The following is a 115,343-nucleotide window of genomic DNA, read 5'->3' on the forward strand; positions in this document are numbered from 1 at the left end:
TGTGATACATCTTCTTCGCGACAATCTCCGCGGCGGTCTCAACGCGAACGGGACGCTGGCAAAGCTCCCACGTTTCAAAGGCATGCTCATCAGGCAACAGGTTGGGGGAGGCAACGAAGTCGATCTCGCCCTCATCCAGATGCAATTTCACAAAGTTGGACGCCTCTGTATATTGTGAGTCGCATAGGGTATCGGCGACATCGCTGAGGCGGGGCGTTACGTATCCAAGCGCCTGAGGATCGGGCACAAAGAAATCAATGTCTTTGCTGATGCGATGCCCGTGCCGAAGCATCAGGACTGTGCCGCCCCCAAACGTAAAAAACGGATCGGATACGCCGCCGTGCTTCGAAATCTCGTCGACAAGTGTCAGTGCCTTCAGGAGCAAAGTCTCCCAAGGGCCCGCCGGAAGCTCTTTCGGCTGGGTCATGCCCACAGATCCTTCCGGTTAATTGAATGTCGCTGCGCGAGGCGTGCGACATTCGCCCATATCTCGGAGGGCGCGCGGTGCTCCAGTTGGGCCGCTTCCTCAACCGCCATGACCACGTAGTCGAGTGGTGACTCGTCGAGAAAGTGGCCAACGTGCGCCTCGAAGCCCGGTGGCACCTCAGCCGTCGCGAGCGCCTGCTCCAGCATGTCCGCGGACAACTCTCCGCGATAGCTGACGCTGGCGTTTTTCGCTGCCATCCATAGGCCACGCTTACGTTTGCGCGCCTCCGCGCTTGGAGAAAACGACAGTCCGAGGACGCCCAGAGTCCGCATAACCCGGTCAAAGCCCAGATCTTGCAGCGTGCCGGCTTCAAGCGCCTGAATGGTGCGACGGGACAGGCCGGCCATTTTTGCCAGACGTTCTTGTGTCAGGCCCAGTGACCGGCGCCGTTCGCTGATCGTCTTGCCAAGTGTGCGGATGTCCATGATCGCGTCCCTCCGCCTTGAGTATAAGCCGACTGGTCGGAAGGCGCAAAATATTGCGCATTAGCGGTCCAGTGATATCCCGCTCGAACCATTACTTGACATAATTTTATTTATCAACGTTTTGGGGCCAGATCATCCAAGTCCTTCAGACCGTCTTCGGCCCAGCTCAGAAAAGCCTGCACCGCCAGTCGCACGTCGTCCAGTCCCGCAGGATCGTCAACCGCCTTCAGGTCGTGCACGATGATCTTCCACGCCTTGCCCGTCGTAACGAATCGCTTGAGCAACCGGCGACGGTTTTCCATGAGATGTATCTTGAGGTCGTCAGCAATCGGAATCTGCATGTCGAGCGATTTGCGCCACATCTCCATCGACGCGAGCATGAAGTCGGGATCAAACTCCACGACGATCGGCATGTATCGCCTGGTTGCGTCTTCCATCCGTTAGGCACGCTCCGTTCAGATTGCTTGACGCGTGGCTTCTGCGTACGGACCACGCGACCGGCGACGGCCATCCTGCAAGCATGACGCCGTTCGGTTCCCGCCACGATAGCATGGCACCAGGCGGCGCCGGCAGGCGGTCCAGTACACTGCGCTTCTGGCCACGTCATGAGCGGCACGCACGACGGACACTCAGAGATATCGGGTCCGGTGAGTTCGTTCATGCGTCTTTCGACGCACTGACCACTGGAGCACAACGGCGGATGCGGCAATCACTTATGGCCTGGGCGACGCGGCTCAAGCGCGACATCGTCACACTTATGTTTGCCAGTCGTGATCCTGCCACACCCCTGCTGGCGAAACTTCTCGCAGTAGCAACGGTTGCCTATGCGCTCAGCCCTGTCGACCTGATTCCCGACTTCATACCAGTCCTCGGCTATCTGGATGATCTGGTTCTGGTGCCGCTCGGCATCTGGCTTTGCCTGATCCTCATCCCGAAGGCAGTCATCGACGCCAATCGTGCCAGGGCCGAAGCCTGGTTGGCTGGCGATCGTGTGAAGCCTAAAAGCATGCTCGGCCTTGTCGCAATTCTTGCCGTCTGGGCGCTCTGCGCCTGGTTGTTGTGGCGTTGGCTCGCACGATGAACCGATCGCGCGCCTCGACTGGGGTAATCGTCGTCTACCCCATACAGGCGTGCCGCTGACGCTCCGCTGGCGGTTCATGGCTTCTTCTGCCGGCCGAGGTGTCTAAACCACTTCCGGCCCTATCGTCACGAGCACGCTGCACGTCACCTTGCACAGATCGAACGAATACCCCACGTCCAACACGAGTCTTACGCAAAGAACTCGATCATCGAGCGTGCCACTGCCGAAGCATCATTTTCCGTCGGAATATGGTCGGCCCGCGGAATTCTCACCAGCGTCGATTGCGGAATCTGCGCGACAAACTGCTCTGCGTGCTGAACCAGTTGAAACGAGTCATCCTCGCCCCAGACCAGCAATTTCGGCGTCTGCGATACGCGCAGTTGTGGCACCAGCGCCATCGTATAACGGCTATCCGCAGCGCCCGCCAGTGCGAGCCACGAGCGGGCTACGCGTGCGTCTTGCCACGGATCCAGGTATTCGCTGATTTCCTCTTCGCTCGCGGGACGCCCAAGCGCAGTCACCACTGACTTGCGTCGCGCAGCCAGCACCTCATCATGTGTCGTCGCTGCCGCGACGGCCGGGTCTCGGAAACGCGCGACGCCCGGCACAGGCCACGAATCGAACATCACGGCATTCATCAGCGCGAGTTTCTCGACGCGTATCCTGCCATCCACGAGAACGTGTTGCGCCACGCCGCCACCGATATCGTGACCCGCCAGCAAGATCGGTTCGTCGATACGCAGCGCCTGCAAGAACCCGGCGACCCAATCCGCGAGCGCGGGAATCGAGGCCGTCTCCACGGTCAGTTCGCCAGCCGAGCGGCCGAGCCCCGGAAAATCCACCGCAATCGCGCGAAAGCCGGCGCTTGCCAGATCATCCATCACCGGTTGCCAGACACGGCTCCAATACGTGCCGTGAAGCATGAGGACCACGGGACCGCTTTCGCCCGCGGCAAGATAGCTGGCCTGTGTGCCCGCCACATCAACAGTCAATCGTTTCACTTCAACTGCTCCTTTCTGCGCTTTCGTTAGCGGATAAAACGCTTCACATAGTCCGCGCCGAGACCAATCGCTTCGTAATGCTTGCGCGCCGCATCGATCTTCGTGAACACATCTTCGTAGCCTTCGGCAACGCCTTGCGGATCGACATACGTGTAGCCGCCCGTCACATGGAACCAGGTGATCATCTCCGGGACGTCGTCGGGCACATACAAGGTGTGCGTTTCTCCAGCCGGTTCATGCGCATAGCTCCCCTGTTCGGCGATCCATTCATGTTCGAGGTAGTACCAGCGCCCTTTGAGCACCAGCGCATGCACCGGCCCCGTGTGCCGATGGCGCGACAGCACGCCCGACTGACGCACGCGCAGCAGGTTCACGTAGTAGCCCTGGCTTGCGTTCAGCAAAAGGGGCTTGAACGAAACCGTAGATGTAGTGGGCACCCACAGGTTGTCATCCTCCAGCCAGCTATCGAGCGCGCCCAGATGGACGAGGTCCGCAGCCATGTCTTGCGGCTGGGGGTGTTGATAGGGAATAGCCTGTTCGTCGGGTTTTCGTAGGTTCATTTCAGCTTTGCCTCTGTTCGGTTCGGGTACGGGATACTTCACGCTTCAATATTGACATCTCAGTCAATCTTGACAGTGATGACAATCATAGGCCGAAAATTGGCATCGTGCAGACAACCTGTCGGATTCGAATGTGCACTCTCAAACACGTTTTGTATCACTCGATATACAATTTGCCAAATGCATGAACGACGACGTTCATGCAACGCAGGAGCCCAATCATGGCAAGACCAAGAGAGTTCGATGAAGAGCGCGCGCTGGAAGCGGCGCGCGACGCGTTCTGGGAACACGGCTACGAAGGCACGTCCACACGCGACCTGGTGAAGTACACGGGGATGACGCAGCCGAGCCTCTATAACGCGTTCGGCGACAAACGCGCTTTGTTTCGCCGCGCGCTCGAACATTACCTCGATCACACGCTGAGAAGCCGGCTCGAAAGGCTGGAACACGAATTCACGCCTGCACTGGCTATCACCGCCTATTTCGCGGAAATCATTCAACGCAGCGGATCGGACATCGGCCAGCGCGGCTGCATGATGGTCAATGCGATACTCGAAAAAGACCAACACGCCGACGGTTTGCAGGAAGCCATCGCGAACGAGCTAGCCGAGATACGGGGCTTCTTTCTGCGCAGCATCGTTGCCGCGCAGAAGCGCCGCGAAATGCCCAAAGGCGTGAGTGCCGCCGACGCGTCCGCGCATCTCCTCACGCTGCTGTTGGGCATGCGCGTAATCGCGCGTATCGGTCCCGATCTCAAGCTATTGCGCTCGGCGGTGGAAGTATCACTGGCCACCCTCGGTTTGCCATCTTTACAGCAAGTAAAAACCGCCAGGCCGAACAAATGACTTTTTCGCCTCACGGTGAAATGTGCCGCCACGACGTGGCCGAGCAACCGTGCATCTCTACTTTGTCTTTTTCTCTTTTAGTGAAGCATCATGACGCAACGTACTTTTCTTATCACCGGCGCGAGCAAAGGCATTGGCCGCGCGCTGTCCGAACGGCTCGCCCGCGCAGGTCACCAGGTTGTCGGCATCGCACGCCGCACCGATGATCCGTCCTTCCCCGGCACGCTCGTGAGCATCGATCTCTCGGATCGCGAGGCAACCGACAAAGGCCTGCGCGAACTCGCGTCGCGCTTTGCATTCGACGGCGTCGTCAACAACATGGGGTACGTGAAGCTCGCCCGCCTTGGCGACATCGAACTGGACGATCTCGACCGCACGTTCAGCACCAATCTCGTGCCCGCTGTGCAAACGGCTCAGGCATTGCTGCCGAACATGAAGGAAAAGGGCTGGGGCCGCATCGTCAATCTGTCGAGCCTGGTAGTGCTGGGCGTAGCACAGCGAAGCACTTATGCCGCCGCCAAGAGCGCGATGATCAGCTTCACGCGCACGTGGGCGCTCGAACTCGCCGACTCCGGCATCACCGTCAATTCCGTTGCGCCTGGACCGACGGAAACGGAGATGTTCCGTGAAAACACACCTGTGGGCAGCGAAGCGGAGAAGCGTTTCCTGTCGCTCGTGCCGATGAAGCGCTTCGGCAAACCGGACGAACTCGCCGCGAGCGTGGAGTTCTTTCTTTCGGAGCCGGCCGGGTTCATCACTGGCCAGACCTTGTATGTCGACGGCGGCGCGTCGATCGGCAAGGCAGCGATCTGATCGCATGCCCCGCGCGATTGAACCTCAATGCGCCGCTTCGCACTCGCGAGCGGGCGTCGACGCGAGATCGCGCCACACAGGCTGCCCCGGTGCGTAACGGGTGCATGAAGGGGACTTCCCGTCCGTACGCTGCGGCGGACGCCCCGAATCGGCATCAAAGTGCCCTCCTCAGCCTATCGCAGCGTGGACGGCGCAAGCGGCACGGAAAACGGAATCGCATTGGCTGGAGCGCTGATAGACGCATTCGGTGCGCAACGGCTCGTGTGGGGCAGCGACTGGCCACATACACAGCATCGCCATCTGATCGATTACGCTGAAGCCGCGAACGCGGTGCAGGTTGTGTCGCGTTAAGGGCGATGAGACGATCAGGAGACCGAGATGAAGAGGATTGCTTACGTCACGAGAGAATAGAATTCTTCGGCTGCAGTCGAGGCGGCGCCATCGTAACACATCTGCCCCTTGCGGATCATGTGCGCGACCTCTATGCAAGACAGGATGATTCACGCACAGTGGAAATCCTTGAATCCCATCATCGGTTTGATGATGCGTTTGATGGCATGGTGATCCTGCTCGACGACGTTGTTCAGGTATTTGTTTTGCCGAACCTTGATCGGCGTTGAACGCTCGGCATTGAGCGCTTCAAGCGCAGCCAGATTCGCACCGCTCTTGTCCACGGTAATTATCTCGGGCTCGCCGTTCTTTTCAATCGCCTTCTCGAAGTAGCGGCGAGCAGCGGCCCTATCACGATGGGCGCGCAGCAGGAAATCCACCGTATTGCCCGCCTTGTCGACGACACGGTACAAGTATTTTCATTGGCCTTTGACCTTGACGTAGGTCTCATCGACGCGCCAGCTCTTGCCGACAGGCCGCTTGCGTTTGCGGAATGCTTTTTCAAACACAGGCAGCAGCTTGATAACCCACCGGTGCACGCTGGAATGATCCACATCGATGCCCCGCTCGGCCATCATTTCCTCGCGATTACGTAGGCTCAGTGAGTACGCCACGTACCACCGGACGCACAGCAGGATCACGTCCAGCGGGTAGTGCAGCCGCTTCAGTATCTTGCCAATGCCAGCGGGCAGCGTTTTGCGCGGCGTCTTCGTCTTTTCCATCATGCTTGTCATGCGTTGCGGTCGACGGATTTTACTTGACCGCGTTAATGCGACAAAACCCTGCTGCGTGCTGACGAGGATCTGCGGCAGATCCTCGGGTATCGCGTGCCACGCAAAGTCTCCAATGCGCTGACCGTGCAGTACGACCTGATGTATCTGCTCGATGACACGCCCGTTAGTCGTGGGCTGATGCATGAATACGTCGAGGTCGTTGATTACCCCGACGGCGCCATCGAGGTCCAGGCCAGTGGTATGACGCTACCGTACCGGCAATACGATCGCATCGCACGGGTCGATCAGGGCGCCGAGGTCGAGAACAAGCGGCTCGCGAGCGTGCTGGAGGTGGCCCGTTGCGTATAGGCGATCCGTGACGATCGCCAGGCGGCGGGCTCTAGAAGCATCGGCTAGGCACGTGTGCACGATGGTCGAGAGTCGGAACCCGGCTGACGAAACCGTAATAGCCGATGGTCTGGAAGAAATTGATGATGACGTGTAGCCACTTCACTGATTCCAGCGCGTGCAACGGGTTTCTTGCGAATCAGCTATCACCCAGGACGTCACCCATATCGAACAACCCCGAGTCCCGCCCCATCAGGAAGCGCGCAGCCCGCATCGCACCGCTCACGTATGGCAATCGGTTGAGCGTCTTGTGTGTGATTTCAATCCGCTCGCCATCGCCGATGAACAACACGGCGTGCTCACCCACGATATCGCCACCTCGAATGGCCGAGAACCCTATCGTGGAGGGAACCCTCGGCCCGGTCATTCCTTCTCTCGCAAACACGGCTCGATCGGCCAGATTGTGGCCAAGGGCTGTAGCGATGGTCTCGCCAATCGTCAATGCTGTTCCAGAAGGTGCGTCCACCTTGTAACGATGGTGAGCTTCGACAATTTCGATGTCATAGCCCTCGGCGAAGTTCTTCGCTGCTAGCTCGATAAGCCGAAGCGTCACATTGAGGCTAGCGCTCGTGCTCGACGCAAACATCACGGCGATTTTCTTCGACGCTGCCTGTATCAGGTCCAACTGCGCGGCATCGAAGCCCGTCGTCCCGATAACCATCTTTACGCTGTGGCGCTGCGCTACATCCAGATAAGCAAGCGTCCCCTCTGGCCGGGTGAAATCAAGCAGGACATCGGACGATGACAGTACAGCGTCAGCGTCGTTAGAAATAACAACACCTGTCGTCTTGCCGACAAATGCACCAGCGTCCTGTCCCAGAGCGTAGCCACCCTCCTTGCTCAGCGCACCGACAAGCGTTGCGTCTGATGCATTCAAGACAGCGTCAATCAGCATCCGGCCCATTCGACCCGTGGCGCCCGCTACTGCAATTCTCATCAAAACTCTCCGTGAAGCTCGGTGAGGTCGGCCCATGACACCCGGTTGACGGTACACGGACCCCGAGATGTCATTTAGCGCCGCAGACGCATATCGGCCAACGCATCCTTTTGGACAGCGCCCAGCGCGCGCTGATGTCAAACCCGCAATTTCGCGCAGTAGCCGCGGCCGGGGTAACAGGACGCACCAACTCCAGCCATCCGTCCGCCCGTCTTGGGAGACGTTCGATGCTACTGGTTCATCAGGCCCCGTGACGTCAAATTTTCGTACAAGGCGCGTACACCAAAGGTCCACGGGGTAATCTCGTCAGACCGGCGGACGGTATTGACCAACGCACCCAATGACGGTGCCGAAATCGTAACTACATCCCCCAAGTGATGCGTAAAACCGGCGCCCTTGGCGTCCCGGTCTTTGATTGGCGAAAACATCGTGCCGAGGAATAACATGAAGCCGTCGGGGTATTGATGATGCGGACCATACGTCTGGCTCACCAGGTCAGCAGGATCGCGACTCATCTCGCTCATATGACTGACGCCCTCGAGGACGAAGTCATCGTCACGCCCTTCAATCTTCAGCGACACGCTTTCCTTTTGGATGGAATCAAGCGTGAAATGCTCGTCAAAAAGACGAACAAACGGTCCGATAGCGCAGGAGCCGTTATTGTCCTTTGCCTTCCCCAGCAACAAGGCGCTACGGCCTTCAATATCTCGCAGGTTGACGTCGTTTCCCAGCGATGCGCCCACAATCTGGCCAACGCTGTTGACAGCAAGAACAATCTCCGGCTCAGGGTTGTTCCAGACGGATGTCTTGTAGAGCCCGATGTCGGCGCCGAGGCCAACGGCGGACATCGGCTGCGATTTAGAGAACACCTCCGCGTCGGGGCCAATGCCAACTTCCATGTACTGCGACCAAGCGCCACGTCGATCCATCTCTGCTTTCAGCTTCTGCGCGCTTTCGGAGCCGGGCTTAATTTTTGAGAGGTCAGCACCGATCAGCGTATTGATCGTCTCCCGGATTTCCTTCGCCTTGCTCGCATCTCCGCCGGCCTGCTCCTCAATCACGCGCTCAAGCAGACTGACAGCAAACGTCACACCGCACGCCTTGATTGCCTGGACGTCGCAAGGCGCAAGCAGCCTGAGTCCCGTGGCATTCGGGTCGAGGCTTTTCGCAATTAGCGCGCCCACGCTCCCCAATGATTCGCCCGGCGCACTGCGGGCAATATAGAGCGCGTCGTTGCTGTCAAAAAGGTCTGCAGTTGTCCGTACAGTGCTGGTGATATCGAAGACTTCACTTTGTCGAATTGCAATCACTGCCGGACCGTCATGCGGCGCAGGGCGCCACACCCGACCCACAAGTACCGCCCGCTCCCCATCTGCAGGGAGGTAACTATTGGGAGAAATGGTCATATACGTTCGTCGCCCATCACGGAGAAGAAGCGCGCATCCTATGCCTCCGGATATGGGCCGTCCAATCTGCTGTTAATATGTCCAACAGGTTGGACACGCGGTAAGTCAACTTGCAACTGGATGCTATCGTGATGGAAAAGGCGTATGAAGTGCCGGCGCTGCGCCGTGCCCAGGACATTCTCGATGTTTTAGCCAATGCCAGAGAGCCTGTTCGTGTGGCGACGTTGCGCGAGGCAACAGGGCTGTCGCGCAGCACCCTCTATCTTCTGCTGGATTCATTGCAGCGACAGCATTGGGTAGAAAACCGCGGTGACGGCTACCTCATCGGAGTGAAGCTTTTTGAGCTCGGCAATGCGTATGTGCGTCACGATGGCTATCAATCGGTGTTCCGAGCGCTGGCAGCGTCTTTTGTAGCGACACACGACGAGGTCGTTCAATTGGCTACGCTCGACGGCACTGACGTCGTTTACATTGCCCGCGAAGATTCCCGACGCCCTGTCCGTCTTGTATCAGACCTCGGCTCGCGGCTGCCAGCGCACTGTTCCGCGTTGGGGAAAGCGCTACTCGCGACGCTATCTGATGCGGAATTGATTGAACTGCTCCCGGAAAGACTCACCGCAATGACTCCACGAACCGTCACCCGACGCACCGCCCTGCTTCGTGAGCTCGAAGTTGTTCGTGAAACGGGTCAAGCAAGCGAGCACGAAGAATCGGCCGCCGGGCTAGCCTGCTTTGCCGCGTATGCGGGGCAGACTGCGTTCGGAAAGAGGCTCGCAGTTAGCACGAGCATTCCGACCGGCCGAGTCGAACATAAGCGCGAGAAGCAAATTCGTCTCGCTATCATGCGGATGGCAGTACAAATCGGTGCTCGGCTTGCCAGTGCTTGATGAATCACGCAACAAACCCCACGAGGGTGGCACGCGGGCGGAATAGGTGTCTAACGCTATCGGCGTAGCCTTTCGCACCAGTACGAAGATGCTTATAGCTGGCAATATGAAGGAACTCCGCAAGTCGGCCGCCGAGCGTGTCGCGAATGGCAAGATGTCGGATAGCTCCCAGATGAATCTCGAACGCTTCTTTACATTAGCGTCAATCGTCGCTGCGGCGCCGCGCAAGAACCCCTCATCACAAGTTCAGCGTCGACAGTCAGTCTCCGTCGCGGCAGCTTTGGATTGTCCAGCCGCTCCATCAAAAATCGTCCCGCAGCCTTGCCGAGTTGGTCATGGCTCCAGCGAACCACGGTGAACGCAGGTGTCGCGAGAAGCGCAACGTCGCTATCCGCTCCGGCGATAACCGATAAGTCTTGCGGTATGACAAGTCCCCGTTCGCGCGTTGCTTGCATGACCCCCGGAAGCAGAGAGGTGCCGCCAGCAACAATAGCCGTCGGTGGTTCGGCTAGCTCCAGTAGATTACGAGTCTCTGTATAGCCAGCATCTCGGGCGAACGTGGCGTGCCGAATCAACTCAGGTTCCAAACTCAGCCCGCGTTCCTGGAATGCATCGCCGAAACCCTTCAGGCGACTTTGAGTGGGATGCAGACCAGGCTCACCGGAAATGATTGCAATGCGACGATGTCCGAGGTCGGCGAGATGATGCACCGCCTGTCGAACACCTGCCGCGTGATTGACCGTGACCGAATCAAGCTCGGCAGGCATTTCACGGTCTAGCAACACGATCGGGAACGGTGCCTCCTGCAACATCGTCAGAAGCGCTGGGTCCTCCTCCGATGACGTGGCGATGACCAGACCGTCAATGCGTCGCTGCTGGAACCCCTGCAACAGTTCTAATTCCCGCTTGACGTCGTGATAGCTGGAGGCAACCATCAGCGAAAAGCCGAAGCCTTCAATCTCCTTCTGCATCGAGTCGACGAACATACTCAGCACAGGGACAGTGAAATCACGCATCACACAGGCGAACGTCATCGACCGGTGATTGCGCATGCTCTGGGCAACCATATTCGGTACATAGCCGAGCTCAAGGATGGCGGCCTTCACCCGCTTACGCGTATCTTCCCGGACGTTCGGATGCTCGTTTATCACGCGCGAAACGGTTCCCAGCGCTACATTCGCCAGAAGCGCCACGTCGCGGATTGAGGGCTTGCGCTCATCGTCAGCGGACGCAACGGCTGCCGATGTCCGGCGTGTAGAACTGCCTTTCGATTCTGTGCTCATTCTGTGGGCATAAGCCTTCGTCAAACAAAAGTGGAATAGCTCTGTATGCCCGCTCACCGGCCCCATCGCTCAAGCGTGTAAGGTCCGGGAAAGCCAGCAACTGGCGCGATGCCCGACCCTACGCGGCTCAGTGGCGGTCGAACTTCTTCCGACCATCGCCTTGTTTCGCTTTCGTTTTGCTGAATTTGGTGAAACGTTCCCAATTTTCCCGGCTGCATCTGCTTTGTCAAGTAACGCGACCTAGATTCCCGGCTTCGCCCCCCAGGTCGCGCTGGACGGGAGTCACCGGCCCCACGAGAACATCGAATCCGCAACCTCTAGGGAACCACCGCCTTGACAAGGCTGATTGACGCTCTAATATTGGAAACGTTTCATTTAAATCGCTCGACGAGGAGATGTAGGCATCATCTCGTCTGAAGTTTAATTTTGGAAACGTTTCATTCTAATTTGCGAGATACCGTGAGCATACGAAGGCTTCCGCTTGAGGGCATTTGCGTGGTTGAGATTGGACACAGCCTGGCCGCACCGTACGCGGGAATCATCTTCGCGCACCTTGGTGCGCGGGTCGTGAAAATTGAGAACGCTGCCCAGGGCGACTACGCCCGCGGATGGGGGCCACCCTTCATCGATGGTGCCTCCGCACTCTTTCATGCGATGAACCACGGCAAGGAAAGCATCAGCGCCGATTTCAGCGACCCTGCTTGCACAAGACTGATTCGAGAGTTCATCGTCGCGAGTGCCGACGTGGTCCTGCAGAACCTGAAGCCCGGCAACCTTGACCGCTACGGTCTTGGGGCGAAGGACATGACGGAACTGTGTCCTTCCCTCGTGTATTGCAACCTCGGAGCCTTCGGGGCCACCGGCCCGTTGCGAAGCAAACCCGGATATGACCCGCTGGTGCAGGCCTACAGCGGAATGATGAGTATCGTTGGGCACGCCGACGATGCGCCCAGTCGCGTCCCGGTATCAATCAATGACATGGGCACAGGCATGTGGGCGGTCATTGGCGTCCTGGCCGCGCTCCGGGACAAAGACCGCGGCGACCCCGAACGCGGCCAGATTGTCGACGTGTCGCTCTATGAAACCGCCCTCGCGTGGATGACGGTGCCCCTCTCGGACTGCCTTGCTGGCGGCCCGGAACCCGCGCGAATCGGGTCAGGCAGTCCGAACATCGTGCCTTATCAGGTTTTCGACTGCGCCGATGGCGCAATCCTCGTCGCCGCAGGCAACGACACGCTGTATCGACGTCTGTGCAACGTCATGGACCTCCCTTCCCTTGCCGATGACCATCGATTTGCGACCAATGGCGACCGCGTCCTGAACCGAAAGGCGCTGATTCCTCTTCTGGAAGCCAGGTTTGCTCAAACGCCCGCGAGCGACTGGCTCCGTGTACTCGAGGCCGAATCGATTCCGTGCGGTCCGTTACAGACGGTCGATTGCGTGGTCAAGGACGAACAGACCATGTCGCTCGACATTCTTCGAGAGACGCCTGACGGACGAACCAAAACTGTCGCACTGCCCGTTTCCTTCGATGGTCGACGACCACCGTTGCCGGGCAACACACCCGCACTCGGCGAGCACAACCATCTGCTGACGATACCGCCAGCAGACAACCTGGCCGACGACCTCGTGCGACAGGAATGCGACTGACGCGAGTTGTATCCGTGGCGATTTAATTTCATACACACTTCCATCAAGGATTCCTGGACGTTGGCCTCATAAGGCAGACGAATCGGGACAATCAGGAGACAGCAATTGAACCAGACCTTTCTTGAACCCACTCCGGCGTCGTCGGAAGAACTGCCGTCCGCGGCGGTCGTGAGCGCAGACGAGCGCAGGCTTTATCTCCGGGTCGCTCTTCGCATCGTGCCGCTCCTTTTCGTTTGTTATGTGGTCGCTTTTCTCGACCGCATCAACGTCGGCTTTGCGAAACTGCAAATGCAGGATGCCCTCGGTTTCAGCGACGCGGTTTACGGTCTGGGCGCTGGCATCTTCTTTCTCTCGTATTGCCTTCTTGAAGTGCCGAGCGCCCTGCTCCTGAAACGCATGGGAGCAAAAAAAACCATCGCTCGAATCATGATTTGCTGGGGTATCGTCGGGACCTGTACGGCGTTCGTCACCAATGTGACCGAGTTCTACATCATCAGACTGCTACTTGGAGTCTTCGAGGCCGGATTCTTTCCCGGCGTGATTTTCTATCTCAGCTCGTGGTTTCCTGAAAACCGGCGTGGCGTCATCATCTCCTGCTTCATGGTTGGCTTTCCGATTGCAGGTCTGGTCGGCGGCCCCATCTCCGGATGGGCGATGACGAGCCTGGCGAACGTTGCCAACATGGCCGGATGGCAATGGCTTTACATTGTCGAGGCATTGCCAGCAGTCGCCCTCGGCATCGTCACGCTGTTCATCCTCGACGACAACATCGACAAAGCAAAATGGCTCACCGAAGCAGAAAAGAACACGCTGCGGGAGGGGTTCCGCGTCGAAACTGAACGCAAGCGCAAGAACAATCAGCACGGGCACGGGACACTCGCGCAGGCCCTCGCAGACCCAAAGGTCTACATGCTTGCGTTTATCGATTTCGCTTTTGTTTGCGGCACCTATTCGGTCACCTTCTGGTTGCCGACCGTCATGAAGAGTTCAGGTATTTCCAACCTCTCGCAACTCGGTTGGCTCTCCGCTATCCCCTACGGTATTGGCGCGATCGGTATGGTCACTATCAGCCGGCACTCGGACCGGATGCTTGAGCGACGCTGGCACGCAACCATCGCCGGCGTGATAGGCGCGATAGCCCTCCTTTTTGTGTCGCAGTCGATGAGCTCAGCGGTAGTGACAATCGCATTGCTGACTGTCGCGTGTGTCGGCATCTTCGCGATAAACGTGCTGATCTGGTCGATTGCCGCCGACTATCTCCATGGTTCGCCCGCGGCAGCCGGAAGTATCGCATTCGTGAACTGTATCGGCCTGCTCAGCGGGTTCTGCAGTCCATTTGTCATCGGATGGCTGAAAACAGCAACAGGGACACTTAATAGCGGCCTCTATGTGATGACTGCAGTACTGTTTCTCGGAATCTTCGTTATGTTCGTGGGATTCAAGCCTAAGGCTATCAAGACGGCATGAATGCCGATGAACATTGCTGGCACGATGCGCAATAGCAACTATCTTCACCTTTAAACGAATCACCGGGTGCATAGCTGTCGTGCCATCCGGTATCAACAGTAAAGAAACTCATGCACAAAATCGCAATTCTCGACGACTTCCAGAAGACCTCCCTGAAGTTCGGAAACTGGGACAACCTGCGCAAGGATGCCGAAATCACGGTATTCACCGACCATATCGATAACGAAGATGCTCTCGTCGAACGACTCCAGCCGTATGACGTCCTGTGCGTCATGCGCGAACGAACCTGGTTTCCACGCAGCGTTCTGTCCAGACTCAAGAACCTCAAACTGCTGGCAAGTACTGGCCCGTGGAACGCCGCCATCGATATCGAAGCCGCGGACGAACTGGGCATCACTGTGTGCGGGACCGCGTCTTCGCTGACCGCAGCGGCCGAACAAACGTGGGCACTCATCCTGGCCGCGGCACGTCACATCCCGAGCGAAGTCACTTCGTTCAGAAATGGTGGATGGCAAGTCTCTGTCGGCAGAGACCTCAGTGGCAAAACCATTGGCCTGCTTGGGCTAGGTTACTCCGGCAGCGTGACTGCACGCGTCGCACAGGCGTTTGGTATGAAGACGATCGCCTGGAGCCAGAACATGACTACAGAATCCGCCGCCAGGCATGGCGCGCAGTATGTATCGAAAGAGGAATTGCTTGCTGCCAGCGATATCCTGTCGATTCACGTCCGTCTATCCGAACGAACACGGAATCTGATTGGTGCACACGAGCTTTCGTTGATGCAACCTCACGCACTTCTTGTGAACACGGCGCGCGGCCCGATTGTGAATGAGGAGGCCCTAATTGCCGCGCTGAATCGCAAGCAGATTGCGGGGGCCGCTATGGACGTCTTCGATGTTGAGCCACTGCCTGCGAATCATCCGTATCGGACCATGGAGAACGTAATCGCAACTTCGCACATCGGATACGTCACCGAAGGTTCGTACGAGTTCTACTATGGTGAATCTGTTGAAAACATCCGTGCCTGGATAAAAGGCGAGCCGATTCGAACGTTGACCGCGGAAAGGCGTGAAATAGCCTACCAGACTACCTCTTCCTGACACGCGAAATCTTGACCGGGAAAATGCGGTTTTCCCTGCCGCATTTTCTTGGCCACGCGTCGCAGTGGGTTATATGAAAGGCGCGACCGCCGCTCTGAAGAGCAATCAAACATCAAACGCTCAAGACCACGACAGCGTCCATCCACGCCTCTCAACGTTGCTAGTTGCCCTTCGCAAGGCAAAGGGCAACGGTATCGACATCAGACCGATTGCTACGATGCGCAATCACAACACGACCGAAGTGTTCGTCGAGGACATGGGGCTCTGTCAGATTCGCGCACGGGTCGCCAGGTGCGCAGGCGGCTGGCGTGCCGCCGTTTAAACTCAGGGTGTCTCTTGAAGTGCTTCGGCAAGCAGTTGATTGTGCTCGCCGAGTTTGGGTGTAGACCCAGTGTCGGCAGGCCGCCTGCCGCCGAACGACACGGGAAGGCCGACAAACGTGGCGGCACCGTCTTCAGTCTTCTGCAGAATATCCAGCGCCTTTGTCTGTTCATGCGCGACGACCTGGTCGACCGTTTGAATCGGGCCACACGGAATCCCCACCTTGTCGAGACGTTCGAGCCAATGAGCAGCCGTCTTCCTGCCAAACTCGTGCTGCAGCAAATCAATAAGCTCGATCCGGTTGCTAACACGTGCTCCGTTGGTAGCGAAGCGACTGTCGTCGGCCAACATGCTCACTTCTAGCACTTCGCAAAGCCGACGGAAGAGTCTGTCATTGCCTGCTGCAACCATAATCGTCGAGTCGAAACACTCAAACGCCTGGTGGGGAACGATTGCAGCTGTTCCTGAGCCCCATCGCCCCGGCAGGACTCCAGAAGCCAGATAGTCCGCTATCTGCATGCCACCCCAAGAGAGCGCAGTCTCATAGAGCGAGACGGAAACGACCTCGCCCAGGCCAGTCGATTGCCGCCTGAAAAGTGCAGACAGAACTCCGATGGCCGCCCACAGCCCGGTTCCCATGTCGTTCACCGAGATGGGAATTCGGCTCAACGCTTCGTCCGGCTGCCCCATGAAGCTCATCAAGCCGCTAAATGCCTGCGCCAACGGGTCATAGCCCGGCTTGTCCCGCAGCGGCCCGACAGTTCCGAATGCTCCCAGGTTGCAATAAACAAGCGATGGTTTGAGCGCGAGCATCTGTTCCGCGCCGAGGCCATATTTCTCCGTCCCGCCTGCTTTCAGATTCTGGAGAACCACGTCAGCCTTCCGGACGATGAGTTCACGTAGTGATTCTGCTTGTAGCGGGTCTGATAACGACATGGCGATACTGGACTTGCCATGATTGACAGCGTGAAAAAGGGCTGCGGCACCATCGATGAACGGAGGTCCCCAGTCTCGCGCATAGTCCCCGCTTCCGGCGCTCTCAATCTTGATTACTTCGGCGCCGAGTGCCCGCAACACCATGCCCGCGTAGGGTGCGGCGAGACTGTGTCCAATCTCGACGACGCAAACGCCGTCGAGTGGAAGCTGCTTCGTCATTTCCATACTCCGTTTGTTTCCAGTCACCGGCTTACGTTGCCTCCGCGGCGACTTCAAATTGCTCCGACTGAATCAGCTCAAGGTCAAGCTGATAGAGGCGAATTGCCGCGTCGCGACTGATGTAGCCGTCCGCAACGTCGGCCACCACCAGCGCGCGCTCCCGCTGTTTTGGGTCACCGAAACCGCCGCTGCCTGCCGGCTGCACAACAACCCGGTCATTTCGATAGACAACCGTCTGACCACCCTTTGCAGGTACGACCATCTCCTGGCCGTCCGCACGCTGTACCTTGCACATGAACGGGCTGCCTGCGAGACCACCGAAATGGCCTTCTGGGGCCGTGTGCCCGCGCTCTCCCGAAACGGTGAACGTGGCTTCGTCATACTCAACCCGGTAGACGCGCCGAGAGGTCAGCCCCCCGCGCTGCCGCCCGGCGCCACCCGTATCGGGTACAAGCGACCACTCTTCCACCAGCAACGGCGAAGTCCGTTCAATCATTTCAATCGACTGGCTACCAGCGTTGCCCACATAGACCCGGATGCCACTCACTCCGTCCTTTTCTGCCCGTGCGCCCATGCCGCCAGCGTGTACGTCGTGCATCGTGACGAATTTCTCTCCCGTCTCCGCGACGCGCGCCTGGTTCGTATCGCGCCCGCTAAAGATGCCCGCGCACGCTGCGCAGTTGCTTTGCCCAAGGATACGATTCGGGACAGCCGGCGCAAGAGCCTTCAGAAGAAGGTCGATGACCCGCGGCGACGTCTCCGTGTTACCAGACACGACCGACGCTGGATATTCGCAATTGAGAACACTGCCTTGCGGGGCGATGATGGTCACCGGCCGATAGCAACCCTGATTGATTGGAATGCTGAGGTCTGTCAATGCTTTGACCGTGAACCAGGTGCTGTTGCAGGTGACGGAGAACGGACAGTTGATTCCACCTCGCACCTGAGCGCCTGTGCCTGTGAAATCGAACGTGATATGGTCATCCCTTACTGTGACTTTGACTTTAAGCAGCGGACGCTCGTGATTCCAGCCCGGCGCCTCGATGGGGTCAAGGTATTCCTCGGCCTCGTAGACCCCATCCGGAATCTTTGCAATCTCGGCACGGATGAGCTTTTCAGAGTGGTCAAGACTCTGGCGCATCACGTCACTCAATGCATCGGCGCCATACTTCGCAACAAGGTCCACAATGCGGCGGTCACCCACGAAGGTGCCCGCGTACTGCGCCTGAATGTCCAAACGCAACTCGTGAGAATTGCGGCTATTGCGAGTGAGGATTTCCAGAACGTCGCGAACCGGTTCATCGTTGCGATAAAGCAGAACCGGTGGAATCCGGATGCCTTCAGCAAACACATCCCACGTTGCGATTGCATAGCTGCCGGGCGACTGCCCTCCAATGTCCGTCCAGTGCCCACGCGTCATCACGAAGGCGACGATTTCACCGTCAACGAAGACCGGGCGAGTGAACTGGACGTCCGGCTGGTGATTACCGCCGCCGACGTAAGCGTCGTTGCTGACGATGACGTCGCCCGGTCGCAGATTCTCGCGACCCATGGCCTCAACCGATACACGGGTGGAAATCACTGCCGAGCCCAGCATCGTCGGGATGTCGTTGCCTTGAGCAACGAGTTGCATGTCAGCGTCGAAGATAGCTGCCGACGAATCGCCACTTGCATGCATCAGCGGGCTGCCGGCCGTGCGCATCATGGCGATCTTCATTTCCCGCGCGACTGCGAACAGACTGCTGCGGATGATTTCGTAAGTAACGATGTCCATGTTCATGCCGCCAGTTCAATGACAAGGTTCAAGTCGTCGTCGACACGCGCTGTGTGCGCGGCCTTCAAGACGGCGCAGCTGCTGTGCTCTTCAATAACCGCGGGGCCTTTAATCTGGGCACCTACTGGCAGCCGGCTTCGTGCAAACACCGGCAATGCGCGGACATTGCCGTCGATGTAGACATCACGCGTACGAACAGGCGTAACCGCTGCTCCCTCGTCCGAGTGCGCGACGCCGCCGCGCCAGCCACTTGTCGCGATGAGTTGCAGGCGGAGGTTTGCGACCATAATCGGCTTGTCCTTGCTGACAAAGTTCCAGAGCCGTTGATGTGCCGCTTCAAACTCTTCCGCCAGCACAGCACATGAGGCGTCGTCGGATGCTTCGACAGTAATGACATCCGGCTGGCCGACGTAACGGCAATCTGCCAGGCGCACTGCGCGGGTCTTATTCGCCTCGACGCCATGGCGCTCCGCTTCACTGCGGCCAAGCGCAAGCAGTTCATCAAACTCCGCGTGCAGTCTTTCGTCACCTAGCTTCGCGAGGTCACATTCCACCGGTCGTTGATAGTCGTACTGTTGGTCGGCGACCATCATGCCGAACGCGCTGAAGAGGCCCGGCAGCGGCGGAATCACAACACGGCGGATTCCCATTTCGTGCGCGAGGTCAACTGCATGGACCGGACCGGCGCCGCCGTAGCAGATGTACGAGAACTCACGCGGGTCGTAACCCCGCTCCACCGTCATGATTCGAATCGCCTGTGCCATCAACGCATTGGCGACCGAGCGCACCGCCTGCGCCGCATCCGGCACACTCATTCCCAGAGGCTTGGCAATGACTTCCTCGACCACGCGCCACGCAGCCTTTGCATCCAGCTGGAATTCGCCCCCAAGGAAGTTATCCGGGTCGATGTAGCCAAGCACGAGGTTGCAATCAGTGACCGTCGGTCGCTTGCCGCCGCGGCCGTAGCACGCGGGGCCCGGGTCCGCCGCAGCACTTTCAGGCCCGATGCGCACACCGCCGCCCGCGTCAATCCAGACGATAGAGCCTCCGCCCGCTCCCACTGAGTCGATGTCGATGCTGGGCGAACGCACGGTGTAGCTGTGCAGCAGGCTCTTGTTCCGGATTTCGGGTCTGAAATCACGGATGAGGGAAACGTCAAATGTCGTGCCGCCCATGTCGCCGAGAATTGCGTTGCGCAAGTCACCGCGCTCGCAATTCCGGATCGCCGCGCTGACGCCACCCGCAGGTCCCGACTCAAGCAGCACAATCGGACGGTCGGCGACGCGCGCGGGGCTCGCCAGGCCGCCGTTTGACTGCATGAAGAGGAACTTGCCGGCAAAGCCCAGGTGTGCGAGCGCGTCCACCAGACGACCGATGTAGCGACCGCAGACCGGTCCGAGCATCGCATTGATGACCGTCGAACTGGCTCGCTCATACTCCATGGATTCCGGGTTGACCTCATGCGATGCACACACGAAACGGTCAGGCAACATTTCGCGCAGCGCCGCAACGGCAGCCTTTTCGTGCTCGGGATTGACGTGCGAGTGCAGGAAACACACGGCAACCGCTTCGACGTCAGACTCCCGGATGCGTGCGGCAATCTCGGTCAGCTCGCCGTGCGAGAGCGGTGTCTCGACGTTCCCATCGAAACGCAGACGCTCTGTTACCTCCAGCCTCCAATGGCGCTCGACCAGCGCGCGTGGATTGTCGAACAAAAGGTCATAAAGGTCAGCACGGTCGTGACGCGACGCGCGCCGTATTTCAAGGATGTCCCGGAATCCACGAGTGGTCACCAATGCAGTTTTGGCACCCGTGCCTTCGACGACCATGTTCGTGGCCATCGTCGTTCCATGGCCAAGAAAAGAAATGTCGGCGCTCTTTGAACCCGATATTTCAAGAATCCTTCGGAAACCTTCGACCGTTCCTACGACCCGGTCTTTGGGCGTTGTCGGCACCTTGGTCGACCACACCTTCCCGGTCGAATCGTCCACCATCACGACGTCGGTGAAGGTGCCGCCGACGTCAATCCCTATCCGTTTCACGCTTGTTTGTCTCCGTTGACAGGCATGAGCCTCTTGGAAATACCGGTCGGACGTCGAAACGCGCTACTCGTACCCGCACCGAAGTTAGTGCTGTCCACATGCATCGAGGCAGAAATCGCGGTTACACTGCGCGACAGTGATTCGTGCGAGTTATCACCAGACGTCAAATGCCTCGTGCAGTACGTCTAAGGGCGCGGCGTTGGCGTGCGCCGTCGTCCGAATTGCATATGCGTCCACCGACCAGTCCAGTGTACTGGCGCGCCCTCTGAGGCAGATAATGAAAGGTTTGAATCAGGTGAACGTCTGGGGTTATATCCGTGATAACCAGTAACGATGCGATTCTGAGGCGCCTTCGCGGCGCCCACATTGCGCTGCTCATCGCGCTCGACGACCACGGGTCCCTGCGCAAGGCGGCCCAGCAAATCTCTTTGTCTCAGCCAGCGATAACCAAATCGCTGCAAGAGCTCGAAGCCATATTCGGTGTCGAATTATTCTCCCGCTCGCCCCGCGGAATTGTTCCAAACGACCTTGGGAGATGCGTAATACGTCATGCACGAACCCTTCGGGCAGACGTTGGAACGATGCGAGACGAAATGGCGGCAATCCTGCGAGGCGGCGGCGGCACCCTCGCCATTGGCGCTGTGATGGGCTCGCTGCCAGTCTGGCTGGCCCCCACTGTGAAAGCGTTGCGGGAGAGTCAGCCTGATACCTCAATCGAAGTATGGGAAGACAACAGTGCTCGCCTGCTGGCAATGCTCGACCAGCGGCTGCTGGACCTGGTAATCGGGCGGCCTAGTGTGAGCGTCCACCCGGAAGCCTATGATTTCATCCCGTTAGAGGTCGAAGAGATATGCCTGGTGGTAGATGGTGCCGACCCTCTGGGCGACAGGACTGAGGTGCAGCTGGCTGACATTATCGGGAACCCCTGGATTGTCCCGCAGGCAACACTCCCAATGCGCTCACTCTTCGAGCAGCTTCTTGATGACGAAGGTCTCGACTTTCCACGCTATGCGATGGAAACCTCGTCCACGTTCGCCACGCTTGCTCTGCTTCAAAATGGAGGCGGCACGGTCGGGCTGATACCGCGCAAGGTTGCCGAGTATTTCGCGGTAGGTGGCCTGGTTAAGATACTGCCGTTCTACATTGAGCGACGTGGCGCCCCTTACGGCATTGCAACACGCCGCGGCGCAACGCTTACGCAACCGGTCCAGAAGTTTATCGAACTTTGCCAGAGTCGCATCGCTGAAACGTGAACCTGCAGATACAGGCGGGTACTTCTGGCGCCCGCTCTTCGCTGACGCGCTGCTCGCTTCTTCACCTTGCCACGTTTCTCGACACGACGTCGTCGAACGCGCGAACCTTCGGCGCGATTGCCTCTTGCTGGGCCGCAGAACGCGACTTTTTAAGTCAGAGCCAACACGCGTCTTAGCCTATAAGGGCGTGCGTGCGTGCGTGCGCGCGCACGCCGCTCCTCGCTAGCTATTCTTTGTCAAAAGTAAAGCGGAAGGTGTCGCCGTGGCTCACCACGCGACCGGCCGTCGGGGACGGGAAGTGGGCCGTCAGAATTTTCGTTGTCGTATCTGCGTACCGGCTCATAACACCGAGGCGCGCCTCATGGGCCAGCTTGGCGTCGAAATCCGCCGCGTTAGCAAGCGAAGGGTCAACAAACTGGATTGGGTGGTGGATGACATCGCCGGTCATAACAGCATGTTCACCATGCTCATGCCCAAGATGTATTAAAACATGGCCAGCCGTGTGGCCCACTGCGGGAGTAAACCACACATCCTCGCCGAGTTCGTGCTCGAACGAATGGTCCATTTCGACAAACGTCGCCTGGTCGTGCTCGACGATGGGCAGCACGCTGTCGACGAACGAGCCACGATTCACCGGCATTTCTGGATTCGACTGATGCAGTTTCAGAAGATAGTCGTACTCGACTCGCGAAAAGATGTACTTCGCACGCGGAAAGGTCGGAACCCAACGACCGTCTTCGAGACGAGTGTTCCAGCCGACATGGTCGGTGTGCAGGTGCGTGCACATGACGTAATCGATGTCTTCGGGACGGGTACCTAGCGCAGCCAGGTTCTCAAGGTACGGCGTCTGCAGGTTGCTCCATGCAGGCATCGACGGACGATGCTTGTGATTGCCATTGCAGGTGTCCACAAGAATTGTATGATGCCGCGTTTTGACGACATAGCTGTGAAAGCTGAGATACAGCTTCAGCTCGCGCGGCTCAATCAGAGTGGGACCAAGCCAGCTGCGTTGTTCTCTTACGAAATCACGGTCGACGGTAGGAAAAAGCCAATTGGGCTCAAATTCCAGACTATCAATCTCGCTAAACTTGCTAATCTCGATGTCGCCGATTTTCTGCACGCGCACTGCGTTCTCCTTCTTCCAATTCAAATAATCTCATGCTCGGGACGCAGACCATTGCAGCCGAGCTATCGCCGCAATATTGGTAGCGCCCTGTGATAAGCAATCTGGTCTGCCACCGCGGTATATGCAACTCGGCGCTCGGCGAAGGCGGGGTCGACTTAAATCCGACGGGTCATGAAGCCCCTCCAAGGCGTTCCGACATGCTCAAGATGGCGGAAAAAATGCTCGGACCTCGTCCGGCAGCTCCCAGATTGACTCTGGATATTCCGGGCGCACACGGTGCAATGCGTTGCCCATGAACACTCACGGTTCTCGGACGCACGTCATAGCTCTGCTCACACCGTCTCCGCCTTGCGCAAATCGAATGTCTTCGGCAGGCCTGCCCGCGCAATCGCACCCGTGAACGGTTCGCCCGGTAACCAGCCTGAAATCGTCTCCCTGATTGAAAGCAGTGCATTTACATCCATGCCGGTATCGAGACCTTCGGATTCCAAGAGGAAGACGGTATCTTCCGTGTTGATATTCCCAGTGGCATTCGGTGCGAACGGGCACCCGCCAAGACCGCCCAGCGAGGAGTCAAAGCTGCGCACCCCTGCGTCGAGCGCGGCGATGACGTTTGCAAGACCAACGCCTCGGGTATCATGAAAGTGACAGGCGACCGGCACGTCCCTGGTGATGGCAAGAACCTTGCGCATTAAAGCCCGTACCTGCCCTGGATTCGCGTAACCGACCGTATCCGCAATTGTGATTTCGTCAGCACCGGCTTCCAGAAGAGTTTCGACAAGGCCGAGCACCCTGCTTTCTTCGACACGGCCGGCGATAGTGCACCCGAACGCGGTCGCTATACCTGCGCCGAGCGTAATATCGCGCGGCGCATCCTCGCCAGTGTCACGCTCCACGACAATACGCCCGAAGTCTTCAACTGACTCAGCAGTCGTACGTCGCACGTTTTTCAGGTTGTGTTCATTGCTGGCTGACAGCACGTAATGCACCTTGCTCAGGCCAACTTCGAAGGCGCGTTGAGCACCCTTGAGATTGGGAACGAGCGCGGCGGCATGCAGTCCCTTTATATGAAGCGCGCCCCGTGCAACATCCACCGCATCGGCAAACTGCGGGACAATTTTTGGAGGCACAAACGACGTCACTTCAATCTCAACCGACCCCGCATCCACCATCCGTCGGCACCACTCCAGCTTCTGCTCGGTCGACAAAATCGTTTGCACCATTTGCAGGCCATCGCGCAGACCTACTTCGCGCACTCTCACCTTTTCTCGTTTCGTCATTTCTCAATCTCCTTCGAAAACGGATGACCGGCACCGACGTCTGTCAAAGCATTGCATTCGCTGCTGCAGATTCATCCAACTTGTCAGAGGCCAGGCCGTCGACTGACCTAGAATCGGTCGTTCTGGGCGCAAGCACAATCGCAACGAGCGCGCCGACAACCATGAGCAAGGATATAGCGCCGAGACCTCCTGCCATGCTGTTAGTCGCCGTCTTGATTGAACCGATAATCATTGGGCTAATAAATCCTCCAAGCAGACCAATACAGTTCACCACGGCCACGCCACCTGCTGCTCCGCTGCCGCGGATATAGTCCGTCGAAATGGCCCAAATGAGAGGGTTGGGCGCAAGAATCCCTGCCGTCGCGACCGAAAGAGCTACCAGAGACCACGCAAGACTGCCGTGAATCAGACCCGCAGCAAACAGACCCACCGCACCGATAATCATCGTGATGCCGCAATGCCAGCGACGCTCCATCGTCCGGTCGGAGTTCCAGTTCATCCCGATGAGCGCAATCCAGCTTACGAAATACGGAATTGCCGAGTAGATACCGATTTCGAGCGGACTGGTCAGCCCCGTGCTTTTGATAAGTGTCGGTAACCAGAACCCGATTGCAAACACACCCGCTATTTGCGCAAACCAGACGAACCCCATCACATACACGCGCGGGTCGAGAAGTGCACGCCCAAAAGTGTGTTCCACGTGCTTGTCGCTCACCCCGGAACTCTGCTTCAGGTCTGTCAGAATTTGCGCCTTCTCAGCGTCACTCAGCCACTTTGCCTTCTGAGGACCGTCGTCCAGAAAAAAGAATGCAACGATGCCCAAGAAGCTTGCCGGCAAACCCTGCACGATGAACATCCATTGCCAGCCGTGCATGGCACGGATGCCTTCCATGTGCGTCATAAGCCAGCCGGACATCGGGCCGCCAATCAGACCCGCAATGCCGGTCGCACAAGTAAAGATTGCGATGGCTTTTGCACGACGCTCGACGGGATACCAGCGGGTCAGGTAGAAAATGATGCCCGGATACAGACCGGCTTCAGCAAGACCGAGCAGGAAGCGCACGGTGTAGAAATGCATCGGCAGCGTGACGAATGCGGTCGCGGCAGCCAGAATGCCCCACAGGACCATGATGCGTGAGAACGTCCGCTTCACTCCGATTTTTGTCAGCAGGAGGTTGCTCGGCACCTCCATGAGCACATACCCGAGGAAGAAAATCCCTGCCCCAATGCTGTACGTGAAGTCGCTGAAACCAACGTCGTGCTTCATGTCGAGCTGCGCGATGCCGACATTGACGCGGTCGAGAAACGCAAACACGTAGCACAGAAAAAGGAACGGAATCAGACGCCTCGTGATTTTCCGGTACGTTTGCTCTGCCAGCGGACCAGTCGTAGCGTTGATGGGCGAACTCATGCATGTCTCCTCCGGCCGAACGCCGGTTAGTAGGCCGCCAGCAGCGGCTGGTGGCCTTCCCTTGTTGTGCGACTAGCGCCCCTTGAAGACAGGCTGTCGCTTTTCGTTATATGCGCTGATACCTTCCAGACGGTCTTCCGTCGGGATAAGTCGGTTGTAGGCTTCAATTTCGATGAATAGGCCCGTGTTCAGGTCGGTCTGCATACCAAGGTCAATCGCCTTCTTTGCTTGCGAGACCGAGAGCGGCGCGCTGGTGCAGATATCTCGGGCAGCTTCAATCGCGCGTGCCAGCACCTGGCCCGGCTCGTACAACTGGTTCACGACGCCCCACGCAAGTGCTTCTTCCGCCGAAAACTTCGAACCGCGGAAAATCAGTTCTTTCGAGCGGCGCGTACCAATCGTGCGCGGAAGTTGTTGGGTGCCACCGCCACCCGGCATGATTCCGCGTTTGACCTCGGTAAATCCGAAGACCGCCTTATCCGAGGCGTACGCAAAGTCACAAGCCAGCAGCAGTTCGAGCCCGCCTGCTACTGCCGAACCGTTGACAGCGCAGATAAGAGGAATCGGGCAATGGGTGATTGCGCGAACCATGCGTTCGAACAGATAGTGCTGCGTGCTGAACTGCTCGTCCGTCATGCCTTCACGTTGCTTCAAATCTGCGCCGCCACAGAAGGCTCGCTCACCTGTACCCGTAAGAATTGCGCAACGATATTGCGTGGGGTCGACCTCCAACGCGCCAAAGACCTTAATCAGCTCTCGGCCCATTGGTGTACTGATTGCATTCGATACTTCAGGACGGTTCAACCGAATTACGAGAATATGGCCATCGATCTCTTCCAGCACTAGTGTGCCAATCGCGGCCGGATCAAGGTGTTGAGCAATCTTCAATGTCACTCCTGAGTCATACCTATCAATAAAAAACTGTACTGGTTAAGCTTCGGCTTCCAGCTCCTTCCGTGCTCGCGAGTTCCGGAAGTGGTTTGATCACATTTGCAATAACTCCCAAATTCCGCATACGTCCCGTCTCATAGGTCAGTGCGAGTTGATTTGTTGCCGCCTTAGAGCGAGGGCTCATGGTCGTACTGTTTGCTCATCCCACATCGCCATATGCGTCCTCCGACATGAGTGAGCTACGCGGCCACTGCTTCGCGGTTTGAACTATGCACATTCACACTGCCCATTCGAGTTTACTGACGCACCCTATGTACGGGTAATGAAACCTTCCAATCACGTGAAAGTGATAGGTTATATCCGTGATAACCACTAGCGCGATAGGCAAACGGAGGAGGGATTGGGCTTGCTGACATATTTCGCTGCAGCACAGCATAGAAATATGCTATTGAGGTGATACGGGTGAGTGAAATTCGGTTCGCCTGCGCGTCGGCCACGCGACGGATCGACGGTGGATGGTTCCAGGCGAAGACCACTATCTGGCGCAACGAAGGAGAAGTACGAATCGAGATACGAGACATCTCGCACTCAGTTAATCACCCTCTGCTCAGGGTGAGCAAATCGTATCGGCTGCGGTTGGACTAGTGATCGAACTGTTGTTGTCGTCTCTCCGACTCAGGTGACTGTGCTTGAGACCGACGTAGAAGGCGCTATGGTCCGATGCTAGAGGTCAGGGAGAGGCCGGCCGCACCCTTTAGATCGGTGAACGAGGCAATCCGCTTCGCTCTTCGAACTGGAGCGGAATCCACGGCACATCGGCCATGTCGCTCAAACACGCGATTACCGGCCTTAAGTCTTTCTTCACGGTCGAGATCGACCGGCCGAGTTGATGGTCAGGACGCAACTCGTGCGCATTTCCCCGCATATTGCCCGTCGTGTTTAATCCCGGTGAAGTGCGGCAGTTCATCGAGGCGGCCGGCAACCTGAAGTACCAGACCGCGCTGTCGGTCGCATACGGTGCTGGGCTGCACGCCAGCGAAGTGGTCGCACTAAAGGTCACCGACGTCAACAGCGGGCGCACAGGCGACCGTGATCGAGTTCTTGTGAACATCCAGACCGACGTGCCGCGTGCTATCGTGTTCCGTGCTGGCCTCCCTGCGGGCCAGCCTTGGCCTCACGGAAAGTCGTAGTGTCTTAACAAACTGAGGCAAATCCTTTCCAGACAATCTCACGACCTAGCTGCCCCGCGCTCACCGTGAGTCATTCCACCGAAGCAAGCACGATCTGCGAGATATCGGCATCCCCAAGGCCATCATCCACAGCACGTGTCAACCAGTCGCGTACGCGACTCGCGATGGGCAGCACGATTCCGCACTCCGTCGCGAACTCGTTGATGGCATTGAGATCCTTGAGCATGGTGCGTATCGAACCCGAGGGCTGCTGCGGCGGCACGACCATACGAGGCTGCAATGTTTGCAGAAGGACCGAATCCGCCCAACCGCCCGCAAGCGCGGTGGGAATCCGCGCTGTGTCGATGCCACCATGCCGCGCGAGAAGCGTGCCCTCTGCGATGGCTGCGATCGTTGTCATCACGATGATCTGGTTCACAAGCTTCGTCGCCTGACCTGCACCGCTCTCCCCCATGCGCGTGACTCGCGCGGCGAATGCGGCAAGCACGCGTTCGATTGCAGCGATACGTTCCGCTTCGCCGCCAGCCATGATGGCAAGCGTGCCGGCCGCTGCGCCTGCAACCCCGCCCGATACAGGCGCATCGACCCATGCACCGTCCGCTATCGCCGACTGCCAGCGACTCGCCAGCGAGCGCGCCTGCGAAGGTGCAAGCGTCGAATGATCGACGATGGTCAGTGCCGCAGCGGCAGTCACGCCTGAGGCAAGACCATCCGCGCCAAATGCGACATCCTCGACGGCATTGCCATCGGCGAGACATAGCAGGACGATGTCGGATCGTGCAGCAACGTCGCGAGGCGTTTCACACGCGATGCACGAAGACGTCGCAGCTTCCTGCACGAACGCCTGGGCTTTGTCGTACGAACGATTCCACACCGCTACACGATGTCCCGCCGCCACGACACGTTGCGCCATCGGCCCGCCCATCTTCCCGAGTCCGCAAAAGCCGACCCGCATCGATTCATCCGGCGTACTCACGCGTCGTCTCCGTGCGTGGGCGCATCGTACGGCCATTCGAGCGCCCCAGAATGCGTAACCGCTCCAAGATTCGCGGGACGCACCAGCGCCTCGTATTTTTCGAGCACACCCGCCAGCCGACGCGGCGCACGAGGTGCCAACGCCACGCGACGATGCTCGAATTCGTCGTCGCTAATCTGAACGTTGAGTGTGCGCGCTATCGCGTCGATGACAATCCGGTCGCCATTTCGCAGCAACGCAATCGGGCCGCCCATCGCGGCCTCCGGGCCGACGTATCCGATACACATGCCGCGCGTCGCGCCAGAAAAACGCCCGTCCGTGAGCAACGCGACCCGTTCGCCCATGCCCTGCCCGTATATCGCTGCCGTCACACTCAACATCTCGCGCATGCCCGGCCCGCCCTTCGGTCCTTCATTTCGGATCACGAGTACGTCACCTTCGTTGTAGCTGCGTGCGGCAACCACGGCCATGCAGTCCTCTTCGCATTCGAAAATGCGCGCCGTTCCTTCGAAACGCAGCGACTTCAGGCCCGCGACTTTCAGGCACGCGCCGTCCGGCGCGAGGTTGCCCCGCAAGATCACGAGGCCGCCATTTTCTCCGAGGGGCGTCTCGCAGGCGCGCACCACTTCGCCGTCCGGATCGGCTGCGTCGACGAGTACCTCTTCGAACGTGCGGCCATCGAGCGTCAGCACGTCGCCGTGCAGATATCCGCCTTTGAGCAGCGCCTTCAGCACCGTCGGCACACCGCCCGCATTATGCAGATCCTGCGCGAGATATCGTCCGCCCGGTTGCAGATCGCCGATTAACGGAATGCGGGCAAACACGCGTTCGACGTCGTCGAGCGTGAAGCGAACACCTGCCTCGTGCGCAATCGCGGGAATATGCAATGCGGCGTTGGTCGAGCCACCCGTCGCCGCGACTGCAGCGCACGCGTTTTCCAGGCTCTTCATTGTGACGAGGTCACGGGGAAGCGGGCCGCCGTGCATCAGCGTACGCATCACCGTTTCGCCGGCGCGTCTCGCAATCGCAATGCGTTCGCTGTAGACGGCCGGCACCATCGCGGAACCGAGTGGCGCGAGACCGAGCGTCTCGGCGACCATCGCCATGGTGTTCGCGGTGAACTGTCCCGGACACGAGCCGGCAGTCGGCGTACAACGTTTTTCGATTGCATTGAGTTGCGCTTTCGTGATGTCGCCGCGTTGCGCCGTGCCGACCGCCTCGATTGCCGTCAGGATCGTCGCCTGTCGCTGCAGTCCATGACCCGTGCCACCAGGAAGCTGGCCAGGCGCAGTGCCCGGCAGCATCGCGCCGCCGAACAGGAATACGCCCGGCACGTTCACGCGCACCATGCCCATCAGGATACCGGGCAGCGTCTTGTCGCAGCCGGCGACACCGACCAGCGCATCGTACGCGTGCGCGCGCACGAACAGTTCGACGCTATCAGCTACGACCTCGCGCGATACGAGGCTCATGCGCATGCCCTGATGATTCATCGACGTGCCATCGGAAACGGAAATCGCCGAGCCGCGAATCGGTACACCACCGCCCGCGGCGACGCCGAGTCGCGCGTTGTCGGACACTGCGTTGAGCGACATCGAACAGGGTGTGTTTTCGCCGAACGTATCGACAATCGCGACGAAGGGCTTTTGCATCGATTCGTCGTCGAGACCGGTCGCGCGCAGAAACGCGCGATGCGGAGCACGCGTCACACCCTCGGTGACCATGCGTGAACGGTGTTTGCCGAGTGGCTTCCTGCTCTGAAAGTGGGACATGTCGTTAGTATCAGTGGGTTTAGCCGTTGTTGAGCAACAGGCCATTTTCAGCGGCGATGACCTGCCCTGTTATCGCGGGCGCACTACACAGGAACCACGCAATATCGGCAATCTCCCCGGGAAGGGACACGCGCTTGAGCGGAGCGTTGGTCGTCATGTGGTCGATCACGGCGGCATAGCGCGTCGTGTCGAGCACACGCAGCAGCAGACCATCATCGACCATGCCCGGTGCAATTGCGTTGACGCGCACGCGCGGCGAGAGAGAACGTGCGAGCGACAGCGTCATCGTATTGACTGCGCCTTTGGATGCCGCGTACGCGAGCGACGAACCCGTTCCATTCAGTGCTGCCAGCGACGAGATGTTGACGACGCTCGTGCTGCGGGTATCCGTCGCGGTTTCGCGCAGCAACGGGGCAGCCGCACGCGTCATCTGGTACAGGCCGATCGTGTTCACGCGATACACACGCTCGAATTCGTCGGCGTCGAGATGGTCGAGTGCGTCGTGCGCGATCACCTTCGTTGTTCCCGCGCAGTTCACCAGCGCGTCGAGTCGGCGAAAGCGCGTTGTCACGCTATCGACGGCCGCGCGACAATCTGCGTCGTTGCCGACATCGGCGTCAAATACAAGCGTGTCGCTGCCCGCATCGCGGCACGCGGCTGCTACGGCATGCGCGCTTTCTCGAGTCGAAGCATCGAAGTTGCCAATCGCGACCGCATAACCTGCACGCGCGAAGCGCAACGCCGTCGCCGCGCCAATCCCGCTTGCAGCGCCCGTGATCATGCACACAGGCCGAGTGTCTGGTTTCATCGGAAGATCCATTACGACAGAGGTTTGGACTGACGCGCGGGCATCGTCAGCACCAGCAGCGCGCCGATAACCAGCGCGATGGCAATCGCGATCATGCCTGGCAACAACTTGCCGCCGCTCAGATCGGAAAGCCAGCCCACCACAAACGGGCTCACGAATCCCGCGAGATTGCCCGTGCAGTTGATGACCGCGATCGCGGCGGCCGCACCCGCGCCGCCCATCATTGCAGTCGGAATGCCCCAGAACACCGGCGCGATCGAGTTGATGCCGATTGCCGCGACCACCAGCGCGACGAGCGACAGTCCGACGTTCGATGCGCACAGCACAGATGCCAGCAGCCCAAGTGCGCCGATCGTGCAGCACACGGCAACATGGCGACGACGCTCCCCGCGACGGTCCGCGTGCCGCGCAATGAGCACCATCGCAACCGCGCTGATGAGCGAAGGGACCGCCGACAGCCAGCCGATGTTCGCAATGCTCGCGACCCCGCTCGCCTTGATGATCGTTGGCACCCAGAATGCGAGGCCGTAATTGCCCATCGCGATACAGAAATACGTGAGCCCGAGCAGCCAGACCCGGCCGCTGGCGAATGCGCCGCGCACCGAGTGTTCGACACGCGTCGCGGCATCGCGGCGCAGATCCGCGGCAAGGCATGCCTTCTCTTCGGCGCTGAGCCATTTGACGGAGTCGATGCGGTCATACAGAAGGAAGAACGCTGCGATACCGACCACGAGCGAACCGAGACCTTCGACGACGAACAGCCACTTCCAGCCTTCTACGCCATAAACACCGGCAAAGTGGGACATCACCCAGCCCGACAGCGGACCGCCAATCGCGCCCGACACAGGAATGGCCGTCATGAAGAGCGCGATGATCTGCGAGCGCCGGGCGGACGGGAACCAGTTAGACAGATACAGCACGATCCCGGGGAAGAAACCCGCTTCGGCGACGCCAAGCAGGAAACGCAGCACGTAAAACGAGGTCGCGTCCTGTGCAAACATCGTTGCACACGACACGATGGCCCACGTGACCATGATCCGCGCAATCCATCGGCGCGCGCCGACACTGTCGAGGATCAGGTTACTGGGCACCTCGAAGATGAAGTACCCGAGAAAGAAGATGCCCGCGCCGATCCCGTAGACGGTTTCGGAGAGATGCAGGTCGGCGAGCATCTGCAACTTCGCGAAGCTGACGTTCACACGGTCGATGTACGCGACGACGAACGCGAGAAACAGGAACGGCAGAATGCGGCGCGTGAGCTTGCGGTAGAGCGCCGGATTTGCCTCGTTCGCGTCCTCGGCACCTTCGCGCCTCCCGCCCAGGCTATCGGGCGCCACATGGCCCGGGGACTTGCCGTATGAAGTCATGCTCATGATGTCGTCTCCAGTCGTGTCGTTTTGTTATGCTTGCTGCCGATGCGATGACGGATATTTCGGCATAGACGTAAGCGTAGCTGGGCTTGCCGGCCAGTCGCAAATCACTCTTTCGGTGTCGCGCATAACCTTTTGGTTATGCTGGATCAGGGAAAACGCGAATGTCTGCCACCAGTGACTCGATCGAACGCTTCTTTCGCAGCGGCCTGAAGCTGTCGCAGCTGCGCATTCTCGTGAGCCTTGCCGACCTTGGGCAGGTCACGCGCGTCGCAAGTGCTTTTCATGTCACGCAACCCGCGATCTCGAAGCAGATTTCCGAAATCGAAAGTGCGCTGGGCGTGCAGGTCGTCAACCGCACCGGCAATTCGGTTGAACTCACGGTGATTGGTCAAGTGATCGTTGCGTGTGGACGCGAGGTACTGCGTCACATCGACCTCGCTCGTCGCGATGTAAGCGCCCTAGCGTCAGGCACGGGCGGCCATGTACGGCTTGGCGCGGTTGCGACGATTCCCGAACCGTTGACTGCCAACGCTGTGCAACTGTTTCTGCGGCGCGCGCCCAGCGCGTCGCTATCGTTTGTCGAAGGCACCCTCGACAGACTCATCAAGCTGCTCGACGACGGCGACCTCGACATCGCGCTCGGCCGCAACCGGATAACGAGCACGCAAACCCCACTGGCGCAGGAAACGCTATATCGCGAGCCCTTTGTCTTCATCACCGGTACATCGCATCCGCTGGGCGCGCCGGAGCGCGAAATCGACTGGCATGATCTCGACGCATGCCGGTGGATCACGCCACTTCATGGGTCGCCTGCTTACGCCACGTTGATCGAAGCATTGAGCGAGCATGGGGTCGCGCCCGCGCCAGGCAGCGTCGAATCGAGTTCGCTCGCGTTGAATCTCACGCTGCTACAAGGCGGCGAGTTCGTTTCAATACTCCCACTATCGGTTGCACGGCAGCACACATTGCGCGGCACCATGCGCGTGCTGCCGCTGGCACCGCTCGAGCCGTTGGGGGAAGTAGTCGCATATTGGCGGGCAGACGTGACGGCACCTGCTGCGCACCTCTTTGCGGAATGCCTGAAGGAAGTCTCGGGCGAATTGCTCGGCGATTGAGGAGCGGACTCTGTCGTGGAGAGCTTATTGGCTAGCCGGCAAAAGTGTCCGGTAACGCTCAATGAAACCGGCGTTGGTCGAGATGAAATGCGTCATGTCTTCCTCTGTTAAAGGAAGGCTCAGTGTCATGTACCCGCGTCGCGCTATGTACACGCCGTTCTCGATCAGGTGGAAGAAGAACAGGTCTTTGATCCTGTGCTCCAGGCCCGCAAGATCATCGACGGAACAGATTGCATGGTCAGTGGGCTGAAGGTTCATCAATGAACCAAGTCCGAAGAATCGCATTGCTATCCCAGACGCGCCGAATTGCTGATTCAAGGCATCGCGAAACCGGTCACCCCGTTTGTTGAGTTCCACCGCGGCCTCCGGCGTGTACAACTCGCGAAGTCCAGCGACGCCTGCCGACATTGTCAGTACGTTGTTGTTGAAAGTGCCTGCGTGTGCCAACGCGCCGTGCTGGCGTGGATCGAACTGCGCCATGATGTCCTCACGCCCGCCGAAGGCGCCGAACGACATTCCTCCACCGATGTATTTCCCGAGGGATGTCAGGTCGGCCGCGATGCCGAGCCACTCCTGCATTCCGCCCGGTGCCAGCCGTGAAGTCATCACTTCGTCGAACGCCAGCAACGCGCCGAATCGCGTGCACACGTCCCGCAATGCGCCAAGAAATTCCGGCTGCCCAACGATACAGCCCGACGCACCTTGCATTGGCTCGACAAGAATCGTGGCGATGTTGCTGCCGTGCTTTTTGAACAACGCCTCGACGCTGGTAATGTCGTTGTAATTCGCGAGCAGGAATTCATGGGGGACGTTGACCGGGTTCTGACCAGAACCGAAGGAGAGCACGCCGCCGTGATATCCGCCGTTAAACACGACAATCTTCGACCTTTTCGTGTAGGCCTTCGCTGCAGCCAACAACAAGAGATTCGCTTCCGTTCCCGAATTGGTGAATCGCACGCGTTCGACTGTCGGGAAGCGCTCACAAACAGCTGCTGCCAGCTCTGTCTCGATGAGATTGTGGCCGCTGAGATTGATTCCGCCATCAAGGGCCACATCGATCGCGCGACGAATCACCGGATTCGAATGACCATAAATGCCCGCACTGAACTCTGCGATGAAGTCGCGATACTCATGTTCATCTGCATCCCAGAGCCTTGCTGCCTGGCCACGTGCCATGGCGAGCGGGAATGGCGAGTAATAGAGCACTGAGCGCGTGTTACCGCCTGGCATGGCTGCCGTAGCCTTCGCATATTGCGCCGCGCTTTTTGGATTTGCGCTTGCGTATCTCTTCGCTGCTTCGTCTAGCGCTTCAGATAGTGCTGTCGAATACGTCTGCTTATCGAAATTCGTCATGTCAACTCGTTCGGTGTTTCGATAGTTCGTGCTCTAGACTGTTTCGGAGTACCTCGCCATCTTTCGCCACGCCAGCCCTTCCTCCACATTTCCGCGAGGCTTGTACTCGCATCCAATCCAGCCCTCATAGCCGCGCAGTTCAGCTTCGTGGAGCACCTCCACGATATCCACGTCACCGGCACGCGGCTCACCTCGATCCGGTACGGCCGCAATCTGGATATGACCGATCCTTGACCAGTTTCTTTTCAGCACGTCTCGAACTCTGCGGTGATGCATGCCGACGTGATACGTATCGAACTGGATCTTCAAAGAGGGATGCCCGACATCGTCCAGTAGCTGCGCCAGTTCATCGACCTCATGATAGAAATATGCCGGATGAAGGGCGCGGTTCAATGGTTCGAACAGTAACCTGACGTTACTAGCACTCGCGAGATCGGCGGCCAATGCGATATTGGATTTGAACGCTTCGAGGCATGCATTACGCCAATATCCCGACGTGTTACCCGCCATGATATGCAAGGCTTGCGCACCGGCCGCCTGACAGTAGTTCAACCCCATATGCAGGCTTTCAGCAAATTCGTCTTCGCGACCCGGAATCGCCGCGAGGCCGAGTTCTCCGTTGGCAGGATCTCCGGGCGAAGAGTTGATCCCTAGCAGCGTTAGATTGAACTCTTGAATCGCGCCGCGAACCTGGCCTGGCGCGACGGTGTAGGGAAAGTGCATTTCTACCGCACGAAAGCCCGCGCGCGCGGCAGCTTCAATGCGTTCGAGAAGCGGCAAGTGCGACCACAGCATTCCGACGTTAGCTGAATATCGTCTCATCTGACAGCTCGGATCAGGCTTTCCGCGCGGCCGTCAGCCCGCGCGTCACCGCCGAAATGGTCTGGTCCACATCGTCATCCGATATGGCCGTCGAGCCGACGAACATGTTGCGAAGAACATGCAGCCCTTCCGCCGCCATCAGCTTCGGCATGATCGCGGATAGCGCCGATACCTCCGGTGTCTGCTGGGTATAGAGGTCGCGATAATCGACGGGAATGCTTTCCGTAAATAGCACGTTGGTCATCGAACCTCGATTGACAACATGCCCCTGGGTTCTGGTATCGGCGAGAGCGCGCCTCAACCCATCGGCCAGCCGCTGACCTTGGGCCGCCAGCATGTCGAACGCGCCCGGCGTCATGAGCGACATCGCCACGAATCCGGCCGCCATTGACATCGGGTTGCCTGTGAATGTGCCGGAATGCTTTACTTTAGGCTCGCCTTCGTCGACCGAGAAAACGGACATCACTTCACGCTTACCGCCGACCGCTCCGACGGGTAATCCACCTCCGATCATTTTTCCCATCGTCGTGAGATCCGGTGTGACGTCAATGATGCCCTGTGTGCCGCCATAGCCGGTACGCAGCGACCACACTTCGTCGAAAATCAGAACCATACCGAGTTTTTCAGTCGTTTCGCGCAGCGCGACGAGGAACTCGCGTTCTGCGTACACGCCCGCTCCCAACGACAGGCCGCTCGGATCGATAATTACCGTGCCGACCTCAGACGCATTGCGTGCCAGGATTTCCCGCATGGTCGCAATGTCATTCAGCGGGAACAACACAAGTTCATCGAGTAATGAGTTGGGCGTGCCGGCGTTGTGTGCAAGCACTGCCGGGTGTTCGCGATCACCCCATTTATTGGCTGACGGCATATAGCTGGCCTCTAGCAGATCATATTGACCGTGGTAGCCGCCTTCGAGCTTTGCCACTTTCGATCTGCCAGAGAACGCACGCGCTGCCTTGATCGCGATGAGATTCGCTTCTGTCCCAGAGTTCATGAACCGAACCTGCTCGACTGAAGGAATTCGCTCGACTAGCAGTTCTGCGAGGCGCACTTCCCATTCGGCGGGCATCGTGGCAGATAACAGGCGCGCGGCCTGCTGAGAGATCATCTCGACAACTTCGCGCTTGTTATGACCGTGAATCAGCGAGGCGAAGTTGTTGACCCAGTCGATACGCGTCCGACCGTCTGCATCCCTTATATATGGCCCGTCTGCGCTGACAGCATAAAAAGGATGAGGTTTCGTGACGAGCATGTTCCGGGTGTAACCCGAAGGCATCACAGCTCGGGCGCGCTCAAAAAGTTGGGCCGAGTTATCTTTGCTGATTGTGTCGCTATCAAAGTTCATTTCTTTCCCGTTGAATCTTTCCGGTTCCTGTGCGGTAAGCGTCAAGCACATAACCTTTTTGCAATTCGTCTCTTCCCATTCGGGCACAGGATTGACAGGGCTCCACAGGTTAAATCCTACGCACCTGTGCTCTAGTCCGGCAAGAATAGGCGACCAGGAATATCGTTGACAAATCACTTTTCAAGTCACTACATTACCCCTAGGTAATATGACCGAGACACAAGACGATGTTGACTCCCATAGAGCGATTTTTTTCGAGCGGCCTCCGGTTGTCGCATCTACGACTGCTAGTCGCACTGGCAGATCTCAAGCAGGTCACAAAGGTGGCGGCGGCCTTCAATGTCACGCAACCTGCCGTGTCGAAACAGATAGGCGAGATCGAACAGGCGCTGGGCGCTGCCGTAACTGAGCGCGTCGGCAAGGCCGTACTTCTGACGGACGTGGGTATCGTCCTCGCACGGCGCGGTCGCGAGATTCTCCGGCAGGTCGGACTCGCCCAGCGCGACGTCGCATCGCTGGTCACAGGCACCGCGGGCCATGTGAATCTCGGGTCGGTAACTGCTGTACCCCCCTCTTTTATTTCACAGTCGATGGTAAGCTTTCTCACTCGCGCGCCAGCAGCCTCTGTCCGATTCATCGAGGCTCCGTTAGACAAACTCCTCGAAATGCTACGCACAGGCGAGGCTGACCTTGTACTTGCGCGAGCCAGAGCGAAGGACGACCCTGACCTGTTGACGGAGTCCCTGTACAGTGAGCCCATCGTCTTCGTAGCAGGTCCCGCTCATGCGCTGTCCAGAGAGCGACTCGTCACCGTGAAGGACCTCACGGCATTTACCTGGCTGGTGCCGCAGCAAGGAAGCCCGTCTCACATAGCGCTCGCCCAGTTGATGGAAGAAGAAGGCCTCGACATCCGTGACGCGGTCGTTGAGTCCAGTAGCATCACTCTGAATATTGAGCTGATGGCGCGTGCGCCTTTCATCGGGTTATTGCCGTTGTCCTATGCAACCGAGTATGCAGCGAGAGGCCGCATATCGTTGATCAACTTTCCGGCTCTCACACAACTCGGCGAAGTGGTGCTATATCGCAGAGCGGACCTGACTAGCCCCGCGCCACTTCTGCTGGCGCAGTGCATGCGCGAGGAAGCAGCAGCTAGCGCCTCACACGACGACACAAGCACCACGTGAATGCAGCGCTTTCATTTTGGTCACATTACCCCCGCGTAATACGAGCATCCGAAAGAGTCAATTGTCATCGTCTTTTTGCACCCATAGCCTTTGTTTCGCTCTCCGCGACGTGGTTTGCGGGAGAGCTTCAACAGGTTGATTGCTATTGGGAGCGGGAGAATGACCAGTCATATCAAAACAGGATTCGCGGTAGTGGCGCTGTCGTTCGTGTGCTGCATGTCGTATGCGGTTGATGACGTCAAGATCGTGAAAATCGGCAGCGCAGCGCCGACCACCGGGGCAATTGCGAACCTCGGAAAGGAAAATGAGAACGGAGCCCGGTTGGCAGTGGAAGACGTTAACCGCCAAGGTCTTGTCATCGGCGGGCAAAAGATAAAGCTGGAACTTGTCACCATGGATGACCAGGCCGATCCTCGCCAAGGGACCCAGGTTGCACAACGCCTGGTCGACGATGGTGTGGTGGCGGTTGTCGGGCACCTGAATTCCGGCGTTTCAATTGCCGCGTCGCGCATCTACCACGACGCCCAGGTTCTGCAAATTTCACCGGATTCAACCAATCCGCAGTTCACGCAGCAAGGCTTCAACACAACATATAGACTTGTTGCGACAGATGCACAACAGTCGCCCGTGCTCGCGCACTACGCTTTGCAAACCCTGAAGGCGAAGAAAATTGCTATCGTCGACGACAGCACAGCATACGGTCAGGGACTCGCCGATCAGTTTTCTGAAGCAATCAAGGGCGGCGGTGCACAAGTCGTCGCTCGAGAAGCGACCAACGATAAGGCCATCGACTTCAAGGGGCTCATTACCAAAATAAAGGGGCAATCTCCTGATGTCATCTTCTATGGTGGCATGGATGCGACGGCCGGACCATTTATCAAACAGGCAGCACAACTCGGACTCAAGGCGAAGGTGCTCGGCGGCGATGGCACCTGCTCAGATGAAGTCGCGTCGCTGGCCGGCCAAGCCGTCGACAATCTGGTTTGCAGTATCGCCGGGCTCCCGCTGTCCCGAATGAAGACGGGTCCGACATTCGAAAAAGAGTATGAGAAGCGGTTTGGAACTTCTGTCCAGATCTATGCGCCGTACGCCTATGACTCAGTCATGGTCATCGTCGATGCCATGAAACGCAGTGGTAGCACTGACCGTGCAAAAGTGCTGGCAGCCGCTCGTTCGACTGACTATCAGGGCTTGATTGGCGACATTCAATTCGACGATAAAGGCGATGTGAAGAGCCCGAGGCTCACACTATACCGTTATAAGAACGGGAAGAAGACCCTTCTCACTACCATGACGCCTTGAGCATTAAACATCCTTTGGCGCCCGCTGTCGTTCCGCGGGACAGACTTCACGCGTGCATGAAGTCTGTGAGCTTCTCGCCTGCGTGCAGTTACGATCGATCCCCTCGGCCACTCGTATTCGTTTTCGTTATAGCGTTGGGCTTCATCGCAAAAGAGCAGAACCGTCCCGCTGCCAGCCCGCGCAGCCGCTTCGCGGCGCGGAGCGACAGCCGCATACGTTTCGCGGGGTTGGTGCCCGCATTCGGTTCATGATCGCCGACCGCTTCGAGCAGGTTTGAAAAGAACGGACCTTCCGCGTGCCTCGGCTTGTGCTCGCACTGGGCGTGATAACTCGTCACTTTCGGATGTTCTTTGGCAAGCAGAAGGCGCACGTATTCTATCGAACGCGTCTTGCCGATTCTCGGAGCGCCGTAAATGAGTGTGCCCGTCACACGGTAGCGAAGGCAGCTCAGGACGAGTTCGTAGAATGATTCGATGGCCGGTGTGGCAATCCGGTAGTTGCCGGTGACGAGCGGGTGTACCGATGGATCGACCGGACGCGAGACCTGAAGCGACATGGCTTTCTCCCTATGAGTACCACTCATCAGAATTGCCTGTTAGAAGACCTGCCCTGTCCCGATTCCATGCTTGCGCGGACGAACCGATTCAACGGGTGCTGGATCGGCAAGCGCGCCAGTCACCTCCGCTCCTTCCGGTAACGGCGTTGCTGGAACTGCCTCTGGCCCCAGCGGGCCTGTCGGTGTTTTGGTCGTTGGCGCGCTTGCGAGGAGGCGAAGTGTCCGCGCTGCATCGGAGGTCGCCCTGCGTGACCTGCTTGCTGCTTCGACCTCGGTCTGGACGTAGGCGTCAATGGAATTTTCAGCTGGCAAATATCCTCGGCCCCGGCTGCTTCTCGCCTTCAGGATTTCCCTGCGTAACGCCTGGTTGTGCGGCATCACACGACAGGTACCCTGTGCGTCAAGGAAGCCGAGCTCACTGCCATCGGCGAGGAAAGCACGCACGCAGCGCAGATCGTCAGCGTTGATGTAGACTTAAAGTGACTGGCCAATCAGCGGGGCGCTGCTGGCAAGGACCGCGCAGGTATAGCGCACACCGAACAGGTTGACGTGAGGACGCACGCCGAGCGCCAGGTAGCCGCGCACACGGCAGTGCCGCGCGGACTGCATCAGACATAACGTACGTCGACGCACTTCCGGCAACCAGGCCAGCAACTGCCCCCCCGCGCAGCCGACAAACACCATTAGCTGTACAAATCCGATTCCGCCATCAACGCCCGCGTCCCTATCACCTCGTTGATTCCGTCGAAATCGAGCATGCGATCTTTCCACGGAAAAGTCGTTCCGTGCTCGCGCAGACTGGCGTAGTAACCCTGCAACGTGTGCGCGAGCGCGCGCGCCGTGCCTCCGGGGAAAATAACGATGCGGAATCCCAGTTGCGTCAGCGCCTGCGCGCTCTGCACGGGCGTCTTGCCTCCCTCGACCATATTCGCGAGCAACGGAACACGTCCTGCAAAGCGATCGCAGGCGGCTTTCATCTGCTCGACCGAGCGCAGCGCCTCGATGAACAACGCATCGGCACCGGCTTCCAGATAGTGCTCGGCGCGATCGAGCGCCGCGTCCAGTCCCTCGACGGCCACTGCATCGGTGCGCGCCAGGATCATCGTGTCGCGGTTCGATCTCGCATCGACAGCAGCGCGTAACTTGCCGCACATCTCCGCGGCCGGGATCAGCGACTTCCCGTCCAGATGCCCGCAGCGTTTCGGGAACGTCTGATCTTCAAGCTGGATCATGGCCGCACCCGCGCGCTCGAAACCACGCACCGTGCGCTTGACGTTCAACGCGTTACCAAAGCCGGTATCGGCATCGACGATCAATGGAACATCGACACGCTCGGTAATCCGCGCAAGCGTATCTTCGACTTCGGTCGAGGTCGTCAGGCCTACATCCGAGCGGCCAAGCCGCGTGTAAGCGATCGATGCGCCAGACAGATACAGCGCCTTGAAGCCAGCCTGTGCGGCGATCAACGCTGTCAACGCATCGAAGACGCCAGGTGCAAGGACCGAACCTTGCTGAAGGATGGTTGCCAGTCCGTTTGATTGTGTCGCCATTGTCTCTGCTCCTTTTCCGGTCGGGTGACGCCGCCGCTATCCATAGCGACGAACCCGCCTCATTTTTAGTTACGCGCCAAGACGGGCCTGGAAAGCCTCACAGGTCGTCACCTCGCCGACCGTGCAAAGATCGGCAAGCGCCGCATCGTGCGCCGCTTGCATCGACGCCGCACAGCCGTCGGCCAGCACGAGCACGCGATAGTCGCGCATATGCGCATCACGCGCGGTGCTGGCCACGCCGCCGTTGGTCACGATGCCGCAGATCGCCACGGTCTCGATGCCCGCGCGACGCAACACCCAGTCGAGCTGCGTGTTGAAGAACGCGGAATAGGCAACCTTCCACACCGACACATCGACCAGATCGTGGAGTGCGGCAACGGTCGCGTGACCGTTCGACCCGGCGACGAAGTCACCTCGCCGCAGGAATGGGCGCAGTTGCCTGAGATGCGGCGAGATCATGGGCTCACCCTGGGCGTCGGGCCATAACGTGAACTGACTCGCCGCGACAAAGCCACCTCGCTGCTTGAGCACGCGAGCGACAGGCGCCACGCGCAGCGGCAACGCGCGCGCCGCGTCCGACGCCGCGCCGCCGCGATCATAGGCGCCGCCTTCGCTCACAAAATCGTTTTGCAGATCGACGATGATGAGCGCTGTCTGTCGTGGATCGAGTTGCGTGCCGGAAGTCATCATGCGTAGCCCTCAGGTCGTGCGGCGTGTGATCAGCAGGTTGCCCAATGTGTCGACCCGACCGCTGAAACCCGGTTCGAGCCAGATCGTTGTGTCGGCCTGTTCGAGGATCGCCGGACCGTCCACCGTTGCGCCCACCGGCAAGTCGAGGCGTGCATGGCGCACGGCGTCCCACCACCGGCCGTCATGGAACACTGCCTGCGTGCCGGGCGAGGCCGGCATCGTCGTGGCCTTCGGTGCCAGCACGGCCAGATCGAACTTGGGCCGCACCCCGATGCGCGCATAGCGCAGGTTCATGATGCGCACGGCAATGCCGTCGAGCGCGCGCCCGAACGCCGTGCGGTACGCGGCTTCGAACGCAGCGCCGATCGCCACACGATCGAGCGCGTCGCGTTGCACTTCGACGCGAACCGTATGGCTCTGGCCGACGTACAGCATGTCCAGCTCGACGCTCTCACGTACCGCTTCGAAGGCGACGCCCACCGAATCGAGCCGCTGCTGGCACGCGTCGGCCATGGCCGCGACGCGGGCGCGCAGATCGTCGACATCGAGTTCGGCCAGCCCCTTGTTCAGCGTCTGCACGGCGTCGTGGCGCATGTCGGCGATCACGCAGCCGATCGCCGAGGTCACGCCCGGAAAACGTGGCACGATGCCCGTCGTGGTGCCGACCTCGCGCATCATCGCGCACACGTGGAGCGCGCCGCCGCCGCCGAACGGCATGTAGGCGAACTCACGCGGGTCATGGCCCCGCTCGATCGACACCAGACGGATCGCACCCGCCATCTTCGCGTTTGCCACTGTCAGGATCGCTTCGGCTGCGGCATATGCATCGAGTCCGAGCGGCGCGGCGACGTGCATGTCGATCGCCTCGCGCGACTTGCCAGCGTCCATCCGCGACAGCAGCCCGCCGCCCAGCGGACGATCCGCCGCGATCCGGCCGAGCAGCACATTGGCATCGGTGACGGTCGGACGCATGTTGCCGCGTCCGTAGCACGCGGGGCCCGGCACGCTGCCCGCCGACTCGGGGCCGACCTGCAGCAGGCCACCCGCATCGACCGATGCAATCGAGCCGCCGCCCGCGCCAATCGTCTCGATCTGGATCATCGGCGCACGCACTACCATGCCGAAATCAATCGAGGTCTGCGCGGACAACGACGCTTCGCCGCTCGCAACCAGCGACACATCGAACGACGTGCCGCCCATGTCGCCCGTCACCAGATTCGGAAAGCCCGCTGCACGTCCGATCGCGGCGCACGCAATCACACCCGCGGCCGGACCGGACAACGCCGTGCGCACGGGCACATCGCACGCGGTCTGGCGCGACATGATCCCGCCGTTGCTCTGCACCACGAGCAACTCACCGCCGAATCCATGCGCTTTCAGATCGCTCTCGAGACGCGTCAGATAGCTGCCCACGACGGGCTGCAGCGACGCGTTCAACGTGGCCGTCGAGCATCGTTCGAACTCGCGGATTTCAGGCAACACTTCGGTTGCTGCCGTGACGTGCGCATTGGGCCAGATCGCGCGCACGGCTGCTACCGCTTGCGCTTCATTGACGGAGTTGGCATAGGCATTGACGAAGAACACGCACACAGCCTCGCAGCCCTGTTCGAGCAACGCGCGCGCGGCGGCCTTGACCTGGGCAATATCGACGGGTGTATGCAACGTGCCGTCGGCCAGCACGCGCTCGCTCACTTCGAGTCGCAGATTACGCGGCACGACGGGCTCGAACGTGCCACGCAAGCCCCATGTACGCGGCCGGTCGCGGCGGCGCATTTCGAGCACGTCGCGAAAGCCTTCCGTCGTGATGATGCCGGTGCGGGCCACCTTTCGTTCGAGCAACGCATTGGTGCCCACCGTCGTGCCATGCACGACCGTCGCGATCGCACGCGCGCCGCCCTGTCCTTCGCGTTCGCCACCGATGCGCTCGATACCGTTCATGAAACCGCGTGCTTCCTCGCCGCGTGTCGACGGCACCTTGACCACCCGCGCGGTGCCAGCGGCTTCGTCGAGGACGAACAGGTCGGTGAACGTGCCACCCACGTCGACGCCGACGACGAGAGAACCGTGTGCCACATCCTTCATGCTTGTTGCTCCTTCAGACCCACCGTGACATAACCCATCGCGCGGTCGTGCTCGCGCGCCGCATCCGATCGTTCCGACGGCACGCCGTAGCCGCCCCCGCCGGGCGTTTCCAGCCGCACGCGTTCACCGCGCTTCAGGCGGATGCCGAGCATCTTCGACGCCATCGGCGGCGTGTGCCATTTGCCCTCCTGCTGATAGCGGAACACGTTGCGGACCGACGCCGCGCCGCCCGCGATGCCTTGCGGCGCGGAGCGTCCGCGCTCGCCGAAAATGAACGCTTCCGCTTCGTCTTCGAGCAGTTCGATTTCATAGATCGCACCCAGCCCGCCACGATAGGTGCCGTCGCCGCCCGAGTCAGGACGCAACGCCCATTGCGTGAAGCGCACGGGATAGGCAGCTTCGAGAATTTCCAACGGCGGGATCGTCGCCGTCGAAATCGGCGCGTTGCCGTGGCTCAGGCCGTCGCCTTGCGAATGTCCGCCGTGACCGCCGCCGAAGAAACTGAACATCACCCAGCGCTGGCCTTTGCGTGCGCCGCCGCTGCGGTGACCGGCTATCGACAGCGCGTTGATCGTGCCGTAAGCCTGTGCCATCGCGAGTTCCGGCGCGGCCTGAGCCATTGCGCAAAAAATCACGTCGATCATGCGCAGGATGGTTTCCGTGTAGCCGCCAACGGGACGCGGCCGGTCGGCGGAAATCACGAGCCCGTCCGGCAACACGAACGACACGGCATCGAGCACGCCCGCATTCGCGGGCACGTCGGGGAACAGATGCTTGAGCGCGACATAGCAGGCGGCGATCGCCGTGGCGCGCGAAATGTTCACAGGCCCGGCGCAAGCGGGCGACGTGCCGGTGAAATCGAGTGTCAGCGTGTCGCCTGCCACGCGCATGCACAAGGCGATCTTCAGCGGCTCGTCGCGCACGCCGTCGTTGTCCAGCATATCGTCGAATGTGTAGTCGCCATCGGGCAGCGCTGCCACGTGCGAGCGCATCAGCTTGACGGCCCGTTCGCGCAACAGCGCGAGCGATTCGAGCACCACGTTGTCACCGTAGTCGCCGAGCAGATCGTTCAGGCGGTGCGCGCCGAGTTCGAGCGCGGCAAGCTGGCCGTTCAGGTCGCCCCACAGGCTATCGGGCAAGCGCGTGTTCGCCTTGAGAATGGCGAGCACGTCGGCATCGAGTTCGCCGCGACGCACGATCCGCACAGGCGGAATCTGCACGGCTTCCTGCCAGCACTCCGTGGCGGCGGGGTTGTAATTGCCCGGCACCGCGCCGCCGACGTCGTGCCAGTGCGCCGCCGACGCGAGAAAGCAGAACAGCTTGCCGTCGCGAAACACGGGACGCACCAGCTTGAAGTCGTTCGCGTGCGTGCCGCCTTCATACGGATCGTTGAAGAGCCACGTCGCCGTCGACCATGCCGCCACGCTCGCTTGCCGCGCGGATGGCCGCCTTCACCGCGAACGCCATCGCGCCGACGAACACGGGCAGACCCGACTTGCCCTGCACCAGCGTCGCACCCGACACGGCGTCGTAGATACCGTGGCAGGCGTCGTGTGCTTCCGCGATGATCGGATTGAACGCGCTGCGGTACAGCGTCGCGTCCATTTCATCGGCGATCTGTTCCAGCCGGCCCTTGAGGACCGCCAGCGTGACCGGGTCTAGCATGAGATGACTCCGTTGGATGTGGGGTAGCGCTGCTTGAGCAGGTTGAGCAGACCGCCTGCGTCGACCATGTCGAGCAGAAATGCAGGGACGGGATCGCACGAAAGTTCGCGCCCGTCGGCTAAGCGGATGCCGCCGCCGTGGGGGTCGATTGCAATGCGCTCGCCCTCTTCGATCGTTTCGGCGTCGGCGCATGTCAGCAGCAACAGGCCGACGTTGAATGCGTTGCGAAAGTACAGCCCATTGAATGCCGGCGCGATGACTGCCTGCACGCCCAGACGTACCAGCGCAGCCGCCGCCTGTTCGCGCGATGAGCCGATGCCGAAGTTCGGCCCGGCCACGAGCACGTCGCCCGGTTGGACTCCCGGCGCAAAGTCGGGGCGCTCGTTTTGCAGACAATGGCGAGCGATTTCGTCGATGCCGAACTTCATATACGCGCCGGGCGCGAGCGAATCGGTATTGATATCCGCGCCGACCCGCCAGACGCGATGCGTATCAGCGGACGCCATGTGGCACGCCGTCATGCGAGCACCTCGCGAGGATCGGTGATGCGTCCACGTAACGCCGACGCCGCAACCGTATAGGGTGAACCCAGATAGACCTGCGCGGTCTCGGCGCCCATGCGGCCTTTGAAGTTGCGCGCGGTGCTCGACACAACCGTGCTGCCTTCGGGAATCGAGCCGCCATAACCGGCACACGCGCCGCACGTCGTCGCGAGCACCTGCGCGCCAGCTGCTTCCAGCACATCCATCACACCTTCGCTTGCTGCTTGCGACTGGTCACGGATACTGGCCGGTGCGACGACGAGTTGCACGCCGTCGGCTACCCGGCGGCCGCGCAAGATGCTGGCTGCCGCGCGCAGGTCTTCGAGTTTCGCGCCCGTGCACGCGCCGATATAGGCGACCTGCACCGCGACATCGCCGAACGCGCTGACGTCACGCGTATTCGCCGGACTGTGCGGCGCGGCCACTTGTGGCGCAAGTTGAGCGGCGTCGAAGTCATGCACCTCGACACGAGCTTGCGGATCGCTTTGCCAGCGCGCTGCATCGATTTCATCTTGCACGCCCACGGCGCGAAGATAGTCGACCGTAGTCGAATCCGGCGCAATCAGGCCGACCTGCGACCCCAGTTCCGCGCTCATGTTCGACAGCGTCATGCGTTCCTGCATCGACAGCGCGCTCACGGCCTCGCCGCAAAATTCGATGGCCTGATAGCGGCCGCCATTCATGCCGAAGCGGCCAATCATATGCAGCATCATGTCTTTCGCCGTCACGCCATATGCAAGACGATGACGCCAGTTCATCTGCAAGGTCTCCGGCACCTTGACCCAGATCTGCCCGGATACCGCGACGCCAAGCATCTCCGTACTGCCGATGCCGAACATGTAGGTGCCGAACGCGCCGCCTGTCGGCGAGTGCGAGTCGCCGCCCACGCAGAACATGCCCGGTCGCAGGTGCCCACGTTCGGGCAGTACGACGTGGCAAATGCCGACACTGTCGTAGACGTTCGGCAACTGCTGCGCGCTCGCCCATTGACGCGCGATGCGCACGATCCGGCGCGATTCGTCGTCGGCCTCCGGCACATAGTGGTCGATCACGAGCGCAATCTTCGATTTGTCCCACAGCGATGCGCCGAGTTGTTCGAGCATCGGCTGCAAGCGGCGCGGGCCGCTCGAGTCATGAAACATCGCGAGATCGACGTTACACGTGACGATTTCCCCGACTTCGACTTCAGGCCGCCCGCAGGCCGCCGCAATCAGCTTTTGCGCAAGCGTTTGTGCTGCTGCCATCGACTACATCCCCAAATAGGCGCGACGCAATTCGTCGCTGGCCATCAAATCCGCACAGGTGCCGGAGTACTGGACCAGCCCGTTCTCCAGCACGTAGCCGCGCTGCCCCGCTTCGAGCGACTGGGCAACGTTCTGTTCGACCAGCAGGATCGCGAGTCCGTCGCTACGCAGCCGCGCAATCAGCGCAAACATTTCTTCGACCATCAGCGGCGACAATCCCAGCGACGGTTCGTCCAGAATCAGCAAACGCGGCTCGGCCATCAAGCCGCGACCGATCGCGAGCATCTGCTGCTCGCCGCCCGACATCGTGCCCGCCGGCTGATCGAGCCGTTCGCCAAGACGCGGGAAAATCTCCAGCATCCGCGCGAGATTACGGCGGCGGTTCGGCTTGCCGCGCGTGTAGGCGCCAAGCTCGAGGTTTTCGAGCACGCTCAGGTTCGGAAAAATTCGCCGCCCTTCCGGCACCTGGATCAGACCGGCTCCGACCACTGCGCGGTAGTGCCGCCCCGTGAGGTCGTGACCGTCGAAACGCACGGCGCCTTGCCATACAGGATTAATGCCGCACACCGTGTTGTTCAGCGTGGTCTTGCCGACACCGTTACTGCCGAGCAGCACGACAATCTCGCCTTCGTCGACACGCATGTCCACGCCGCGCAGCACTTCGGTGCGCCCATAGCCGGTGCGAAGCCCGCTCACTTCAAGCAATGCGCTCACCGAAGTTCTCCTTCACGTGCCAGCCGTTTGGCCGTGCCGTGACCGAGATAGGCTTCGATCACCGCCGGGTCCGATGTCACTTCACGTGGCGTGCCGCCTGCGATCAAGCGGCCTTGCGCCAGCACCCATACGTGTTCAGCGAGACTCATCACCGCGCGCATCACGTGCTCGATCATTAGCACCGTCACGCCGCTGTCGACGAGACCGCGAATAACCGGGATCATTTCGTCGATCTCGCTTGGGTTCAGCCCTGCGAGCACTTCATCGAGCAACAGCAAACGAGGCTTCGTCGCAAGCGCTCGCGCCAGTTCGAGACGCTTGCGGCCACCCACGGTCAGGTCAGCCGCGGGTTTATCGAGGTTGGCATGCAGGTTCACCCGTTCGGCGACTTCTTCTGCAGCGGCCAGCGCGGCCCGCCGCCCAGGTTGATGCAGGTGTGCGCCAACCGCAATGTTCTCACGCACAGTCTGTGCGCCGAACGGCTGCACGATCTGGAACGTGCGCGTCAAGCCGAGCCTGGCCGACTGATGCGGCGCCATCCCCGTAATGTCGCGCCCGAGATACTGCACGCGCCCCGCGCCAGGACGAAGAAACCCCGATAGCAATGCGAACAGCGTCGTCTTGCCGGCACCGTTCGGACCGACGAGTGCCGTCAGCGTGTTGGGCATGACATCGAGACTGACGTCCTGCACCGCCTTCAGGCCACCGAATGTGACGGACAGGCCACGAGCCTGCAAAAGCGCATCAGACACGGGCTTCCTCCTTGCGCTCGCGGGCGCGATCCAGTTTCGCCGGCCGGCCCATCATGCGACGCGCCGACATGCCCGCCCCCGTCAGGCCGCGCGGCGAAAACATGACGATCACCACCAGCACCACGCCATAGATCACCATGCTGATACCCGGCAATTCGCCGAACAGGTTGCGCGTCGATTCACCGAGGACATAAAGAAGCGCTGCGCCGACTACCGGTCCCCATAACGTGCCGACTCCGCCGACAATCACGCCCACCAGCGCTTCGATCGAGATCGCCGGACCAAACGCGATACCTGCATCGATGTACTGGAACATCTGCACATAGCACGCGCCCGCCGCACCCATGAACGCCGCCGACAACGCAACCGCGCCCAGCTTCACGCGCACGGGATCTACGCCGATCGCCCGCGCGGCGCTTTCGTTGTCACGCACTGCCTGCAGGTATGCGCCGAAACGTGAATGACGCAACCATGTGGTGACCAGCAACGCAGCCAGCACGAATGCCAGCAGCAGATACACATAGCCGCGCCTGGACCCAAACTGGAGATTCGCCGCGCTTGCATGCAACGGCACCATCAGACCCACGCCGCCGCCCGTGAACGACACCGACACCGCAAGAATGCGCGCCACTTCGGCAAAGGCCAGCGTCACCAGCGCGAAGTAGGAACCCTTGAGTCCGCCGCGAAACGCGAGCGCGCCCACCACCAGCCCGGCAAATGCGCCGAATGCGATTGCAACCGGCAACGCAAGCCACGGATTCCAGCCCCAGCTCAATTGCGCAATGGCCTGCGTGTACGCACCGACGCCGAAGAACAATGCATGTCCAAACGACAATTGCCCGCCATAGCCGCCGAGAATGTTCCATGATTGCGATAGCAACACCGCATAGAGCGACATCATCAGAAACGTGAGCAGCACGCCGGATTGCAGCACGCTCGCGGCCACGGCGAGCAGCACACCGAAGATCAGGATCGAACGAACGTCGCGCATCAGTCAGGCCCTCGCACCGAAAAGCCCTTGAGGGCGCACCAGCAGCACAAAAATGAAGATCGCGAAGATGCCCATCTGGCCAAGTGAATCACCAAACCACAAACCCCCGAGTGACTCGACCACGCCGATGAGCAGGCCACCGACCAACGCGCCCGCAAAGCTGCCCATGCCGCCCAGCACCACGATCGTGAACGCGATCAGCACGAAGCCGCTTCCCACCTGGGGATTGACGTAGTACGTCGGCAACAGGAAACAGGCCGCCGCGCCGAGACATGCCATGCCGATGCCAAAGGACAGCGCGTAGACCTTGTCGACATCGATACCCATCAGCTTCGCGCCGTGCTTCTCGCGTGAAACCGCGCGTATCGCGCGGCCCAGATCGGTCATGCGGATGATCAGGAACAACACCGCCGCGACGACCAGCGCCCCGAAAAAGGCGATGACCTTGGGCAAGGCGATCATGGCCGGGCCGATTTCGACCGTCGACAGCGTGTACGCTGTTTCGATGTTGCGCGTATCGGAATGGAACCAGACGAGCGCGAGGTTTTCGAGCACGATGGACAGACCGAGCGTAACCAGCAGAATGTTTTCGTCCTTGCCGTTGCTCGCGCGGTTGATCACGAATCGCTGCAGCAGGTAGCCAAACGCGAACATGCCGAGCGTCACGATGGGCAACGCCACGTACGGGTCGATGCCCAGCCGCTCCTTCAGCAGAAAGACCGCATAGAGCGCGATCATCAGCGCCGCGCCGTGCGCGAAGTTGATGATACAGCACGCCATAGATCAGCGAGAGGCCAAGCGCAATGAGTGCATACACGGCACCCGTGGTCAGTCCGTTGAGCAGCGCCGACAAAAGGATGACGGGATCGAACATGCGCCGCCTCAGCTCTTGAGCGGAAATTGCGGCGCGACTTCGCGATACGGGGGCGGCAGCACGACCTTGATATCGCCACCGAGTACCTGTGTCAGCAGCGGCTGCGCGCCCGTGTTCTGACCGTTGACGAAATGCGTCGGTCCATACGGCATCATGTGATCTTTAAACGTGCTCGCTGCAAGCGCCGCGTTGATTGCCGCGCGATCGGCCGATCTGGCGCGCTCGAGCGCATCGGCAAGCAGCATCGTCGCGGTGTACGTCATGAACACTTCATACGAAAAATACGCGCCCTTTGCCTCGACCCGCTTGCGCAATGGTCCGACGCGCGCATCCTTCGGATTGAACCAGTGGTTGCAATCGATGATGCCGTCGGCAATATCCGGAAACTCCTTCAGGAACTTGTAGCTCGACGCCGCGCCGCCCAGCACCGAATAGATTGCTTTCGGACGAACCCTCTGCTGCTTCATCGCGCGCAGCAGCAGCGCGTACTCGTTGTAGTAGTTTGCCGGGATGACGATATCCGGATTGACTGCACGCATGCGCAACACGATATTGTTGAAGTCGCGCGTCGGATTCGGATGCTTGATGACTTCCTTGATCTCGAAGCCGTACTTCGGCAGTTCGCTGCTCAGCAATGCAGCCGTACCCGTGCCGAACAGCGACTCTTCGTGCACGATCATCACCGTTTTGGCGGGCTTGCCGGCGTCGGTATTCAGTGCGTTGAGATTCTCCACCGCGCGCGCACTGCACATCCGGTAGCCGGGACCGAAGCGGAATGTATTGGTCAGGCCGCGCTCGACGATCTGATCCGCCACGCCCACGTCGACGACATGCGGCAAGCCGTATTTCGCAGCCGTTTGCGTCGTCGCGAGACAGATTGCCGATGCATAGGCACCGACAATCGCCGAGACGCCGGCCTCGTTCATTCTCTCGACTTCGGCCGCACCGGCTTCGGGACGCGACTGCGCATCGCCCAGTACCGGCTCGATCAGCGCGCCGCCCAGCGACTTGATTCCGCCCGCGTTGTTGATGTCCTCGATGGCCAGCAGCGCACCGAGACGACATTGCTGCCCCGAATATGCCACCGCGCCCGTGACAGGATGCAGCACACCGACCTTGATGCTCCTGGCGTTCGCCGCGCGCGCGACCCAAGGTGCGGCAACCAGTGCGGCTGCGGCGGTGGACTGACGCAGAAATATGCGACGCGAACTCATGCGAACTCCGTTGGATAGCGTTAGTTGAATGTGGCGGACAGTTCTTCGCTGACCCAGACCTTGGCGTCGATGTCGCCGATTCGCGAGAGCTGTAGTTGATATTGATAACGGTCGGGCCTGTACAGGCCTTGCAACAGTTGTACGGGTCGCTCGTCGGTGTCACGCACCAGGCGGGTGACCGCGAGCAGCGCCGAACCGACCGCGACATCCAGATGGCGTGCCACTACGGCATCGGCAAGGCACGCGGAAATGGTTTGTGTCGCGCCGCCGAGTTGCACGCCCGCTTCCTCGAGCAACATCAGCAAGGGCTTGCGCTTAAGGTCGCGGCTTTTGATTTCCGCCACGGCTTTCGGCACGTGCGTGGTGATGAACGAGACAGGGCCCGCCGACGTGCTGCGCACCCGCACGCTCTTATAGACGGCGTCGCCCACAGCCAGGTGCAGCGCTTCGGCGACTGCTTCCGAGGCGAGCACCACCGTACTGTCGAGCACTTCGACCGTGGTCCGAAGGCCCATATTGACGATGTTTTCCAGCAGGCCGGTCAGATGCGCTTTCTGGCGCGAAACCGGCGCAGCTTTCGAATCACCCTGCTTTTTTCCTGCGGCAACGCGCAGCGGCCACGTACCTATGCCGGGTCGCCGCGTTACCAACCCATCCGCGACGAGCATCTCCATTGCCTTGCGTATCGTGATGCGTGCGACTGAAAACTGTTCGGCGAGAAGGTGTTCGCCGGGCATGCCTTCGTCGTCGAAGCGGCCTTCCTGAAGTTGCTCGCGCAACACCAGGTAGATCTGGTGATATTTCGGCAGTGGCAGCGTCGTTTCCATGGAGGTCACTCTAGAAGTGTCGTAATGTCAGGTCAATAGAACAAACTGGAAAATAAAGATTGTTCTACTTCGTACGCGCCTATGAAGGCCAAACTCCTCGTAAGAGGTTCGCAAGCTTTGCTTCCGTCGCCGGATCTTCTCCGGGGCGAATCAAATACATGCACGCAACGGGTTGCATAGCCGGTACCGTATAACCAGTGGAACAAGCACCGTACCAGCTTGTTCCATCGGGAAAACACCGAAAAATCCGGGCGCCGCAGACGACTCAACATTCTGCGCGGCAATAGGACATTTTGCGCATCAAATGTTCCATTGACAAGACAAAATAGGCCGCTTAATTTTCGTCGCAAATAAGAGCCGCTGCGATTCTGATTGCTACCCGTCGACTACGATGCGCGCCAGTCGTGCCATCGGAACGCGCATGCACGCGCTATTGATAGCCCCCGACAGTCAAGCGATCACACCGGTATTGCATCAATCTAGTTTGCTTAGGATGCCTGCTTTGCAGTTAGCCTCGCGGCCGGCGAATCATGACCGTGAAACTTGCTCTTGGTTTCGCACTAAGGGACCCATGTCAACAAATAATTCTGGAAACAGGATGAAAAAGTCAATTTGTATCGCCGGAGTCATCGGAGCACTCGGATCGTATTGCGCAGTCGCGCAGGCGCAGAGCAGTGTCACCCTTTACGGTATTGTCGATGAAGGCCTGACGTTCAACAACAACTCCCATGGTTCACACCAGTACAGCCTCGTGAGCGGTGAAATTCAGGCGAGCCGGTGGGGTTTGAAAGGCGTTGAAGATCTTGGCAGCGGCATGAAGGCGCTTTTCGTCCTCGAAGGCGGCATGGATCTCAGCAGCGGGAAGCTCGGCCAGGGCGGGCTGCTCTTCGGGCGCCAGCTGTACATCGGCCTGGGCACACCGTATGGCACGGTGACACTTGGCCGTCAGTACGATTCCGTGGTCGACTATGTCGGTCTGTTCGAAGTCGGCGATCAATGGGGCGGCTTCTACACCGCGCATCCGGGCGACCTCGACAATATCAACAACTCGAATCGCGTCAACAACGCGATCAAGTACACGAGCAGTAACTATGGCGGCTTCACGTTCGGCGGCGTGTATAGCCTCGGCGGTGTAGCGGGAAATATCAGCCAGAATCAGATCTGGTCGCTTGGTGGCTCGTACTACAACGGCCCGCTCGGACTCGGCGTCGGCTACCTGAACATCCGGAATCCGAACACCTCGTTCTACGGCACCAGCGCACTTGCGAATACGACGGGCTCCGCGCCGCTCGCGTCGCTGAATAACATCGCGTCGCCGGTGTTTTCCGGCTTTGCCAATGCGCGGACCCAGGAGGTATACGCGGCGGGCGGCGCGTATACCTATGGTGCTGCTACGTTTGGCGGTACCTATTCGAATACGCGTTTCGACGATCTCAACGGCGGCGGATCAGGTCCGAATCCATTCGGCAATCGCGGTACCGCGATGTTCAACAACGTCGAAGTCAACGTCAAGTATCAGATAACGCCTGCATTCCTCGTCGGCGTGGCCTATGACTACACGAAAGGCAGTTCTGTAAGCGGCCGGGACGGCGCAACCTATCATCAGGCGCAGGCAGGTGCGGACTACTTCCTCTCGAAGCGCACGGATGTGTACTTCGTCGGGATCTATCAGAAAGCATCCGGTACGGATTCGACTGGCAGCAGCGCGGTGGCTGCGATTAACGGCGTCACGCCATCGAATGACAACCATCAGCTTGTACTGCGAGTGGGGATGCGTCACAAGTTCTGATGTGAAGCGGCGACGTATGTCGCCGCGTTGAGAAGCACTGACCGATGATGGGACACGCTTCCATCCGGTAGAAGGCAATTGGCCATCCGTCTTAAAAAAAATGCTTGCTTCCCTGTCCGGGGTAATCGAATGAAACGGACTTCCCCTCCTGCTGGCGTTGACGAAGCCTAAACTTTCCATCATGGCGCTTTGATGCCGACTCGCGGCTTCCGCCGCAGCCTCGGGACGGGGAAGTCCCTTTCATTCGAATACCCCCGTGAGCACACGTTCGCTCACTAAAGCAAAGTTGTGCCTATCGTGGTGCGTCGTGAAATTCCCCGCTCAGGCACACTGGCAAAGGATCCGGTGGCAATTTCCATTGCAAGTAAATCTTTGGTCCGCCCCAGTTTTGCAACCCCTGAAGCTTGATGCAGTGTTGGCTTGCTCGAATCTATCCGGCGTCGAAGTGGGGACAACTTCCCCGCGCCACGATGAAGTTCGCGCCTGCGGCCCCCACAAAGTTGAGCGGCTTCGGGAGCCTCTTTACTTGCCGGGGTGTTCCGCAGGCCGGTATGCCGTTCACGTCATCAGGTTTCAGTCGTCGCAAAAGCAGAGAGGTTGATTGAGGCTGTGCGTGTTCAAGCCGGCGCTTTAGCAAGCCCCGGATCAAAGGTTGTGTGGCGGGTAATAATCGCCCAGGCAGTGCGCGCCAGCTTGTTGGCCAGTGCGCACGCCACGACGTTGGAATGGCGCCGTGTCAGAAGCGCGCGAGTCCAGTCTGCCAGCCGCCCGGATCGCTTCTCCAGACATCGCATGTAGGCCCTTGCACATTGAACGAGCAGGCTTCGAATGTTCTTGTCGCCGCGTCGACTGATTCCGAGCAGGTTCGGTCTTCCGCCCGTACTGTACTGACGGGGAACGAGGCCGAGCGAAGCCGCGAAATCGCGGCTGCATCTGAACTGCTTGCCATCGCCCATTTCGGAAGCGAGCACGCTTGCCGTGATCGGGCCGATGCCCGGGATGCTCATCAGCGCTTGTGCGTTGTCATCGTCCGCGAGCTGCCGTGCAAGTTCGCGATCGATCTCGCCGATCTGCTGCTGCAGGTATTGGTAGTGCGTGTGTAGCCGCTCGAGGATCGCGACCAGCCGGGGTGGCAAAGAATGGAAGCTCAGAACCTCCGGCAGCCGCACAATTCCGGTTTTGCCGACTGGCAGGCTGACACCGAATTCCAGCAGGAAGCCATGCATCTGGTTGATCGTTCTCGTTCGGTCTTTGACCATCGTCTCACGTACCCGGTGTAGCACTCACAACGTTTGCTGGGACTCGGTCTTCGGCGTAACAAAGCGCATGGCTGGACGCGATGCAGCTTCGCAGATCGCTTCGGCATCGACAAAATCGTTCTTGTTCGATTTGACGAACGGCCGCACAAACTGCGGAGAAATCAGCCTGACGTCGTGGCCGAACGCAGCCAGCCTGCGTGCCATAAAATGGCAACCGGCACATGCCTCCATGACGACGGTGCAGGTGCGCGTAGGTGGCGGAGAATTCGATCAGTTGCTTGCGTCCGAGCTTCCTCCGGAACACAGCCTTGCCCTTGCTGTCCTGGCCGTGAACGTGAAAGCTGTGCTTGCCAAGGTCGATACCAACCAGCGTCGCATGATCCATGATTGTCTCCCGTTACGAGTAGGCGCCCCTAGCGTAACCCGCCTGGTGAGGCGGCGCGGACCATGTCATTAGTTGTGTCTATCGAGGCCTGGCCCTGCAAGTAAAGTTGTGTCGCGATGCACACTTCGAAAGGATTTCGCAACAAAATAGACAGCAGAACGATTGCGAAGCGATCACGACGTGCAAATCAGACGCCAACCTTCTCCCAATCGGGAGAAAACGTCGTATGCAATGGAAGGTCGCCGGGATAGACACAACTTTACTTGCAATCTAGACACAACTTTACTTGCGTGAGCGCGGTTCTATATCTACTTCCTGAAAAACCAAACCGCGCTATTGCGATAAGTTTTCTTATCATAACGCATCGATTTATGCGTTAAACTTGGCAGATTCAAAAAATAGCTGAAACCAGATTTCTGTTGATATGGCCCTAATAAATCCGATGCCGGCCGGGTTTCCGGATGCCAGCGAACTCGCCGCGCTGCGCGCCTGGTACGCGGGCCTGCCCGTGCGGCAGGCCGTCGCGCACTATCTGCCCGCCTCGCTCGGCGGCGGCAAATCGGCGCGCGGCGTGATCGGCCAGCTCCGTCGCAGGCTCATTGCGCTCGCCCGCGCCGCCCATCGCGACGATCTTGCGGAACTGCTAGACCATCCCGTCACCGCGCGCGAGCAGCACGCGAAGGCCGTGGGTCACGCCATCGACGTGCTGCGCACCGCGCGCCCATCGCAACCGCAGATCGCCGACGACATCGCGCAATGGTTCGCACCGCGTGCCGTACGGGTACTTAACGCCCACGGCATCACGACGCTCGCCGATCTGACCGTGCGCATTCCGCGCCGGCGCCAGTGGTGGAAAGCCGTCCCTGGACTCGGCGTGGCCAGCGCACGGGCCATTGAAGTGTTCTTCGCCGCGTGGCCTGCCCTCACGGAGAAAGCGCGCGCGCTGGTGGTCACCCGCCAGCGCAACGACATCGTGCCGTGGGAAGCGATCCGCCTGCCGCACGAGGTCGACGGATCAACCGGCACGTTCCGCGCCCCGCCCGCCACCTGCACGCTCGATGCAACCAACGACTATCAGGCGGTCCAGACGTGGCTCGCGCTGCACGAATCCCCCGCCACCCAGCGCACCTACCGCAAGGAAGCCGAGCGCCTGATCCTGTGGGCGATCGTCGAACGTGGCCGCGCGCTGTCGTCGCTGACCACCGAAGACGCGATCGCCTATCGCGCCTTCCTGCGGCAGCCCTCGCCCCGCGCCCGCTGGGTGGGTCCCGTGCGCGCCCGCACCTCACCCGACTGGCGCCCCTTCAATGGTAGTCTCTCCACGCGCTCGGTGGCCCATGCGCTGTCGATCCTTGGCGCGCTGTTCCGCTGGCTCGTCGAGCAGCGCTACGTGCTGGCCAACCCGTTTGCGGGCGTCAAGGTTCGCGGCAGCAGTCCGACCGCGCTCGATGCCTCGCGCGCCTTCACGGACGGCGAGTGGGCGCTGGTGCGCACGATTGCCGACGGGCTCGAGTGGTCGTACGGCTGGAGCGCACCCGCCGCGCAGCGGCTGCGTTTCCTGCTCGATTTCGGCTATGCGACCGGGCTGCGGGCCAGTGAGCTGGTTGGCGCCACGCTCGGGCAGGCGGAAACGGATGCGCGCAGCGAGCACTGGCTACGGGTCACGGGCAAAGGCAAAAAGCTCGCACGCGTCGCGCTGCCGCCGCTCGCCTGGGATGCACTCGCGCGCTATCTGGCCGAACGCGAATTGCCCGTCGTGCCTGTACGCTGGCATCCGGCAACCCCTATCCTCGGTAGCCTGGAAACGGACAGCGGCGCAGCCATCAGCAGTGCGCGGCTGTGGGTCGTGATGAGGCGGTTTTTTGTGCTGGCAGCGAAATCGATCGAAGCCGATCACGCGCCCCTAGCGGACAAGCTCCGGCGCGCGAGTCCGCACTGGATGCGGCACACGCACGCCACGCACGCGCTGGGCAATGGCGCCGAGCTCACTGCGGTGCGGGACAATCTTCGGCACGCGTCGGTGTCCACCACGTCGATCTACCTGCACAGCGATGAGGTCAAACGGGCTCGCCAGTTCGCAGAAGCCTTCGCCATTCGAAAATGAAGTTGCGGTGTGCGCAAACCGGGTACATGTGTGGCCGGCTAACGGTGAGCTTCTTCGGGATCATCGAAGGCGAAGCGTCACATACCAGGCAGCGAACGGGTATCCCGATATTCACGCCGCATTCTCTATGCAACAATCATTCACCCGCTTCTCTTGCCTTCCCTGCTGATTCTTATGGACACCCTTGAAGTCGCCCCTCAGGTGCTCGCCGGTCGCGGCGTCTCATTCAGTCTTCCTGGTCCCCAGGGGATCGTCGAATGCGTGGTGACGATCAGGGCGCTGCAGGACTGCTTCTGGCTTGAACCGCACGCGGATGACATCCGGATCCTGCGGGCCTTCCGCGATGGTTATGGCCGGATCCGCGCGATCGCCGAACGCAAGGTGCTCGCTCATCCAGCCACGCACCTTGAACTGACGGCCGCCGATTTCGCGCGGCCGTGAACGCGTAGCCATATCGATAGTTTTCGACGACGAGGCCGGAGCAGAAATGCTGTGCTATCTCGTGGTCGGCGAACTTGTGGCCATGGCACGCACCGGTGACTGACTCAGGACGGATCATGTGGTCGAACTCTCGCTCGTCTGGATGCGCGCCAACGGTGCGCATCCAGAATGGGGGACAGAGTAAGCGTCGTCCGCATGGCGGTCGACCTGGCACCTGACGTCCTCGTGACCTTGGGACGCAGCACTGAGAAGGCAGTGGCGTCACTTTTTACTTGAGGTGGGTGTCTCGATTATCGCGTGCCCCTCGTCGGCAAAATCCATGACCAATGTGCTGCAAGGCTACAGCGCGAATAGGCATGCTTCGCAAGTACTGCAGGTGTGTTGGTCCGGCCACCTGGGCGTTGTCTCACAAGGCATCGCCTCGTCCTAAAGGCCCCTTTCCTGCAAGCAGGTTTCTTGGCGAAGCTGGATCTGTTATTTGATAGCCAGACAGATAGTTGCGCAATCTCGTCGAGCGAAGCTGAGTCTGCCGTGGCAGTCACGATATGCTTCGCGCCGGATCTTCCGCTATGTCTCTAGTCTGTACAGTCTCTGAAAGAACTTGCTGAATCCCGAAAACCGTCTCGTATTTAAATCATTCAAAGCTACGTAGGCAAGTCCGGCCTACGCGTGAGGCCCCTCTCCGCATCGGATGTTGCCTGTCGTCTCTGTTCAACTTGCCTCTGAACGAACGATCCGATAAATGCACCCAAAGTGAGCTTTGCAAGATCGAGAAAGCTCTCAGCGCGAGCGATAGGGAGTAAAGACATAAACGAGAAAATCAATGTCAGCGCGACTGTCGTTAAAGGCAAGCCAGTAATACCAAGTTTTGTGAAAGTACCCGACATGCCCGTGAGACTTCGCAGTCTAACGTACTGGTCAATTGGTTCAGGCTTCCCATCTTTTACCGCCTGTTCAACTAGCTCCAAGTCTTCGTAGGGGATAGTTCGCGCATCCGCCATATGTACGGTTATCAGCAAACCTTTCCCAAGACTGGCCGCGACGACTGCGATTATGAGCAAACTGATAGTCCCGGACTCGTGCTGCAAAAGATCGAGCATGTCCTCATACCGCTTGGAACCTGTCGTACCAAGGGATTCGTGAAGCTTTAGCCAAGCAATTACGCCAAAGCACAAAACCGAAGCAATGATCAACAAATAGCCGCAAGTAGCAAGAAGGCGGTCGCCATAACTATGGCCCGCCGTCCCTCCTTTCGAATACGAAGGGTCGTCGTTAGGTTGCATTTCCACGCTTCCTCCCTGCCTGCGGCAGTTAGCGTCCTTCACTTAGGCTATGACGCGGCAAACGTGTCAAGTCAGCAGCCTTATCAGCATGCAACTTTTCCTTTTTAAGTCTTAACGTTTACGGTTGATTTGTATGTTCGATAACGAACGGAACAGTTGGGCATTAACAGTGGCGCGTCGCAAGTGGGCCGGCGGCTGACCTGTGCGAGCGGACATACGGATGCCTAGATGCCCTCAATCGCGAATGTCGCCCCATAGCCGAGAGCATCAGTTCAACGAAGGTGACCTTCAGCTGCCGTTGAAATCTTCAACGGCAGCGTTCGGGCAGTTCCTGTGAACGAGTACAGACCGCCAGAAGCGGCCGTTGGACTCTCAAGGCTGGATTGTTGACAATTTGCAGTAGTGTGATCGTTCGCCGTTTAGCGGCTGACAGTCATTTCCCTCAGCCATCATGCGCTTCAGGATTGCGCGAACAGAGCGCCGCGACGGATCACGAAGCTGCGCGGCATGGCGTCGGTAGCCCGACGGGGCAATCCGCAAGACCTTGCAGATCGGCTCTTCCCCGAAGGTGTCGAGATGCTGATCGATGAAGGCCTTCAGGACTTGAAACGGCGGTCGAGCTCCGCCTGGGCGAAAAACGCGCTCGCGACCTTGAGAACTTCGTTGACACGACGCAACTCCTTGACTTCGCGCTTCAAGGCCTTGAGGCGCTCGCGCTCGTCTGTGGTGCCATCGCGCTCACCGTGGTCGACCTGGTCGCGCTTGACCCACTCGTGCAGTGTCTGCGGTGTGCAGCCGATCATCGGCGCAATCGATTCGACCGCCGCCCACATCGATGGATGTTCGCTACGCGGCTCGCGCACCAAACGCACTGCGCGCTCTCGCACTTCCGGGGAAAACTTGGTTACCTTCTTGTTCATGGCTCCATTTCCCTCAAGAGTTGGAGCCTCCACAAAATCCGGGGCGATTCATCCAACGCGCGGCGACGAAGCGAGCGATAGGACACAGCGTCGCGCTGGAGTCAAAGCGCGAATTGCCATACATCGCCGAAAATTGGACGGAAAGCAAATCCTCAGCCCGTTTATCGCTAGTGAAGCCCGTTTCCAACCGATGCTGTTCAAACGTCCAAATGCATATGATCGAAAAAATCGTTCTAATATCGCGCGCAAGTCCAAGCGGTGGAGAATCTTACCGCGGATGAGACGCAGCGGTATCGCGCGGCCCGGCGAAGCGATCGACAGGCGAAGCCCAGCTAGATGAATCACGATCGATGGGCGCGCGAATCGTGCGCCTCGTTGGCTTAGTCAGGAAAGGCACATTCACCCTACCATCCGTGGAACGAGTCGTTGCTTGCCGCAAACTACGCGTTAGCGGACGAAGCTCTCCTTGCTACCTCGTTGAAGCTCGCCTTCTGTCTGCTTCCCCGTCATTTGGAGGGGCCAACGTCTTCCACGACGGCGAAAACTCTGCGCCTCAGTTCGCCGACGCGGGATCCGCACTTCTGGGCGGACGCGCTGCGCTTGCCTATGCTAGGAGTGCAATAAGTTAAAAGCCCGAGACTTCGTCGAGTCGCGTACCGTCTGCGACCAACGGAGCGCGATGCCAGCCCTTAGAACCGCGCACGAGCGTCAGCAAATAGTCGTTTCCGACGTGCGGTCGAACGCGAACAATCGCTTCGAGGTCTCCCAGCGGATGCAGGCTGTTTTGGACGAGGGCAACCGAAAGAGGTGTCTCTGCAAACGTCCTAAAAAGCTCCAGATTAATGCCACCTAGATCGGCGGCGACCAACGGACCATGCCACTTAGGCTTAGGCGCATCGTTGTCGCGCCAATAATGATGTACTTGCTGCCCGACAGGCACCAGTAACTCGAAGTTCCCATTCTCACCATAGCCCGATTGGATGAGCGCCGGATTCCCCGTTAAGCCTTGAATCTGCCCCCCCTCAGCAAAGATAGGCCAAGGCCCGTGCCATCCGTTGCTATCCATCTCGAAGAGCACGAGAGTGTTCGCACCCTCCATAGCCTCAACTAGAACCACCGCCACGAAGCTACCGAACCCGGGGCGACTCTGTATCAGCGAAACGTGAGTAGGCCAACGGGCGAGTTGGGCACGGTCGATATTAACGCCGGCAGTATAACTCCAGTCATGCACTAAAATCGGCCCTTGCCACGGCAGATTCGGATGATCGTTGTCCCGATAGTAATGTCTGAGTTCGGTTCCGACTGCTACAAGCAGTTCGAAATTCCCTTTGTGACCAAAATCCGATTGTATGAATGCCGGGTTTCCGGTAACTCCATCGAGTAACCGGTTGTCAACGCGAATAGCCCGTGAGGCATGCCAACCGCCGGCACCACGGACTTTATGCTCGAGCCAGTCCTTTCCAACTGCTGGATGGACTCGAATCACCGCTTCGAGATTCCCCGGACTTCCGTAGTTACTCTGAATCAGCGACACCGCAACCGGCACCTTTGCGACGGGTGCCACCGGCGCGACCATGCCGGTCGGATCAGCTGGAGGTTGCGCAGAGTCAGATGCGCTTGCGGGAAATGGCCCGTGCCACAACGGCGACAATAGATCATTTTCTCGCCAGCAGTGCATGAGGGATCCACCGATGAGAGCAAGTAATTCGAAGTTGCCGCGCAAACCCCACGTTGACACAATTAGATTTTGACTGCTGTGACTAGAGGGCCATAGACGAGCAGAATCGATATCTACTGCCTCATCTAAAATAACGACCTCTGCGATGTCGGCGTCGACCGCATAGTCCAACACTGCCAGCTTGATTCCCGTAGAGCTGCCATCCAGCCAGCGCAATGGCGGGGTGACCTTTCGAGCGCTCCAAAGCCTCGTGCCGCCGATCTGGAAATCCGGATATGGTTGATCCAAAATCGGATCTAAGCTGCCTCCGGGGTCAGCGTCGACAAAGATACAATTATATTTTTTGGGTTGGCCGTCCGGCCCCAAGGGAGCATGCTCGATCGGATTAAAGGCGTTGTCTGTCTGGACATGCCAAATCGCGATACCCGTGGTTGAGGCATTCGCGTCGTAACCCGAGCTGGCCACGCCTGCGCCATCTCCCCTTCCAGCGGATTGTCGTGGATTTCGGAACTCAAGGATAAAGTACTCGTTCGTTCCTCGGCCCTGATCGTAGAGGATAACTGCGCCAGCAGGATCCTGAGCCCCGGGTGCAGTAAGGCGCAGCGGCATGACATCTGGCGTCAGCTGATGCAGCCGGGGCTCGCACCACCCGAACCGCATTTTATGCCAAGGGTCCAGATGCCAAGCTTGAGTTCCTCCATCTTTACCTTCGTGTGGACCAGTAAGCGTTAGCTGTGAGTTCAGATTTCGGTAACCGTAGAGATCAATGCTTCCTAGCTGGTGCGCGAGCTCGTGAGCGGAAAGCGTCAGGCTCGTGATACCACTCACAACGCTTATCCGTTTATAGGTGTCATCAGTCTGGCCAATAGAACTATCGCCGCTATCAATGATTAGTACACCTATTTCACGCTTTGACGGATCTGAATTCCCCCATGGGTAGTTATAATCGGTGAAGTTAAACAGCCCACTGTCGCGCACGATATCCACTATCGCTGGTCTTCTAGCCCCGAGGTCCATTTCACTTAATTCAGGCGAAAGGTCGATTGGTCCGACGGTTTTAGCATGCCGCCACGTGAAACGCCCGCATGAATTCACAGAGTAGTAATCTTTTACATTGCCCGGATAGTATGGCCCGGTGTTGTTGAATGCGAAAATACTGGGAAACAGAATCTCTTCATAGCTTGAGGTTGGATGCTGAACCGGCTTGCCATTTAGATTTGCGAGTACCACCAACAAGTCCCGTTCGCCTGCCGCGTGTACTTGTGGCCCGGTGGTCAGGCCGTTGTATCCGAAGTCATAGAGTGTCGTCATCGACGTCTCCCTTTGAGGCTCCTCGTCTAGGCTCGCCTCACTAAGAAGCATTAAATGATTGCCTTGGTCTGTCAACTTCCAACGATTACTTTTGATCTCGTCATTGTTTCAGTGACGAAGAGGCCATGGCCAAACTACTCGATCATTAGTTGTGGGCACTCATTGAACCCTCTCTTGCTGCCCCCAGCCAAACCTCGCCGCTCACGATATTCCAGACGCAGACCACTGGATGACCGGCCGTGCTAACCGGCATCCTGTTCATCTTGTAGACGAGCCTGCGCGGGGACCCGCTGGCACTCGAGATGGGTTACGGCATCGGCATGAGTTGCTGGCGCCGTCTACGAGACTGGCAGGCTGCCGGCGTCTGGGACCGGCTACACGAAGTGCTGTTAACACCTCTAAAGCCTAGTCTCGATGCCACAGTCTCTCTTGATAAAGAACGGTGGTTCATATCATCGAGATAGTTTTCATAGGCATGTCCCGGCGCTCAAATGCTCAAACAATCATAGGTGTTCCGATCGCAAGTAGCTAGTCTCCGAGAGACTTATATGCCGGGACACCCGCTGACCACTTCGGTTTAGATTTCACCAATTTATGTCGCGTTCCGCTAATTAGTCGACCCTGAACAATCTGCAGAGCCATCTCTAGTGAGGCTTTGGGTCGGAAATGGTGTGAGAATTACAGGGACCTGGCATATTGATGCGTGAATTCTGCAATTCCCGGTGAGGTGCAGATAGGTCCGAAGACGCCTGTGTCGGAACAAGATTTCTTCCGGCATCCGCTGCGCGAGCAGATCAATCTGAAGCATCCGTTGGAGCGACTGGCCGAACTCATCAACTGGGAACGGCTGGGCATGTTGATGAGCGAGAGCTTCGTGTCCAGCAAAGGTCGACCCGCGAGTTCGCCGCGTCTGATTGCCTGATTGCCGGGCTACTGTATTTGCATCACGCGTTCGATCTGTCGGACGAAGAGGTCGTCTGGCAATGGATGGACAACCCGTATTGGGCAGGTGTTCACGGACGAAACTTACTTGCAGACCGAGCCGCCGATCGACCCGTCGAGCCTGACGCGCTGGCGCAAGCGGCTGGGCGAAGCCGGCGTTGAAGAACTGCTGACCGAGACGATCGAAGCCGCCAGACGCGCCGGTGTGATCAAGGCCCTCGCGCGTTAAGCGCGTGATTGTAGACACGACGGTTATGCCGACGGCGATTGCCCATCCAACCGATTCGCGATTACTCAAACGGTGTCGCGAACATCTGGTGAAGGCTGCGGCCCGCAACGGCCTGAAGCTGCGCCAGAACTACAACCGCGAGGCGCCGCGTCTGGGACTGCAGATTGGCCGCTACGCTCACGCGAAGCAGTATAAGCGTATGAAGAAGGCGTTGCGCACGCTGCGCACGCTGCGCTCGCGCGTTGGGCGGATGATGCGCGATGTGGAGCGACGGGTCACCCAAGTGGCAGAGTCAGGCCGCGTCGCCTTGCAAGAACTGATTGACCGCACGAAGCGGATTCTCTCGCAGAAGCCGAAGGACAAAAGCAAGCTCTACGCGCTGCATGCACCGGAAGTCGAATGTCTGGCCAAAGGCAAGGCGCGTACGCCCTATGAGTTCGGCGCGAAAGTGTCGATCACGACGACGCACAAGGAAGGACTGATAGTTGGCATGCGCTCGATGCCGGGCAGTCCGTACGATGGTCACACGCTTGCCGAAGCGTTGGAGCAGGCGGCGATTCTGAGCGAGGTGAGGCCGGAAGCCGCCATCGTGGATCGCGGCTACAAGGGTGTCGCCATCGACGGCGTGAAGATCCACCACCCGGGTTTGCGGCGTGGTATCACGCGCGGACTACGCGCGATGATCAAGCGGCGAAGCGCAATCGAGCCTGCCATCGGTCACATGAAAGCAGACGGAAAACTCGATCGCAACTGGCGCAAAGGCGCGCTCGGTGACGCGATGTAGGCAGTGTTGTGCGGCGCAGGCCACAATCTGCGGATGATCCTCAGGAAGCTGAAGCTTTTTTACGCCCTCGTCCTCATCGCCTTGCTAAACCGTACCGTTGCCGTCGTGCCAACAGCATGAGTTGAGTGACCGACGAAAAGAATTGTTCAGGGCCGACTAATTAAATATCGTCATTTTCCAATGCAATGCGATTCCGTCTTACATGTCATCTCGGAATTTTGCACACTAATTTTTTTATTTTAACGATCTGTATACATAGAAATATTGCAGCACGACTCCGGGACTTAAATCGTGAAATAAGAAAGTCGAAATGAGGGCACTCAGCTGTCTGTCGCCGAGTATTCAGAGCTGCGCAATGTGAATCCCCCTAGACGCACAGTTCCGGCGCCGCACAAGGTCGGCCCTCACAACGGGCAGCCAAGTGCAAACTATAACCACGTAATTAGCCGCGAGCGATACGTCAGATCAGTTTGCTGAGGGATGTTATCGCCCGTCGGGCGCTCGCATCGTCAGTGTCTCATAAAAGCACACAATTTACGGAAATGGCAGTTCGCCCTCTACACCGTCAATGACATGAGTCGCTCGAAAGCTTCAAGTTCAGCGCAGCAGTACTCTCCATCGGTCCGGCGTTGAGGCATGATAGAAAACGGCACCGACGCACTCTCCTGTAGTTAAAAAATCTAAAGTCTGTTCGGCTTCACACAGATATCCAAAGATTCAATTCGGTAGATGCCCTAACATCAACTGCGAAAAACATCACCTAATCTAGTCTTCAGACAGCTTGCAGATAGTTTAAAAAAATAAAACAATCCAAATATCTGACACGGATCTCGAATCTAGCAAGCCGTCGTGTCACTGGCAGCAGCAGTCAATGAGTCGTGGCGATGCACTGCGATTACGGGAATGGCTATCAAGGCGACTTTGGATTTCACGCATTTATTGAGTACGTGAAACTAATGTATTTAGTCTCGGATAAGAAGGAATTAAACCGACATGTTCATCCCAGCAATCACGGTGCGCGACCTTCAATCTGGCCAAAGAAATACTGTATTCACACTACCCGTCGACAAATTTTGAAATTGTGCTGATCAATCTTCGGACGTGCGGTCCAGCAGCGTCGTTAGTCGCGGCCGGGCGGCCCCCAGCGCGCCCGCCACGGCTTTCCGAAAACGAGGCGGAGGTCCGGGCGAACTTGGCGATGCAGGGAATAACGGCGAGACCGGTGAAAATGGCTCAGACGGCACTTTCGCTTTGACTTCTCTCGCTTGGAGCTTGCGACCGTATCGAATGCTTTGCTTGTTGGGTGCGGGCGGTTTAAACCTCTGCTCTGATCCAACTTTGGGGGGCTTATGGCGGATTTGGACTGGGACTTCGGCGCAGCTCAACAAACCGTCAGTCTTGCCCTAACGGCAACAAGCCAAGCCGAATCGGCCGATGAACTCTTCACGGTCACCAACTACAAGCTCGGGTGCGTCATACGGGTCATCAGGCCTCGTGATCATGTCGACCTCCTCTTCCATATCAGGGGGCTGACCTGCACCGGACTCAGCACATCTCGAAGACCGCATCTCTCGCGAATAGGCGGGGTTCCGCGGCGAAAGCTGCGCGTCATTTTCCCCCCGCAGCATGTCGCGGAAGGCATCAAGCAAAAGCCGCTCGCAACGGGCTCGTGCGAGGAGGCCACCGACTGGGGGCCGATGCCGGTGCGCATGGCCCAACCTTCTCGGCTGGTGTTCGCGATCCCGGATCAGATCAACTGGTTGCCCGAGCTGAGATTGAGCGATCTGACCGACTGGACCCCGCTGCAGCCCATCGTCCACCGACGGGCAGGCATCGGCCCGGAAATCGCTGACCAGCTCGCGGCGGCTTTTCCGGGGATGACCGTCCCGGATCTCAAGAATCTCTCGCTCAACGACGCGCAGGCGGCGATCGCTGCAGGCCTCGAGGGGCCCGCGAATGGGGAAACCGCCATCGAAATGCCGAGCCGGCTCATCCTCTCGCCTTCTGGCGCCGGGAAATGGGTCGTGCCGAAAGACTTTCCCGATGCTGGCGCAGCGCCGATCTGGACCGCACGTCTCGACAGGACCGGACGCAGATCTGTTCGCGCCGTATGGTCGACTCGGCTCGAGCCCCATGTCTTTCCGGCCGATCTCGACGAACCGCCGGTCGCGGCCGTCCCGATGCTGTCGCTCAGCCGGCGTCATCATTGGGAAATCGTTGCGCAGACATCCGTCTATGGCCTGCCTGGGCTGCGCCGCCTCGTCGCTGATCCCGCGGCCAGCGAAGATCTCGTGACAAACAGCGCCGCCGTTCCCCGCCCAACAGTAGTGCGGCCAGATATACCTATCGGATTTCTGACCGCAATTGACTCTTGCCATGGCTATGTTAATCGTGACAGCGGAATCGCGCTGGCCACGCCTTTCGAGGACGGTGACCTGATCGCCAGCGCTCTCGGAGGATTTGCGAACTTCACGTGGAAGGGCGACCCACCGAGCCTGTTCTGGGACGCAAAGGGAGATCCGATCGGCCTCAACCTCGAGCGGCTCACCTATCGCGGATACCTCGGCCGCGACACGCAAGTTGTGGCGGTCGAAAAGGCATATCTCTTCCCGCACGGCATCCGAGCCTCGCTGATCACGGTTGTTGAGCGCGCCATCTATCCCGACTACGCCCAGAACCCGATTTCCTATCTCATCAAGCGGCACTTTATCGTGACGCCCAAGAAGCCGCGCAGCTACCCGGGTCCTTACCAACCTTTTGACGGACGAGAGTTCCCACCGCGCCGTGTCGAACTTAAGACGCTGGTGACGCCCGACCTCGCCCCAATCCTCGACATACAGCTGACACTCCCCTCTGATGCCAAGCCGATCCCCCAAGGGGCGATCTTCTGGCCACAAGCGATCGAGGGCAACACGCTCTCGGACATTCTCTTTGAATGGTCCACCGAGGACGCGGCCAGCGTCCGCAGCAAGTTCATCTTCGTTCGCAATGACGTCATTAGCCGACAGGACGTCATGCGTGCGCTCGTTGACTTTTACAATGCCCAAGACGACGACCGCCGGTCCGCGTGGCTCGGCGGCGCCCGCCATCGGTATGCCAAGCCCAAACGTGAGGGCGACACCAGCTTCGATACCACGCGATGGATTCTCGCCGCGCAGGGGCGGCGCGACGGTCCGGACGGCGGAGAACATTTCGCGCGCGACGGGCGGATGGAAGGTGCGGACCAGCCGGCGTTTTACCCGCTCATGGAGCGCGGTTTCGTCGCCATGCAGAACATAGAGCAAATGCTCGGCCTCCCCCATGGCCAGGTCGAGGTCCGCTATTTCGACGGCTACAAGCGAGAAGGCATCGACACGGCGCACCAGATATTCCTGACGCTCGGCCAATCGGCTTTGCCGATGCGATCCTCAGCGCGCGCCGATCGCAGCGGGGGCGTCGCATCGGCCGATCTCAACGTGGCGGCCGTCTCACGCTTGACCGGCCCGGTCGGCGGATCGACGAAGCACGCGCTTGCTAGCAGCCCACCGGATTTCGGCCTGGCGGTCGCTGGCGAATTCGATCCAGGTCAGTTTTTTGGGAACGACGCTAAGCTCCTGGGCGTCGTACACCTCGCCGATATCGTCAGAGGTGCAACCGCCATCCTGTCGCTCGATCAAGCTCCGCGACTGCTCGACGAAACCATGCTCGGCGCACGCACGGAGTTCGTCCTGGTACAGAGCGTCGCACGTGGCTTACGCGAGGCGCTCTATGTCGACCCCGATCTTATCGGCCGCCTTGAGGCCGGAATCGCGAAGGCCGATACGCTTCTCGTCAAGTCAAAACTCCATCTCCAAGATGTTTATCCGAGCCTGATGCAGGCCATTGCGCCCTTCCGTGGTAAGCCCTCAGCGGTCCGCGAGCGACTCGACGAGGCAATCAGCGCCAACACGGCTGAAGAGATTCGTCCACCGGTCGATGCACTTGCGCCTCTCCTTCGAAACATACTCGACGCGGTCGCCGACGTAATCAAGGATCCGGTCCCCGACGTGTTCGAGGAAGTCATCGGGGCCGTCCGTCAGTCCTTTGAACTCCTGGTCGGCAAGGCCGACAGAGAAATCAACGACAAGGCAACTGCAGCATGGTCCCTGATTCTAAAATGGGTCCGGGACGCCTTCTGCGCGGCGATCGACGACGCGAACTTCGGCACCGTTCTCTTCGGAGCCCGAGGGATGCTGAGCTGCACCGAGATCTTCAAAGATCCGGTGGCGGCGCTGCGCGGACTTAAAGAAGGCCTCTACGGAGCTGCCTTTGATCAGGCCTGGCAGAGCCTTCTTGAAATCCTGGATCGCGAAGCTGACCTAGGTGCCCGTCTCGATCTGGCGCTTGAAGACCGGCGCGCCACAATTGCATCAGCTCTCAGGGCCGGCGTATCCCTTGTCGCCGATCGCCTCCAGCCTTATGACCCCCGTGTCGACGATATCCGAACGGCGCAGATCCAACAGGCGTTCCTTGATGGACTCGCCGGAGATTTTGCGAAAATCGTGACGCCATCGAGCGGCACAATGTCGCCCGACGAAGCGCTTACCTTCGTGACTGGCGTACTCGACACGTTCCCGGCCGAGGCGACCATGGCGCTCAAAGGCCGAGTTGCCTCCCTGCTTCCCACGGTGCATGCAATCGCGACCGAAGATGCGAGTGCGCTGCTCGAGGAACTCTCCATCTTTGTTGGCAACCGCCTCAAGCGGGTCGTTTTCGCGCCCCTCATGGACGAGGCAAACGCGCTTGCCGCACGCTTAAAGGCGCTTCTCGAGAACGCCGCGAGCGCAGCCTTCTCGCACGCCATTGCCATCGTCGTCAACCTATTCGACGCAGTGCTCGGGTGCAGCGAGATCGCGGCCATCGCAAAGGCCGGGCGGCGCCTGCAAGGCGTGTGCGACTCCGTCAGTGCGGCCGCTAAACTCATCGGCGACGGTGTCCTTGCGGCAAGCGCCGACCTCGATGCCGCTGCACACGCGATCAAGACCGCCGCGGGCCAGATTCAGGTTCCGCCGAACCCGATCGGATTGCCGCTGCGCGCGGCACTCGCCGCGATCAATGCAGCGACCGAAGATGTGCTCGAAGCGATCACGCGCCTCGACGCGCAGCGGCACAGGCTCGCCCAGGCGGGGGACACGGCCTGTGCACTGACGCACGACTATCTCGATCCGCTGGCAGCCATAGTTCGACTGCGGCGGTCGACGACGGACAGCCTCGTCGAGATCGCCCGCGGCTGCGAAGTAATTGAGGCGCATCTTTTGCACGGCAACCCGGTGCCGGCAGTACAAACCTCGTTCGACGAGATCGTGAAGCAATGCGCCGCACTCTCGCGCGGCCTGACGGGCATCGATGCGCTCGCCGGCCCACAACCGCTACTCGATGCCGCGATCGCACAGATCAAAGCGGCGGCCATTTCGCCTAAGGACTATCTCGACAGGCTCGACGCCGCCGCCCGAACGGTCGCGCTCGATGCCGCCGCCCTCCGGGCCGAACTCTCTGGCGCGATCGAGACTGACCGGCTTCGGGCGCTCCTCGATGGAGAGGTCAAGACGTTCCAGGAGGCACTCGATCGCCGCCTCGCCGCATTCTTGATGCAAAGTGTAGGCTTTACTTCCGACACTCTGACAGCGATGGACAAGGCCATCGAGAACGTTCTTGCTCCCTTCATGGCGGCGTTGATTCCGATTTACAGCCTTGCCGAGACGGTGTTTGCGCGCATTCTCGATACCGATCTCCACAACGAGACCCTGAACAAGGTCTACCGGCTGGCGCTCGGCGGCGATGAAAAGATCGATACGCTGGCTGCTGCGCGCCAAGATGTGGCGCTTGAAAAGGGCGAGGTCCAAGCCATCGCCAACAACCCCGATGTCACGACGGTCTCAGCGCTGATCGACCGGTATCGCCGTCACCAAGGCGCGCTAAACAAGGCTGTCGCCGCCGTGGAAGCGCTCGGCCTTACGGATGTAGGGCAAACGCTCACCGAGGCATTGCGCCACGAACTCGAAAGGATTGAAGAAGAAGTTCGCGCGCTCGTCCTACAGTTAGTACCCACCAAGCTCCAGACGCGCTATTTCTGGCCGACTGCGCTCAAGCGCTTTCCTGATTCGGAGAATGGCTGGATCTTCAAGCCGACCGACGATGCGCCGCCCGGCAAACGTCCAAGCGATCCACCGATTGGACATCCCGCGGCAAAGGCTGGATTTAATTGGCATCTATGGATCGACGGCCGTTTTTCATTCGACGTCGTGACCGGTAAGCGCGAGGTCGATATCAACGGGGTCCTGCGGCCCTTCGAACTGCGGCTCCTCGGAGCAGATTTTTGCATGCTCACCATCTCCTTTGAGGAGACACGCTTCACCTCCGTCAACGGCGCAACACCCGACTTCGCAGTCCAGGTCAAGGACGTGAAGATCGGCACGTACCTCAAATTCGTAGAAAACCTGCAGCAATGGCTGACGCCTCAGGGCAGTGGCTTTTATCTTTGCGCTGCCCAGGAATTCCCGGGGATCGAGGTCGGCTATGTCTACGATGCCGGCATCATCCAGATCGGCTCGCTGCAGTTCATCAACGTCGCTTTCCGCATTTCCGCCATCCTTCCTTTTTCGGCTGACAGCGTCTCGAAGGGCCGCGCTCTGTTCCGCTTCGCGCTCGCAAGCCGGGACCGTCCATTCCTCATTTCAAGCCCGCCTTATGGCGGCGGCGGCTGGATCCGCATCACCTGTAGCACCGACGGGATCGAGTCCATCGATCTCGCCTTCGTGTTCGGCGGCGTTGCTGCTATTAAATTCGGTCCACTCGACGCGCAAGGGCGGATCGTGGCGGGCATTCGCGTCGAGAGCCTCACAACTACCGACGGCAAGAAAGCGCACCTAATTACGGCGCTCTTCGAAGCAGTCGGCGAGGGCAACATCGCCTGCTTCTCAACCAGCGTCAGTCTCCGAGTCGCGCTTACTCAAACGACAGGCGGCGCGCTCTTCGGCGAGACCACCTACAGCTTCTCCTTTAAGGTCGGCTTCGTGCGCTTAAGTTACAGCGTATCGGCGCGCTACCGCCTTAGCAACGGCAGCGACCCGCAAGCGCTTAACCGTCTATCGCTATCGGCCACGACGCCCACACTCATCAGGACCCAGGTGCCAGTCAAGGAAACACAATGGCAATCCTATCGCGCCTTCTTCGACCTTGAGCTCCTGGAGGCAGCATGACTACGCAACGCTCGACCGCCGGTGCGGAGTTGCTCGCCATTCCCGACCGCGCAGACAGCAACACACTTCGGATCGGCATCCAGGTGACACCAAGCGCCAAAATCGCAGGTGCCATCGCGATCGACAGCTGGCCAAAGGAGATTGCGCGCCTTGCCGAACGCATGCGCATTCGCATCGGGACTTTGGCTGCCGGACAGGTCACTGAGCTGAGGGCAGTGCCCGCTCGCTCGCAGCTTGGCGCGTTCTTCGATCCTAGCCAATACTACAAGGGCAAGACGCGGCGCGATGCTGCGACAGCGATGTGGCAAGAGATATTCAAGCCCGTGGGCTTTACCGCGCTCATGGACTCGATCGCGTCCATGAGCGCCGAGCCGGCGATGCCGCCCCCCATCGCCTCCTCGCGCGTCGCGGATCTCCAGCTATTTCTCGACAAGCTTCACCTATGGCGCGAGGCGCGGGTGCCTCTTGACCGAACCGGACTCGCGCGCGACATCAGGGGGCTTGCCCAGCGCATCACAGGCTGGATGGCCGCCGGACCCAGTCCGCTTGCCGCGCCCTTAGCGAAATCGCTTGCTAGCGATTCGATGGCCGCGCGCGCCGAGCAGCTTGACCGTCTAAGGCGCGGCATCGACCATCTGCTCTCTCAGGGCGACGATCCGGCCACCCATGCCCTTGTCTTTGCCGCCAAGTTCGAGGCCGAGATCGCGACGATGTTCCGCGACCATTGGACGCGCCTCTTCGGCGAGAAAGAACCCAAGCCGCCCGTCAAAGAGCCGGATACGCTGGACTGGGGCGCCAAGCCCGAGCAAGCGGCCGGGCGCAAGCTGAGCGCGCTCCTCGCGCTGCCGACCCTGACCCATTACCTCGGGCTTGGCGTCCAGGTCGAGATCCCGCGCTCCAGCCTCGAGGGCCTTACAACCGGCGCCATCGCCGCCGAGTTCGTTGACGAGGCAGGGAACCGCGTCGGCGGCGAGACGGCCTGGACCGCCTTTGACCTCGACGGTAGCTATTTCGGACCTGCGCCTAATCCGGATGCTGTCGCGTCAGCAAAGCTCTTTCGCCAAGGTTATCTCAACCTCGGCGCGACGATCGACGGCAGCGAGCCACGTTTTGCGCTGCGCGCTGATGATGCGGTCAATACCCTCCATGACCTCGTCAGGACCACGGAGAATGAGAAAAGTCCCGACCTCAAACGCTATCGGCGCGGCCTCGCGTTATACGACCGAGCGACCCCGCAGCAACTGGAGGAGACAGAGAAGCGCGCGACGAGCGGCCCCATCACCGTCAACTATCTCGAAGACATGCTTGCCGGGGTGAGACCCGATATCGGGATCGCGAAACGCGGCGCAGTCGGTCTCGGCATGCCCCCGGAGCGGTGGCGGCCGGTGACGGCAAGGACAATAAGCTGTGTGCACGACGAGCTCGACCCGGCGTTCTACGCTGAGCCGCTGATCGCCCAACTCGCGCCGCGCGACCATGGCTATGCGCTCGCCATTACCGAATATAAAGACGGCAAGATCAGCCGCGAAGACGAACTTATGGTGTGGGCCGGCGAGAGTCTCGCCGTACACGTCCAGCGGCCGGGCGATCCCGCGCCGACCGTCGATCCTGCGCGCGACCTCGCCTTGCAGTTGACCTATAGGCTTCCGGATCCCCACACCGGCGTGACGATGCCGCCGCTGCGCGAAAGTATCGGATATGCCTGCGGGTGCCGGCTGGTGTATGTGAACGGGTCGGGGCCCCTCTTCGACGAGGCGGCCTGGAGCTATGCGCACAACCCATCGATCGTGATCGGCGACGACCGTGGCAGACCTTATCTCTTCCCGTCAGTGCAGCTTCCGCCGCCCGACGTACATCTCGCTTGGGACGATCCGATCGTCCTTGCGAACGACCCGGAGATTGAAACCGCCGGCGAGGCGAACGAGATACTCGTGGTTCGCGACGGCGAGGGATCGGCAAGGCGGCTCGTGACACCGCCGCGCGGGAGCTTCGATGGCGCCGAACAACAGCGGCTCTTCGACGCGCCCTCGCTCCACGACGACCGGCCGCTCGGGGCCTTCTCGGGTGGCAAGGCAGCGCTTTGGCTCTTCGGAGAAGACGGGCGCTTTCCCGAGGCTCGTTTCGGGCGGTCGCTTGGAAGCATTCGCTTCCTCGAGGGTAACATGCTGATGCCGGTCCCCTTGGACGGCCGCCGACGTCCTGAGATCGAAATTGGAAGTCCGGACTATATGAAAATCAAATATCGCCAGTCCCGCGGTACTGTCGCAATCCTCGGTCGACGGCGAGCACCGGCCTCGCCCACTGCATCATTCTTCCCCGACGCAAATGGTGCTCGCCTCATGGCATCGCTTGAGCGTCTCTCGGTCCTCGGAAGCGACACGCCGTTGACGACCGCCGACCGCGACTTCTGGAAGAGCCCGCAAGGGCCGGCTGACGCGCTCCCGATTATCGTCGACCTTGTGCCTGCTGCGGATGCCGCCTCGTTCGCTGCCACCCGCGAGATCGCACTTCGCGATGTCGACGGCAGGTCCGTAAATCTCCCCTATCTCAAAGCCCAATTACCCAAGGGCGAGACCTATCAACTGACCCTTGCCGGCGACACCAAGCTTGGCGATGGCGGAGCGGTTGCGCTGAAGCTTGTCCACGCCGTCAGAAAACCTCTGCGAAGCCCCGATTTTACTCCCAAGGAAACGCCAGACGAGATGCCTAGTTCGACTGGGATCGGCCTTCGCGCTGTAACTGTTACTGTCGCGAACGATGATCCTGGCTCTCCGCCAGCCGGCGCGCTCGAGACTTGGGCGCAAAAGGTCCTACGCTATGAGGCGAGCGGCATCGATATGCGCTGCTGGTCCAGCGAAGAGGGTGGGACGACGACCTTCTTCACCGGCCGGGTGGATATCGATCGAAAGTCGACGGGAAATCTGCGTTGCGAAGCGGTTTGGTGCGAATTCAACGAAGGGACGGTGAGCCGCGCCGCCAACGGTCGCTGGATTCGGAACATCGCATCCGAAACCGCCCAATTGTTCGCGCTCGAAGTCGAGCGGCTGGGCGGGGAGGGGCAGATCAACCTCCTTCGCTCGGCCCCCGAGCCCAGATTGTCCAGCCTCGCGGCGCAACGGCATGCACGCGTCACCGGCAAGCCCGGCGAACTTCGTATGCTCACCCACGCGTTCCGGGACGGCCGCGCCCGTGCGCTCGCAGTCAAAATGGTCGCGACTTCGGCCTTCATCCCGTTCTATCCTGAGGCGCCCGACCCGCCGGCGACGGGCGAATGGATCGGCCGCTACGACGTCGAATCCTCCCGCTTCGTGGCGGCGCCGACGGTCTGGACCGACTGCACCTTCCGGCCACCGCCGCCCTGCATCGATCGCGCGCTCCCACTCTTCTCGTGGAGCAAAATCGCCGGGCAGCGGGAAAGCAGTCGCCGTCTCGCCCATGTGCGCATCTTCCTCGATGAAGGCTGGTACGCCTCAGGCGAGGACGAGCGCCTCGGCGTGATCCTCCTTGGCGAAGACAACCCGGAGACCGTTTGCGACTATGAAGAGGGCCGCCTCGCGCCATATCATCGTTTCATCAGCCAGGCGGGCGCCGACCCAGTGCGCAACGGCGCGCCCGTACCCTTGCGCCTCAGCAGTCATCATTTCCGCGATGCGCCGCCCCCCGTCGAAGCCGCCCTCTTCCTCGGCGATGGGGACGGTGTTCCCGCGCTCGCCCCATCATCCGTCTCGGGTATCGCACCTCTCCGCGTCAAGATCCTGCCCTTTGCGCCGCGCTTCAGTGAGGAAGATGGGCTCTATTGTGATATCGAGCTCGATATTGGCCCGGCCTACCTCCCATTCGTTCGCCTCGGGCTCGTGCGTTATCAAGCCCATGCCGTCGACCATCTTCGGCTGTCCCATCCAATTGCTTATGACGTGCAGCTCCTTCCGGAGAGGCGTCTCTGGGTCGAGGTGCGCGACCCCAAAGGCGCAGGCAAACGGACAGTGGTAGTCGAAGGGCCCGGCTTTGAGGTTCCCGCGCTCGGGCAAGCGTCGCACAAGCCGAATATGTTGCGCCTCTCCTTGCTCAGCTGGGATGCGGTAAGCGCTGGATGGCGGCAGCACTCCGTCATAGGCGCTGCCCTTTCTCCTGAAATCGATCCACTCGCCAGTGGATATCGCTGGCGAAAGGACTTCGACCTGCCGCTGGTGGGCTACGACCCGCAGTCGTTCATGCTCGTCGCCGAAGAATATGAGCTGCTGCCTCAGGACCATCCGACTGGCGCTTATCAAAATGGCGAGTCGCTGTACGACGAGGTCGACGGCGAACGTTTGAGCTATGCCTGTTTCCAACTCCTCGCCTATCCGCGAAGCTAACGGCTAGGCCAGTCGGATGCATTCGAATCGTTTCTTCGCAACCAAGGAGAGCCAAGATGCCAAGTGTTGTGACGCTGCACATATATTCCGGGCGACAAGATCCGTCTTGGGAGCTTGATCCCCCACAGGTCGCCATCTTGCAGTCGCTTTTGTCCTCGCCCCGGGGTGCGACCTTCGCAAAGCCATCGACTGTAGCAAGCCGCCTCGGCTATCGGGGCTTTTCCGTCGAAAGCAGCCGCGTGCCCCTCCCTGCGCTCCTGACTGCGGGAGGAGGGATCGTCGAGGAAACGCGTCAAGCGCCCTCCCTTGTCGACAACGACAAAGAGATCGAGCGCTTTCTCCTCGAAACCGGCAAGCCTTATTTGACACCCAAGCTTGTTGCAAATGTCGAGCGCGAGCTTGCTGGCCCGCATCTGCTCTCGAACGACGTCACGATCTTCGCAGCGCCACCCTACAACCCGGGCAAATGGAACGACGATCCCTACATTCTCGATAACAACAACTGCTACAACTATGCCTGCGACCGGATCACCAACAGCCGAGCCCAGCCCGGTGTCGGCTCGGGCGCGAAGTTTCACCTTCTCGCCTGTGGTGATGTGGGTGCTGCATCGGTGCGCGACGGTCTCACTTCTGTCGCCGGACCCAATGGTAACCCCGCGCCGAACTCCCATTTTGCAGCGCTCGTCATGGCGCCAGACGTCGATTTCCATTGGTATCGCTTCGACACCAACGGCCGCTGGTCGCACAAGCCCGGAAGAACGAGGGCGACCGACCTTGATCAAGCTGGTCGCGTCATTCTCAACCCCGAAATTGCCGACCGTGGCGCATATGTCGATTTCTGCGGCTACTATCTGATCGATACAACGAAGGTCCGCATCGAGTGACGGCGCTGTTGACACGACACATCGGCGCTCCCGCGCAGATTCGCACTTCTCACCCTGTCATCTGGCAGTAGCGCTTGCGTGGAGCTTTAAAATTGTTGTGCGCCTTGGGAGGATCCACCGTAACAAGTATCGTGTTCAATTCGCTACCCGCGAGCGCATCTGACGTTCCACCGCGTGTCTATCCTAAGGAGCTTCCCCCTCCCGGAACCATCCCCTACGGCCGGATGATTTGCATGGGTGACGGTGAGTGTCCCGCTGGACAAATCACTCATGTAATCGGCGGCAACAACGACTTGGGAATTCGTGGAACGAGAGAAATTTGTCTCGGTTTCACCAGGAATTGTGTCAATTGCGAACGTTCGGTGCATCTCCAGAACAATGAATCACATATTCAGATACTTGCATGCGAAGGAAATGCGTTACTGCATCCACAACCTGTTTTCCGTCGAACAATGCGAGTCAGTGATTTTGGTACTTGCGGCAACGCTGTGTGAACCGATACGGGAGCATGTATCGCGAATCTGCCCCATCAGAGGCAGTGATCAATGTAGCAGCGAGTCATCGCAGTGCGATGAGCAGATTGCATCGGCTTTGCGTTATCCGGTGCCCATGTCACGCCACCCTGCCGCGCAAAACAGTGTGCGCAGCGATACCTGGCCTCTAGAAGTTGAACATTGACGCGATAATTCGCCTCACGTCCGCATCGCCAACGCGCTGATTTCAGCATGCAATGGTGAGCTGGACATGTGCTTAGCCACTCGAGTTGATGCACAACACTGTGATAACCGCGGACGAGGCAAGTATGGCAGTAGCGGAATTTGTCGCTGTATCGGTGCCGGCCTACCGGATCGACGTAGTACAAGACAAAACTGTCAACCTTTCCAAAATAAGATTGTCAATTGATTTAATGGCGACCATCCCGAGTGATAAAAACATCATAAAATCAATAGACTAGATATCCTGCACTGGAACTATCGGCGCTTCCTTCATGCGAAGCGTCAACTGAAAGGTCGCAACGCGAAATTCGACGTGCGGACTTGCTAAGAGGATCGACAGGCATCACGTCATCGGTAAGCGACGCCGCTAGTCAATCGCGGCCTATGCGGAACTGACCTTGTCTCGGATGGTCTCGGGGTATCGGCATCTAAGGTTACGAAAAAGCCTACCTTTCCAGCATATGATTTGCATCGGGGCTTGCCATCCCTCAATCAATTCGCAGTCCATATCAAATAGAAACTGGTTCTATAAATGGAGACCGTTTATCTTCTAGGCGGCGAAGACCTCTAAGATCAGATACGAGTGCCGCAAGTCGGGTCTTTTGATGTTGTAAGCTATACCTACCGCCTCGCCGTACTCGCAACGACGAAAAACACAATACTATCAATTGTTTGGGTGGCCACTTTGGTCTTCGAACATCAGTTGACTACTTTAATCCGATCTCATGTGAGTTGACGGTTTTGTTTCGTTGGAAGTGAAATTGATCTTGTCAGCCCAATCCCGCGCTTCCCTATCCAGCTTGCCTTTTCGGGGATTCTGGATTGACAGAATTATTTCGGCTTACGGCACCCGCGGCGCAGCGGCTGCGCTTCCTGCTCGATTTCGGCTATGCGACCGGGCTGCGCGCCAGCGAGCTGGTTGGTGCCGCGCTTGGGCAGGCCGAAACGGACGCACGCGGCGAACACTGGTTACGGGTCACGGGTAAAGGCAAAAAGCTCGCGCGCGTCGCGCTGCCACCGCTCGCGTGGGATGCGCTCGCGCGTTATCTGGCCGAACGCGGATTGCCGGTTGTGCCGGTGCGCTGGCATCCGGCAACCCCCATCATTGGCAGCCTCGAAATGGACAGCGGCGCGGCCATCAGCAGTGCGCGCCTGTGGATCGTGATGAGGGGGTTTTTCCTGCTCGCGGCGAAGTCGATTGAGGCCGATCATGCGCCCCTGGCGGACAAGCTGCGGCGAGCCAGCCCGCACTGGATGCGGCACACCCACGCCACGCACGCGCTGGGCAATGGTGCAGAACTGACCGCCGTCCGCGACAACCTTCGGCATGCATCAGTGTCGACCACGTCGATCTATCTGCATAGCGATGAGGTCAAACGGGCACGCCAGTTCGCAGAGGCGTTCGCCGCGCGCAAATAGCCAGCAAATGCCACTTCATACAATCCCGCCGACATCCTCGTGAACTACAGGTATCATTCCCGATAAACATAAAAGAACCATAAAAACACGCTATGACCGCCTCGGCTCAAATTGACACCACGAACTTGCTCACCATATTAGGCGTCGTCGCTGCAGTGTGGGCCTTAATCTCCCCCACCAGCAAACTTCGACTGCGATTTTGTCTGGCGTGGGGAGATTGGCTAGTCGGCAGCACTGTGTTGCTCTTGGTCCATTATTTGGTATTTGCGCCAGCCCTAGAAAGGTTAGGGCTCTACTACAGCCTCGGGCCGTGGAAATGGCAGATCGACAGTTCCAGCGCTGTCTACTTGCTCATGCTTTCCCTCGCTCTCTATTTTTTTTGGCGAACAAGATCCCCAAAATTGGTTCGAAGCAAAATCCACGTGTTTCACGAGTTGATTGAGAACCTTTATCTCACCAAGCGCTACGACGAACTAGTACTACTCGTCGAGCCACAACTCCCAAGGTTGATCCTGATGGCACAGCAACAGCCACTACTTGCCCGATGGATTGATCATCTTCAAGAACCCCAAACTAATCTAGCCGCATATCTGCTCGGAGAAAAACCTCGCGCCAAGTCGACCTGGCGGCAAACTTGCATCACCGCGCTAAAAACCGTGAAATCTTGGAGCATTGGACATGCCAAGGCCAACGCTCGGGCCCACGAGGTGCTGTTGAATTTGGTCTTATCCCCTGATCTCACAACCCATCTTGCCGTGGCCCATCCGTATTTCGGCCTTCAATTCCTGAGAACGGATGAGGCGATACGTTCTGAATTTATTAACAGCTACATCGATGCTTTGCTTGATACCCCAACAAGCCGTCTCTATGTAGAACTCAAAAACAATCAGAACCTGATGTCGGGAAGTCGCCTATTTATACCCGACAACAATCGCCTGTTGCGATTCTTCTTCTCCGATGCGGCCGCGGCGATAATGTACGGCCTTGATGAGGCAATTGGCGATGCAGTGCTTCGAAGACTGGACGAAGACCGCAGACTGGTTGGTCGGCTCAACGAGCCCCTTGGCTCATATTACGACTTCGGAAGGTTTCGTTGCCCGATCAACTCCGGCATAACGCTCTACGAGATCATGGTTCACGAAGGGATTCATCAGGGCCTGCAGGACCACATGTGGCTTCATTATTTCGGACACTTCGCTGAAAAAATATTAAAACAGATGGGCACACCACCTGATGACGATTCGTATCAGGAGTGGCCTACACCCTTTCATTATCATTTATATCGTTTGGTCAGCATTGCCGCAGATTGGGCTGAACAATGCCAGCATATCGATAGCTCAGAGATTCCAGAACAAACGCGAGATATCAAGAATTTTGATCGATTCTACATCTCAAAAGAAGCCACCAAGTTGCTTGGATCATTGCTCCAAGACATCATCCCGAGCGAGAAGCTTTCCATGTCGTTCAAAACATATCTGCTAGACGTTGCTCTTCGCTGTCATATCAACCTTCAGGCAAATCGCCAGTTGATTGACATCGCATCGTCATTGAAGACCGCAGTGATCTCGGGTGCAAGCATGCCCACGAGAAGGTCCTATCGACTCCAGCTTCGAAATGTTTTCAACAATGTTGATCATAGAATGCGGCACGAGGCAGCGCAGTTCGAAGAAGCTTTGAATGCCTCGCTTGTCGATGCCTAAGGTGCGAAAAACGGAGTCTGTGCATCAGCCTTGATCTGCGGCGTCGTGTACTGTTCAGGCAGTCCACCGAAATCGATCGCGCGATTTCTGCTGAGCGCCTCAGTTTCACGTCCACGATGCGCTGCTACCCGGATTAGCAAAGCGTCCGATGAAGCCGACCTCCAACAGGATGACCGTTGCCAGAGTCTGGCCAATCCCCGGAACCGTCGCCAGCAATGCGTGATCGGGGTTCTTTGCCACTCTTTCCTGAAGTCGCTTCTCAATGATCGCAATCTGGGCGCCGAGCGTCGTGATGGTCGCGACGTTTGCCTGAACCGCGAATACCGCGTCGTCGGGCAGTCCCATCTGGCTGACCGCCGCTTCGTCCAGTCGGCCGACCTGATTGCTCGTGATGCGCCGGCCGAACCGGCGGGCCGTGATGTTCTCGACCGCGAGGATGTGCGTGGTGCGACTACGTACGAGTTGCATGCGCTTGCGAGCCAGGTCGCGCAGGTTGCGCGCTTCAGGGGGCAGAATCGTTCCGGTGGGCAGGATTCCCAGTCGCAGCAGGTGGGCCAGATAACGTGCGTCCGTTTCGTCACCGCTATGCTTGAGCCCCTCGTACTTTTTTATGGCCGTCGTGTGGGCCAGATGCACGGTGAAGCCTGCCGCCTGCAGACCATCGACGAGCCAGTACCAGTTGTAGGTCGATTCCACTACGACGCCTGCCAGTTCCTCCTTCCACCCGGCGACAAACGTCACGATTTTCACCAGCTCGTTTGGGAAGCGTCTCTCCGCCACCACATGGTCGGATTCGTCAATCACGCTCACCACACTGTTGTTCGAATGCAGGTCGATGCCGCAATATTTCATGATGGCTTCCGTTTCGGCAAAGTAGTCGGTGGACTTACTTTACCTCCGTCGTCCATTCGGATAACGAACGGAGGCCCGCTAGATGATTTTCATCTTTTTAGCGCGAGCTTTGGACATGTGGATCTGGCTTTCACATTGTATGTGGTGTTGTCGAGGCGACAACTGGGCTCATGTTAAATCACCGTTAATCGGGTCTATGTCCGGCCAGTTATTCGCGACTGGCGTCCCGCTTTCGATCGCGCGTACCTCAACGCTTGCTTGCGCGCCACGTTCGGCGCCGTATCGCAGAGCGATAACATGAGTGCCTGGCGAAAGACCATCCACCGATGTGAGGAACCCGCGGCCGACCTCCATGTCGTCCACGAACCACGCCAGATCTACCTCACGTGGGCCGCCGGGCCGCTCGGCGTCTGTGCAGGCTCCCTGCAAGATCACATGAGTCTTCGCGACGAGCCTCGCCCCGGGCGACGGCTGGATGATTGATGCTGAGGGACCGTGGCGCTGCAGCATAAACGGGGCGGTGACGGCGTGTGCTGAGCGCAGTCCGTTACTATAAGTCGCCGCGATGAAGCAATCGTCGCCACCCGGCATTTCCGCTAGATCAAGCGCGATTTGTTTTTCGGGCGGGCCAAGATATACAACGCGAAACTGCCGCGGTCCCCATCGATATACAAGCGTCAGATGTGCGTCGTCAGAAGGCTTACTAAACCGGAATCGAAGCGTTGGAGGCCTTGTGCGAACCACTCGCTTGCCCGGCCCTGTCATACTCAATTCGGCGGGTGATGGTATCTCCCTGCGCCATACGACTATCTCCATGCGCCGAAGGCGCACAAACGCCGCGTCGGGGCGCAGCTCTATATACGCGAGAACACGGAAACGATGCGCATCGCCAGGTTGGCAACCTTGGTCAGCCTTCACTTGCGCCAGTTCCCGGTGCAATATTGTCTCGTCGGAACCGAGCAGTTCGACGACGATCGGGCTTTCTTCAACCACGGGCCACGCGCGTACATGCTGCGTCGACCGACAGCGCTTCGGTGCAAACTGCCCTGCCCGGTCCAGCAATCCGCGAATGACTAGCACCTCCCGAGCTTTGCCTTCCATAGTCGCTCCTTAACTGCCAATCTCCGTCCATAACCGATCCCAACGTACCGGCATCGGCCAGGTGTTATTTGGCGTTCCGCAATAGGTCATGACGTCGAAGACACCCGTGCCAACAAGTGTCAGGGCTACGTTTCGGGTGACATCGAACGGCACATCGGTCAGTTGAGCATTATTGGGCCAAACGCTCGGCGCGTCGCCGCCTTGCGCTTGTTGACCATTGCCGCACAATACGCCGACGTGTCTTTGGTTCAGGCAGTGCGACAACTCGTGAGCCGCATAGGGTCCATCAGCTGGCGGGGTGAAACACACATTGCTCGGAATGTCTACTGCCTTGCCTTGAAAGAATGCACCGGGAATCAGTACCCAGATGGCCCCATCGTCATCTGGACAGTCGGAGCCCAGCCATTCGGTCAACGCTTCCCAAGTCGAGCAATTGTGCTGATCGTCGAAATCGTCTAGCAGGCTGTCTCGATCGGCGACTCCTGCACCGCCTGGGTTCAGGACACCAGCGCCGGCTAGGGGCGCGATATTTGCCGTTGGTGTAGGCAGTAAGGGTATGGCATTTGTCAAGGTCGAGACGCATACGGCGTCACTGGGCACGCTGCCGTTCCAGCGGACGCGTATGTAGCGAAACTGTAGGACACGTCTTTTTTCAAATGTGAACGCGCTACTGCTAAACGTCGCAAGACCGTCAAAACCAGCAAAGCCAACCAGCGATCCAAAGCCAGACGTGCGGACCTCGACTTCGAAGATTACGGTCTGGGTGCAATACATCGGGGGCAAGATGAAGTTCAGTGTGTCATCTGTGTTGTTGCGCTGCGGGTTCGCCACGACGGTAATAGAAGCGCCAGGCGTGGGCGCCATTGGAAGACTGCCGTTAGCTGCGTCGATCCATCCAGAAAGAATTCCGTCGTGCCGGATGCGAATTCGTCCTTTTACATTCGCCACGGCGTTGCTTCCGAATCCTGAAAGGCCGTGTCGAACCATTACTCGGACGACAGTCGCCTTTCCGTCGACCAACCGCACGGCCGCATTGGATGTCTGGATACTTTGAGTTACTTCGATCCCGCTGATGATGAGCCGCGGTCGTTTTGAAGCGGCAATCGTGAGATCACGCGTTACAGTCCCGCACGGGCCCGCAGCGGTCAAACGATAAACGCAGTTGACGGCGAACGTATGTGTGAAAGGACCAATAAGGCGACTAGAAACGGTAGGGTCGGTCAACAAGGTCGAACCGCCAAAGTCAGGACCTGTCGCGGATATACGCTCAACCCTTAAATGGTCCGCGTTACGCACCGTCCACGCGAGCGTCACGACTTCGCCTGGTTCAACGGCAACGGTTGACGCGCCATTGACCGTGAAAGATTCAATGATTGCAGACCCGGCGTGGAGGTGATTGACTCCGATGTCGGGCGGACACTCGCCGAACGGCTTCACGAGTTCTATTTCGCCGAACAGAGCAGCACAGGTGAAACGCCGGATATCGTCCGCAAGCGCATTCTGATGGGCGGCCCAATTGTTATATGCCGCGACATACGCCGCGTCTCCGAATCCTATCGCTCCTGAAACAACACCCGCCGGCAACGCCACGGTAATGGTTCTGTCGGTCCAGCGCAATGAGCGCACGCCCACCGCGTGACAACCGTCGGCAAATGGAAGCAACAGCACGGCAGATGCATGGAACTTAGAAAATCCCATCCCTCTGACGACTAATCTATCTCCGGCGCAAGCACCCGAAGTTTCAATCGACGTGATGCCGTCGATCCAGGTCACGCGAGTTGGTCGTGCTGGCGGCTGAATTGCCAAACGAGCCTTGATTCGGGAAAGCACTTCGCGCACGCAGGCGAGGTGGTCGAGCCAGCCGGGAGGGAAGTACTCGGTGGGATCGTGCCACCACGGGAACGGTGGATCGAGTTGCTCCGGGTCCCAGTCCTTGCGCCCCTTTAGACGAGCGATGATCTGCTCGATCGGATTGAGGCCGGGCAGGTCAATCTGGGGTACGCTAGGCAAGTCGGGCGTCGTCAAACTAGGTATGTCGGGCACCTCCGGCGGCACAGATAGCGAAAGTGTGTGCATAACGCTCGGCAACCTGACCGAGAGCCGATTGGACTCGACCAATTGCTTTAATTCGTCGAGCAGCGCGCTCGACCCGCCTTCGCGATATGCGCGGGAAAGGGTGACGATTGGCTGTGCTGACCGCAACAGGACAACGAGCGCATCGAATGCAGTGCTTTGACACACCGCGCCGGCGGTTACGTGTGTCCTGGCAATGACCATTGCCAAGGCGGCAATACCCCTTTCGTCAAACACCTCGTCTTCAACGCGTCTAAGCGCTTGTTGGTTTAACGCGGTCGAGACTAAGTTTCCATTACAGAGACAACCTTGTGCAGATTGAGTACCCAAAAAATCTTCGCCGGCAAACAGATCGGATATGCCTCGCGCTGGGTAGGCCAGATGCATTATAGAGACGAGCTTCGTACGCAGCCTGTTACCGGCAAAGCTGTCACCATCAACAACACTCTGCGCGAGTTTAGCCAAACTATCAAGGCTACGTAGTGGGTCTGTTATTACGGTCAATAACCGGTCAAGCGCCGTAAGTGCCGGGGGGCGAGCATTCGAGATTATCGCGCGGGCCGTTGACGAAACCGCGGCCCAGTTGACGACCTGTCCGATTGCGAAGGCCTTGGAAGTGGCGCCTCCTTGAATGCGGTGTTTTGGCATGAAGGCTATTCCTTTCACATTTTTTGAAGCCGTACCGACAACTGCGCTTCGAAATCGCAGTCGCCTATGTCAGGACCTGAGTTTCGTAGGTATAGGTCAAAAGCTTTCAATTGGGAAGGAGAAACGTTAAGAGATGGCTTTCTATGCTTCGATGCGGACCACCATCACATCGATCTAACCGGTGAAGAAGTACTCGCTATCTCACGGCATCCCGGCAAAGCCGATGAACCATGCCAGCTACTGTTACCAGAATCGCGGCTGTGTGCGGACCGACGCCAAATCCCTGGCGGAGCCGACGAGCATGCTAATCTGTGAGCTTTTCCAACATCGCGTCGCGAATTTGAGTTCGCGGTCCGGTGAACTGCGACAGCCCTATGGATTGGGACCCGAATAGGCATCTATGCCAATGTGTTCCATACCGAATCGCCGCCTGAGGCCCTTCTTCGTCTCGATAAAATGGCCCTCTACGTCAACGCTCGTCGCCCTCGACGCAGTGCGCGCTTTAGGCTAGAGACGTGTGAGTCTCGATGCTGAGAATTCGCCTTCTACCAACCATTCCAGCGCATAGACGTTCAGCAGTCGCACTGCTTCGGCGGCGAATTTCAATTGAGTCTTTCCGCGTAATTCTGGGGCATCTGCCTCGTCGAAGGGTAGATTCTGAACAAGACGTCGCTGCTTCCAACTATGGAGGTCTTCTAAGTAGACCTGATTCACGAGCAGTGCGGGGCTCTCAGCGCGGCGCGATTTCATGCAGGAACGAGCGGCGAAATGCCAGGCGAGGGGCTTGTCGGTCGTAAAGAACGTGATCTGTTCGGCGAACTTTCTTGTCGAACGAACACTTTGGGCCGTACCCAATGATGTGCCGTGATATAGGAACTCGATTCGTTCATCATCGTTCATCTGCCGCTCCAGTAGGTCCGTCATTTGCAACGGGAGGTGACCTCTTAGTTGAGGCCCCGATCGCCATTTCGTCTCAAAAGGATGCGCGAAGCATCCATGGGCGCGGGGCCTTTCAGCGGTCGTGAATTTCGTTCGCCACCCACTTCCTTATTCAACATAGCCGGTACTTGAGAGAGTTCAAGAGAATTGTAACCGTCTAGAGCATGTTAGGAACTTCTGAGTACCGGTCCCTCGTGAACGAGCATAAGCATCGCGAAGACAACGAAATGAAGACCGGCAAGGGTTTCGGGTAGCCGTTCATAATCTCGCGCGAGGCGGCCGAATCGGTTGAGCCAGCCAAAGCTGCGCTCGACCACCCATCGCCGGGGAAGCAGTACAAAGCCCTTTTTTGCTTGCTGCACCTTGACCACCTGCAATTCAACGCCTGCATCGCGCGCGGCCTGTGCAGCTTCTTCATCCGTGTATCCCTGATCCGCAAATGCCACCTTGACGGTGTGTCCCGTGATTTCCTGAGCCTGACGCGCAAGCTCTGCCACCTGTGCGTGCTCCTGTTCATTGGCCGGTGTCACGTGCCCCGCCAGCAACTGCCCCGGGGCATCCACCGCGATGTGGACCTTGCTGCCGCGTTTTCGCTTATAACCGTCGTAGCCCCCGCGCGGTCCGCTCTTGCAGGTTGACTGCAAGGTACGGCCATCCAGGATAACGGCGCTGGGTTGTCCTTGCCGCCCTTGCGCCACGCGTATTACCGAGCGCAGGTCGCAAACCATGTTCTCAAAGCAGCCGCCTGTAACCAGCGTTGGGTCTGCTGGTACACCAGTTCCCACGGCGGAAAGTCATTGGGCAGCATCCGCCAGGGCGCGCCGGCCCGCGCAATCCAGCGCAACGAATTGAACATGTCGCGCAGCTCATACTTGCGCTGTGGCGCGCCGACGTCCATCAGCGTCAGATAGGGTGCCGCGAAGCTCCAATCTTCGTCCGATACATCAAGCGGGTAGCCTTTGCGGTTTGCTCCTTTCATACCGCCAGGATACCGGGTCCAACATAAAGTACCTATCACGCTCTAGGCGGCCTGCGCAAAAACCCTAGGTTTTTAACGCTCCCCTTTTCAAACGATACGAGGCGTGTGAAAGAATGCCAGGATTTGTTGGTCACGTATGGCGCGAAGCATTAGAGCGTGTCACGAACTTCTGAATATCGGTGCCGCATGAGCAGGCATAAACATCGCTACGACAGCGAAATGAAGGCCCACAATATGCGTTACGCCGGATTGCGCGGGCGGTTGCGCCCGATGGTGCCCAGTGACTTTTTGCAGTGGCAAGCGATGGCTAACGAAAATACGATATCGCACATGCATCGCAGACGCACACCGTGTTGCCCGGCTCATCATGCAATGCGTGCGGGCGTTCCGATAAAAAAGCGGCGTCATGCACAAATTCACAACAGCAGGCTGGCTTCCCACTGCCCCCGAACAGGCGGTGGGACCACTGCTCTCATAGTGACAGGGAGGTACTTGACTACGCCTGAGCTGCCGGGCGCCCCGTTTTCGATCGTAACGATATGAGCCAGTGCTCTCTTCCAGGCGGTCCGCCCAGTCGGATTCCGCGAGGGAAACACGATGACATATCAGCCCCGGGCGGTACGCAGACTTCCGTTGGCAGATCCCGAACGCCACCTTCGACAACCCGCGCCTATCAATGCAGCGCATGACACGCCGGCTCCCCTGAGGAGCCTGATGCACGCGCTGGCCTCAGTACTCAGGCACTTTTCTTGATTATTTCCCACCGCCCTCCGACGGTCTCCACCGGATTCTCACGGTACCAGGCAAATTCGTCCTTATCGGGAAGCGTGGCGGGATTCTTCAGGTTGCAATCGCTCAGAATGCAGATGGACGTTCCGGCGGCAGTCAGTTTCATATGCGTTTCAAGCGCCATCGCAACTATCCAGACGCCTGATGCCGGACACCATTCAAAATTGTTGAAACTTTGCCTGCTCCAGGTACCATTTTCACGAAACAGGATTACAACTTCCGCGTCTGAGCTCAGATCAGTAAAGCCGTACAGCCTGATGGTAATGTCCATGGCCCAATCTCTCCCATATTGAATTGACCTTGTCTGGCTACTCTCGCCAGCCAGTCTGCTGGCTGCGTGGCGCAGGTATGTACGCAAACGCACATCCGGTGCAAAAAAGAAGGCGATTTTTGCGGCTGGCGTAACCAGCCGCATGTCATGAGCTTCGATGCAGGGTCCGTAACGGACGTTCCAGCGATATGTTCCTGACGTTTCCCTTGATATGCTGCCTGCGACCTCCTACATTGAATCTGGGACGCAGGTAGACCGAACGCGGAAAATATGCGCTGCTACGGCGCATGCCCCCCGTTTCCAGACGCGGAAATGGCGCAATCCAGCGGCCCGTAACACATCCGCTATTCGTCGCCAGCCGGATACCCCCAATCAAGAATTTCAAAAACGCGTTACGCACGCCGATTATTTCGGGATACGAATCTAATAAATAAGTCACGTCTATCTGTGCGGCCCGCGCCGTACCTGGGCAAGGCAGCGGACGACCTCATCCGCCAGACGTGCCAGTACGATTGCCGAAGTAGCGGGGCTCACAACACCCAGAAAACAAGACGTTCTGTGCAGATACCGCGTCATTAGGGCTTCATGCACGGCTCTCACAGAATCCGTGCGGAGCAAAGCGTGGCGACAGATGCGGCGAGCCTTGCCATTGTAGGCACAAGCCCCCCAATAAACGCGCTCAAAGCGTATCTGCCCAAGGTAGCGCGCTCGCATGCAACCGCGCTTGTGACGGGAGAAACGGGAACGGGCAAGGAACTCGTCGCGCGCGCCATACACGAACTCGGCCCGCGTGCACAACGACCTTTTGTGGTCGTCAACTGCGGTGCGCTTCCGGACACGCTGGTCGAATCGGAACTGTTTGGGCACGCACGCGGCGCATTTACTGGTGCGCACACAACCACGCAAGGCAGGTTCGCAGCGGCCGACGGAGGGACCCTGTTCCTTGATGAAGTCGGTGAACTCAGCCTCCCGGCTCAGGCGAAGCTCCTCAGGGTACTCGAATCAAAAGAGATTGAACCGTTGGGGGGCGGCCCGCTTCGCAGGATCGATGTACGGGTGGTCGCTGCCACCAACCGCGAACTGCAGACCGAAGTCCTCGAAAAACGATTCAGGGCCGACCTCTTCTACCGTCTGAATGTTGCGCGGCTGGACATCCCGCCACTTCGGGAAAGGCGCCCGGACATTCCCCTGCTCGCCCATCACGCGGTAGCTGAATTCAACAGGCGGGATCACTGCCGTGTCGGCGACATTGGCGAGCCACTGATGGAATGTCTCATGGCGCATGACTGGCCGGGAAATGTACGCGAATTGCGCAACCTGATCGAAGCGGTATTTATTGACCCGCCCCAAGGTACGATCAGGTTCGAAGATTTACCCCCCGTTTTCCAGAGACTGTTCGGCAAGTACAGGACGACATCCCCATCCGAACGGGCCCGCATGATCGACGCGCTCGAACAGAGCCGTGGCAACAAGGCTGAGGCCGCCAAGTCGCTGAAGTGTTCGCGCATGACACTTTATCGCAAGCTTGCCAGGTACAACATCACTTCGACATTGCCCGAACGGGAAGACTGACGGCGCACATTGCCCATACGTGTATCCGTGCGGGCGTGGCGTTCACGCCCCCAGCAGTGATCACGCGTCACACATGTCACACGTGTCACATGCCAGCCGGGACCGCGTGACACCCATGCTGTTACACGGGCGGTGCCTGGGTAACAGACAGGGCCGTGTCTGCACGATGTCTGCACGTGCTCACAGCCCTTTCTCCCGATGGCATGCAGCTTGCCTTGAAGAGACGAACTTCAGGATACGCCGATGCCGCCTTCTGACCGGAATCGAAACAGTCGGCCCAAAGCACCGCTTGCGCGCTACGCCAACTATTTCGAGATCAGCCACAACGCGTTCGAGTTCCTGATCGATTTCGGTCAGTATCAACCGGACACACGCCGCGTCCAGTTGCACAGCCGCATGGCAAGTAGCCCGACGCATGCCAAGCTGCTTTGTGCGGTGCTCAGCATTGCCGTGCGCGAGTTCGAAGAGGAGTACGGAGAGATTGCAGACCTGCTCGACACTGACGATCTGTTCGAGCTGATCCTGAAATCCCTGCCTGACTTCGAACAGCGCGCCGCTTGCGCGCGTCACCAGGAAGTTCGCACCGAAGAACCTGAGAACCACAGCAGACCTCGACAGAAAAAAAGGTGAATCATGCCCGTCCAGATCCGCCCCACCCGGCTCGAAGTGAGCGACCGGTTTCCGATGCTGGGCTTCAGTATTCGAACGGATGGCCCGCCCCAGCGTGTCGAAGTGGCAATCGGTGCCGAACCCGGTCTTTTCAGCCGCGAGGGAAAGTCGCGCAGAAGCGCATCAAACTTCTATTCCACCCGGGTTGTGGGCCCGCTGCAGATCGCGGCAGGGCAAGGAGTCTACGTCGTACCGCCAGAGGTGCTCGCAAGACTTGTGGGTAACGAACGGCTTTACTATGGCCTCGCCATACAGGGTGATGATCCATCTTCGGTCATGAAAGTCGCCGTGTCGCCCGCCGAAGGTAGCCCGTACGTGTCCCTGAAGGGGTTAAGCGCGCGAAGCATGCAGCGCGTGCGTGTGATTCCCAACCGCCAGCAACGCGCCGCCGGTTACGGCAATGTCGGCCCGGGAAGCCTCGACTGGGCGGGGGACGATGCCACACCCGGGATGGAACCCGCGGGCGGGAAAAACGGGCACAACGTACCACCGACGGGCAACGGTTCGGGCACGCCCGATCGTGCACCACCGCCACCACCACCTGCCCCCTATGACGACGGGTTCGGACCCATGCCGGTATCAACATCACCCACGTCGCCCATGTCGCCAGTTTCAGGCTCACCCGATCCGCGCTCACCCGCTCCCATTGCCCGCGATCCATCCGACCTGCCTGCCCCGCCTGCCCGCAGCATGGAGGCGAGCCCAATCACGATCACGGGACAACAGCAGCCCGTCACGCCGCCGTCCGTGCGGCAGCTTGACAGTGTCCAGAAGGCCCTGATCCTGAGCGCCCTGGCAGCAGCTTCGGGCCCCGTTGGCCTCGCGCCACTTCTGGCCACCTTCCCCGTCGCCGCACGCGCCGCGGGTGTGTCAATAGGTATCGGGCCATCAGTGGGCGGTGGACTCGGCGCAGGTGGCGCATTGGGCTGCGGCCTGATCTACGGGCCTGATGGTGAGCTGGGTGCCTACGGATCAGCGGAAGTCGACATCGGCTTCATCACGTCAATCGGCGCCACCGTACAGATTACCGTGACGCGCGGTGGAATCGCGAGCTTCAATGGCTGGTCCATGGCGCTAGCCATCTCGGGCGGAGAAGGTGTCGTCGGCGGAGCATCCGCCCTGTTTGATACGATCGGCAATTTCCAGGGGATCAGCGCCTCGGTCGGCATCGGCGCAGGCTTCTCGCCCGTGGACTTTTATGTCGCGGCACAAAGAAGCGTCAGCACGCAGCTGGGCATGGCCGCAAGCCTCGGCTACACGCGCAGTGCACTCACCTCCGCACGCATCGCGCGCGCACCCGGCCGGATATCCCGGGGCCTAGCGTCAGACACCGGGCAGATCGAGCTCAGGTACCGCATGTTCATTCCATCGCCCCTGATTGATTCGCCCACGGCGGTGTGGGAGGGTGACGGTCGCGACTTTGCCTTCGATGGCGGCACAAGCCGCGGGGAAGTCCGCGCCATCGTGCGCCTGACACCGGGCGGTGGCATTGCCGGCATTGACGTGCTTGACAGGCATTGGGGCAAGAGCTGCGAATACGCATCGTCTGATGCGCACCATGTCGATGGCAAGCCATCATGGTGGCTCGATCGCAATGAAGGCGCACAGCCCCTGCGATGCGACACGCTTGCCGTCACCGACGGGAACCTGCGCATCTATGCGGGTGCGTCAGGCACCACACGCCCCGCCCAAGCCATCGCCGAAGGTGCCTCGATCGTCACGATCGAGGCAAGCGGCGCGCTCCCCCTGTCACCCATTGCGCCCGCCATTGATGCCGACATTTCGGTAATGATCCGCGCGACAGGTGATGGTCTTGAAGTCAAGGTGGAAGGCGAGCACGACGGTTTCCCATGCCACGAACTGTATGCCAATGGCGTATGCATTTACATATTCGATCCGGTGGCAACCGGAAGCTCTCCCCTCGCCTTGTTGCCACCCATGGACATCACCGTCAGCACACCCTGGACACAGATCGGCCCGATGGTACCCTCCTCCGCCGGAATGGCGCTCTCAGACGACGCCTGTTCATTGAACTGGGACGAGGTCGAGTCGGTCGCGCAGCCCACCGATGCAAGCTGCTGGGCTACGGCCGCTGCCATGATCATTGGCTGGCGCGATCGCGTGAGCGTGACGCCCGGGTTCGTGGCCGGCATCGGACAACGCTCGATCAGCCGCGGCCTTGACCCCGCAGACATGAAACAGTTTGCAAGCGACGTCGGCCTCGCATTCGAATACCCGGTCTCATACACCGCCGACGCATTGCGCGCGCTACTCGAGCGCAACGGGCCGCTGTTCGTGACGGCAGCCGTGCCCGGTCTGCACGCGATTGTTGTGACCGGGTTATACAGCGGCGCGCCCGACGCCAGCACCTACGTGCGAATCACTGACCCATGGGATCGCGCAGTTGGCACACCTGGCGCACCTGGCGCACCAGGCAGCTACCTGTCCACCCACGCGACGGGATCACGATACATCATGAAATGGCAGGATTTCGTGTCCGAATACGAGCGCGCGGCAATAGACTACTCCGGCGTCACACTGCAGATCCTCAGCTCAGGGCCGCAGACGGGCCGCATCCCAAACCGGGGCACCTCGACACCAGTGGGATACGCGCAGCAGCAAAACGACAGCGCCCCCCCGACCAACGTGCAGTTCGACGCCCGGGCATGGCCCACCACAGCGCCCACCAGTCTGGAGCCGCAGGACAGCGCGGCCTCTGGCGACACCAGCGCGCAACGGCGCCTCGATATCTGGCAAGGCAGCCTGCAGCAGATCGCAGGAAACGTCTCGACAGCGCTGACGCACTTGCCCGCGCTCGCCCGCACCCGAAGCTGGACCATTGCCATTACAGGCGGTCCGTCATCCGGAATTGCGCTAGGCAGCGCGATCGGGGCGGGCATCGCACTGGGCGCCGATGGGCGCTCCTACACTTTCGGCCCTGCACAATCACAGCAGCAAAGCTCCGCCCCGGCCAGTCCGGGAGCACCGGGCGACATCCCTCGCATCGACCAGGGGACGTTACAGTTCACGGTGGTCGAGGGCGAAGACGCCGCTTCCATCACGCGCTGGACCCAGGCGGTCCGCTTTCGCGCGGACGATGCGCGGGTCCATAACGGCGCCGTTCTGCTCGCGGGCAATGGCACCTTCATCGGTGTGACCTTTGGTCTGAACCCGCTGGAAGGTCTTTCGCCCGAGAGCGTGTTCGATGCCGTCAAGGCGGCATACGCGCAAGGCGCAGGTCAACCGCCCTCGATCACACAGGCACTCCGGGCACGCCAGCTTGCACAGACGCCCACTCTGGAGTCACCCCCGCCACAGACACCACTACCGGCAGGCACACTGCGCCGGGTCACCGGTTCGATGAACGGTGTGACCTGGGATCTCATGCAGTTCGACGGGATGAAGGTACCGGCGAACGGATGGCGTGATGCGGGCGTGGGCGTAAGCCGCGGAGCGAAAGTCGACCTGGGTGACTGGCCCTATATCAATGCAGTGGGACCCGCGGCTGCGGCAGGCCAGCGCTCGTGTGCGCCCCTGAGCATCGACTGGTCGTACCAGGCAGGAGCCGTGGGAGACATTCGCATCACGCCTGGCGCCCTGAGCACATTCGATGGCCGCTCGATCACGGTCGAGGCGACGGTCGCGGACGGCACAGACACACCCGAGATGGTCAGTCTGCGGGTGCACGTGCGCACGACCTTCAGCCGCGCGGGCGAGGCCGATGACGTCGCCGTGACGAGCGTCACCCTCTTTGGCGATGGCAGGCCGCCCGTGCGCGAAGATGCGTGGGAGATGGCCGGCACCAAGATCGCGGCCTGACTCGCACGCGTGGAGTCTTATCGTGACAAGCTCCTACGAAAAACCCGAGCTGCCCGCGCCCACGCATCCCGTGGGCGCCACCGTGACGGGCTACTCGCTTGCGCGCGATGCGTTTGGGCGCGAAATTGTCGAGCCTGCGGCGCCCGTTGCCAATGCGACGCCCGCGCCCGACGCGACAACCAGAAAGGAGATGGCAACCGATGCGATTGGCCGGCGAGCGGGCGCGCTGAGCGACGAGCTGGATTTTCCTGCCTTCGTCGCCTCGCTCATGCACGGTACCTTCGACGCGATGGTCGATTCGTCAATTCGCCAGATGCAGGCCTTCGCCGATCTGGTGGCCGCCGTTGCGAAACCGCTCGAACAGTTCACGCAGGAAAATGTTTCGGTTAACCAGGCACGTGACTATCTGGTCGAGCAACATCCCCGCGACATCGCACTGGCCTCAAGCGACGGGGAAATGACGCTGGTGCCCGTGACCAGACCCACTTCGGACGACGGGTTCACCTCCGGCGACGACGACGCTGCCTCGCCCCGATGGCTTGCAGACTACGGTCACGACGGCGCGCAGCTCACACCGGAGTTTCTCGAGCAGGAACTGCTGCCTGTCGCACGCGCGCGCGTGGCGCGCTCACGGCTTCAGACGCTCTCGACGATGGTACTGCTTGGCATGAACCGCATCGTGATCAAGGATGGCACCATTGGTGCGCGCCTGCGCTTTCGCGCGGCTGCAGCCGATCACGCGGCCGTGCAGTACGCAACATCGGGCGACCCGGCAACGGGCGGGGAGAGCTGGGGCCGGCGCGCAGGTTCCAGCGAGCCGCCTGCAACGACCAAGGTTTCAACCGTCGGCGTGAACGTGCAGTCCGATAGTGAACTGAAGGCTGAGCTCTTTGGCGAAGTAAAGATCAATTTTGCCAGTGAGACGCTTCCGCTGGATCGCTTTATTGACGAGGCAAAACGAACGCTGCTGGAGGGTCATTCGCGTAGTGCCCATAGCCCCCGCGAAACCGACGCGGCACGCCGCGTTTCGCAACCCGCACTTGCCGCCCCTGCAACGCCAGTCGCCCAGCTACCGCCCGCGATCGCCGTTGCGCCGGCAGCACCCATCGTGCCGTCCACTTCCGCCGTGCCGGCCGACACGCCACTAGTGGTCACGCGATGACCGAGCGCCGCGAACTCGCAGACATGCTGGTAGACGTTGCTGACGGCGCCCTTGCAAGCGCCAGTGCAACGGGCATTCGCGCGACCTCGGTCGAAGTGTCGTTGCCTGTCGAGGTCGCGCTGCAGATGCGTGCCGGCGCACTGGCCGTTATCGCGGAGCTACCGCGTTTTGTGTTTCGCAGCAGCTTTGACGCGCCGCCCGGCCGGCTGAAGGTGATCTGGTCAGAAGGAGGCACCTCATGACGGAGCCCGCCACCACACTGCCGCTGGAGAATTTCATTCAGGCTGTCCAAAGCCAGCTCGACAAGGCGCAATCGGCCATGGCGATGAAAGCACGCAACCTTAACCTGCCGCTCACGTTCGCGATCAAGGACATCACGCTGGACCTGCGCGCCCATGTCGAGTTCTCACGCAGCGAAATACGCATCCGGCCTGCGGGCGCCAACGACGCCCAGGCGAGCGTCTTTCACCTCGTTTTCGCGGCGATCACACGGCCGATGATTGAAGAGAATGCGACCGCGCTCACCGATGACCCGAACGATCGCCCGATCGACGATCTTGACGACGATAGCCTGACCGAGGAAAACCGCCGGCAGCTCGAATGGATCGGCGTACGCACGGTCGACAAGCTCCGGGAACTGAGCGCGACGGGGGGCGTACCTGCCATCGGCCGCGTCACCGGGCTGCCCGTGGAACGGCTGCGCCGCGCGCTTGAGCGCGCCGCCGCGCCCACGGTCGAACACGTCACTCCGGTCGAAGCCCAGCCTGGCGAAGGCGCGATGGCACTCATGCGGGTCAGGGGGCGCAATCTGGTCGCACAGGATGCCAACGGCTCGGCGATCCCGCGCGTCACGCTCGATGGCCGGCCTGTCGCCATCGTCAATGCGAGCGAACGCGAGTTGCTGCTCGCACCGCAGGCCCATCAATGGGCGGGCGAGCTGTCCATCGCACCAGCGGCGGGCGCGGCCACCACCCTCAGTTTTGATCTCTCGCCGTTCGCGCCGCCCCCGGCAACAGGAGCCCCGTCATGACGATCCGCGCGCTGGCGATGCCCTGGGCAGCACCGGGTGAACGCATGTACTGCCTGCCAGGAAGCTTTCTTCTCAAGATGGAGCTGGGCGAGGCGCCCGATAACGTGCCCTCGCTGTTTGACGTACGAGGCGGTCACGCCCGTGCCGCCCCCAAGCTCGATGGCGGTCCAATCGATCGTATCGTGCGCCACTTTGCTGGCGACACGGCCGTTGCACGCGTACACGTAGCCGCCGCATCGCTGGGCAGCCCGGGCAGGCGGCACTGCCGCTTTGACACCGCAGAGCAGGTATCAGGACTTGCACGGACCTTCCTCTTCCGTGTCCTGCCCGGCACGCCGATCGGCGCGCTCGCCCAGGCGCTGGCCCAGTTGCCAACGGTAGCGTCCGTAAGCCCGAACTATGTGTCCGTCATTCCCTTCGAAGGCACGGCGGCCGAAACGGGCAGCCCGGACAGCGATGCGGCATGGGCGCCACGCGAGATGGTGCGTGCGCCTCAGGCGCTTGCCTATGAGCCGGGCGACGCGGCCACGCTCATCGGCCTCGTCGACAGTGGTGTCGCGCTTGAGCATCCCGAGATCTCCAGCCGGCTGCGCGCGGGCTTCGACACTGTGCATCTTGGCAACGACGCGGTCGCGCCCGGCATCACGCTGCTTGGTGAACATCATCGATATGACACGAATCCGACCGATCACTTTGTGGGCCACGGAATGGCCTGCGCCGGCATCATCGGCGGCGTGGGCGTGCGCATGCCGCCAGGGCTGGCGGGCGACTCGCAGATCATTCCCATGCGCGCGCTCGCCGCGGCACGGTTGCCCAACCGGCCCAATCCCGTCGGTCTGGGTGCGATCGCCGACCTGGATGCGGCCGTCAAGCTGGCCGTCGATCTGGGTGCAAAGGTGCTCAGCCTGAGCTTTGGTACGGAAGACAGCGCGCTGGCGGCATCCAGTCCCCGGCCGCACGCCGATGTTGTGCGCTACGCGCTCGAGCGCGGCTGCATTCTCGTCGCGGCCAGCGGCAACAGTGGCACGCAGACGCGCTTCTGGCCGGCTGCACACGATGGCGTCATCGCTGTCGGAGCGGTGAATGCGCAGGGGAGTGTCTGCTCTTTCTCCACCCGCGGCGAGCACGTGGCGCTGTGCGCGCCAGGCGAACGTGTGCTCAGTACAGCGCTGGAAGGCTACCAGATCGTGACGGGGACCAGCTTCGCCGCGCCCTTCGTCTCGGCTGCGGCAGCGCTGCTCCTGTCGCGTGCGTCGCGCCGGGCCATGCCCCTGGACGGCGCGGCCGTGCGTGCCCTGCTCGTCTCGTCGGCACAACCGTTCATGAGCGAAGCGCCGCCCGGTTGCGGCGCGGGGATCCTGGATGCGGCCTCGACGCTTATCGCCCTTGATGCCGCCATTGACCGTTCACGCGAGGACGAGACGCCACAGACGGAAGACGGATGAGCACCGCGAAGCTCACTCGATGGACACAGACAGTTTGACAAGGAGAAAGCCATGAAGGTGACAGACATCCGCTTTCGCGACATAGTCTTCGCGGAAACCGCCGAGATCGCTCAGCTCAGAAACCGCATCAGCCAGCTCGACAGGATCAAGGCCAATCGTGCCGCGTTGTCTGCCAGTGAAGACGACGAATATCTTCGCGTCGGATCGATCCTTGCCACGCTCGAGGCATTTCCTGAGGACGAGGTATGCGATCCGCGATTTGTCGCGATGCGCGACCTGTTCAATCGCAGCATGGCATCCTCACCGAAGCAGCCCCAGCCCTGCATACTTGGCGTGAAGCTGGCCAACCACGCCGGCGGCAAGCTGCGCAGCGAACCCGGCGCGAACGCGGCTTCGCTAGGCGAGGACCAGATTGTCATGGCCTCGCTCACGCTCGGCCTGTCAATGGTCGACCAGACGCCGCCGCCGCGCGTGCTCACGCGAGAGGTCAAGGGTGCCCAGTCGCGCATCATCTCGGACGTTGCGGCGCCAGAGTACGCGGAGTTCAGCCGGGGATTTTTCGCCGCGTTCGGCGAAGCCCAGTCGATGTTCGAGCTCGCGAAACTGGTTTTGCCGCTGCTGTCGCGTGAGGGCGACACGCTCCTTGATGATCGCACGCCGGGATCGGTGGATGCGGCCGAGTTCGCCCGCGTGATGCGCGCACTGCGCGAAAAAGGCGTCACCTCTGTGAAGGAGCAGCAGTTGCGCCGGCGAATCAACGAGTGCCTGAACCAGATCCAGTTTGTCGGTGAGGATGGACCGGTCACGGAAATGGGCATCGACCTGCCCGATCTTGACCAGGCCACCGATGCCGACATCGTGCCGGAGAACGTTCGCCTCATGGGCCCCATGATCTGTGCTGCCATGTTCGATGAGCTCAAGGCGTTCCAGGTGGTCGACAAGCTCGTCGAGCTGTCACAGCAGGGGATGCTGCCCATCGGGTCGGGCCCCGCGGGCAAACTGCTGTACCGGTACTGGAAGGACGCGCCAAACCGCATGTCCGAAGCCGAGCGCAAGAACTTCTATTCGATGACAATGGGCATCCCTGGTGGGGAGTCTAGTGGCATGGTCAACCGCGACTTCAATGATCTGTGGCTACGCTTTGTTTCGTCCGTATCGTCGTTCATACGGCAAAGCGAGGTCGACAAGCTGCTTCGTGCATCCGTGCCCAACACGGTGAGCCAGCAGCAGGTGCGCAAGGCCGCGCGCGATCTGGCCGTGAACCTGTCATTGCACGGCTATGGCATGGCGTACTACGCAGCGCTTGATCTGCAGGCACAGATCCGTTTCATGATCACCCTCCTCTCCGACGAGGATATCCGCTCTGCATACGGCGCGCGCGACATGTGGCAGGTAGTTGACCAGGTCGCCACGCTCGAACTGGGCGGTGCGAGGACGAGCTCCCGGTATCGCACGCTCGCCACGTGCGGCGCCATCATCACGGCCTGGCTTTCGAACAACGTGCAGCGCATCATGCGCTCGACCGTGCAGATCATCGACATGGACTGCGTGCGCGCACCATCGGAGCGGCCAAGCGGCCAGAAAGCAACGACCACCCCGAGCGACTATGACCTCGTGAATGCGTGCGAGCTGTGGCTTGCCGACACCGCGACGCCGGACACCCGCGTCGACGAGATGGCACAGCCCCGGGAAGCACCCGTGATGACCTCGCGGCCCGTCCAGATTCCGAACATCGCCCGCGAGATGCTCGATGGCGCGGGTATCGGGATGGGCATGGGGATGAATCTCTCGGGCATGCGTCACTAGACGCGCCTTTGCGCGAAATTTCACACCGAGGAGAACGAGATGCGTGCGCAACCTCTGGCAGCAAAGGTGGAACGTCGTCTCCTGGCTGCCGCCCAGCGGCTGGGCACGGCTGATCCCGTGGCGCCCATCCAGGGGCTGATCGAGCGGACATTCCCTTTGCCCGATGGAGATGAGCGCTACGGCAACAACGCGCTGACCCCGATGTCCGCCCCGATCGAGCCCAATTTCTCGGAATTGCAGCCGGGCAGTCTGCGCTTCACGATCGAGCCGCTAGGGCCAGGTGCTTCAGGCGCCGATCGTCGCGACGAGGCAACGCGTGAAATGCGCCGGCTCGTCGGAAGCTTTTTCGGGCGGGACGCGCTGCGCTGGTTCGATGAGCGCTCAGAAGCGTGGCGTGGCTTCGCCAGCGGTGGCGCACTGAGCTACGGTGCCTTCTTCGGAACCAGCTACGACCGCGACGGCCTGGCAGGCACACGGGTGTACTACGAAACACGCGCGGACCAGATGGGCGCGATGCCCCCAGGTCTCACGCGTATCGTCAGCGCGGTAAGGACACTCATGCCTACGCTCCAGCCGCTGTTCACGACGATCTCCGCCATGCGTGAGGCGGGTGCACAGCGGCTGACCTTCGTCCACTCACGCCCCGTGCGCCTTGCGGACTTTCAGCCGGTGCTCGACGCGCTGGGCCTGGGGCACCAGATGCCGGGCATCCTGCAGACGCTCGGGCTCACACTGGGGGGGCGCTTCGATCTGCCCGCCAGTTCGACGCTTGTCGCCTTTAGCGATGGCGCGGATGGTCCCGAGTTCGAGATCTATGTGATGCTCGGCATGATTTCTGATCTGCCCGCAAACTTCATGTCCCTGCTATCACTCGGCCTGAACGAGCGGCCGCGCGAACTCGTCGCGCTCGAACGCTGGCTCGATGCGTTCACACCCGAGGACGAAGTCTGGCCCGGGCGGTTTTCCATCCTGAGCCTGCGCACCAGCCGCAACTGTGCGCCCCGCGTGAGTCTGTATCTACGCCCTGCCGAGTTTGAACTTCCAGCAGGTGCGTCGCGCAACGCACCCTGAGCCGTGTGCCGCGTTCGCCCGAGGTCGACCATGTCCGCCAAACCAGTCAGTACTGCACAGCAGAGCCTGCCCTCCCCCCCGCGCCCCGAGGTTCGTGATGCCGTGCGCAGGCTGCTCACGCAGACCGAATCATTTGCACGGCTCTCACCCGAGAAACAGCGCCAGGTCGCGCGATGCACCGCGCTCATCGCTGACTACCTGGCCGCGCCCGAAGGATTTGCGGGCAACACCCTGCCCGGGGGCTTGGCCATGCCGCCCGCAACGGCCCTGGACGACCCGCCACCGCCCCAGCGGGAAGCTAGTTACGACGTGGCAAGCAAGAACGTCAGCGAGATCGGCGAGGGAGAATTTAGCGCAAGTGCTGCACGTGAAGGCGCAAAAGTAGCAGGCTTGCTGCTCAAGCAGGTGAAGTTCCCCACCTTCGTGGCCAGCCTGATTGAAGGAGTGTTTCATGCGATCGTCAAGTCTTCTATCGAACAGATGGAAGCCTATACAAAGATGATCGATTCCGTGGCCAAATCACTCCAGCAGTTCACGGATGACAATGTCACCGAGAACCAGGGGCGTGACCACATGGTCGAGAAGTTTCCCGACCTGTTTGAGGTCGCAGTGGACGACATGAGTGACACGCCCAGCCCGAAGCTCAGATTGCGCGACGGTGTGGATGAGGATGCCGCGCTTAAACGCGTGAATCAGCAACTGAACTTTGAAGGCAGCCCATTCAAGAGCATGGACCTTTCCGACGAGAACGCCGAAAAGGCGCTCGTGCTCGCCGCTCGCATGCAGCTGGCCAGACAGCGGCAACAGCTCATGGCGAGCCTGGTCATGATGGGCATCAATCGCATCGTCGTCACCGATGGCAAACTTTCCGCGAAGATCATGTATGACTTCACCGCACGCGATTCGCGCAGCGTGCGCAAAAGCGCGGCTGCCTACGACTTCGCCCGCAATGCTGATGGCACGATTCAGACGACGCGCGCGCAGGAGGGCACCTACGACTTGGGCGGCGATGAGTCGCGCTCACGGCAGCATGGCAAGGATTCGTCCAGCGACGACTATAGCGCCGACTACTATGCCAAAGGCACCTACAAGGCCGAAGACAAGCCCGTGATGACCGCGATGAGCACGGCATCAGAGGCCAGTGATTCGCAGCTGCAGACGCGCGTGCAGCTCGCTGGTGCGGTGGAAGTGAACTTCAAGAGCGACTATCTGCCGCTTGACAAGATGGCTACGCCCGGCATGATCGCCGCAATCCAAGGCAACTCCACGCCCGTCGATCCAAACGTGGTGCCCTCGCCGGTCAACCGCGAGCCCGCCACATCCGGTGCCATCACACCGGGCGCCGCCGCACCTGCGGCGCGCGCACCCGCGCCAGCTTCCCCTTGACGGTGCGAAAATGAACCAGCCCATGCGGCCCGACTGGACAAGCTCGCAGGCGCTCGATGCGGTGCGGCCGCAGGTACGCGGGCTGCTCACTGCCATACCCGCATTCGGCGCGCTGAGCGCTGAAGAGCAGCGCGCGCTTGCCGCCAACATGGTCAAGGTCCTCTCCTATATCTCAGATCCGCATGCGATCGCTCAGGAGGTGAGCACGATGCCCGCCTCGCACGAGTCTCTGTCCCGGGCACAGGACGACGCGGTAGAAGCGACTAAGGCCTCGCTGTCAAAATCGCCCGGCATGGTCGGGAAGGATTTCAAGGCAGGTGCGGTTCGCGAAGGAGTCGACCAGTTCGGTGCGCTCGTCAAGAAGGTCGACTTCCCCAAATTCGTCGGCGGCCTTATCAAGAACGTCTTCCAGGCGATCGTGGAATCCTCCATTGAGCAGATGCGCGCCTATGGCGAGCTGATCGCGAACGTGTCCAAGACGGTCGATGCATTCATGCAGGACAATATCTCCGCTGGCGCCGGACGGGACTGGCTTGCGCAGAAGTATCCCGACGCAATCGGTGTCGAAGTCAACCAGACGGCGGGCGCCTTCGAGGAAGGTCCGATCCCCGTTGCGCCCACGGCGACGCTTGTCACCCGCGGCGAGAACGCAGAAGTCAGGCTTGCCGAGATCAGCCGCGACCTTAACCTCACGCCCCCCGTGAGTGACATTACCGATGCCGATGCCGAGCTAAGACTTGTCACAGCAGCCCGGCTGCAGATGGCCAAGTCCCGCCAGCAACTGCTCGCCTCCATGGTGATGCTGGGCATTAACCGGATTGTGGTCACAGATGGCGCGATCACGGCGAAAGTGATCTTTGACATGCGTGCCGAAGACAGGGCGCGGCGCAATTACACCGCATCGATGTACGACGAGGAGTCGCAGCGCGCGAAACAGTCACTTAACGCGAGCTATGGCGGGTGGATGAGCCCCATTGATGCGTCGGTGTCCGCAGAAGCCGAACAGGCTCATGTCGCAACGGTCGGCTCCTCAGTTGATGAAACGAGTGAATCGAAAGCCGAGGTCAAGGCAAAACTCTCGGGTGAAGTCCGCGTCAACTTCAAGAGCGACTATCTGCCGCTGGAGAAAATGGCAACGCCAGAAATGATGTCCACCATCCAGGGCAACTCGACGCCTTACAACCCGAACAACTCGGGGGCGTCGCGTTCAACATCAGGCACGCAGCCGTGATTCTCCCCCTTCCCCCCAATGCCCGTGGTTGCGACGACCACGGGCTCGATCAGCAGCTGCAACGTTGCGCGCGACTCGTTGACGCCGCGGCGCCGGTGGCGCTCGCGCTCGATGAGCTCGGCGACATCGCGTTGCCACTGTTGCCCGCCACGCGATTTGATCAGGCGCAGCTGCGCGTACTCGCAAGTCTGTACCTCGCCTCAGAGCTGGAGATGGCGGGCGTCGTGGACGCGGTCGAAGCGCTGGCGGGATTGGGGCGCGGCGCAGGCCTTGGCGTGGACCTCGGCGCGGCCGCTGCGCTCATCGCGCAGTACTGGAGAGGACGCAACGAGCGGGCCACGCCCGATGAGCGACGCGCGTGCTTTGACCGGGTGTTCGGTGTGCAAAGTGGCTTTGACGAGGCGATGCTGGAAGTGTGCGAGGCGCTCTACAGGCTCGACGAAAACGAAGGATACAATGCCCACGGAGGCGTGGCCGTGCAGGCGCGGGTGCGTGCAGCCGCCGTGCACATGGCGGAGCAGCTCGTGGGCGCGAGCAGCGGGACTACCGTCTTCATTGCGCAGGATCTGCTGCAGAACCTGCGTCAGTCGCTTGCCATACTGGGCCATCCCGCGCTGCGCGGGGCGTTTGGCGCGCGTGACCTGTGGAGCGTGCTTGTCGCGATCGACAGGTTCGCACACACGGCTCATGGCGACGCACGGATTCATTTCAGGCGCGGCCGCGCGGGTATGACCGTGCTTGCATGGCTTGCAGAGGTATCTGCTCACATGAGCGACATGGCCGCCGCCTTCGTCGCGCTCGACCATCCCGTGATAGGTGCCGCTGTCGAGTGGATGCAGGCGTCACTTGCACTTGGCGAGTCAGCGACCACCGCGCGGGGCACTGCGCCGCCAGCGGCCGCTCCCGTCAACCCTCGCGCCCCGTCGGAATCTCCGTGGGCTGCGATGGCAGGCTAGTCATGGCAACCACACCGCGCGCAATGACCCGCTCGCCATCGCCGGCTGTGCGCCAGTCAGTGCGCGCGCTGCTTGACGCAAAACCCGGCTTTCACACGCTTGACGCCCCCACCCGCCGCGACGTGGCAAGCGCACTTGTCCGTATTGCAGATGCAGCCACTGCCCTCTCAAATGAGGAACAGGCTGCGCGCGCTGCCCCCCGCGCGCAGCGCCCGGCGCTGTCTCGCTCACAGGATGCGGGCAGCAGTTTTTCCGGAGTTGCCGCATCGAAGGTGGCCCGCACCACCACCGAAATCCTGAATGCGGTGTCCTTTCCGCGATTCGTGACCGAACTGATCAATGGTGTGTTCAAGGCACTGAACGACTCGAACCAGCAGCAATTGCACAGCTACGTCGAGCTCATCCAGAATGTAGCCGCGAGCACGGATGGTTTTGCCGATGCGAACATTGGGATTGCGGGCGCGCGTGCGTGGCTCGCCGAACGCTTCCCCGGCTCGTTTGTCGTACAGGCGGATGATGATGACGCGCTGGAACCTCCCGAGGCGTCGATGTCTCCCGAAGATCGTGCGGCCGCGCAGGCCGAGCGGGACGCCACGACGCGGCTGGTCCTGCGCCAGGGTGCCTCAATGCCAGGTGAGGCGGCACTCAGAACGGCGCTCGGCCTGGGTCCACAAGACCCGGTACCATCGGGAGACCCCGAGTCGATTGTTGCTCCCGCACGCGCAGCGCTCGCGCGCAGGCGGCAACAGATGCTATCGACAATGGTCATGATGGGCCTGCAAAGACTGGTCATCGAAAGCGGCCGTCTGACGGCCGCCATGCGCTTTCACATCGACACGCGAAGTGCTGCGGCCGACGACCGCGGCTCCAGCTTCGATCTGCGTAACGATGCCGAGGTCAGCGGTGGCGCGAAGCTCGGTCCGTGGGGCATCGAAGCCAAGGTCAAGAATACGATTGGCTATGTGTCCACGCAGCGAACACAGACGACCGAGGAAATGAATACCGACCTCGACCTTAATTCCTCAGTTGAGCTTATTTTCAGGACGGACTATGTTGCGCTGGACCGACTCGCGGGTGGCCCCGCACAGGAGCGCATCCGTGTGAATGCGCTCAATCCCGAGGCTGAGGGGCGGCTCGCCTATGCGGACAGGGCCGCACGGCGTACCGCACAGGGCGCCGCTGAAGCACAGCGCGGCTCGCAACTGGCCGAGCGCATGAGTTCGCCTCCGCCTACCCCCCCCTCGCCGACTCCCACACCCGCGTCGCCGGGCCCTGCACCCGCCTCACCTGCAGCAGCGTCGCCGGCAACGCGAACGCCAACCGGCACCTCGCCTGGCGCCACCAACGCAAACACCGGGGGAAACGCAACCGGTCCCGCAACCCCTGCAGCCTCTACCGGTGCAACCACCAAACGTGCCACCGGCGTCCAGACAACGCCTGCTCGCGCATCCGGTCCACGATAGTCCGCTGGAATTCAACCATCATCAAGCAATGCGTTTTAGCTTCCGTTGGAATGGCAATAGCACATGCAAACGCAACACGCCTGGGGCTGGTTGATTCAGTTCTTGACGTTTGGGTCAATTGAGCCTGAATATATCTGGTCCAGGCCCTGAATTCATAAGATCGACGCACCCAGCCCAGCCTAATGCCATCGAACGAACCTGAAAACAGGTATCGCGATCCCACCCATCAGGCGCCGCACCAATTCTCTCGACTGATGCGTTTCGTGTGCATTTTGCACGGGCCCAATCGCTGCAGGCTGTCTTGCGCCAATGCGAAGCGGATCGCGACGACGGATCCAGACATGTCGGCAACGCCATTCGCGGGTCGTTCGATCCTGTCTGTCGGGCCGTGCGAGCGCGCTGCGCCTGTCATTCAGATCACGTCCCGGATCGGATACACGTACACCAGATAGAGATAGAAGAACGCTAGCGACAACGCAAGAACGATGACGCCGAGCATGGAGGACCTGACAACAACGCCTTTGGCCGAAACCTCAAGCTCTGTCTTTAGCGTATCGTCAACACTGCTAGCCGCATCCTCCTGTTTTGCCGTATACGTGCCAGCGCGCCGCGAAATTGCAAGTGCAACGTGAAATTGCACGGCGGCAAAGTAGACACCGGCGATCACCAGCAAGACCACGGCGACGAAGATGAGTCGTGAGGACAGCAACTGCCACTCGAACACACGGCTGCGGTAAGCGTAGCCGTTGGCACGGTACTCATAGTAGTGCTGCATGGCGCTCAGGTACATCCTGCGCGTGGCCGGATCAGCGAGCACCGCACTGCCCGGGTCGTCCGCCATGGCCGCGGTGGGCGGCGCTGGTGCTGCGTATTCCGCTCCCGCCTGCACCGTCGCACGCTCCATGCGCGTCTTCTGCGCGGAGTCGTCCTGGATCGCCGCGCAGCAAAGCACGGTCACGATGCTCAAAGCGACGGCTGCCGCAGCTTGCACGATCGGCCTCATCGATAGTCTGCTCAGGTGCCAGCCGCGAGGAACTCCGCGATCTTCGTGCGATAGCCAATTTGGCGGTACACGTCAGTGCCTGCTTCCTTGCGCTCGGCATCGGAAAACTTCTGCATTTCCGATTCGTCGCGCCGTACCATTGTCCGTATCACCTCCAGCAGTGCCGCGTTGTGCTGGTCGAGCCAGAGTCGACCTCGTTGCGGATCAGCGGGTAGTTCCGGTGGCGTAGGCATCTGTGCGTTCGAAAGGATGTGCTGCGCGGGGAAGAACTCCTGCTTGCCGTCCGGGTAGGTTACCTGGCTCCCATTGGGAAACTTGCGCACCACCGTTCCATCGGCCTTGCGCGCTTCCACATAGGGCCGACCCGCTGCGTCGAAGCCGCGGCGTACCGATCCGCTGGCATCAATGGCTGGCGCCGACCCTGCCACTCCGGGTCTGGGCACCACGATGGCCTTGTCCGCGAGGATGCCGGACCTTGCGCCCAGCCTGCTGGCGGCCTGCACAGCGGGTGCTGCGCCTGCAGCCAGCACCTCATAGTTCGCTACTGTCAGCGCACGGCCGGCGAACCCTATTCTGCACCCGCCGGAACCCGCCGAAATCGCGCCCAGGGACACGCCGTTGCCCTGCTGGGCACGACAGGAAAACTGTGGCCGTCCATCCACCTCGCGCCCGAGCGCGATGGCACCGGCAGGAACCTGCCCTTGGCCGGCCTTGATCCAGTGGCTACCTGCCGGCAGCTCTGCAGCAGAAGACGACACCATTGCCATACACCATCCGCACACTGCAATCAGCCGGTTCATCTCGTGAGCTCCTGCGCAAAAGCGGGCGAATGCCTACGATACGGTTATCCTGGCTGGCGCGACAGAAGCGTCAAGCCGGATCTTCGGCGTCGAGAAACATACCGTCATGGGACGCGCGGTACTGCACCGGCAGACTCCTGAGTGACGCATCAACAGCACACGGCCGCAGGCAGGTTGCTGACGTCCAGCGTAGCCATGACCACGGCGCCCGGCTTACCGGGTGAGAACCCCACTACGACCAGACCATTCCTGACGGGCTGTGCGGCCAGCATGCTTCACGATGAACACACTGACGGACTTCGGAAGCGATGATCAGACATCTTAATTATTTTCATTAAGTACAGAATGCCTTTTTGTTCTGCCGGCAGATATGTTCTACAACACAATATTCACGTCGCAGATGAGAATATCCAGTAACTCTAGTAACGCATCGAACTGTGTCAAGATCTTTCCGGCAGGTCGGCTTTTTTAAAGTCTGCTTAAGACGCACGCTGGAAAGGGGTTGAATAGCGGCCGACACAAGATCAGGCATGCACTACCGCACATTTGCCGGGTTCTGTCCGATTTGGCTTTAACAGGAGCAGCGCCCGGTGCGTCGACCGTGTCGAACGCGTGGCCTGATGCCGCGAAAAATTTGCTTGTGCTGGTACTGGCCGGCTGCAAGGCGAAATCGCGACGCCGAAACAGCACCGGGAACCGATTAAAAAAATGCACCGCCAACAGTCACCGGTTGCACAAGCGAAATGCGCGATGTTCTCGGGCCCTTGCATCATGCGGCTCCTCTCAACCGATCTCCCGATCATGGCCGCCTTCAGGATCTTTTTTTTCCAGAAGGATCAGCTATATTTCGGGCACCAGGTATCTCCGCATTGCGGAACTGGCGTCATAAGCAAAGCCCGGGCTGTCGCAATTGCACAATACTGTCATATGACAAATCGCATGGAGTCTTTACGCATGGAGACCCCGTATGGACCTAGCCACCACGACACGGTTGCAACTGCTTTTTCGTGAAAGACTCGCGCGGCAAACTTTCGAAATTGAACGCTCGCTGCGGCAAATCGCGGCTGGCAATCCTTTAGGCGCAGAGCCTGACCCGGAGCGTAGTACCAGGCGCATGGCCTATAAGGCTGGACTGCCTGCGCGCGACGCTGCCGCACTCGCAGGCATCATTCGCCAGACCGCCGCGACCATTGATGCCGGTACCGATGACGGCGCCGAATCAATGCAAGGTCCGACACTTGACCTCGTGGGCGTTTCATTCCTTGCAAAGGGGCGTCTGGTCGCGAATGCGGTTGGGCGCGTCGTCTTCAGGTCCGGCAGGGCGCAAGGCAGTGGCTTTCTGGTTGGCCCGGGCCTTTTCCTGACCAACAATCACGTCATCCCCTCTGCGAATATTGCCACCCAGATGGTGGTTCAGTTTGACTATGAAACCACCGGCGACGGCGTCGCCAGCCCAACCACGACGTTCCCCCTCGATCCTGGAACCTGCTTCATTTCCGACCCCATCGACCTGCTCGACTTCACGCTTGTGGCAATCGGCCCGCGTCTGTCGGGACCAAAGACACTTCAGTCCCTGGGATATGTCGCACTGTCTGACGCCTCAGACAAGCACATGCTCGGTGAGATTGCAAACATCATTCAGCACCCTCAGGGTGGATACAAGCAACTGGTCGTTCGCGAGAACAACATTATTTCGCGCGACGAAACACATGACGTATTGCACTACCTTGCAGACACCGAGAAGGGATCGTCAGGTTCACCGGTGTGCAACAATGATTGGGAGCCTATCGCACTCCATCATTGGGGTGAGCCACATTTTGAACTGAAAAATGCGCTCGGCACGCCGCTGCGACAGGATGTCAACGAAGGCATCCGCATCAGTTCCATCGTCAGGGCGTTGAAATTGCGCGCGAGTTCCATGACCGATAAGGCCAGCGCGCGTGCGGTAAATGAACTTCTGCAGGTTTGGAGCCTGTGCGCTCGCAGTGGCCCTGTGATGACGCCTGAGAATGCATTCAACGGCAGCGAAGAAGCCTGCCGCGCGCCGCCCAGATCCGGCGCAGACGGTATGTCCGCCCCGTCTATTGCCGCCGACGGAACGCTGAGCTGGAGTTTGCCCATCGAGTTCAGCCTGAGACTCCCTTGGGTCAGCGCGGGGCAGACGAATCAACCTTTTACGCCCGATTTCGCGCCGCCCCAGAGAAGCGAACCGCAACCTGAGGAAAAGAAAGAAAAAGCCACTCCGGCGTCCGACGATTTTTCTGACCGCAATGGGTACGAACCGGGGTTCATCCGGGGCTTCGTTGTGCCACTTCCCGACTGGTCAAAGGTCCCGTACCGGATTGCAAGAAACCAGCAGGCCCTTCACGGAGATGATCCTCACGAGCTGCGCTACCACCATTTCTCCATCGTCATGAATGCGGATCGCCGGATTGCACTGTTCACCGCGTGCAATATTGACGGTCGGCGTCTCGTGGCAATCAACCGGCAGGACAAGTCCACTAACACCAGTCCAACGCTGGCTGACCTCGGCATCGAATCGCTTGGCGCCGAGGCGAGCGACGATTTCAGTCCCGACCCGCGGATCCTGGAGAATGAACAGATGGCAGTGGAGTTCTATCAGGATCAGAAGGTCCCGGGCTACGAAAAACCACCATACCCGGGCACGGACGCATCGGCTGAGGAAAGGCGGATATATGCAAAGGCTATGAACGAACGGACCGCACGCATGTTCCAGAAAGGCCACATTACGCTTCGCAGCGACCCGGCATGGGGAACGGCTGACCAAGCGCTGCTTGCGGAGAGCGACACTTTCTACTATACGAATGCAGCGCCCCAGCTGGGTTTCTTCAATCAGGGCAGCCCCGAGAAAAGCCCGGCTGCAAAGGGAAAGCTTCGCTGGCGTGCTGTGGAAACCTTCGTTGAGAGAAACGCATTTACGACACACCAACGGGTCAGCGTTTTCGCAGGGCCCGTGTTCGACGACGAGAATGATCCGGAGTATCGCTTTGGTTCCAAGCTGCCAATGCGGTTTTGGAAAATCGCTATCTGGAAAGGATCCCACGGGTTGCAGTCAGTGGCGCTGCTGGCAGACCAGCATCCCGTACTTGAGCGTCTCACCAAAGGGATGCCAGAAGGCATGGAAGCCTACGATGACGAAGAAGAACTATCCAGGGTATCCGAGTTTATATCAACGGTCGCAGAGGTTGAAAGGCTGACGGGACTGCGGTTCGATAGCCAGGTTCGAGACGGCGATATCCGTCTCGGCGCTAACGGAAATGAGTCAGCATGGGACTTCGTTTTTCCAGCCTGACGCAATCGGGCCAACTGTCAACACTCACGTCGGCAAATGCTTCCTGATCCCGATGTGCGCTCTCCTGAAGCGGTTGGCAGGTTGGCATGCGTCGATAACGCACGCATTGAGAATCTCGACGGGGCCGCCCCTGAACTCGTGCCTGCAAAAGCTTGCGCTCCGCGAACCCTCCGCGGCACATTCGCGCTGCTCGGCCGAGGATGAGCGAAATTCAAGCGTCGTCACGAATCCTTCAATGGACAGGTGACACTGAAGTTCAGTCCGCCATTCTCTCAGGGTCTTGATCTGGTTTTATTCGCTTAAGAGACAACCGCAAAATTTCACAGTCGATTCACCCGGTATACTGTCTCCACGGATGTCGGCGGTGGCCAAACAGCGTTGGACGTCGCGCACCCTTGCGGGTCAGGCATGTCCCAGTTGCCCCCGTGCAACCCCACTATTCTTCAAAATTCGTCAGCAATGTTCAGGTGACAACCAATGGGGCGCTAACGTCCGGAGTCGCGACGGCCCCAGCGCGATCCGCGACCGGAAGTTTCAGAACCGAGGAAAAAGCTGAATACGCTGGAATCTCCTGGTGTCACGCCTCGATGGACGACCACGAATCGCGTGCCCACGAAAAGTTCTACTGTCTTTCAAGTCAAGATTCCTGGGCGACCTAGCCCTTGTAGCTAATAACAATTAGCAACGGTCAGTTTCTGGGTGCGAACATTTGCAACATGCGGCTGCTATTTTCTCCTAGCCAATGACATGACCGATACGGTTCTCTCCACATCGAAGAAAACGGCCTCTTCATTAAGACCACTTTATCTGGAATCAGACAACGATGTGTATTGATATCTCCGGGCCAGTACGAGCGGCGCCCGGCATTAAGTCTTTGCATCATTGAACTCCACTAACTAAAGTTGCAAGCGGAATCTCGGCGCCCGCGCTAATGGGGCAAGGGTTTGTTAAAGACCATCCGCAGGAGCTTTCTGTGTCGCTCAAATTTCGTGAACCGGCTTCCCGGATCATCGCGTTAGCGGTTCTTTCTTGGCCGTTACATCTCGCCGCGGCGAATTGCGTAGCGCAGATACTGGAGCAAAAAACAGTTGAAAACGGAAATTTTCGACAGATTGTTTTCAGTATCAAGGTCCCCGCCTGCCGAAGCAACGGCTCGATAGATTACCTCATCGAAACACGCCGCGAGAACGCCGATGACACCGACAGCCAGATAAGAACCGCGAGGTGGAATGCAGAGGATAGAGGCCAGTTTTCATTTTCAGACAATGCCGGCGGCATTCCTCTACAACTTGCGGTAGTCAGTGTCGTGGCCAACGGTGCGAAATGCACGTGCATTGATTGAAAAAATGGCCTGACAAACTCTCTGGGGTAACAGGTCGTTCAACGCCGGTCATTTGCATGGCTGCGTTTCGTGTAGCCATATCATGAGGCAGTCCATTTCATGTTCCATGTACGCTGTCTCTTTTTTATCGTGTTTGCGCTGCTATCTGGAGGCGAATTGCACGCGCAAAAGAAGCTTCTTGATTATGGTCCTTACAACGGATACACGCTCGGAAAAGGATTCCTCGGAAACGATTTTACCCAGCCACTTAGCAGCTGTCTCAAGGGGAAATCAAACCCATACCGGGCCAGTAGATCCAGGATGGTGGCCAGCATTACCTATTCGTCGTCCGATTACGAAAAAGCGTTGCACATTGACCAGGCTGCCGAGGCGAGCTTCCTGAACGTCGTGAGCGGTAGCGAAGAACTGCAGCTCGGTCGTTCGACGACCGCGTCCGGCTCACTGTTCGATATCGTGATTGAGGCTTACAGCGAATTCAATGGCGAGACGCTCGACAACATTGCATGGGATAGCCCGTATGACGGGTGGATGGCATCTGGCGACCCTCAAAAAATCGA

The 115,343-nt window shown here is 59.6% G+C and carries 79 protein-coding genes, 11 pseudogenes and 1 other annotated feature (2 of these 91 cut by a window edge); of the genes and pseudogenes, 42 read left to right on the top strand and 48 right to left on the bottom strand.

Going from position 1 to position 115,343, the window contains the following annotated elements:
* The 3 genes from G3O01_RS07505 to G3O01_RS07515 all read right to left on the bottom strand — a co-directional run.
* Positions 1–427, bottom strand: partial view of a nucleotidyl transferase AbiEii/AbiGii toxin family protein gene (locus G3O01_RS07505; protein WP_205803898.1) — the 5' portion only. 524 nt of this gene lie to the left of the window's left edge; only the first 427 of its 951 coding nucleotides appear in the window; its start codon is at positions 425–427; the stop codon falls past the left edge of the window.
* Positions 424–912 (bottom strand): helix-turn-helix domain-containing protein, encoded by a 489-nt coding sequence (locus G3O01_RS07510; RefSeq protein ID WP_205803899.1) that lies wholly within the window; start codon positions 910–912, stop codon positions 424–426. Before G3O01_RS07510 ends, G3O01_RS07505 begins: the two co-directional genes overlap by 4 nt.
* Positions 913–1,025: 113 nt before the next feature.
* Complete coding sequence (locus G3O01_RS07515) at positions 1,026–1,325, bottom strand: hypothetical protein (RefSeq protein ID WP_241023757.1); 300 nt, start codon at positions 1,323–1,325, stop codon at positions 1,026–1,028.
* Between the two features lie 287 nt (positions 1,326–1,612).
* Here G3O01_RS07515 and G3O01_RS07520 point away from each other — a divergent pair, with 287 nt between their 5' ends.
* Positions 1,613–1,993, top strand: coding sequence for a YkvA family protein (locus tag G3O01_RS07520; protein WP_205803901.1), 381 nt, complete (start codon positions 1,613–1,615; stop codon positions 1,991–1,993).
* A gap of 188 nt (positions 1,994–2,181) precedes the next feature.
* On the opposite strand, the gene G3O01_RS07525 is transcribed toward G3O01_RS07520, so the two are convergent.
* Together G3O01_RS07525 and G3O01_RS07530 are read right to left on the bottom strand one after the other, a co-directional pair.
* Positions 2,182–2,994, bottom strand: coding sequence for an alpha/beta hydrolase (locus G3O01_RS07525; RefSeq protein WP_205803902.1), 813 nt, complete (start codon positions 2,992–2,994; stop codon positions 2,182–2,184).
* Between the two features lie 26 nt (positions 2,995–3,020).
* Positions 3,021–3,554 carry a 2,4'-dihydroxyacetophenone dioxygenase family protein gene (locus G3O01_RS07530; protein ID WP_205803903.1) on the bottom strand — a complete coding sequence of 178 codons (534 nt, stop codon included), beginning with the start codon at positions 3,552–3,554 and terminating at the stop codon, positions 3,021–3,023.
* 221 nt (positions 3,555–3,775) lie between these two features.
* On the opposite strand from G3O01_RS07530, the gene G3O01_RS07535 reads away from it, so the two are divergent.
* From G3O01_RS07535 to G3O01_RS45170, 3 genes are all read left to right on the top strand, one after another.
* Complete coding sequence (locus tag G3O01_RS07535; RefSeq protein ID WP_205803904.1) at positions 3,776–4,399, top strand: TetR/AcrR family transcriptional regulator; 624 nt, start codon at positions 3,776–3,778, stop codon at positions 4,397–4,399.
* Between the two features lie 90 nt (positions 4,400–4,489).
* Positions 4,490–5,212, top strand: coding sequence for an SDR family oxidoreductase (locus tag G3O01_RS07540; RefSeq protein WP_205803905.1), 723 nt, complete (start codon positions 4,490–4,492; stop codon positions 5,210–5,212).
* A 159-nt stretch (positions 5,213–5,371) separates the two neighbouring features.
* Positions 5,372–5,563 (top strand): amidohydrolase family protein, encoded by a 192-nt coding sequence (locus G3O01_RS45170; RefSeq protein ID WP_346779159.1) that lies wholly within the window; start codon positions 5,372–5,374, stop codon positions 5,561–5,563.
* A 41-nt stretch (positions 5,564–5,604) separates the two neighbouring features.
* On the opposite strand, the pseudogene G3O01_RS07550 reads toward G3O01_RS45170, so the two are convergent.
* A pseudogene (locus G3O01_RS07550) lies at positions 5,605–6,327 on the bottom strand (IS6 family transposase).
* A 102-nt stretch (positions 6,328–6,429) separates the two neighbouring features.
* Between G3O01_RS07550 and G3O01_RS07555 the strand changes: the two are divergent.
* A complete protein-coding gene (locus G3O01_RS07555) occupies positions 6,430–6,684 on the top strand; it encodes a hypothetical protein (RefSeq protein ID WP_241023759.1) in 255 nt (84 codons plus the stop codon).
* Positions 6,685–6,862: 178 nt separating this feature from the next.
* Here the strand turns inward: G3O01_RS07555 and dapB are convergent, their stop codons facing one another.
* Both dapB and G3O01_RS07565 read right to left on the bottom strand, forming a co-directional pair.
* A complete protein-coding gene (gene dapB / locus G3O01_RS07560) occupies positions 6,863–7,660 on the bottom strand; it encodes a 4-hydroxy-tetrahydrodipicolinate reductase (RefSeq protein ID WP_205803906.1) in 798 nt (265 codons plus the stop codon).
* 230 nt (positions 7,661–7,890) lie between these two features.
* Positions 7,891–9,066 carry a fumarylacetoacetate hydrolase family protein gene (locus G3O01_RS07565; protein WP_205803907.1) on the bottom strand — a complete coding sequence of 392 codons (1,176 nt, stop codon included), beginning with the start codon at positions 9,064–9,066 and terminating at the stop codon, positions 7,891–7,893.
* A 131-nt stretch (positions 9,067–9,197) separates the two neighbouring features.
* Between G3O01_RS07565 and G3O01_RS07570 the strand changes: the two genes are divergently transcribed.
* On the top strand, positions 9,198–9,953 hold the full coding sequence (locus G3O01_RS07570; protein ID WP_205804092.1) for an IclR family transcriptional regulator: 756 nt from the start codon (positions 9,198–9,200) through the stop codon (positions 9,951–9,953).
* A 191-nt stretch (positions 9,954–10,144) separates the two neighbouring features.
* Here the strand turns inward: G3O01_RS07570 and G3O01_RS07575 are convergent, their stop codons facing one another.
* A complete protein-coding gene (locus G3O01_RS07575) occupies positions 10,145–11,236 on the bottom strand; it encodes a substrate-binding domain-containing protein (protein ID WP_241023760.1) in 1,092 nt (363 codons plus the stop codon).
* Positions 11,237–11,683: 447 nt separating this feature from the next.
* Here G3O01_RS07575 and G3O01_RS07580 point away from each other — a divergent pair, with 447 nt between their 5' ends.
* The 4 genes from G3O01_RS07580 (at position 11,684) to G3O01_RS07595 (ending at position 15,775) form a co-directional block, all read left to right on the top strand.
* Complete coding sequence (locus G3O01_RS07580) at positions 11,684–12,886, top strand: CoA transferase (RefSeq protein WP_205804093.1); 1,203 nt, start codon at positions 11,684–11,686, stop codon at positions 12,884–12,886.
* A gap of 105 nt (positions 12,887–12,991) precedes the next feature.
* The gene (locus tag G3O01_RS07585; protein ID WP_205803908.1) at positions 12,992–14,353 is read left to right on the top strand and encodes an MFS transporter; all 1,362 of its coding nucleotides are present in this window, start codon (positions 12,992–12,994) and stop codon (positions 14,351–14,353) included.
* Positions 14,354–14,463: 110 nt separating this feature from the next.
* A complete protein-coding gene (locus tag G3O01_RS07590) occupies positions 14,464–15,453 on the top strand; it encodes a D-2-hydroxyacid dehydrogenase family protein (protein ID WP_205803909.1) in 990 nt (329 codons plus the stop codon).
* 73 nt (positions 15,454–15,526) lie between these two features.
* Complete coding sequence (locus tag G3O01_RS07595) at positions 15,527–15,775, top strand: hypothetical protein (protein ID WP_205803910.1); 249 nt, start codon at positions 15,527–15,529, stop codon at positions 15,773–15,775.
* A gap of 2 nt (positions 15,776–15,777) precedes the next feature.
* On the opposite strand, the gene G3O01_RS07600 is transcribed toward G3O01_RS07595, so the two are convergent.
* From G3O01_RS07600 to G3O01_RS07610, 3 genes are read right to left on the bottom strand one after another with little or no spacing between them, the layout of a single operon-like run.
* The gene (locus tag G3O01_RS07600) at positions 15,778–16,935 is read right to left on the bottom strand and encodes a CaiB/BaiF CoA-transferase family protein (protein ID WP_205803911.1); all 1,158 of its coding nucleotides are present in this window, start codon (positions 16,933–16,935) and stop codon (positions 15,778–15,780) included.
* Positions 16,936–16,960: 25 nt separating this feature from the next.
* Positions 16,961–18,709 (bottom strand): hydantoinase B/oxoprolinase family protein, encoded by a 1,749-nt coding sequence (locus G3O01_RS07605; protein WP_205803912.1) that lies wholly within the window; start codon positions 18,707–18,709, stop codon positions 16,961–16,963.
* The gene (locus G3O01_RS07610; RefSeq protein ID WP_205803913.1) at positions 18,706–20,745 is read right to left on the bottom strand and encodes a hydantoinase/oxoprolinase family protein; all 2,040 of its coding nucleotides are present in this window, start codon (positions 20,743–20,745) and stop codon (positions 18,706–18,708) included. Before G3O01_RS07610 ends, G3O01_RS07605 begins: the two co-directional genes overlap by 4 nt.
* 317 nt (positions 20,746–21,062) lie before the next feature.
* Between G3O01_RS07610 and G3O01_RS45540 the strand changes: the two are divergent.
* Both G3O01_RS45540 and G3O01_RS07615 read left to right on the top strand, forming a co-directional pair.
* Positions 21,063–21,269 (top strand): annotated as a pseudogene (locus G3O01_RS45540) (LysR family transcriptional regulator); the annotation flags it as partial.
* Between the two features lie 69 nt (positions 21,270–21,338).
* Positions 21,339–21,998, top strand: a complete 660-nt coding sequence (locus tag G3O01_RS07615; protein WP_241023795.1) for a LysR substrate-binding domain-containing protein — start codon at positions 21,339–21,341, stop codon at positions 21,996–21,998.
* 226 nt (positions 21,999–22,224) lie between these two features.
* Here the strand turns inward: G3O01_RS07615 and G3O01_RS07620 are convergent, their stop codons facing one another.
* The 4 genes from G3O01_RS07620 to G3O01_RS07635 all read right to left on the bottom strand — a co-directional run bounded on the left by G3O01_RS07620 (position 22,225) and on the right by G3O01_RS07635 (position 26,703).
* Positions 22,225–23,148 carry an MBL fold metallo-hydrolase gene (locus G3O01_RS07620; RefSeq protein ID WP_241023761.1) on the bottom strand — a complete coding sequence of 308 codons (924 nt, stop codon included), beginning with the start codon at positions 23,146–23,148 and terminating at the stop codon, positions 22,225–22,227.
* Between the two features lie 308 nt (positions 23,149–23,456).
* Entirely contained in the window at positions 23,457–24,404 is a 948-nt protein-coding gene (locus G3O01_RS07625; RefSeq protein ID WP_205803915.1) for a hydroxymethylglutaryl-CoA lyase, read from the bottom strand.
* A gap of 43 nt (positions 24,405–24,447) precedes the next feature.
* Positions 24,448–25,815 carry an MFS transporter gene (locus G3O01_RS07630; protein ID WP_205803916.1) on the bottom strand — a complete coding sequence of 456 codons (1,368 nt, stop codon included), beginning with the start codon at positions 25,813–25,815 and terminating at the stop codon, positions 24,448–24,450.
* Between the two features lie 72 nt (positions 25,816–25,887).
* Positions 25,888–26,703: an enoyl-CoA hydratase-related protein gene (locus tag G3O01_RS07635; protein ID WP_205803917.1), complete on the bottom strand. Its 816-nt coding sequence runs from the start codon at positions 26,701–26,703 to the stop codon at positions 25,888–25,890.
* Positions 26,704–27,641: 938 nt separating this feature from the next.
* Here G3O01_RS07635 and G3O01_RS45180 point away from each other — a divergent pair.
* Positions 27,642–27,896, top strand: coding sequence for a hypothetical protein (locus tag G3O01_RS45180; RefSeq protein WP_241023762.1), 255 nt, complete (start codon positions 27,642–27,644; stop codon positions 27,894–27,896).
* A 70-nt stretch (positions 27,897–27,966) separates the two neighbouring features.
* Here the strand turns inward: G3O01_RS45180 and G3O01_RS07645 are convergent, their stop codons facing one another.
* From G3O01_RS07645 to G3O01_RS07660, 4 genes are read right to left on the bottom strand one after another with little or no spacing between them, the layout of a single operon-like run.
* Positions 27,967–28,872 carry an NAD(P)-dependent oxidoreductase gene (locus tag G3O01_RS07645; RefSeq protein WP_346779160.1) on the bottom strand — a complete coding sequence of 302 codons (906 nt, stop codon included), beginning with the start codon at positions 28,870–28,872 and terminating at the stop codon, positions 27,967–27,969.
* Positions 28,869–30,644, bottom strand: coding sequence for a dihydroxy-acid dehydratase (gene ilvD / locus G3O01_RS07650; protein ID WP_205803918.1), 1,776 nt, complete (start codon positions 30,642–30,644; stop codon positions 28,869–28,871). Before ilvD ends, G3O01_RS07645 begins: the two co-directional genes overlap by 4 nt.
* 19 nt (positions 30,645–30,663) lie before the next feature.
* Positions 30,664–31,452, bottom strand: a complete 789-nt coding sequence (locus G3O01_RS07655) for an SDR family oxidoreductase (RefSeq protein ID WP_241023763.1) — start codon at positions 31,450–31,452, stop codon at positions 30,664–30,666.
* 11 nt (positions 31,453–31,463) lie between these two features.
* The gene (locus G3O01_RS07660; RefSeq protein WP_241023764.1) at positions 31,464–32,825 is read right to left on the bottom strand and encodes an MFS transporter; all 1,362 of its coding nucleotides are present in this window, start codon (positions 32,823–32,825) and stop codon (positions 31,464–31,466) included.
* Between the two features lie 161 nt (positions 32,826–32,986).
* Between G3O01_RS07660 and G3O01_RS07665 the strand changes: the two genes are divergently transcribed.
* Positions 32,987–33,940: a LysR family transcriptional regulator gene (locus G3O01_RS07665; protein WP_205803919.1), complete on the top strand. Its 954-nt coding sequence runs from the start codon at positions 32,987–32,989 to the stop codon at positions 33,938–33,940.
* 24 nt (positions 33,941–33,964) lie between these two features.
* Here G3O01_RS07665 and G3O01_RS07670 read toward each other — a convergent pair whose 3' ends face one another.
* The 3 genes from G3O01_RS07670 to G3O01_RS07680 are packed head-to-tail and all read right to left on the bottom strand — an operon-like array spanning position 33,965 to position 37,508.
* Positions 33,965–35,293: an aminotransferase class III-fold pyridoxal phosphate-dependent enzyme gene (locus tag G3O01_RS07670; RefSeq protein WP_205803920.1), complete on the bottom strand. Its 1,329-nt coding sequence runs from the start codon at positions 35,291–35,293 to the stop codon at positions 33,965–33,967.
* A 33-nt stretch (positions 35,294–35,326) separates the two neighbouring features.
* The gene (locus G3O01_RS07675) at positions 35,327–36,115 is read right to left on the bottom strand and encodes a TIM barrel protein (RefSeq protein WP_205803921.1); all 789 of its coding nucleotides are present in this window, start codon (positions 36,113–36,115) and stop codon (positions 35,327–35,329) included.
* Between the two features lie 13 nt (positions 36,116–36,128).
* Entirely contained in the window at positions 36,129–37,508 is a 1,380-nt protein-coding gene (locus G3O01_RS07680) for an aminotransferase class III-fold pyridoxal phosphate-dependent enzyme (RefSeq protein ID WP_241023765.1), read from the bottom strand.
* A 182-nt stretch (positions 37,509–37,690) separates the two neighbouring features.
* Here G3O01_RS07680 and G3O01_RS07685 point away from each other — a divergent pair, with 182 nt between their 5' ends.
* Complete coding sequence (locus tag G3O01_RS07685) at positions 37,691–38,647, top strand: LysR family transcriptional regulator (RefSeq protein ID WP_205803922.1); 957 nt, start codon at positions 37,691–37,693, stop codon at positions 38,645–38,647.
* A gap of 216 nt (positions 38,648–38,863) precedes the next feature.
* A complete protein-coding gene (locus G3O01_RS07690; RefSeq protein ID WP_241023797.1) occupies positions 38,864–39,949 on the top strand; it encodes a branched-chain amino acid ABC transporter substrate-binding protein in 1,086 nt (361 codons plus the stop codon).
* Between the two features lie 107 nt (positions 39,950–40,056).
* Here G3O01_RS07690 and G3O01_RS07695 read toward each other — a convergent pair.
* The 13 genes and pseudogenes from G3O01_RS07695 to G3O01_RS07755 form a co-directional block, all read right to left on the bottom strand.
* Positions 40,057–40,505 (bottom strand): annotated as a pseudogene (locus G3O01_RS07695) (AAA family ATPase); the annotation flags it as partial.
* Between the two features lie 683 nt (positions 40,506–41,188).
* Positions 41,189–42,055, bottom strand: coding sequence for an isocitrate lyase/phosphoenolpyruvate mutase family protein (locus tag G3O01_RS07700; RefSeq protein ID WP_205803924.1), 867 nt, complete (start codon positions 42,053–42,055; stop codon positions 41,189–41,191).
* 69 nt (positions 42,056–42,124) lie between these two features.
* A complete protein-coding gene (locus G3O01_RS07705) occupies positions 42,125–42,742 on the bottom strand; it encodes an isochorismatase family cysteine hydrolase (RefSeq protein WP_205804099.1) in 618 nt (205 codons plus the stop codon).
* A 12-nt stretch (positions 42,743–42,754) separates the two neighbouring features.
* A complete protein-coding gene (locus tag G3O01_RS07710; RefSeq protein ID WP_205803925.1) occupies positions 42,755–44,827 on the bottom strand; it encodes a hydantoinase/oxoprolinase family protein in 2,073 nt (690 codons plus the stop codon).
* Positions 44,824–46,492 (bottom strand): annotated as a pseudogene (locus G3O01_RS07715) (hydantoinase B/oxoprolinase family protein). Before G3O01_RS07715 ends, G3O01_RS07710 begins: the two are co-directional and overlap by 4 nt.
* Positions 46,486–47,013, bottom strand: coding sequence for a 3-isopropylmalate dehydratase (locus tag G3O01_RS07720; RefSeq protein ID WP_205803926.1), 528 nt, complete (start codon positions 47,011–47,013; stop codon positions 46,486–46,488). Before G3O01_RS07720 ends, G3O01_RS07715 begins: the two are co-directional and overlap by 7 nt.
* Positions 47,010–48,278 carry a 3-isopropylmalate dehydratase large subunit gene (locus G3O01_RS07725; RefSeq protein ID WP_205803927.1) on the bottom strand — a complete coding sequence of 423 codons (1,269 nt, stop codon included), beginning with the start codon at positions 48,276–48,278 and terminating at the stop codon, positions 47,010–47,012. Before G3O01_RS07725 ends, G3O01_RS07720 begins: the two co-directional genes overlap by 4 nt.
* A 3-nt stretch (positions 48,279–48,281) precedes the next feature.
* On the bottom strand, positions 48,282–48,992 hold the full coding sequence (locus tag G3O01_RS07730; protein ID WP_205803928.1) for an ABC transporter ATP-binding protein: 711 nt from the start codon (positions 48,990–48,992) through the stop codon (positions 48,282–48,284).
* On the bottom strand, positions 48,989–49,744 hold the full coding sequence (locus tag G3O01_RS07735) for an ABC transporter ATP-binding protein (protein ID WP_205803929.1): 756 nt from the start codon (positions 49,742–49,744) through the stop codon (positions 48,989–48,991). The genes G3O01_RS07730 and G3O01_RS07735 overlap by 4 nt, the downstream gene beginning before the upstream one ends.
* On the bottom strand, positions 49,737–50,735 hold the full coding sequence (locus G3O01_RS07740) for a branched-chain amino acid ABC transporter permease (protein WP_205803930.1): 999 nt from the start codon (positions 50,733–50,735) through the stop codon (positions 49,737–49,739). Before G3O01_RS07740 ends, G3O01_RS07735 begins: the two co-directional genes overlap by 8 nt.
* A gap of 3 nt (positions 50,736–50,738) precedes the next feature.
* A pseudogene (locus tag G3O01_RS07745) lies at positions 50,739–51,609 on the bottom strand (branched-chain amino acid ABC transporter permease).
* An 8-nt stretch (positions 51,610–51,617) separates the two neighbouring features.
* Positions 51,618–52,823 carry an ABC transporter substrate-binding protein gene (locus G3O01_RS07750; RefSeq protein WP_205803931.1) on the bottom strand — a complete coding sequence of 402 codons (1,206 nt, stop codon included), beginning with the start codon at positions 52,821–52,823 and terminating at the stop codon, positions 51,618–51,620.
* 20 nt (positions 52,824–52,843) lie between these two features.
* Positions 52,844–53,650, bottom strand: a complete 807-nt coding sequence (locus tag G3O01_RS07755; RefSeq protein WP_205803932.1) for a GntR family transcriptional regulator — start codon at positions 53,648–53,650, stop codon at positions 52,844–52,846.
* Positions 53,651–54,248: 598 nt separating this feature from the next.
* On the opposite strand from G3O01_RS07755, the gene G3O01_RS07760 reads away from it, so the two are divergent.
* Entirely contained in the window at positions 54,249–55,439 is a 1,191-nt protein-coding gene (locus G3O01_RS07760; protein ID WP_205803933.1) for a porin, read from the top strand.
* A 617-nt stretch (positions 55,440–56,056) separates the two neighbouring features.
* On the opposite strand, the pseudogene G3O01_RS07765 reads toward G3O01_RS07760, so the two are convergent.
* A pseudogene (locus G3O01_RS07765) lies at positions 56,057–57,083 on the bottom strand (IS110 family transposase).
* A gap of 424 nt (positions 57,084–57,507) precedes the next feature.
* On the opposite strand from G3O01_RS07765, the gene G3O01_RS07770 reads away from it, so the two are divergent.
* Positions 57,508–59,187, top strand: coding sequence for a site-specific integrase (locus G3O01_RS07770; RefSeq protein WP_205803934.1), 1,680 nt, complete (start codon positions 57,508–57,510; stop codon positions 59,185–59,187).
* 174 nt (positions 59,188–59,361) lie between these two features.
* Complete coding sequence (locus G3O01_RS07775; RefSeq protein ID WP_205803935.1) at positions 59,362–59,628, top strand: DUF1488 family protein; 267 nt, start codon at positions 59,362–59,364, stop codon at positions 59,626–59,628.
* A 644-nt stretch (positions 59,629–60,272) separates the two neighbouring features.
* Here the strand turns inward: G3O01_RS07775 and G3O01_RS07780 are convergent.
* The 3 genes and pseudogenes from G3O01_RS07780 to G3O01_RS07790 form a co-directional block, all read right to left on the bottom strand.
* Complete coding sequence (locus tag G3O01_RS07780; protein ID WP_205803936.1) at positions 60,273–60,911, bottom strand: hypothetical protein; 639 nt, start codon at positions 60,909–60,911, stop codon at positions 60,273–60,275.
* A 477-nt stretch (positions 60,912–61,388) separates the two neighbouring features.
* Positions 61,389–61,831 (bottom strand): annotated as a pseudogene (locus G3O01_RS07785) (transposase); the annotation flags it as partial.
* Positions 61,437–61,553, bottom strand: a sequence feature (AL1L pseudoknot). It overlaps the preceding pseudogene by 117 nt.
* A gap of 625 nt (positions 61,832–62,456) precedes the next feature.
* Positions 62,457–64,820, bottom strand: coding sequence for a hypothetical protein (locus tag G3O01_RS07790; protein WP_205803937.1), 2,364 nt, complete (start codon positions 64,818–64,820; stop codon positions 62,457–62,459).
* 236 nt (positions 64,821–65,056) lie between these two features.
* On the opposite strand from G3O01_RS07790, the pseudogene G3O01_RS45185 reads away from it, so the two are divergent.
* The 7 genes and pseudogenes from G3O01_RS45185 to G3O01_RS07825 form a co-directional block, all read left to right on the top strand.
* A pseudogene (locus G3O01_RS45185) lies at positions 65,057–65,212 on the top strand (IS5/IS1182 family transposase); the annotation flags it as partial.
* Between the two features lie 341 nt (positions 65,213–65,553).
* A pseudogene (locus G3O01_RS07800) lies at positions 65,554–66,895 on the top strand (IS5 family transposase).
* 1,229 nt (positions 66,896–68,124) lie between these two features.
* Positions 68,125–73,992 (top strand): hypothetical protein, encoded by a 5,868-nt coding sequence (locus G3O01_RS07805; RefSeq protein ID WP_205803938.1) that lies wholly within the window; start codon positions 68,125–68,127, stop codon positions 73,990–73,992.
* Complete coding sequence (locus G3O01_RS07810; RefSeq protein WP_205803939.1) at positions 73,989–78,347, top strand: hypothetical protein; 4,359 nt, start codon at positions 73,989–73,991, stop codon at positions 78,345–78,347. Before G3O01_RS07805 ends, G3O01_RS07810 begins: the two co-directional genes overlap by 4 nt.
* Positions 78,348–78,403: 56 nt before the next feature.
* On the top strand, positions 78,404–79,231 hold the full coding sequence (locus G3O01_RS07815; RefSeq protein WP_205803940.1) for a hypothetical protein: 828 nt from the start codon (positions 78,404–78,406) through the stop codon (positions 79,229–79,231).
* Between the two features lie 1,565 nt (positions 79,232–80,796).
* Positions 80,797–81,366, top strand: a pseudogene (locus G3O01_RS07820) (tyrosine-type recombinase/integrase); the annotation flags it as partial.
* 92 nt (positions 81,367–81,458) lie between these two features.
* Positions 81,459–83,066 (top strand): hypothetical protein, encoded by a 1,608-nt coding sequence (locus G3O01_RS07825; protein WP_241023766.1) that lies wholly within the window; start codon positions 81,459–81,461, stop codon positions 83,064–83,066.
* A 105-nt stretch (positions 83,067–83,171) separates the two neighbouring features.
* On the opposite strand, the gene G3O01_RS07830 is transcribed toward G3O01_RS07825, so the two are convergent.
* From G3O01_RS07830 to G3O01_RS07855, 6 genes and pseudogenes are all read right to left on the bottom strand, one after another.
* Positions 83,172–83,918 carry a transposase gene (locus G3O01_RS07830; protein ID WP_241023767.1) on the bottom strand — a complete coding sequence of 249 codons (747 nt, stop codon included), beginning with the start codon at positions 83,916–83,918 and terminating at the stop codon, positions 83,172–83,174.
* A gap of 168 nt (positions 83,919–84,086) precedes the next feature.
* Positions 84,087–85,019, bottom strand: a complete 933-nt coding sequence (locus G3O01_RS07835; RefSeq protein WP_205803941.1) for a hypothetical protein — start codon at positions 85,017–85,019, stop codon at positions 84,087–84,089.
* 9 nt (positions 85,020–85,028) lie between these two features.
* Positions 85,029–87,740 carry a hypothetical protein gene (locus tag G3O01_RS07840; RefSeq protein ID WP_205803942.1) on the bottom strand — a complete coding sequence of 904 codons (2,712 nt, stop codon included), beginning with the start codon at positions 87,738–87,740 and terminating at the stop codon, positions 85,029–85,031.
* A gap of 507 nt (positions 87,741–88,247) precedes the next feature.
* Positions 88,248–88,640: a hypothetical protein gene (locus G3O01_RS07845; RefSeq protein ID WP_205803943.1), complete on the bottom strand. Its 393-nt coding sequence runs from the start codon at positions 88,638–88,640 to the stop codon at positions 88,248–88,250.
* Between the two features lie 206 nt (positions 88,641–88,846).
* Positions 88,847–89,658, bottom strand: a pseudogene (locus G3O01_RS07850) (IS5 family transposase).
* A 736-nt stretch (positions 89,659–90,394) separates the two neighbouring features.
* Positions 90,395–90,718: a hypothetical protein gene (locus G3O01_RS07855; protein ID WP_205803944.1), complete on the bottom strand. Its 324-nt coding sequence runs from the start codon at positions 90,716–90,718 to the stop codon at positions 90,395–90,397.
* A 621-nt stretch (positions 90,719–91,339) separates the two neighbouring features.
* On the opposite strand from G3O01_RS07855, the gene G3O01_RS07860 reads away from it, so the two are divergent.
* From G3O01_RS07860 to G3O01_RS07920, 13 genes are all read left to right on the top strand, one after another.
* Positions 91,340–92,290 carry a sigma-54 dependent transcriptional regulator gene (locus tag G3O01_RS07860; protein ID WP_346779161.1) on the top strand — a complete coding sequence of 317 codons (951 nt, stop codon included), beginning with the start codon at positions 91,340–91,342 and terminating at the stop codon, positions 92,288–92,290.
* Between the two features lie 243 nt (positions 92,291–92,533).
* Positions 92,534–92,920, top strand: coding sequence for a DUF3467 domain-containing protein (locus G3O01_RS07865; RefSeq protein WP_205803946.1), 387 nt, complete (start codon positions 92,534–92,536; stop codon positions 92,918–92,920).
* A 3-nt stretch (positions 92,921–92,923) separates the two neighbouring features.
* Complete coding sequence (locus G3O01_RS07870; protein WP_205803947.1) at positions 92,924–96,778, top strand: papain-like cysteine protease family protein; 3,855 nt, start codon at positions 92,924–92,926, stop codon at positions 96,776–96,778.
* Between the two features lie 190 nt (positions 96,779–96,968).
* Entirely contained in the window at positions 96,969–97,940 is a 972-nt protein-coding gene (locus G3O01_RS07875; RefSeq protein ID WP_205803948.1) for a hypothetical protein, read from the top strand.
* Complete coding sequence (locus G3O01_RS07880) at positions 97,937–98,182, top strand: hypothetical protein (RefSeq protein ID WP_205803949.1); 246 nt, start codon at positions 97,937–97,939, stop codon at positions 98,180–98,182. The genes G3O01_RS07875 and G3O01_RS07880 overlap by 4 nt, the downstream gene beginning before the upstream one ends.
* Positions 98,179–98,970 (top strand): hypothetical protein, encoded by a 792-nt coding sequence (locus G3O01_RS07885; protein WP_205803950.1) that lies wholly within the window; start codon positions 98,179–98,181, stop codon positions 98,968–98,970. Before G3O01_RS07880 ends, G3O01_RS07885 begins: the two co-directional genes overlap by 4 nt.
* Positions 98,967–100,415 carry a S8 family serine peptidase gene (locus G3O01_RS07890; protein WP_205803951.1) on the top strand — a complete coding sequence of 483 codons (1,449 nt, stop codon included), beginning with the start codon at positions 98,967–98,969 and terminating at the stop codon, positions 100,413–100,415. Before G3O01_RS07885 ends, G3O01_RS07890 begins: the two co-directional genes overlap by 4 nt.
* A gap of 51 nt (positions 100,416–100,466) precedes the next feature.
* A complete protein-coding gene (locus tag G3O01_RS07895; RefSeq protein ID WP_205803952.1) occupies positions 100,467–102,221 on the top strand; it encodes a hypothetical protein in 1,755 nt (584 codons plus the stop codon).
* A gap of 39 nt (positions 102,222–102,260) precedes the next feature.
* Positions 102,261–103,292 carry a hypothetical protein gene (locus tag G3O01_RS07900; protein ID WP_205803953.1) on the top strand — a complete coding sequence of 344 codons (1,032 nt, stop codon included), beginning with the start codon at positions 102,261–102,263 and terminating at the stop codon, positions 103,290–103,292.
* Between the two features lie 30 nt (positions 103,293–103,322).
* Positions 103,323–104,678, top strand: coding sequence for a hypothetical protein (locus G3O01_RS07905; RefSeq protein WP_205803954.1), 1,356 nt, complete (start codon positions 103,323–103,325; stop codon positions 104,676–104,678).
* A gap of 10 nt (positions 104,679–104,688) precedes the next feature.
* Positions 104,689–105,909: a hypothetical protein gene (locus G3O01_RS07910; RefSeq protein WP_205803955.1), complete on the top strand. Its 1,221-nt coding sequence runs from the start codon at positions 104,689–104,691 to the stop codon at positions 105,907–105,909.
* Positions 105,906–106,865, top strand: coding sequence for a hypothetical protein (locus G3O01_RS07915; RefSeq protein WP_205803956.1), 960 nt, complete (start codon positions 105,906–105,908; stop codon positions 106,863–106,865). The genes G3O01_RS07910 and G3O01_RS07915 overlap by 4 nt, the downstream gene beginning before the upstream one ends.
* A 2-nt stretch (positions 106,866–106,867) precedes the next feature.
* Positions 106,868–108,328 (top strand): hypothetical protein, encoded by a 1,461-nt coding sequence (locus tag G3O01_RS07920; RefSeq protein WP_205803957.1) that lies wholly within the window; start codon positions 106,868–106,870, stop codon positions 108,326–108,328.
* Positions 108,329–108,740: 412 nt separating this feature from the next.
* Here the strand turns inward: G3O01_RS07920 and G3O01_RS07925 are convergent, their stop codons facing one another.
* Positions 108,741–109,331, bottom strand: a complete 591-nt coding sequence (locus G3O01_RS07925; protein ID WP_205803958.1) for a hypothetical protein — start codon at positions 109,329–109,331, stop codon at positions 108,741–108,743.
* A gap of 11 nt (positions 109,332–109,342) precedes the next feature.
* On the bottom strand, positions 109,343–110,131 hold the full coding sequence (locus tag G3O01_RS07930) for a DM9 repeat-containing protein (RefSeq protein WP_205803959.1): 789 nt from the start codon (positions 110,129–110,131) through the stop codon (positions 109,343–109,345).
* Between the two features lie 967 nt (positions 110,132–111,098).
* Here G3O01_RS07930 and G3O01_RS07935 point away from each other — a divergent pair.
* The 3 genes from G3O01_RS07935 to G3O01_RS07945 all read left to right on the top strand — a co-directional run.
* Entirely contained in the window at positions 111,099–113,444 is a 2,346-nt protein-coding gene (locus G3O01_RS07935; protein WP_205803960.1) for a DNA/RNA non-specific endonuclease, read from the top strand.
* 973 nt (positions 113,445–114,417) lie between these two features.
* Positions 114,418–114,786: a hypothetical protein gene (locus G3O01_RS07940; protein WP_205803961.1), complete on the top strand. Its 369-nt coding sequence runs from the start codon at positions 114,418–114,420 to the stop codon at positions 114,784–114,786.
* A gap of 99 nt (positions 114,787–114,885) precedes the next feature.
* Positions 114,886–115,343: the 5' end (the start) of a hypothetical protein gene (locus tag G3O01_RS07945; protein WP_205803962.1), read on the top strand. 1,483 nt of this gene lie beyond the right edge of the window; the window shows 458 of its 1,941 coding nt (coding positions 1–458); the start codon lies at positions 114,886–114,888; its stop codon lies off the right edge, out of view.

Source organism: Burkholderia sp. Ac-20365 (genome assembly GCF_017104715.1).
GTDB lineage: Bacteria > Pseudomonadota > Gammaproteobacteria > Burkholderiales > Burkholderiaceae > Paraburkholderia.

Bases quoted from the DNA above. Each gene is read 5' to 3' on its own strand.
- G3O01_RS07510 (WP_205803899.1), bottom strand. From the start codon at position 912: ATGGACATCCGCACACTTGGCAAGACGATCAGCGAACGGCGCCGGTCA.
- G3O01_RS07515 (WP_241023757.1), bottom strand. From the start codon at position 1,325: ATGCCGATCGTCGTGGAGTTTGATCCCGACTTCATGCTCGCGTCGATG.
- G3O01_RS07520 (WP_205803901.1), top strand. From the start codon at position 1,613: ATGCGGCAATCACTTATGGCCTGGGCGACGCGGCTCAAGCGCGACATC.
- G3O01_RS07530 (WP_205803903.1), bottom strand. From the start codon at position 3,554: ATGAACCTACGAAAACCCGACGAACAGGCTATTCCCTATCAACACCCC.
- G3O01_RS07535 (WP_205803904.1), top strand. From the start codon at position 3,776: ATGGCAAGACCAAGAGAGTTCGATGAAGAGCGCGCGCTGGAAGCGGCG.
- G3O01_RS07540 (WP_205803905.1), top strand. From the start codon at position 4,490: ATGACGCAACGTACTTTTCTTATCACCGGCGCGAGCAAAGGCATTGGC.
- dapB (WP_205803906.1), bottom strand. From the start codon at position 7,660: ATGAGAATTGCAGTAGCGGGCGCCACGGGTCGAATGGGCCGGATGCTG.
- G3O01_RS07565 (WP_205803907.1), bottom strand. From the start codon at position 9,066: ATGACCATTTCTCCCAATAGTTACCTCCCTGCAGATGGGGAGCGGGCG.
- G3O01_RS07570 (WP_205804092.1), top strand. From the start codon at position 9,198: ATGGAAAAGGCGTATGAAGTGCCGGCGCTGCGCCGTGCCCAGGACATT.
- G3O01_RS07575 (WP_241023760.1), bottom strand. From the start codon at position 11,236: ATGAGCACAGAATCGAAAGGCAGTTCTACACGCCGGACATCGGCAGCC.
- G3O01_RS07590 (WP_205803909.1), top strand. From the start codon at position 14,464: ATGCACAAAATCGCAATTCTCGACGACTTCCAGAAGACCTCCCTGAAG.
- G3O01_RS07595 (WP_205803910.1), top strand. From the start codon at position 15,527: ATGAAAGGCGCGACCGCCGCTCTGAAGAGCAATCAAACATCAAACGCT.
- G3O01_RS07600 (WP_205803911.1), bottom strand. From the start codon at position 16,935: ATGGAAATGACGAAGCAGCTTCCACTCGACGGCGTTTGCGTCGTCGAG.
- G3O01_RS07605 (WP_205803912.1), bottom strand. From the start codon at position 18,709: ATGAACATGGACATCGTTACTTACGAAATCATCCGCAGCAGTCTGTTC.
- G3O01_RS07615 (WP_241023795.1), top strand. From the start codon at position 21,339: ATGGCGGCAATCCTGCGAGGCGGCGGCGGCACCCTCGCCATTGGCGCT.
- G3O01_RS07625 (WP_205803915.1), bottom strand. From the start codon at position 24,404: ATGACGAAACGAGAAAAGGTGAGAGTGCGCGAAGTAGGTCTGCGCGAT.
- G3O01_RS07630 (WP_205803916.1), bottom strand. From the start codon at position 25,815: ATGAGTTCGCCCATCAACGCTACGACTGGTCCGCTGGCAGAGCAAACG.
- ilvD (WP_205803918.1), bottom strand. From the start codon at position 30,644: ATGTCCCACTTTCAGAGCAGGAAGCCACTCGGCAAACACCGTTCACGC.
- G3O01_RS07655 (WP_241023763.1), bottom strand. From the start codon at position 31,452: ATGAAACCAGACACTCGGCCTGTGTGCATGATCACGGGCGCTGCAAGC.
- G3O01_RS07660 (WP_241023764.1), bottom strand. From the start codon at position 32,825: ATGAGCATGACTTCATACGGCAAGTCCCCGGGCCATGTGGCGCCCGAT.
- G3O01_RS07665 (WP_205803919.1), top strand. From the start codon at position 32,987: ATGTCTGCCACCAGTGACTCGATCGAACGCTTCTTTCGCAGCGGCCTG.
- G3O01_RS07670 (WP_205803920.1), bottom strand. From the start codon at position 35,293: ATGACGAATTTCGATAAGCAGACGTATTCGACAGCACTATCTGAAGCG.
- G3O01_RS07675 (WP_205803921.1), bottom strand. From the start codon at position 36,115: ATGAGACGATATTCAGCTAACGTCGGAATGCTGTGGTCGCACTTGCCG.
- G3O01_RS07685 (WP_205803922.1), top strand. From the start codon at position 37,691: ATGTTGACTCCCATAGAGCGATTTTTTTCGAGCGGCCTCCGGTTGTCG.
- G3O01_RS07690 (WP_241023797.1), top strand. From the start codon at position 38,864: ATGTCGTATGCGGTTGATGACGTCAAGATCGTGAAAATCGGCAGCGCA.
- G3O01_RS07700 (WP_205803924.1), bottom strand. From the start codon at position 42,055: ATGGCGACACAATCAAACGGACTGGCAACCATCCTTCAGCAAGGTTCG.
- G3O01_RS07705 (WP_205804099.1), bottom strand. From the start codon at position 42,742: ATGACTTCCGGCACGCAACTCGATCCACGACAGACAGCGCTCATCATC.
- G3O01_RS07710 (WP_205803925.1), bottom strand. From the start codon at position 44,827: ATGAAGGATGTGGCACACGGTTCTCTCGTCGTCGGCGTCGACGTGGGT.
- G3O01_RS07720 (WP_205803926.1), bottom strand. From the start codon at position 47,013: ATGACGGCGTGCCACATGGCGTCCGCTGATACGCATCGCGTCTGGCGG.
- G3O01_RS07725 (WP_205803927.1), bottom strand. From the start codon at position 48,278: ATGGCAGCAGCACAAACGCTTGCGCAAAAGCTGATTGCGGCGGCCTGC.
- G3O01_RS07740 (WP_205803930.1), bottom strand. From the start codon at position 50,735: ATGCGCGACGTTCGTTCGATCCTGATCTTCGGTGTGCTGCTCGCCGTG.
- G3O01_RS07750 (WP_205803931.1), bottom strand. From the start codon at position 52,823: ATGAGTTCGCGTCGCATATTTCTGCGTCAGTCCACCGCCGCAGCCGCA.
- G3O01_RS07755 (WP_205803932.1), bottom strand. From the start codon at position 53,650: ATGGAAACGACGCTGCCACTGCCGAAATATCACCAGATCTACCTGGTG.
- G3O01_RS07760 (WP_205803933.1), top strand. From the start codon at position 54,249: ATGAAAAAGTCAATTTGTATCGCCGGAGTCATCGGAGCACTCGGATCG.
- G3O01_RS07770 (WP_205803934.1), top strand. From the start codon at position 57,508: ATGGCCCTAATAAATCCGATGCCGGCCGGGTTTCCGGATGCCAGCGAA.
- G3O01_RS07775 (WP_205803935.1), top strand. From the start codon at position 59,362: ATGGACACCCTTGAAGTCGCCCCTCAGGTGCTCGCCGGTCGCGGCGTC.
- G3O01_RS07780 (WP_205803936.1), bottom strand. From the start codon at position 60,911: ATGCAACCTAACGACGACCCTTCGTATTCGAAAGGAGGGACGGCGGGC.
- G3O01_RS07790 (WP_205803937.1), bottom strand. From the start codon at position 64,820: ATGACGACACTCTATGACTTCGGATACAACGGCCTGACCACCGGGCCA.
- G3O01_RS07805 (WP_205803938.1), top strand. From the start codon at position 68,125: ATGGCGGATTTGGACTGGGACTTCGGCGCAGCTCAACAAACCGTCAGT.
- G3O01_RS07810 (WP_205803939.1), top strand. From the start codon at position 73,989: ATGACTACGCAACGCTCGACCGCCGGTGCGGAGTTGCTCGCCATTCCC.
- G3O01_RS07815 (WP_205803940.1), top strand. From the start codon at position 78,404: ATGCCAAGTGTTGTGACGCTGCACATATATTCCGGGCGACAAGATCCG.
- G3O01_RS07825 (WP_241023766.1), top strand. From the start codon at position 81,459: ATGACCGCCTCGGCTCAAATTGACACCACGAACTTGCTCACCATATTA.
- G3O01_RS07830 (WP_241023767.1), bottom strand. From the start codon at position 83,918: ATGAAATATTGCGGCATCGACCTGCATTCGAACAACAGTGTGGTGAGC.
- G3O01_RS07835 (WP_205803941.1), bottom strand. From the start codon at position 85,019: ATGGAAGGCAAAGCTCGGGAGGTGCTAGTCATTCGCGGATTGCTGGAC.
- G3O01_RS07840 (WP_205803942.1), bottom strand. From the start codon at position 87,740: ATGCCAAAACACCGCATTCAAGGAGGCGCCACTTCCAAGGCCTTCGCA.
- G3O01_RS07845 (WP_205803943.1), bottom strand. From the start codon at position 88,640: ATGAACGATGATGAACGAATCGAGTTCCTATATCACGGCACATCATTG.
- G3O01_RS07855 (WP_205803944.1), bottom strand. From the start codon at position 90,718: ATGGACATTACCATCAGGCTGTACGGCTTTACTGATCTGAGCTCAGAC.
- G3O01_RS07865 (WP_205803946.1), top strand. From the start codon at position 92,534: ATGCCGCCTTCTGACCGGAATCGAAACAGTCGGCCCAAAGCACCGCTT.
- G3O01_RS07870 (WP_205803947.1), top strand. From the start codon at position 92,924: ATGCCCGTCCAGATCCGCCCCACCCGGCTCGAAGTGAGCGACCGGTTT.
- G3O01_RS07875 (WP_205803948.1), top strand. From the start codon at position 96,969: ATGGCAACCGATGCGATTGGCCGGCGAGCGGGCGCGCTGAGCGACGAG.
- G3O01_RS07880 (WP_205803949.1), top strand. From the start codon at position 97,937: ATGACCGAGCGCCGCGAACTCGCAGACATGCTGGTAGACGTTGCTGAC.
- G3O01_RS07885 (WP_205803950.1), top strand. From the start codon at position 98,179: ATGACGGAGCCCGCCACCACACTGCCGCTGGAGAATTTCATTCAGGCT.
- G3O01_RS07890 (WP_205803951.1), top strand. From the start codon at position 98,967: ATGACGATCCGCGCGCTGGCGATGCCCTGGGCAGCACCGGGTGAACGC.
- G3O01_RS07895 (WP_205803952.1), top strand. From the start codon at position 100,467: ATGAAGGTGACAGACATCCGCTTTCGCGACATAGTCTTCGCGGAAACC.
- G3O01_RS07900 (WP_205803953.1), top strand. From the start codon at position 102,261: ATGCGTGCGCAACCTCTGGCAGCAAAGGTGGAACGTCGTCTCCTGGCT.
- G3O01_RS07905 (WP_205803954.1), top strand. From the start codon at position 103,323: ATGTCCGCCAAACCAGTCAGTACTGCACAGCAGAGCCTGCCCTCCCCC.
- G3O01_RS07910 (WP_205803955.1), top strand. From the start codon at position 104,689: ATGAACCAGCCCATGCGGCCCGACTGGACAAGCTCGCAGGCGCTCGAT.
- G3O01_RS07920 (WP_205803957.1), top strand. From the start codon at position 106,868: ATGGCAACCACACCGCGCGCAATGACCCGCTCGCCATCGCCGGCTGTG.
- G3O01_RS07925 (WP_205803958.1), bottom strand. From the start codon at position 109,331: ATGAGGCCGATCGTGCAAGCTGCGGCAGCCGTCGCTTTGAGCATCGTG.
- G3O01_RS07930 (WP_205803959.1), bottom strand. From the start codon at position 110,131: ATGAACCGGCTGATTGCAGTGTGCGGATGGTGTATGGCAATGGTGTCG.
- G3O01_RS07935 (WP_205803960.1), top strand. From the start codon at position 111,099: ATGGACCTAGCCACCACGACACGGTTGCAACTGCTTTTTCGTGAAAGA.